Below are 115,343 nucleotides of genomic sequence, written 5' to 3' on the forward strand. Positions count from 1 at the left end.
ACCCGCGACAAGGCGCAGAAGGTCGTGGAGGACTGGTGCCAGTCCTACCCCGAATTTGACGCGATCGTTTGCGCGAACGACCAGATGGCGCTTGGCTCCGTCGAAGCGCTGAAGGCCGCGGGCCGCCTCACCGGCGTGCTGGTGGCGGGCGTGGACGCGACCGACGAAGCCCTGCAAAAGATTAAGGAAGGCGAAATGGCCATTTCGATCCGCCAGTCCGCCCCGGCGCTCGCGCAGAACTGCTACGAGACCATCCAGAAGATGCAGAAGGGCGAGGACCCCGGCGAAAAGGTCGTTGTGGATTTCGAGCCTGTCACCGCGGACAACGTAGACGATTTTTTGAAGTAAGAGAACCACCCATCCGACACCAAAAAATGAATTTAAGAAAGTGAGTGTATCAAAATGTTAATTGGCGAAAAGAAGATAGACAGACCGTTCCGCTGGGGCATCGTGGGCGGCGGCAAGACGAGCGGCGTGGGCTACAAGCACCGTCTGGGCGCGATGCGCGACAACACCTCGTTTGTGCTGAAAGCGGCCGCGTTCGATCTGGATTTCCAGCGCTGTGTGGACTTCGGCGTGGCGCTGTGCATGGACAAGGATCGCCTGTACCCGGATTACAAGACCATGTTCGAGGCCGAGGCGAAGCGCCCGGACGGCATCGAAGCCGTGGACATCGCCACCCCGAATTTCCAGCACTTCGAGGTCTGCAAGGCCGCGCTGGAAGCCGGTCTGCACGTCATTTGCGAAAAGCCGCTGTTCTTCACCGTGGAAGAGGGCGAGGAGATCAAGAAGATTTCCGAGCGCGTGGGCAAGCTTGTCTGCGTGACCTACGGCTTCTCCGGCTTCGACCTGCTCACGCAGATGCGGCAGATGATCCTGAACGGCGACATCGGCGAGGTCACCATGGTCGATTTGCGCTACGCGCACGGCTTCGGCTGCGACCCGACCGGCGACACGCAGGCCGAGGGCCAGAAGTGGCGCGTTGACCCCAAGAAGTCCGGCCCGTCCTTCGTGCTGGGCGACCTGTCCACCCATACCTTCTACATGTCCGAGCTGGTCTGCCCGCAGCTCAAACTCAAGCAGGTGCTGTGCGACCGCCAGAGCTTTGTCGGGTCCCGCGCACCCTTGGAGGACAACGCCTACGTGCTGATGCGGTATGAAAACGGCGCGGTGGGCCGCATGTGGGCCTCGGCCGTCAACGCGGGCGATATGTCGAGCCAGCACATCCGCATCGTCGGCACCAAGGCATCGCTGGAGTGGAACGACATGCACCCGGACGAACTGCACTATGAGGTACAGGGCAAGCCCGCGCAGACCTTGGTGCGCGCCATGGACTACCTGACCCCGGAAGCATTGGAGTACGAACGCTTGGGCGCGCTGCACTACACCGGCCTGATCGATTCTTGGTCCAACCTGTACAACCGCTTCGCGGTCGCGATGGACGCGAAGAACCGCGGCGACGAAGAGACGCTGAAAAACCTCGTTTACCCCGATTTGGAGCACGGCATCGAAGGCATCCGCTGGGTGGTCAAGTGCGTCGAATCCGCCGACAAGGGCGCCGTCTGGGTCGACTTCAAGTAAAACCAATTCTTTTCTTTTTTCTTCTTTCTTCTCTGGCCGGCGGGCACGTCCTTGACGTGCCCGCCACAGCCAAAAAACGTTAACGCGGTCACCGAAAAGGTAGGGCGGGGTGACCTCACCCCGCCGTCTCGAAGGGGTGTAACATTTACTGAAAAGCCCGGCCGTACCGGCCAGTTGGCTGATCTTGTGTATCCCGGCGCTTCGCTCTCGGCGTGGTGAGGTCACCACGCCCTACAACATCGGTGGGCCTTAACCAACAAACAATAAAGGAGAGCATTCCATATGAAATTAGCAATTTGCACGGACGTATTCGCGGACCTGTCCTTCACGGACATGCTGGACAAGGTAAAAAGCCTAGGGCTGGACGCGGTGGAAATGACCGCGGGCGGCTGGGGCGCGCGCAAGCATATTGACACCGCCGCGCTGCTGGCGGACGAGGGCAAGCGCAAGGACCTGCTGGCCGAGCTGGACAAGCGCGGCATGCGCATTTCCGCGCTGAACACCTCTTGCAACCCGACGTGGCCGAGCGAGACCGGCAAGGAATACGCGAAAAGCATGTACGACTGCGCCGCGCTCGCGGGCAAGCTGGGCGTGAAAAAGCTGGTGGCCATGGCGGGCCTGCCCGCGGGCGCGCCGGGCGACACCACGCCCAACTGGATCACCTCGACGGTCTCGTGGCCGGACTTCATGGCACCGGCCTATGAATACCAGTGGAAGGTGACCATCGAGTTCTGGAAGGAATTTGCGGCGCATTGTGAAAAGTGCGGCGTGGAGCAGATCGCGATCGAGGAGTTCCCGGGCACGATGGTGTGGAGCGCTTCGACGCTTTTGAAGCTGCGCGAGGCGGTGGGGCCGATGATCGGCATCAACCTCGACCCGTCGCACATGATGGTGCTGGGCGCGGACCCGATCGCGGCGGCGCGAAAGCTCGCGGGCTGCATCTACCACGTGCACGGCAAGGACGCGCGCATCGAGCGCGGTCTGGCGGATGTGGACGGCATTCTGGAGCCCCGCCCGGTCACCGATTCGGCGGAGCGCGTGTGGAACTACGTGGCCGTCGGCTGCGGCAAGGACCTACAGTGGTGGAAGGAGTTCTTCTCCGTGGTCCACATGATGGGCTACGACGGCGACGTTTCCCTCGAAATGGAGGACCTGACCATGTCCACCGAGGCGGGCGTCCTTACCTCCATCGACGCGCTGAAGCAGACCGTCAGCAAATAAAAGCCTAAGCCCAAAAGCAGAGCTGCTGGTTTCAGTAGCTTTGTTTTTGCGCGTTGCAGATAAGACAGCTTATAATAAAAGACTCCACTCAGGGGATAAGAAAAGGGGAAAACGAATGCTTTGGACCTTAGCGACTTTTGTCGGCTTTACGATTCTGGTTGCGGTCATTTCCTATGTCAAGACCAAGGGGGATGATCAGACGACGGCCGACGGTTATTTTCTCGCGGGGCGCGGCCTGCCGGGCTTTGTCATCGCGGGCTCGCTGCTGCTGACCAACCTATCCGCCGAACAGCTGGTGGGCACGAACGGACAGACGTGGAGCGTCGGCATGAGCCCGATGGCGTTTGAGATCGTGGCCGCGCCGTGCTGCATTATTCTGGCGCTTTTTGCCGCGCCGCGCTATTTGAAAAGCGGTATCACCACCATTCCGGAGCTGATCGGCCTGCGCTACAACCGCAACACCAAGCTCTGGTTTTCGATCGCCTATATCCTTTTGTACATCGTCGTACAGATTCCGGTCATTTTGTACTCGGGCTCGCTGGTGTTTGAAAATATCTTCGGCGTGTCCGCCATGCTGGGCGTGACTAAATTCCAAGCCGTCATCATCCTGTGCGTGGTAATCAGCGTCATTGGTTCGATCTACGCGATCTTTGGCGGCCTCAAGGCGGTCGCGGTATCGGATACGGTAAACGGCATTGGCCTGCTGATCGGCGGCTTTATGATTCCGTTCTTCGCGTTCAGCGCGCTGGGCCACATTTCGGGCGGCGAGGGCATTATGGACGGCGTGCGGTACCTAATCGCCAACCATTCGGACATGCTCAACTCGATCGCGCCGGCGGATTCGCTGCCTCCCGCCGTGCCGTGGCCTACCGTGTTCACCGGCCTTTTGTTCCTCGGCTTGCAGTCGTGGTGCACGCACCAGTCGTTCATTCAGCGCGTTTTAGCCGCGGAAAATTTGAAGGAAGCGCAAAAGGGCGCGCTTTACTGCGCCTTTCTCAAGATCATCGGCTTTATGTACCTCGCGCTGCCGGGCGTAATCGCCTTTGCGATGTTTGAACTGCAAGGCGATCAGGTAGCGATGATGGACGAGGCGTACCCTCAGCTCGTGACACAGGTGATCCCCGCGCCGCTGATGGGCTTTTTTGCGGCGGTCATGCTGGGCGCGATCCTGTCCTCCTTCAATTCGGTGCTCAACTCGGTGGACACCATGTTCACAATGGATATTTATAAGGAGTTCGTCGATCCGCACGCCTCGGAAGCCAAGCTGGTCCGGGTGGGCAAAAAGGTGGGAATCGTATTCGCGGTGCTGACCACCATCGTCGGCCCGCTGATCTATTTCTTCCCGGCGGGACTGAAAACCTTCCTCGATTCGCTCGTCATGCTCATCGCGCTGCCCGTGCTTTCGGCGGTGTTCGGGGGCTTCTTCTTCAAGCACCTGCCCGGCTACGCGGCAAAAGTCGTTTTGGGCGTGCATGTGGCCGCTTATGGCTCGTTCCTGCTGTTTCTGGGCGACCGGTTCCACTACTTATACGCCGTGCTCGTGCTGCTGCCGCTGGAACTGGTGCTGATGCTGGTGATGAACTGGTATAACAAGCGCCAAAACCCCGCGCCGTGGGTGCAGAAGGATGTCGGCGCGGTCGACCTGACCCCGTGGAAGTACCGCTGGGTCGCGACCGTGCTCATTATCGTGTGTATCGTTGCCGTTTACACCGCGTTCTCTCCGCTGGGTATCGGCACATGGGGCTATGCGCAGCCTTGGTAAGAATGAAATAAACGCGCCCGCCGCTTCCTCTTAACAGGGAACGGCGGGCGCGTTAGCTTGTCAAAAAACTTCGCGCCGCAGCGCGCAATCAAATGTCATTCAGATAAGGTCGGGCGAGACAAAAAGGTATCGCAAACACAGAAAATGTAGGGCGCGACGTCCTCGGCGCGCCGGAACCGGAACACTCGATCGAAGGGGCGGCTTTGCAGCCCTTTACGCGCCGGTCTGGCGCTCTCTGCGGTATTGGCCGGGGGAAACGCCTACCCGCTTGACGAACAGATTGATCAGGCTGCCGCTCGAAGCGTAGCCGACCGCGTAGGCGATTTCTTCGATGGAACGCGTCGTGCGCAGAAGCAGCACCTTGGCCTGCTCGATGCGGGTGTTGATCACGTATTCCATGGGCGAAAAGCCGGTCTGGCGTTTGAAACAGTGGGAAAAATAAAACGGACTGAGCTTGGCCACCCCGGCCAGCTCGTCAAGCGTGACGCTCTTGCCGACATGGCCGCGGATGTACTGGATGGCGTCCTCGATCGGCCCGCCGATCTCGCGCTCCTGCGCGGTCGGCGCCATGAGCAGCTCGAATAAGCGGTAAATGCGCATGGAGCTGTCAAACGGCGTGTCGATACCGCCTTGGTCGTAAAACTGCACCATATCGTATAGCTGCTTGCCAATCAGCATGTTCGTGTCGCGCCCGAGCAACCAGCCCTGCGTTTCGATGATATGGCGGCAAATATCGTGCGCGTTGGAACCGTCGATATGCAGGTAGAGAAATTCAAGGCCGTTTTCGGCCTGATAATAATGGGGCGCCTGACAATCGATCAGCACCACATCGCCTTTTTTGGCCGTGCGCGCCTGCCCCTGATACTCGAAATGGAACGAGCCCTGCCGCACGAACACAAGCAGCAGCGGCGGATACGACTGGCGGCGTATAAAGTAATTGTCGTTGCAGTAGTAATGTCCGCACCATGTGGGATAAAAAAGCAGCTCCCGCGCAACGTCGGGCGGGGTGAAGGAAAAACAGGTGGAATGGGGCAGAATGCCGGGGTCGACGCTTTTCAAAAAGAACACTCCTTTGCACCCAATGTCATTCAGATAAGGTCAGGCAATGCAAAAAGGAAACGCAAAGACAGAAAATGTAGGGCGCGACGCCCTCGGCGCGCCGAGAGCGAAGCACCGGGATAAGTGAGAGCATCAAACAGGCTGGTACGGCCAAGCGAAGGGACATGGTTTCTCAGGAAGCGTTACGTTCCTTCGAGACGGCGCGCCGAGGGCTGTATAGCCCAGTCACATAGTAAACAGTTTGTCCAAGCACATGGTATACAGTTTAGGAGTAAAATAACGGTATAAGTGGGAAAAGGAGAATTGCTTATGCCGTGGAAAGAGAAAACAGTAAAGTCAGAACGAGAAACGTTTGTAAGGGAGGCACAGCAACGAGAGATAAGTTTTAGCGCTCTATGTAGAAAACACGAAATCACACGAAAAACAGGTTATAAGTGGTTACGAAGGTTTCAGGCTGGAGAGGAACTGACCGACCGCGGTCGGGCACCGACGCATCAAAGAACCCAGACATCGGCAGCAACGCAAGAACTGATATTGTCCGCGCGGGATGAACATCCGGCGTGGGGTCCCAGAAAGCTGGAGCGATATTTGCAAAATAAAGGCTACACAGAACTGCCATGCAAAAGCACAATCGGCAATATTCTTAAGCGAAACGAACGAATCGAACCGGAAATCAGCCAGAAACACAAGCCCATTAATCGCTTTGCCAGAGAATGTCCCAACGATTTGTGGCAAATGGACTACAAAGGCGACTTTACGATGCTCAATGGGCAGCGGTGCTATCCACTGACGATTTTGGATGACCACTCCCGGTTTTCTCTGTGCCTAAAGGCTGAGGACTCATTGTCCTACGAAAGGTTTTATCCTGCCCTTATCCAAGTTTTCGAGATGTACGGTCTACCGCATGAACTGTTGTGCGACAATGGGAAGCCCTGGGGCGACAGCAAGGGGGGTATCACCATGTTCGATGTGTGGATGATGCGTCTGAACATCCGGCCGATCCATGGCCGTCCCATGCACCCGCAGACCCAAGGCAAGGAGGAACGTTTTCACCGTACGTTGAAGGAAGAATTGCTTAGGCACCGCACAATGCTTAACTTATGTGATGCACAACAGGCATTTGATGACTGGCAGTATGAGTACAACTACGAACGTCCCCACTCCGCGCTTGGCCTTGATGTCCCTGCCAAGCACTATAAAGTCAGCAGCAGACCGTTCATTCAGCAGCCCCCGGAACCTGATTATCCTGATGGAGCTAGGCTTAGAAAAGTCAACTACAAGGGCTACGTTAGCATTTGTAGGCATCGCTACTATCTCTCTGAGGCTTTCGCTGGAACCTACCTCCAACTTACGGATTCGGGGGAGAATTCTGTTGACCTCCACTATGGCTCCTTCCGTGTGGCTTCCATCAATCTCAGCGAGAGATTGATTACTTCTAAGCACATTTATTGGGCCACATAAACTGTATACCATGTGCTTGGACATGTTGTATACCATGTGGGCTATACAGAGGGCGGCACGCCCTACAATCTCGGTCAATCCCTTGTTTTTCCTATGCGTTCCCCTTAACTTAATGACATTGCCTTTGCACCGCTTGATTAAGAAAGCAATATCGATGAATTATAAAGCAAAACGCCGCATTTACTAGGCGTTCTCAATAGCATATAATAAAGGCACAGAAAAGGGAATAGGCCATAATAAACAAAGTTTAAACGGCTTGTTTGTGCATTTCTGTTATGCGTTTCAGCCTTTGACGAATGGACGTATGTGAATAACAAAATTCATAAACAAAACAGAAAGTGGGCGTATTAAAATGTTGATTGGCGAAAAGAAGATAGACAGACCGTTCCGTTGGGGCATCGTGGGCGGCGGCAAGACGAGCGGCGTGGGCTACAAGCACCGTCTGGGCGCGATGCGCGACAACACCTCGTTTGTACTGAAAGCGGCGGCGTTCGATCTGGATTTCCAGCGCTGCGTGGACTTCGGCGTGGCGCTGTGCATGGACAAGGACCGCCTGTACCCGGATTACAAGACCATGTTCGAGGCCGAGGCGAAGCGCCCGGACGGCATCGAAGCCGTGGACATCGCCACCCCGAACTTCCAGCACTTCGAGGTCTGCAAGGCCGCGCTGGAAGCCGGTCTGCACGTCATTTGCGAAAAGCCGCTGTTCTTCACCGTGGAAGAGGGCGAGGAGATCAAGAAGATTTCCGAGCGCGTGGGCAAGCTTGTCTGCGTGACCTACGGCTTCTCCGGCTTCGACCTGCTCACGCAGATGCGGCAGATGATCCTGAACGGCGACATCGGCGAGGTCACCATGGTCGATTTGCGCTACGCGCACGGCTTCGGCTGCGACCCGACCGGCGACACGCAGGCCGAGGGCCAGAAGTGGCGCGTCGATCCCAAAAAGTCCGGCCCGTCCTTCGTGCTGGGCGACCTGTCCACCCATACCTTCTACATGTCCGAGCTGGTCTGCCCGCAGCTCAAGCTCAAGCAGGTGCTGTGCGACCGCCAGAGCTTCGTCGGCTCCCGCGCGCCCTTGGAGGACAACGCGTACGTGCTGATGCGGTATGAAAACGGCGCGGTGGGCCGCATGTGGGCCTCGGCCGTCAACGCGGGCGATATGTCGAGCCAGCACATCCGCATCGTCGGCACCAAGGCATCGCTGGAGTGGAACGACATGCACCCGGACGAACTGCACTATGAGGTACAGGGCAAGCCCGCGCAGACCTTGGTGCGCGCCATGGACTACCTGACCCCGGAAGCGCTGGAGTACGAACGCTTGGGCGCGCTGCACTACACCGGCCTGATCGATTCTTGGTCCAACCTCTACAACCGCTTCGCGGTCGCGATGGACGCGAAGAACCGCGGCGACGAAGAGACGCTGAAAAACCTCGTTTACCCCGATTTGGAGCACGGCATCGAAGGCATCCGCTGGGTGGTCAAGTGCGTCGAATCCGCCGACAAGGGCGCCGTCTGGGTCGACTTCAAGTAAAACCAATTCTTTTCTTTTTTCTTCTTTCTTCTCTGGCCGGCGGGCACGTCCTTGACGTGCCCGCCACAGCCAAAAAACGTTAACGCGGTCACCGAAAAGGTAGGGCGGGGTGACCTCACCCCGCCGTCTCGAAGGGGTGTAACATTTACTGAAAAGCCCGGCCGTACCGGCCAGTTGGCTGATCTTGTGTATCCCGGCGCTTCGCTCTCGGCGTGGTGAGGTCACCACGCCCTACAACATCGGTGGGCCTTAACCAACAAACAATAAAGGAGAGCATTCCATATGAAATTAGCAATTTGCACGGACGTATTCGCGGACCTGTCCTTCACGGACATGCTGGACAAGGTAAAAAGTCTGGGGCTGGACGCGGTGGAAATGACCGCGGGCGGCTGGGGCGCGCGCAAGCATATTGACACCGCCGCGCTGCTGGCGGACGAGGGCAAGCGCAAGGACCTGCTGGCCGAGCTCGACAAGCGGGGCATGCGCATTTCCGCGCTGAACACCTCCTGCAACCCGACGTGGCCGAGCGAGACCGGCAAGGAATACGCGAAGAGCATGTACGACTGCGCCGCGCTCGCGGGCAAGCTGGGCGTGAAAAAGCTGGTGGCCATGGCGGGCCTGCCCGCCGGCGCGCCCGGCGACACCACGCCCAACTGGATCACCTCGACGGTTTCGTGGCCGGACTTCATGGCCCCGGCCTATGAGTACCAGTGGAAGGTGACCATCGAGTTCTGGAAGGAATTTGCGGCGCATTGCGAAAAGTGCGGCGTGGAGCAGATCGCGATCGAGGAGTTCCCGGGCACCATGGTATGGAGCGCTTCGACGCTTTTGAAGCTGCGCGAGGCGGTGGGGCCGATGATCGGCATCAACCTCGACCCGTCGCACATGATGGTGCTGGGCGCGGACCCGATCGCGGCGGCGCGCAAGCTCGCGGGCTGCATCTACCACGTGCACGGTAAGGACGCACGCATCGAGCGCGGTCTGGCGGATGTGGATGGCATTCTGGAGCCCCGCCCGGTCACCGATTCGGCGGAGCGCGTGTGGAACTACGTGGCCGTCGGCTGCGGCAAGGACCTGCAGTGGTGGAAGGAGTTCTTCTCCGTGGTCCACATGATGGGCTACGACGGCGACGTTTCCCTCGAAATGGAGGACCTGACCATGTCCACCGAGGCGGGCGTTCTTACCTCCATCGACGCGCTGAAGCAGACCGTCAGCAAATAAAAGATCCCGATGACGCGGGGGCTGCCGAAGCGATTCGACAGCCCCGTTTTGCTTGAGGGCCGACATAGGAGCACGAAACCGGCATATCATATTGACCAAAGAACGGAAAAGTCGTTTAGCTGTTTTGGTTGAACGACTGTTCAGTTTGCATGAATAACGGTTGGTAAAAAAGTGCAGAGTTCACAAAGTGTGAAAAACCAACGAAAATGTCATTGACATAGGAGGAAATATGCGACATAATAGTATCACAACAACAAACGAGTACGTAATCGTAACAAAAGAGTACGTACTCGCTAAAACAAATAGTGCGATTGTAAAGGGTGGTAGAAAATACAAGGATGTGAGCGCCGGATGAAAGTGACAATCAAGGAGATCGCGGAGATAGCCGGCGTACATCCCGCGACGGTAGACAAAGTATTGCATAACCGGATCGGCGTGAGCGACGATGTACGCCAGCGGATCCAGCGGATCATTCAAGAGGTAGGGTACAGGCCCAACCCGGCGGGCCGGGTCTTGCAGCGGCAGGGCAAGCAATACCGCATCGCCGCCATTCTGGTCGAGGTGGACGCGCAGCCCTTTCTCCGGCAGGGCATCGAAAAAGGGGTCGCCGAGCAGGTTGGCTTCGATATTTCGATAGAGTATCATTTTTCATCCTTTCAGGATGCGCAGAGACAAAAAGAGCTGATCGATCAGGCGGTTTCCAACAAGGTCGACGGCATCATTTTAAGCCCCATCAACGCAGGCCGCGTGAAGGCCGCGATCGATCGGGCGGCAAGCGCCGGTATTCCGGTCATCACCACCAATTCCGATGTGGACGGCACCAAGCGCGCCTGCTACGTCGGGCAGGACGGCGTTCGCGCCAGCCGCATCGCGGGCCGCATCATGGGCCAGCTCTTGGGCGGTCACGGAAAACTGGCGATCGTGTCCAGCTCGGTCGAGGTGGAAAACAACAGCTACTACGTCAGCGTGCGCGAACAGGGCTTTACCGATTTTATAAAGGAAAATTACCCCAATATGCAGATCATCGAATGCATTGAAAGCTTCGAGGACCCGCAAATCACCTACGAAAAAACAAAGGAACTGCTGCGGCAGCATCCCGATCTTAAAGGGCTTTATATTACCTGCGGCGGCGTGTCAGAGGTTGGCCGCGCCTTGCAGGAAAGTGGGCGGCACCGCACGGTACACGCGGTATCCTATGAGGATTACCCGCTGATATTGGAGCTGATGCGGCAGGATGTGATCGACTGTACCCTCGCGAGCGAGTTGGAGCGGCAGGGAGAGCTGCCGGTGCAGCTGCTGATGAACGATCTGGTATTTGGCCAGAAACCCGCACAGGATAAAATATTTACCGATGTAAAGATATTAGTAAAGGAAAGTCTTTTCTAAAAAAATATTTGCAGCCGCGCTGCAAATATTTTTTACCGGATTGCGAGTACGTACTCGCAATCCGGTAAAGAACCTTACAATGTGCGATTACGGTCGGTATTTTTTTAAACATGTTTACGAGTACGTACTCGTAAACGAGAGAGGAGGCTACATAGCATTACATACGGCAGCAAATTTTTTTAGAAGATTACGAGTACGTACTCGTAATGGCGCGAAGAAGAAAGAGGAGGGAGAAGGCACATGGCCAATTCGGAATTTGTTCTGGAAATGCGAAATATCGTCAAGGTATTTCCCGGTGTCCGGGCGCTGGACGGCGTTAACCTAAAGGTAAGGCCGGGCAAGGTACATGTCATCTGCGGCGAGAACGGCGCGGGTAAGTCAACACTCATGAAAACCATAAACGGCACCTATGTGGCCGACGAAGGCGAAATGTTCTTTAAGGGTCAGCAAATCGGCAAGCACTCGGTCGAGGATACCATTAAAATGGGCATCGCGATGATCTATCAGGAGCTCAACCCCGTGATGGATATGACAATCGCGGAAAACGTCTATCTGGGCCGCGAGCCGATGAAGGGCATGTTCGTGAATTTCGGCAAGCTGTACAGCGATACCCAAGCGCTGCTCGATCAGCTTGAGATTCCCTACAACGCCCATCAGAAAATGCGGGAATTATCGATCGCCGGGCATCAGCTGGTCGAGATTGCCAAGGCGATCTCGATGAACGCGCAGGTCATCATTATGGACGAACCGTCGTCCGCCATCGCGGACGCCGAGATCGAGGTTTTATTTAAGCAAATATTCAAGCTGCGCGAGCAAGGCGTTGCGATTTTATACATCACCCATAAGATGGACGAAATTTTCCGTATCGCGGACGAGATCACCATTATCCGCGACGGCAAATGGATCGAATCCGGCCCGGCGAGCGATTACGACGCGGGCAAGCTCGTATCCCGCATGGTGGGCCGCGAGATCACCAACGTTTTCCCCAAGGAAACCGACATACCGATCGGCGAGGTCGTGCTTGAGGTGAAGAACCTGACGCAGGAAAAGCCGGACGGCGGGCGCTTTGAAAACATCAGCTTTACCCTGCGCAAGGGCGAGATTCTGGGCTTTTCCGGTCTGGTCGGCGCGGGCCGCAGCGAATTGATGCGCGCGATCTTCGGGCTGGACCGCTATACCAGCGGCGAGGTGTACTTAAACGGACAGCAGGTGCATATCCACCACACGGCGGACGCTGTAAAGGCGGGCATCGCCATGATCAACGAGGACCGCAAGGGCTACGGCCTTGTGCTGGGCCGCAGCATCCACGACAATGTGTCGCTCGTCAATCTGGATAAATTCACGCACGGCGGCCTTGTCAACGATCAGGAAATCGATAAAGACACCGAGGAAATGGTAAAGCTGCTGCAAATCAAGGTGGCGAACCAGAACGTGGCGGCGGGCACGCTTTCGGGCGGCAACCAGCAAAAGGTCGTCTTAGCCAAGTGGCTGATCGGCGACGTGAAGGTGATGATCCTCGACGAGCCGACGCGCGGTATCGACGTGGGCGCGAAAAGCGAAATACACAAGCTGATGTGCAAGTTCGCGCGGCAGGGCATGGCGATCATTATGATCTCCTCCGAGCTGCCCGAAATCCTCGGCATGTCGGACCGCGTGGTCGTCATGCAGGAGGGCAGGATGAACGGCATTCTGGACCGCGCGCAGGCAACACAGGAAAGCATTATGACACTGGCTACAAAGGGGAGAGGTTGACAATGGAAAAGACGAAAAAAGAATTTAACTTCGGTAAGTTTTACGGTAAATACGGCACGTTCCTGCTGTTGGTCGTCATTTTTGTGGCCGCCAGCCTGTTTGTGCCGGACTTCTTCGGCAAGGATAACCTGACCAACATCCTGCGTCAAATCGCGGTGGTGACCATTCTCGGCTTCGGCGTGGAGTTCGTCATCATCCTCGGCCACATCAACGTCGCGCTCGGTTCGGAGATCGCGCTGATCGGCTGCGTGTCCTGTATGGTCATGGTCGCGACGCAGGGCTCCATGGGCGCGGGCCTCGCGCTGGTTGTTTCCATCGTAGCGGCGCTCATCTTGGGCGCGGTCATCGGCGGCATCAACGGCTTTGTCATCACCAAGTTCGATATTCCCGCGTTCATCATGACGCTGGCCGTCACCACGGTGGCGCGCGGTTCCGCGCTGCTCATCACCGGCGGCAAGCCGGTTTCCGGCATGGACGGTATCTTTAAGTCGATCGGCCAAGGCTATCTGGGCCCAATCCCGATCTCGGTCATTATTCTGGTCGTACTGTTTGTCGTGTGCTGGGTCATCCTCAACAAGACCAAGTTCGGCCGCCATCTGTTCGCGGTGGGCGGCAATATCAACGCGGCGGAAGCGTCCGGTATCAAATCCAAGAACGTGGTGCGCAAGGCGTTTTTGATCGACGGCCTGATGGCGGCGATCGCGGGCGTGCTGTTCATGAGCCGCATGGGCACCGGCCAACCCTCCGCGGGCGTTTCCTACGAATTTGACGCGATCACGGCCTGCGTGGTCGGCGGCACGTCGCTGGCGGGCGGCTCGGGCACGATCACCGGCACGCTGATCGGCGCGATCATCGTCGGCATCATCAACAACGCGCAGAACCTTTTGGGCATCAACGCGTACTGGCAGCAGATCGTCAAGGGCCTGATCATCCTGATCGCGGTCATCGTCGACGTGGTGACCAAGCGCGCGGCGGCCAAGGCCAAGTAAAAGAAGTGAGGCGCGGCAAGGCGCTTTGCAATAAACGAAGAGAAAAATAGGAGGAGAAATAACATGATGAACCTAAAAAGACTGGCCGCGCTCGGCATGGTGAGCGCAATGACACTGGGCATGCTGACCGGCTGCGGAGGCGGCGACAGCAAGGGCGGAGACACGGGCGACACCGGCGCTTCCGGCGCGGGCGACAAGTATGTGGTCGGCTACTGCAACGGCGCGGATTCCGACGTATTCATGGTGGCGCGCAAGGACGCTTTGATCGCCAAGGTCGAAGCCGAGGGCGCGAACATCGATCTGGAATTTGCGGACGCCAATCAGGATTCCACCAAGCAGCTCGGCGACGCCGACACCTTTATCGCCAAGGGCGTCGACCTGCTCGTGCTGGTTCCGAACGACGCGGAAGCGATCGTACCCGCGGTGGAAGCCGCGAACGCCGCGAATATCCCGGTCGTATGTCTCGGCATCAAGGCCGCTTCGGGCGATTACATCTACGTGGGCTCTGAAAACTACGACGCGGGCCACATGCAGGGCGAATATCTGGCCACCACGCTGCCGGAGAACGCCAAGGTACTGTATTTGGCGGGCACAGCCGGTATGCAGCACTCGACCGACCGCCGTCAGGGCTTCCAAGACGCGCTGAAGGAAGCGGGCCGCGACGATGTGGAGATTCTTGCCGATCTGGACGGCAACTACGAAATGGCTAAGGCCATGCAGATCACCGAGGACTGGATTCAGAAGTACCCGCAGTTTGACGCGATCGTGGCCGCGAACGACCAGATGGCGCTGGGCGCAGTTGAAGCGCTCAAGGGCGCGAACCGTCTGGAAGGCGTACAGGTGACCGGCGTGGACGGCCTTGCGGAAGCTTATACGGCCATTCAGGCGGGCGAAATGGTACAGACGATCCTACAGGACGCGCCCGGTCAGGCGGAGGCCGCCTACGGCGTTATGACCAAGCTGATGGCGGGCGAGGACCCGGGCAAGGAAGTGCTGGTTCCGTTCCAGTCCGTCACGGCGGACAACGTGGCCGAGTACGCGGGCTAAACGCGGAAGGGGCGGAACAGACCCGCCCCAACGAATAGGAGGAAGGTATCATGGCGAAAGAACTGAAAATCGGTATCGTCGGCACCGGCGCGATCGGACGCACCCATATTGAACGCATCAACAACAAGCTGTCCGGCGGCAAGGTCGTTGCCTGCGCGGATCAGAACGCGGATTTCTGCAAGTCGGTCGCGGAAAAGTACGGCCTCAAGGCCTTTGAGACCGGCGAGGAAATGATCGCGTCGCCCGAGGTGGAGGCGGTCATCGTCACTACGCTCGACCCGTTCCACGCGGAATATGTGCTCGCGGCGATCGCGGCGGGCAAGCCGGTGTTCTGCGAAAAGCCGCTGGCTCCCGAAGCGGAGACCTGCAAAAAGATCGTAGACGCCGAAATGGCTTCGGGCAAGCATTTGGTGCAGGTAGGCTTTATGCGCCGCTACGACGCGGGCTATAAGCAGCTGAAAGAAGCGATCAGGTCCCGCAAATACGGCGAGCCGCTCATGCTGCACTGCGCGCACCGCAACCCGGGCGTGGATACCAACTACGACACGCCCATGGAAGTGGAAAACTCGATGATCCACGAGATCGACGTGCTGCGCTGGCTGCTCGGCGAGGATTACGCCACCGCCGAGGTCGTGTTCCCGAAAAAGACCCGCAAGGCGCATGAAAACCTACAGGACCCGCAGATCATGATCTTGACGACCAAGTCCGGCGTGCGTATCGATGTGGAGGCGTTTGTCTGCACCGGGCACTGCTACCAGATCAAATGCGAGGTTTGCTGTGAGGACGCGATCCTCAACCTGCCCGAATCCCCGACGATCAACGTCTGCGCGGAGGCGCATGTCGGCCACGATATCGACGCCGATTGGTCGACCCGCTTCGCCGACGCGTATGATACGGAATTTCAGGAGTGGATCAATTCCACCAAGGAAGGCCGCGTGGACGGCCCGACCGCTTGGGACGGCTATGCCGGTCAGGTGGCCGCCGCAGCCGCGTCCAAGGCGCGTGACACGCAAAGCGTTGTGGAGATCGTATACGATCCCATGCCGGCGTTCTATCAATAAGCTCATATCATTTCATTTTCTTCTTTCTTCTTCTCTGGCGGGCGCGGGTGCGCCCGCCAGAAGGCGGTGAGGGCAACTTTTAGATATAAGGAGAGCATTCCATATGAAATTAGCAATTTGCACGGACGTATTCGCGGACCTGTCCTTCACGGACATGCTGGACAAGGTAAAAAGCCTAGGACTAGACGCGGTGGAAATGACCGCGGGCGGCTGGGGGGCGCGCAAGCATATTGACACCGCCGCGCTGCTGGCGGACGAGGGCAAGCGCAAGGACCTGCTGGCCGAGCTGGACAAGCGGGGCATGCGCATTTCCGCGCTGAACACCTCCTGCAACCCGACTTGGCCGAGCGAGACCGGCAAGGAATACGCCAAAAGCATGTACGACTGCGCCGCACTCGCGGGCAAGCTGGGCGTGAAAAAGCTGGTGGCCATGGCGGGCCTGCCCGCGGGCGCGCCCGGCGATACCACGCCCAACTGGATCACCTCGACGGTTTCGTGGCCGGACTTTATGGCCCCGGCCTATGAATACCAGTGGAAGGTGACCATCGAGTTCTGGAAGGAATTTGCGGCGCATTGTGAAAAGTGCGGCGTGGAGCAGATCGCGATCGAGGAGTTCCCGGGCACGATGGTATGGAGCGCTTCGACGCTTTTGAAGCTGCGCGAGGCGGTGGGGCCGATGATCGGCATCAACCTCGACCCGTCGCACATGATGGTGCTGGGCGCGGACCCGATCGCGGCGGCGCGAAAGCTCGCGGGCTGCATCTACCACGTGCACGGCAAGGACGCGCGCATCGAGCGCGGTCTGGCGGATGTGGACGGCATTTTGGAGCCCCGCCCGGTCACCGATTCGGCGGAGCGCGTGTGGAACTATGTGGCCGTCGGCTGCGGCAAGGACCTACAGTGGTGGAAGGAGTTCTTCTCGGTAGTCCACATGATGGGCTACGACGGCGACGTATCCCTCGAAATGGAGGACCTGACCATGTCCACCGAGGCGGGCGTCCTTACCTCCATCGACGCGCTGAAGCAGACCGTCAGCAAATAAGAAATCCTATGATAATGGGGCCGCCGAAGCGCTTCGGCGGCCCTCTTTTTCGCATGAAGGCCAAATGAAAAGATGGAAAAATACGCACATATATACCGATATAAAAATAGTGGTGACGTTCCCATTTTAAAAAAATGATATAAATATGTGAATATTGTTAACAAAGTTCGCGCGGCAAGATTGTGAGAAATATGCATTGCGAAGCAGCGGCAGGCCGCTTATAATAAGGCTATCGAAAGAAGAAAATTTGGCTTGCGGAAATGAGGTCGGCCGGTGATGCGTCCCACGATCAAGACAATAGCAGACGAGGCCGGAACCTCCAAATCCACGGTGGACCGCGCGCTGAAAGGGCAGTCCGGCGTCAAGCCCGAACTGCGCGAGCGCATCCTTCGCATCGCGGAGGAGAGCGGGTACCGCACCAACGCGGCCGGCCGGGCGCTGCGCAGGCAGCGTTCGCCCATGCGGATCGCGGTGGTTTTTCGGTGGCGCGTGTTTGAACAGCAGATTCGCGAGGGGCTGGAAGCGGCGCAGAGCGAATTCTACGATCTGGGCATCCGGTTGGAATTTTACGATATGCACACGGGCGAGTACGAGGAGCAGTACCGCCTATTGCGGCAGCTCGCGGCGAGCGGCGTGCGCGGCGTGGTGCTCAAGCCGGTGCTGCATCCCCGCATCATCGAAGCGGTCAACCTGCTCGAAGCAAAGGGCATACCGGTCATCACGGTCAGCTCGGATTTGCCGCAGTCCAAACGCTTTTGCTTTATTGGACAAAACTACTTTCAGGCGGGCCGCGTGGCGGGCAGCCTGATGCACACGGCGCTGGGCGGGCGCGGAAACGTAACGGTCTTTCAGGAAAGCGCCCAGTACCACGCCTATACCGAACGGCTAAAGGGCTTTCAGAAAGCGCTGGAGCAAAAGGGCGGCTCGGTCGCGGTGCGGCAGGTGGGCTGCATCGGCGAGGGCGACCCGCAGAACTACGGGCAGGCGCTCGCCTATTTCCAAAGCGCGGAAAAAAACGACGGCGTGTTTTGCACGGGCATCAGCTATCCGCAGATCGCGCAGGCGGCGCTTGACAGCGGCCGCGCGCACATCGCCTTGATCGGCTGCGATATTTTTGAGGAGACCATCGAACTGTGCCGTAAGGACGCGGTCGATTTTGTAATCACCCAAAACCCGTTCCGAGAGGGCTATGAAAGCATCAAGGCGCTGTATCAATACCTGCTCAGCGGCGACAGGCCGCCGGAGCCGACGTTTTATACGCCGCTGAACATAGCGAACAAGGAAAGCCTTGAAAATCTGGACCCACAGATGAGAAACCGGATATGATTTTTTTGCGCCCAATATGGGAACGTTCCCGTCTTTTGCGTGTCAATAGTAATCGGCATTCGCCGGACGGGGCTTTTGAAAAGAAAGGGTGATAGACCATGGATAAGAAAACAATGCAGGCGGCGGTATTCGAGGGCGGCGGCGTGATCCGCGTGCGGGAGATACCGATCCCCCGGATCGAGGCGGCGGACGATGTGCTGCTGCGCGTGGAAGCGGCGAGCATCTGCGGCAGCGACCTGCACATTTTGAAGGTGCCGCAGGGACAGCGGGGCGACCCGGGCACGACGATGGGGCATGAATTCGCGGCCACGGTGGCGGCGGTCGGCAGCGGTGTGCAAAACGTTGCGCCGGGCGACCGCGTGGTGGTGGAGCCGAACATCCGCTGCGGCGTGTGTCCCGCATGCAGAAGCGGCCATGAAAACCTGTGCCGCAACGCGCAAAACATCGGCCAGTGGAAAAACGGCGGGTTCGCGGAATACTGCGTGGTACCGGCAAGGCAGCTGCATCCGATCCCGCCGGAGCTGCCCGCCAAACTGGCCGCGCTGGCCGAGCCGCTGGCCTGCGTGCTGAACGGGGTGCGGCGCATCCGTCCGCTGCCGTTCGAGCGCGTGGCGCTGTTTGGCGCGGGGGCGATCGGCCTTATCTTTCTGCGGGTGCTGAAGGTTTGCGGCGTGCGCCATGTGGCGGTATGCGAAACCATGGAGAGCCGCCGCCGGGACGCGGCGCGCTGCGGCGCGGACGCGGTGATCGACCCGGCGAAGGAACCGCTGGCCGAGGCGCTCGGCGCGTGCTGGGGCGAGCCGGCCGATATTGCGATCGACGCGGTCGGCGCGGGGCCCGTGCTCGCGCAGGCGATCGATGGGATGAAATGCGGCGGCCGCATTCTGGTGTTTGGACAGGACGGCACGCAGCGGTCGTCCATCCGCCCGGCGGACATCAACATCAAGGAGCTGACCATTACGGCGACGCTGAGCACGCTGCACAGCTTCCCGCCCGCGATCGAGCTGCTGCAAGACCCGGCGCTCCAGCTCGACCGGCTGATCACGCACGAGCTGCCGCTGGACGAAATAGAAACGGGCATTGCGCTGATGCGCGCGCGCGAGGCGGTCAAAATCGTGCTGTACCCGCGCGGCGCGGACGGACAGAGGAGGGCGTAACATGGAAAAAAAACTGCGTTTTGGCATGGTGGGCGGCGGCAACGGCGGCAACATTGGTAACAGCCACCGCCGCGGCGCCGGAATCGACGGACTGGCGGTGCTTTCCGCCGGGTGCTTTACCCGCGACCCGGAGCGCAACCGCGCGGACGGCGAATTTTGGGGCGTGCCGCCCGACCGGATTTACAGCTCCTACGAGGAGATGGCCGAAGCCGAGGCAAAGCGGCCGGATGGGATCGACTTTGTCAGCATCGTCACGCCCAATAAGACGCACTACGGCGTGACTAAGTGCTTTTTGGAGCATGGCATCAGCGTGGTTTGCGAAAAGCCGTTCACGCTTTGCGTCCGCGAAGCGGAGGAGCTGCGCGATTTGGCCGAGAAAAACGGCCTTGCGGTCTGCGTGCCCTATACCTACGCGCACTATCCCATCATGCGGGAATGCAAACGGCTGATCGAAGCGGGGGAGATCGGCAGGATCACCGATATTGTGGCGGAATACCCGCAGGATTGGATGATTCTAGGGTTAAACAGCGGGGAAAAGAACTTCACGAGCTGGATCGGCGACCCCGCGGTCTCGGGAAACTCCAATGTGACGGCCGGTATGGGCGTGCACCTATACTATTTGATCCGCTCCATGACCGGCCTGCGGCTGGACCGCGTGCTGGCCGATTTCAGCTATTATCCGGAAGGCGCGCCGCTTGAAACAACCGCCCGCGTGCTGCTGCGCTGCGCGGACGGCACGGGCGGGCTGCTGTGGACCTCGAACACGGCGATCGGGCACGATTGTACGATCGAACTCAAGATCATGGGGGACAAGGGCACGGTCGAGTGGTCGCACGACGATCCGACCCACCTGCGGCTGTCCAAGCTGGGGGGAACGGTACAGATCTTGGCCGCGGGGCGCGATTACTTGGGCGCGGACAGCAGGGCGGCTTCCCGCCTGCCCGCCGGTCATCCGGAAGGGTTTTACGAGGCGTTCGCCAACCTGTACCGGGCGTTCTGCCAGCACCTGCTGGATCGGAAAAACGGCGTTTGCGAGTCGGACGACCGCTATTTCTACCCGCGCGCGCAGGACGGCGTGGACGGCGTGCGCTTTGTGCAGGCCTGCGTCGAAAGCTGCCGCGGGGGAAACGTCTGGGTGCGGCTGGACGAGGTGCAATGACGGGGCGGTAGCGAACGGCCCGGCGCGCAGGACGAAAACAAACGATAAAAACCCGGCGCCCCTCTTGGCTTTCGCCAGAAGGGACGCCGGGTTTTCTCGCTATACCGCACTGTCGGCGCTATGGTTCCGGAAAGCAAGCGGCGGCGCGCTACCCGGCGAACGCGGGCGCGCCGGTTTTGACAAATTCCTTGATCGCTAGGCTGTCCGGCAGGTGCATCATGTGGTGGCGGGTGAGGGGCAGCAGAATCAGCCCGGCCACCGTATGCTTGCCCCAGAAAGCCTTGAGCCATATCGAGTTTTTGCACGCCAGCAGGCCGCCCTCGCCGTCAAGCCGATCCAAAGCGGCGGGCGCGGGCTTTCGTTTCAGGTCGTCGGGGGTCAAGCTTTTTAAAAGGGCGCGCGTTTGGCGGCCCACCGCGTCGCGGTACGCGATCAGCGCGCGCTTATCGACCCGCTTGCTGAGATCGATGATCTGCGCGTCCGTCATGGCGTTGCCGGTGTCCTTGACGGCGACGCCCAGCCGGTCCAGCCATGCGTCGTTTAAAACTTGGTCTTGCTCCGCGATCAAAAGATTGCCCACCAGATCTTCGATTCTGGCGATGTGCCACAGATGCCACGCGATGGTCTCATCTTTTTTCGTGGGCATCACGCTGTACGCCTCGTCGGGCAGACCGTCCAATATATCGTCGCAGAACGTGGGGCGGCCGCTGCCGGATACCGTGCCGGTGTGCGTGACCGCGTGTATGGAAAGCGCCAGCTCCATCGCCTCCTCAAAGGCTTTGGAGGATTTGACCAGCCTGCGCAATTTGTCAATTTGGGGTTTGTAGTCGCTCTCTATATCAAACATTTCACGCGTCTCCTTTTTTATAGTCAGTATAACTGCTTTGCGCGCTTTTTTCAATGCGGCATTAAGTTTTGGATTTTACACCCCGGCGGCAAAGCTTTAACCGTTTTGTTGTTGCATCAAAGAGGCGAATCGTCTATAATAAGCACGGACTATCCGGTCGAAAAATGGCGAACAGATATATGGCCGTTTGGGATACGTGTATTGTTTTTGTGAAATTGCGCATATATAGAGACAGCGAAAAAAGGAGACCTCTGATGTTTGGCAGCAACGATAAGCAACCAAAGAAGGGAGCGCACATCGTGCAGAAGCAGGATAAAGCGCCAAAGTCCGCGAAGGGCAAAAGCCGCGCGCCGCTGGCCGCCGCGATAGCGGGCGGCGTGTTTGCGCTGCTCGTTTTGCTGCTGTGCGGGTTCACCTATCTGTACCCGAATGTGTTCCCCGGCGTTACCGTGGGGTCGATCCCCGTGGGCGGCATGAACCGAACCGAGGCGCTGGAAGAGATTGAGGAAAAAAGCGAGCCGCTTTATAAAAACGCCGCGGTATCCGTTACCATTTATGAAAAGACCTATGATATCCCCGTGACCGACGTGCTCGAAGGCATTGACGCGAAGGGCTCGGTGGAGAACGCCATGGCGGTCGGCCGCACGGGCAACCCGTTTGCGCGCATGTGGCAGGTCGTTTCGGCTGTTTTCGGTCAGGGCGAGGCGCAGCTTGCCGCCACGGTGGATGAAGAGGGCCTGCAAAAAACGCTGGCCGATATCGGCGCCGAAGCGCTGACCGACCCGGTCGAGCCCACTTGGGACATCGGCGAGGACACCATGACCATCCACGCGGGCAAGCCCGGCGTGAAGTTCGACAGCGCGGTGGTCGAGAAGGCGCTCGCGGGCAAGATCCGGCTGATGGATTTTGAACCCTACGCGGTCGACACCACGCTGACCGAGACCCCGCAGATCGATCTGGATAAGATCGGCGAGGCCGTGATCGGCGAAGCCGTGAGCGCCACGGTCGATAAGAAGGACGGCAAGACCATTGTGCCCGAAAAGCCCGGCGTGCAATTCGATATGGAAGAGGCAAAAAAGATCGTGGGCGACGGCTCGGCCGAAAGCTATCAAATTCCGATTAAAAAGACCCCGGCCAAGGTCACGGCGGCGGATTTGAAGGAAAAGCTGTTCCGCGATACGCTCGCGCAAACCTCCACCTATCTGGACGAGGGCAACACCCAGCGCACCAACAACGTGCGCCTCGCCTCCAAGGCGATCAACGGCACGATCCTAAACCCCGGCGATGAATTTTCCTACAACGGCGTCGTCGGCGAGCGCACCGAGGCGCGCGGCTACAAGCCCGCGCACGCCTATGTAAACGGACAGATCGTGGATGAATTCGGCGGCGGCGTGTGCCAGCCGTCCTCCACCCTGTATATGGCCGTGCTCCGCGCCGATTTGGCGGTTACGGAGCGCACCAACCACAGCTTCACCGTGGCCTACACGCCGCTGGGCGAGGACGCGACGGTGGACTTTGGCAATCTCGATTTCCGCTTTAAAAACAGCACCGATTATCCGATCAAGATCTTGGCCCAGCAGACGGACGGCCAGATGATCATGACGCTGGTCGGCACCAAGGTGAGCGATAAATCGGTCAAGACCCGCACCGAGGTGCTCGCGACCTACGCGCCGAGCACGGTGGAAAAGAAGGATAATTCCATGACGGTGGGCCAGACGCGGCTGGATCAGAGCGGTATCACCGGCTATTCCACCCGCACCTACAAGGTCGTGACCGAAAACGGCAAAACCACCGAAGTGCTGGCCAACAATTCGAGCTACCAGAAGCGGGATAAGATCGTTTATGTCGGCACCATCCAGCCCACGCCGCCCAAGACCGAAACGCCTAAAACGGATACGCCCGATCCCGAAGCGCCCAAGAGCGAGGGCGAGGGCGCGGAATCCGGCGGGCAAGCGCCCGCGGAGGGCGCCGGCGAAGGGGACGGCGGCGAGGGCGCGCAACCGGCGGCCTGATCGGGCCGCCGCAAAATGAAGGGGGAAAACAAGATGGGTAATTTCGCAGAGATACGAAAGCAAGTCAAGGCAAGGAGCAAGGAGCAGGTGACCGAGCACCTCGGCCGCTGCATCGGCGTCAACGTGCTGTTCGCGCTGCCGCTGATCCTGATCCTGATCATTTGGATGTTCATTGTATTCGCGCCGCTGCTCCGGCTCAGCTTCATGGGGGCGGCGCCGTCGCCCGCGCAGGTGAGCGGCGCGCTGGTCAATCTATACGGCAGCTATTTTCTGCTGATCGCGCTGATGTTCTTTGTCGCGGGCCCGCTGACCTACGGCATGCAGAAGTTTTACATAGGCCTGTCGCGCGGGGAGGAGCCCGGCGTTTCGATTCTGTTCCGGCCCTTTACCTCGCTGCGCTCCTACTGGACCGGCGTGAAAATGAGCGCCTGTCTGGCGCTGCGCGGCTGGCTGTGGATGCTGGCGCCCACGGTGATCTATACGGTCGTTCTGGTCGCCGCCACTATTTCCGAGGCAATGCGCCAGTCGCAGATGTACGGACGGGGCTATGGCTTTGATACCACCGGCGGTTCGGGCGCGGGCGCGGTCATGCTCGTGGCCACCATTTTGTTCATTATCGCCGTCCTGATTCTTTCGGTCAAGGTCGGCACCTATATGGCGGGCTATGCGCTGGTGCACGAGGATGAGCGGCGCGGCGTTTGGGCCGCCACGCGCGAGGGCAGCCGCGCGTTCAAGGGCAACCTGTTCCAGCTGTTTGTTTTCTATCTCAGCTTCATCGGCTGGTACCTGCTGTTTTTCGCACTGTATATTGTGTGCGCCCTGCTGAACGCTATGGGCGGCAGCCTGCTGATCTCCGCGCTCTCCGTGATCGCGCTGCTTTGCATCTGCTTGGTGCTGGGCACCTTCATCGGCGCTTACACGACGACTTCGTTCTACGGCCTGTATCAGGCGATCGCGCCCGCCATGCCGCGCGGCCCGGTCGATGTGTTCGGCGTGCCGATCGAGAACGCCGCCCCGGCGGCGGCCCCGCAGCCCGCGCCGCTGCCGACGCCCGAACCCGCGCCCGCCCCGGAGCCTGTGGCCGGTCCCGAACCCGCGCCCGCGCCGGAGGACCAGAGCGGTGCGGACGGCGGCGACGCGCCCACGCCCGAAGCGTGATTTGGACGCTTGACTTCGCTTGCCTCCTCTGCTATACTAAAGGCACGACAAGACAGGGGTGCCGCCACCGGCGGCTGAGAAATACCCTATGAACCTGATCCGGGTCATGCCGGCGGAGGGAGTCCAAATAAACAGCAAGGCGCGTTTCATTTTTGCGCTGCGTCAGCTTTTTTGAACGCCCCCGGCCGCATGGCCGGGGGCGTTTTTCCGTCTTGCGGTCAATCGAAGGGGAGGAATATAGAAATGACTGAAACAAAAAGCATGAGCCATATCCACGTGCTCGTCGAGTGCGCGCTGATGGTGGCGCTCGGCACGGTGCTGATGATGGTAACGCTCTTCAAAGCGCCCAACGGCGGCTCGGTCACCTTGCTGAGCATGCTGCCGTTCGTGCTGGTATCGTTCCGGCACGGCACGAAATGGGGGCTGCTCACCGGCTTTGCCTGCGCGCTGATGCAGATGCTCACCGGCTGGGCCACGCCGCTTTCCGGCACCGTTCTGGCCTATTTCGGCATGATTATGCTGGACTATGTGCTCGCGTTCACGCTGCTGGGCACGGCAAACGTGTTTGCAAAGCCGTTTAAAAACCGCATGCTCGGCATCGGCGTGGGCACGGCGGCCGTGTGTCTGATCCGCTTCTGCTGCTCGTTCGTCTCCGGCTTTCTGATCTGGGACAGCCTAGCGCTGAGCGGCTGGGGCGCGGTGACGTTTTCGTTTAGCTATAACATCGCCTACATGCTGCCCGAAACCATTCTGACCACGGTGGCGGCGGTCATCCTGTATAAGGTCGCGCCCCGCCTGTTTGGGAGCGAAGCATAACACCACGCGTCAATCATGACAGGGGTGCGACGAAACGCGTTTCGTCGCACCCTCTTTTTATCGCCGTAAATGGTGCAGCAAATACCGGCGCAGGCGGCGCTCCCAGCCGGTTTCGGAGGTCCAGCCATCCGGTTTTCGCTGCACCGCTTGCAGCAGCGCCAGACAGGCGTGCGGGCCGTACCAGTCGAACAATGCGTCGCATTCCTCGCCCCAAAAGCAAAGGTTCAGCACCTCGGTCAGATCGCGCAGCGCGTGCACCGAACGGGTGACAAGCGCCGCCTTGTCGCTCAAAAAGCGGCATTCGCCAAGCGCCGCGATCAGTGCGCGCAGCGCTTCGTCCGGCATGGGGGCGCCGTCCACCCAGACCGGCGAAAGCTTTGGCGCGTCACACAGGGGGAGGGGAACACGCCGTCCAGCCGCCCCGCGGAAAGCGCGGCGTTTATGCGCGGCGCGAGCGCCAAAGCGGCGCGCCGCAGATAGGCGCGGTCCTCGGGTTCGTTCAGCGCATAGCGGTCGGCCAGCGTATCCGCCGCCGCTGCAAGGGCATGGTTCAGCGCGCCGCCGTCATGGGCGGTAAAGCGGCGCAGCAACGCCGCGCGCCCCTCGGCCGTCACATGAAGCGGCGCGGGGTCCTCGTGCAGCAGGGTCAAAGCCAGCGCGGCCGCCGCGACCGGTTCGTATAGGTTCAGCGACATGGCGTCCGGGTCGGGGCCGCAGCCGGCGAGCAGGGCCTCGGTCTCCGACGCGCCGAATAAGCGCAGCAAACGGTTTTCCAGCGCCATGCGGCGCAGGTATTCCTTGAGGTAGCAAATCCCCTGTATTTGTTCCTCCACCGCCCACGCGAGGGGATAATCGATATCCGCGGGCACCACATGCGCGAAAAACAAACGATCGTACCGCTTGCGATAGCCGGTCATGCTGGCGAGCGTGTCGTGGTACGCCTGATTGGTGCGGGGCGGCGGCGTTTCCGCGAGACCGCGGAGCAGCCGGTCGCAGTCCTCCATCAAAAGCGCGAGCGCATGCTGTCCGGCGGCCAGCCGCGCGGCCGCGCCGCCCGCATTCCCGCCAAGGGAAAGGGTAAAGACAATGGAACGCAGCAGTTCTTCCGCGACCTCGACGGGGACCGAGCTGCTGTCTCCGGCGGTATAGAGCACGGTCTGCCGGGCAAGCAGCGCAAACAGCTCGGCCTGCGTCGCCTGTTCCGGCTCCGGCGGCAGGGAAGCGGGAAGCGGCCGTTCATTCATCCGCGTCCTCCCATTCTCCCGTGCGCATGGCGCGGCACAGCTCTTCCAGCGAGGTGCCCGCCAGATATTCGAGCGAGCCCTCGCACACCCCGTCGAAATATTTTTTCATCAGGTCGATCAGATCGTCGTCCGGGATGCGGTCGGCGGATTCGTTTTTGAAATAATAGAAGCAGTCCTGCAACTGAAACAGGGTGTCCGCGAAATCGTGGCGGTTCAGATACGGCGAATCGCAAAACGTCTTGGCGATCTGCGGCAGCACGCCCCCGCCCAACTCCACGCGCCCGGTGCTGCGCAGCGCCTCAAAGCGGCGCTCGGCCAGCTCCGCGATTTCCGCTTCGGAAAGGGCGAGGCCGTAGGCCGCGGTCACCTCGTTCGCCGCGCGCAGCTGCGCGCACAGTTGCTGCTTCCCGGCTGAAAGCAGGGTCATAGCAAAGGATGGTTCCATTTTCATCGCCTCCTTCAGACAGTTTACAGCGGCGCCGGAAGCAGTACAAGACTTGAAAATTTGCCGGTTTTGTGGTATAGTGATAACAGAAAAAATCCCTTTGACCGCCGGTTAGGCGCGGTCAAAGGGATTTTTTTAGTATTTTTCGCAATAGCCCTCGCCGCCGTTCGACAGCGACTTGAGCGTTTCTGAGATGCGCTCGTCCGGCGGGTCGCCGATCGCGGCGTGATCTATCAGGTTTTCGCGCTGCTCCCGCGTCAGCTCAAAAAACCGGTCCATGGCGCGTGTGTTATGGCCCATTTCCTCTAAAAACGAAAAGGGAATATCGCCGGAAACCTCTTTTTTATCCATGCTGCAAGCCTCCTTTCGATTGCAGTATGCGCAGTGCACATGATATAATACAAAGATAGGAAACTAAAGATAGGAAGCCAAAAGGAGCCCGAAACAGATGGAGCTTGTGAAAAATAAAATTTATCGCGCGCAGATCATGGATTATACGGCGGATGGCGCCGGTGTGGCCAAGGTGGACGGCGTGGCCGTATTCGTGCCCCGCGCCGCCGTTGGCGACCAGTGCGATATCCGCATCACCAAGGTGGGGAAGAGCGTGGCGTTCGGCCGCATCGAAGAGATCGTTGTGCCGTCCAAGCACCGCATCGCGCCCCTGTGCCCGGTGGCCGCGCAGTGCGGCGGCTGCTGCTACCAGCACATCACCTACGAAGAGGAAAAGCGCGCCAAGGAGAAAAAGGTGCGGGACGCGCTTGTCCGCATCGGCGGGCAGGACGGCGCGAAGCTCATCGGCATCGTGGGCGCGCCGGAAACCGCGCACTACCGGAATAAGGCCCAATACCCGGTCGGCCTGAACGCGGCGGGCCGGGTCGTGACCGGCTTTTACCGCCCGCGCAGCCACGATATCGTGCCCGTGGAAAAATGCCTTATCCAGTCCGAAACAGCAGACCGCGCCGCCGCCGTGGTGCGCGATTGGATGAATCAAAATCAGGTGCCGCCCTATGATTACGGAAAAAAACGGGGCACGGTGCGCCACATCTATGTCCGCGTGGGCGAGGCGAGCGGCGAATGCCAGCTAACGCTCATCTCCGCCACGCGCAAGCTGCCCGCGCTCGACGCGCTGGTCGATTCGCTGCGGGCCGCGCTGCCGTCCCTCACGGGCGTGCTGCTTAACCATAACCAGCGGGACGATAACGTGATCCTCGGCGACCGCACCGACGTGCTCTGGGGCGAGCCGCTGCTGGAGGACCGGCTGTGCGGGCACTCGTTCCTGCTTTCGCCGGCGGCGTTTTATCAGGTCAACCACGCGCAAGCGGAAAAGCTGTATGAATGCGCCTTGGATTTCGCCGGCCTGACCGGCAGCGAGACCGCGGTGGAGCTGTACTGCGGCGCGGGCACCATTACGCTGTCGCTGGCCGAGCGGGCTTTGCGCGTCATCGCGGTCGAAATCGTGCCCGAAGCGGTGGAAAACGCCCGGCAGAACGCCGCGCGAAACGGCGTTACCAACGTGGAATTTATTTGCGCGGACGCGGGACAGGCCGCCGCCATGTTCGCGGGGCGCGGCGAAACGCCCGATGTGCTCGTCGTCGACCCGCCCCGGAAAGGGCTGGACGAAGCCACGCGCGACGCCATCCTGCGCATGCTCCCGCCCCGCGTCGTCTACGTCTCCTGCGACCCCGCCACCCTCGCCCGCGACGTAAAAGAACTCACAAACGCCGGCTACACCCTAGAAAAAGCCCAAGCCTACGACCTGTTTCCGAGGACGAGCCACGTTGAGTGCGTTTGTTTAATGACGAGAAAAGACAAGTAAAAGTGCTGGAAAAGCCGATGAAATGGGCATTCTTCGGAAGTTGGCTTTCAGCGCAAGTGAGCAGGAAATTTGGGAAATAGGGCGAGGTTTCAATGATGCCTTGATGAGATTTTGAAATCTGCCCTATGACTTATTATTCGATATTGGCTTGGTGAGTGCTTAGGACTGCTGGCATAGTGCGAGTGTATAGTGCTATTGACAGCAATCGGAGACACTGAAATGCAAGCCAAATGGCTGATGCATGGAGTTGATGTCAAAATGGACAGGGAGGGATTTAGAGTGATAAATTTAGGGCAGCTTAAAGAGATAAAGGATTTAAGAAAAGTGTGGCCGCACGAAGCATTGGATTTCACACCGTGGCTTGCAGAGGAGGATAATCTTTCTCTGCTGTCAGATGCTGTGGGATTGGAGATTACCGTGGACGAAACGGAATCAAGTGTCGGCGATTTTAATGTGGATATTTATGCGACTGAGACTGGGACGGACAGAAAGATTATTATTGAAAATCAACTGGAAGATACCAACCATGACCATCTTGGCAAGTTGATTACATATGCATCAGGGAAAGCAGCGGATATTGTGATTTGGGTTGTAAAGCGCGCTCGTGAAGAGCACAGGGCGGCAATCGAATGGCTGAACAACCATACGGATGAAAATATTGCATTTTTCCTTTTGGAGGTTAAGTTATTTCAAATCGGCGATTCAGATATTGCTGTAAAATTTGAAGTCATTGAGAAACCCAATGACTGGGCGAAGGAAATTAAGCGTCAAACAAGCAGTTCTCCCACATTGCAGGCGAGATATGATTATTGGGCTGCCTTTAACGAATATGCTTTTCATAATGCGGCGTTTGCTAAGGCCTTTAGCAGAAGAAAAGCCAGCACTGACCATTGGATGACTTTAAGTGTTGGTTCTTCTGCCTGTCATATTGATTTGCTGCAAGTGAGGAAGGACAACAACATTACCGTTGAATGGTATATCACTGACGATAAGGAACTTTATCAGAAATTTTATTCCCACAAGGCGGACATTGAATCGGACATGGGAATGGCACTGGATTGGAGAGAATTGCCGGATAAAAAGGCAAGCAGGATTTTGGTAATTCATGAGGCGGATTTTGACAATAAGGATAAATGGCCAGAGCAGTTTGAATGGGCGATGGATGCTGCGATGAAGATGAAAAAGGCGTTTAAGAAGTATTTGTAGAGTATCATTCAGACAGAATATAAAAAATTAGAGAATTAAAGGAGCGCCAACCAATAGGGTGTACGCTCCTTTACTGTCTTGGTTGGACTGTCTAAATGGTATTTAGATGCCACCCTCGATATCCACTTCAAATTTGTCATAAATAAAGTCAAGCAGTTCCGCTGCTGTAGGGGTATCTCCGGCTTTTCTTATACGTTCCCAATATCGCTTGTATTCAGAAGCCAGCCCCTCTGCAATATATTTATCAAAAATTTTAGACAGGTCATTTTCTGCCATGCCGCAGCGTGCAGCCATATGCTGTAGGACGGTCTTTCCATCAAATCTTAATCCCTGCATATATGACTTGCTGTATGCCAGCCGGACTGACCTGAGGGCATTTTCTTTAATCCGCTTTACCTTGTCAGTGGTTATTTTTTCAGTTTTGGCTACTTTTGTGTATTTTCTTAAGTAATAGCATTTCAGAAGAATATTGAATTGCTCTTGGGTTAAAGGTGCATAATTTTTCATGAGCCTATACCACTTCCATATCTGACGGTATTATATCCAGAAGAAGCTGGAACATCTGCCTGCTAGTTTCAATGTCACGATAGGTTAGTTTGTAGAGTAATTCATCCGTAAATCCCTGTGCAAACAAAGCGGAAGCTGGTGCAATAATAAACCGCTGCTTTATCCGGTGATTTAATTCCTCCAGCATTGATTCGCCAGCTATATGAGAAATCTGGTCATAAACTTCCTGCACCCGTATGATGTCCACCGAGCCGCCAATGTTAGTCACCTGCTCTTTTACAAACTTTTCTGTGGAATCCGCCATTGCTCCGTCTGCCAAAAAGAGAAGCAGTATGGAAAGATTAGTGTAGCGTTCTTGGAAAATCAGTTTGTCTGTATACCGTTCGTAAAGTTCTTTGATTCGTGGGTAGAGCGGATGCTCATGCTGTGGTTCTGTTCCATCCAGAACGTGAAACAGCAGGCCTTGCAGTTCGCCTCCTGTTCGGAAACCCTCATCTGCAGTTTCAAAGGCAAGTTGGTCACCACTCATACCTTCAAAAATCATGGAGAGGTAGTGATCCAGCAAATACCCTTGTTTGCCAAGCCGCAGACGAATCTGCTTTGCCAGTTTAAAAATTGACAGCAGAGAGTCTTCGGTGACTCCGCTGTCTGGACAGCTGAAGAAGCTGTCTGTGTGATGAAAAATGTTCATGTTATCCCGACCTTTCATTTATGGGGTCGGGTATTTCCCGTATCTTCAAAAGCGCATGCAAAGGCGGAGGATGGAATCCTCTTTTCCCATGCACGCGCTGTTAATTGCTTATTGTGCAGCTGAGACAAATGCGATATAATAGCCTTGTCGTGGTGCCGCTTTTGCGGTTGTGCTGGGTGGCTCAATCACCTTAGTGCAGGACTGGTGTGGTGCAAACACATCAGTCTGCCATGACGTTTTTTATTGTCGGGGAAACCCCGCCGCTGTTATATAAACTCTAAAAAGACGGGTTGTCAAGTCCTAGTTTACTATGTGGGAAGGTGAATTTTAAAATTTGGAAAAAGGAGGAGGCAGTTGCGTGATTGATACAAGGATTAAAGGCTGAAAGTGGCTTAGAATAAGGCTTTCTGTGAATGATCGAGGATATCGGTCTTGCTTTTTTGCCCGGAACAAGAAAATGGCTGCACCCAGAATGCCGAAAACGGTCGGAATTTGCATACCTATTAACGATTGCCGAGGGGGATAGTAACAAAGTTGAATCCTATAACAACTGTACGATTCTAAAATATATTCGGATAAAATAGTTGAGAAGTATTCAACTATTATCAGACATATGGTGTCTAAAATAAAAGGTATTATACAATAATAATTACGTTATAAATAACTTTTATGTTATAAAAAATAATCTAATTAGTATTGTAAAACAAAGAAATTTGCGATATACTGTGAATAGACTATATCGTCATATAAACACCTTTTTGGTGAAAAGGAGGACGCTCATGATATTAAACAATGTCGAAAAGGACATTAAAATGAAATGTTTAGAAAATGACATGACTCAAGTAGACCTTACTCAAAAAATAGGCACTACGGGGCAGTATGTAAATAAAATCGTAAAAAAGAACCATGATGTTTTAAATAAGACCTTTGTGCAAATGATGGAAGGTTTGGGATACGACATACAAATATGCTATGTAAAGAGAGGATAAATAATATGAATAAACAGCAACTAGCTTCAACAATATGGGAATCCGCAAACCAAATGAGGTCTAAAATTGAGGCAAATGAGTACAAGGATTTTATTCTTGGTTTTATCTTCTATAAATACTTGTCAGAAAAAGAAGTGGCATTATTTAAAAAAGAAAACCTAAAAGACGAAGACATAAAAAAGTTAAATGAAAAGGATGAGAAATATGCTGCTCATGTAAGAGAAAAATTGGGCTATTTTATCTCTTATGACAACCTTTTTTCGACGTGGCTTGAAAAAGGCAATGACTTTGATATATCGAATGTACGTGATGCCTTGGCATCTTTTGAACTAAACATTGACAGTGTATATAAAAAGCTGTTTGAAAATATCTTCAAAACACTGCAGACGGGTCTGTCTAAGCTTGGCGAAACAGCGCAGGCACAAACTAAAGCTGTAAGAGGCCTGCTCAAATTGATCCGCAAAATTCCTATGGACGGAAAACAAGACTATGATGTTCTTGGCTTTATTTATGAAGATCTAATAAGCAAGTTTGCATCTAACGCAGGAAAAAAAGCTGGCGAATTTTACACACCTCATGAGGTGTCTGTTTTAATGTCGGAAATTATTGCAGAACACTTGCAAGACAGAGAGCAAATCAAGATATATGACCCTACCTCGGGGTCGGGGTCGCTCCTAATCAACATCGGTAATTCTATTGCGAAATACATAGAGGGTGAAAATAAAATAGATTATTACGCTCAGGAACTTAAGGAAAATACCTACAACCTCACACGAATGAATCTAGTTATGCGTGGTATCAATCCTGCCAATATTAACGTGCGAAATGGCGATACACTGGAAGAAGATTGGCCGTTTTTCGAGGATTCCGACAAAGACAAGACTTATCACCTGATTCGTGTGGACGCTGTGGTTTCCAATCCGCCGTATTCTCAAAAATGGGATTCAACTGAAAAAGAGCATGACCCACGGTATAAAAATTACGGTGTTGCTCCAAAAGGTAAGGCCGATTATGCGTTCTTGTTACATGAACTATACCATCTCGAGGATGATGGCATTATGACCATTGTTCTTCCCCATGGCGTTCTTTTTAGAGGCGGTGACGAGGGCAAAATTAGAACAAATCTAATTGAAAAGAACAACATTGACGCCATCATCGGTTTGCCTTCCAACATTTTCTTTGGAACTGGTATACCTACTATAATCATGGTTTTGAAACGTAATCGTCCAACCTCTGACGTTCTCATTATTGATGCTTCTAAGGGATTTGAGAAAGCTGGCAAGAACAACAAACTAAGATCCTGCGATATTAAGAAAATTGTCGACACGCTTAAAAGCAGAGCTACAATAGACAAATATTCAGCAGTTGTTACAAAGAAAACTATTAGCGACAATGATTACAACTTGAACATTCCTCGTTATGTTAACTCTTTAGAGCCTGCAGAAAGTTGGGATATTCATGCAACTATGTTTGGCGGAATTCCAGTAAAAGAAGTAGACCAATTGGCTTCATATTGGGATGCTTTCCCTAATTTAAAAGAAGATATTTTCACTAGTATTTCTGATGAATATTTAGAAATGGCCCATGAGGACATTAAGTCCGCTATTATGAATCATGCTTCGCTCGAATACTACAAAAGGATTTTCTCAAGAGAATTTGATGGGTTCTATGCGTCACTAAAAGCAGATTTAATTGATGGGATTTTAGATGTAAGTGCTGAGCAACAAAAAGACATTGTTAGCAATGATATATTTGCAAGGATAGAAAACGTGAAGCTTACCGACAAATATAAAGCATTCCAAATATTGTCCGATAATTGGGATGTTATTTCTGCTGATTTAGAAATGCTACAGTCTGAGGGGTTTGAAGTAATTAATCAAGTTGACCCCAATATGGTAATGAAAAAGAAAGAAGCCAATGACGATGAAGTTCCAGAGGTTCAGGAAGGTTGGCGAGGACATATTTTGCCGTTTGATTTGGTCCAGAAAGAGATGTTAACAGCAGATTTAGCAGAGTTAAAAGCAATAGAAAAGAGACTATCTGAAATCACTGCACTATATGTAGAAATTATGGAAGCTTTTGATATGGAAGAAAAAGAAAGCGGTGTTTTAAACGATACAAAGGACGCTTTTGTGGCAAAAGAGGTAAGAAACTTTATATCAGAAGCAATTAACGATTATAAAAACCCTGAAATTAAAGCCTTACGAGAATATCTCAAGCTAACTAAGAAAAATGAAAAACTTGCATATATCATTAGTTGTAAAAAAGTTGACTGGGATTTGATGGAGAAGGGTGCAGATGGCACTTATAAGAAAACAACGGTTAATACTAGAATTAGCGAATTGCAACGAAAGTATGCTTTACCAGACGGTTCTTTTGAACAAAAGATAATGACGGTTTTATCCCTTATAGAGGAAGAAAGCCAAGCAAAACGAGTGTTAAAACAAAAATCAGATGCACTGCATCTCAAGACAAAAGATACCATTGAGAATTTGAGCGAAGAAGAATCGTTATACCTACTGGAGCAAAAATGGATAAAACCATTGGTGGATTCACTGTTTGCTATACCAGATGAAATTATTGAAGAGCTGATTAGTAAGGTGTGTCATTTGCACGAGAAATATTGCACTACTTTTTCGGATATCGAAACCCAAATAGAAAAAACAAGCACAGCGTTAGGTGGCATGATTGATGAATTAGTAGGCAGCGATTACGACATCAAAGGTTTAGCAGAACTAAAGAACATTTTGGGGGTGGAATGATGTCAACACAAGCAAAAAAACCTGAAATTCGATTTGCAGGCTTTAAAGATGAATGGGCAAAGAAGAAATTTGATGATGTGTTTGATATGCTTTCGAATAACACCCTTTCAAGAGATGCCCTAAATTCAGAGACTGGCGCTGCAAAAAACATTCATTATGGTGATGTTCTTACAAAGTTTGGAGAATACATTGACGTCAGTATTGAGAAACTACCTTTCATCAGTGACCCAGCTATCGCAACAAAGTTCATCAGGTCTCATCTAAAAGAAGGGGATATTGTAATAACAGATACTGCCGAGGACGAAACCGTTGGAAAATGCACTGAAGTGATTAGTGTTGAAGAAATGCCGATTATCGCAGGACTCCATACTATGCCTTGTCGTCCGAAAGAAAAATATGCACCAAAATACATGGGGTACTACCTTAACTCACATAAATACCACAACAACCTTTTTCAGCTTATGCAGGGCGTGAAAGTAACATCTATCTCTAGAACTGGTGTAAAAGAAACCGAGGTAATTCTATCGACAGATTTTGACGAGCAAGAAAAAATTGGTGAACACCTATCTTCTTTAGATAATATGATTGCTTTAGAAACAGCGAAGTATGAAAAGCTGGTAATTGTAAAAAAGGCAATGTTTGAGAAAATGTTTCCTAAAGAAGGATGCGATGTGCCAGAGATTCGTTTTACAGGATTTACTGAAGCTTGGGAACAGCGTAAGTTCTCGGATATAACATTTCTATCGGGTGAAAAGAACAAAGAAAACCTGCCGTTGGAAAGTTATTCCATAACAAGTGAACACGGATTTGTACCACAAGATGAGAAGTTTGAGAATGGCGGTACTATGCGTGAAGCGGACAAAAGAATGTATTATATTGTCAGCCCGAATTCGTTTGCATATAATCCGGCAAGAATAAATGTTGGTTCTATTGGATACCAAAAAACCTCTAAAAATATAATAGTCAGCTCGCTTTATGAAGTTTTCAAAACAACAGATGATATAGATGACCACCTTCTGTGGCACTGGTTTAAGTCACCTGATTTTCAGAAGCTTATAGTACAATTACAAGAAGGTGGAGTGCGCCTTTACTTCTACTATGACAAGCTTTGTATGGGAGAAGTGGCATTGCCCAAAATTGAAGAACAACGCAAGATTGGGCAGTTCCTTGACAACCTAGACAACCTTATCACCCTTCATCAACGCAAGCTTGAAAAACTAAAAAACATCAAGTCCGCTTGTATGGAAAAAATGTTTGTATAGGAGGTGTATTGCATTGTATTTTGACAAAGAAAAGGATTTTGAAGAGGCGGTCATAAAAGCTCTAATAGATTGCGGTTGGGAGTCTACTGTACTGCGCAACCCTACCGAAAAGCAATTGATACAAAACTGGGCAGATATTTTGTTTAATAACAACCGTCAAAAAGTGAGGTTGAACGAATGCCCATTGACAGAAAGCGAAATGCAGCAAATTTTAGAGCAAGTGAATCTACTGCAATCACCATACAAACTAAATGGCTTTATCAATGGTAAAAGCGTATCTATAAAGCGTGATAACCCCGATGATACCACTAATTTCGGCAAGGAAGTCAGTCTTAAAATATATGACCGACAGGAAATTGCCTATGGTGAAAGTCGCTACCAAATCGTGCAACAACCACACTTTTCAACTAAGTCTCCCATATTAAATAACCGCCGTGGTGACTTGATGCTTTTGATTAACGGTATGCCTGTTATCCATATAGAGTTAAAAAAAGCGGTATACCCGTTAGCGAAGCATATAACCAAATAGAAAAGTACACTTATGAGGGCGTTTTTAGAGGACTGTTTTCATTGGTGCAAGTTTTTGTGGCAATGCAACCAGAAGAAGCCGTATATTTTGCAAACCCCGGTGAAGGTGTTAAGTTTAATAAGGCATTCTATTTCCACTGGGCAAATAGCGATAACGAACCTACAAATGAATGGCACAAAGTCATTCTTGATTTGTTGAACATTCCAATGGCGCATATGCTTATTGGTTTTTACACTATTGCCGATACCGATGAGGGTGTGCTGAAAGTAATGCGTAGTTATCAATATTATGCGGCAATTGGTATTGCGGACACAGTGGCAAAAAAGAACTGGGCAGACAATAATCAGTTGGGTGGTCATGTATGGCACACCACAGGCTCAGGCAAAACAATGACCAGTTTTAAATCTGCCCAGCTTATTGCAAGCTCTCATGATGCTGACAAAGTAGTTTTCTTGGTGGATAGAAAAGAACTCGGCATACAATCATTAAAGGAATATCGGTCTTTCGCTAATGAAAACGAGTCCGTGCAGGCGACTGAAAACACCGATATTTTAATTTCCAAACTTAAGAGCGATGATAAAGATATTAACTTGATTGTCACTTCCATTCAAAAACTGAGTGGTCTTACAAAAGAGGCTGGAGAGGATGATTTAAAGAAGATTAAATCAAAACGAATGGTAATCATTATCGACGAGTGCCATCGTTCTACATTTGGAGATATGTTAACGGCAATAAAAACCACATTTAAAAATGCATTAATTTTCGGATTTACCGGAACCCCGATCCAAGAGATTAATATTAAAAAAGACAGCACCACCCCTACTATATTTGGTGATGAAATACACCGCTACACTTTGGCGGATGGAATACGTGACAAGAATGTTCTAGGCTTTGATCCTTATATGGTGAAAATTTTTGATGATTCTGACGTTAGAGAGCAAGTAGCACTTCACAAGGCGAAAGCCTCTACTCAGGCAGATGTTATAGGTGATCCGCAGAAAGAAAAAATGTTCTATAAATACATGGACTCCTCTCAAGTTAAAATGTATGGCGAACTAGTTGATGGAAAATGGGTCAGCGGCATTGAAGATTTTATTCCAAATGAACAATATCAGTCTAGCCAATACAGAGATGGGGTTATTTCTGATATAAAGAAAAAGTGGATCATTTACAGCAGAGGCAGAAAGTTTCATGCAATTTTTGCTACTAGCAGTATCCCTGAGGCAGTGGCTTACTACCGATTAATGAAGGATCAAATGCCAGAATTAAATATAACTGCTATGTTTGACCCTACCATCGACAACGAAGGTGGCGGCTCATTAGACAAAGAAGATGGTATTGTGGAAATGCTTGAGGATTATGAAAGCAAATTCTCACAACCTTTCACTATGGCATCTTATGACAGATTCAGAAAAGATGTAAGCCTGAGATTAGCACATAAAAAACCTTACGAGCGTATTACTACTGATGAACAGATCGATATTCTAATAGTTGTGAATCAGATGCTTACAGGCTTTGACTCCAAGTGGGTGAATACGCTCTATTTGGATAAGGTGATGGAATATGAGAATCTTATTCAAGCGTTTTCGCGTACCAATCGTCTATTTAATTTGGTGGATAAACCGTTTGGCATCATCAAATATTATAGACGCCCAAATACTATGGAGAAAAATATTGAGGCAGCGGTTAAAGCATACTCTGGTGACATCCCTACAGGATTGTTTGTTGATAAGCTACCTAATAACCTGCGCAAAATGAACGAACTGTTTGATGAGATATCTGAACTGTTTAGCAATGCTAGAATTAAAGATTTTGAAAAACTACCTGATGAATCATCGGTTAAGGCTAAGTTTGCAAAGCTTTTTAAGCAATTTTCAACGCATTTAGAAGCTGCAACAATCCAAGGTTTTAATTGGACTGAAAATATTTATCAAGATGAACATGGCTCAAATATTGTGATGAAATTCGATGAAATGGCATACCTAATTCTTCTTGCAAGATACAAAGAGCTTGCCAAAGGCGGTGGCGGTGGTCGTGGTGGAGATGTTCCCTACGAAATAGATACACATATTACCGAGTATGACACAGGGAAAATTGATGCGGATTATATGAACTCTCGATTTGAAAAATTTCTCAAATTGATAGAAAACGCATATGATCCAGCGTCATTGGAGAGTACATTAAAAGAACTCCATAAATCTTTTTCTATGCTGGATCAAGAGGAGCAAAAATACGCAAATATTTTTATTCATGATATTCAGATAGGAAAGGTGCAGATTGTTCCCGGAAAATCATTCAGAGATTATATTTCAGAGATGATGAAAAGTGCAGAAAATGACAGAATTAGCTTAGTGGCAAAAAGGCTTGGTTGTTACGAGCGTTTGCTTAGAGAACTTCTGGAGCGAAAAGTGACCAAGGAAACGATTGAGGCACATGGTAAGTTCGAAGAACTAAAATCCTCGGTAGATACAAAAAAGGCAAAGACGTTTTTTGAACGAGTGGAGAAATCAGAGTATCAAGATTCTCGCTTAATAATGTACATCGAAAGATATTTGCGATACTTTTTATTGAGCGGTGGAGAAGATTTATACCCTGAGAAGGAGACAAATATTCCAACAAATGATACAAAGGAAAAACGTGTTGTTGGCGTTGTAATATCGGAAGAAAATATGATCGGCAAAACCTATGTGTCTTCTGTAAAGACTTCTACCCTGCAAAACTGGTGTTCAGAGAGCAAGGCTCTGTCTTGCATGATTGAAACGGACTGTTTTGCATACATCGAAAATAAGCTATGCATAAATGATAGTAAGTATATCGAGCGTGATTCGAATGGTAGAATACGCCTTACAACCTATGCAAAAACTCATGAGGAAGAATGCTTTCTTCAATTCGTTGTAGATAAAGAGACAGGTCAGTTACACTACATTACACTTCCAGCAGCAATGGCAAGTAAATCATTTAATTACTATGATGAAATTGACGAGGATTTAGTTAATCAATATGGATTGGTGAACGAAATGTCTCAAGAGATGCTTGCAGCTATTAGCGGTTTAGAATTTGGCGAGGCATTAAAAAAGCTAATGAGCAAAAATATATGCAATTATTCGTTTAGATTGCTAGAGGATACTACAGGTTTGGACAAAAATACAATCAGCAATCTTCGAAAGGGAGCGAATCTCACGAAGCTAAATGTTATATCAACATGTTTGGGCATACATATTCCATTTCTTGTTAGCAACAAAATGCTTGAACTTGCAGAACTAGCCCTTAATCTATATCTGCCCGGAAAAGCAGGTGCAGAAAATGGTATATATGATTCCCTACTACATTTAAAATGGGCAACTGATTATGATGACATCTATGAGGAATTGACAGAGCAAAATTATGAGTATTTAATTCATCAACCAAAATAAAAAAATATTTATCCAAATAGATCAGATGTAAAAGTCTGGTCTATTTTTTTTACCCAAAAATAATTTTGTTGAACTTTCGTCAACGAATATGCACACCTATGCCTCGAATTTTATTATGAATTCGAGATTTTTTGTATCTTGATTGGTAAATACAATGCTTTGCCCATTGAACTATGTTCAACGGGCAAAAAGCACAGAAAGAGTATCATTAGTGTGGCAAGAGCAATTCTTGCTTTTATACACCCCCGTTTCAATGTTCATCGCCTGATCAGCGGTGCCCAGAACGGCGAAACGGACACAAGTTAATATTAGTCAACCCACTGGGACGGTTGGCCAGTTAAGAAATGAGGATTTCATTCTTATGGCCAATGATTATGGGAAGTTCAGTGTGGATCCTCATTTCGGTTTTCAGACCGAAGGAGGGTCTACACAATGGACAAATTTGAAAATCTACAGACAAGCAGTGAGAACAAGCAGCACTACATCCCTATGGAGGTAACCCCGGAAACCATCAAGGATTTCGGTATCAACCCGGCGGATGTGGTATGGATGAGAATCGGAAACAAACCTAAGAAGGTTATTATGATTCCCGTGACCGAGGAGCAGTATTACGAATATATGCGTCCTCTTTGGCGTGAGGACAAGCGTCAGCAGAGACAGGAGCCTATGGCATCGCTGGATAAGATGTACGAAGAAAACGAGTACGAAGCCGCTGACACTTCAGGCCTTGAAGCCGATGTTATGAAGCAGATTATGATTGACGAGTTGTATGCGGCTCTCGATGGGCTGGAAGAAATCGACCGTACCATCATGGAGATGTACAGCACAAACCACAGTGAAGCGGAAATCGGACAGGCTGTCGGTATGAGTCAGCGTGGTGTCGGTAAGCGTAAGCAGAGAATCCTGCTGAAGCTCCGCACCTGTCTGCAGGACTATAAATAAGGAATAACTTCCTTGCCTGTTCCATCACAGCAGTATGTGGTGGAGCAGGTTTTTATATTTTTTTTGAAATTGCGGTTCTTAAAACAGCCGAGGATGTCCTTTCACTCTCAGAGGGGCAAACGAAGCACCTCGGAAAGGACGGAAATGTATGACAAACCGATGCAGGACAGGCACGGACGGATGCAAAAGTCAGGAACTCGACCGAGAGTTATCTGATGTACTTATTGCAATCAGTGTCGTGTCAAAACGAATTGCTGACAGGCTTTCAGTAGTCAGCGGCGATGAAAAAGTGAATATGGAAGGAGGAAGTCCGAATGGGAAAAGTAAGCGAATTGTCCATGATCGTTGATGAACTCAAAAAGTGCGGCCAAGTATTAATTGGCATTTCGGAGGGGCTGGCTGATATGTTCAGCGGTTCAGCGGAAGAGGAAAAACAGACTGCAAAAAAGAGTGCTGGAAAAAAGAAAGCCGCCGAGGAGTCTAGGCCGGAAGTGCCGGAGAAAAAGGCACTCACGCTGGAAGATGTCCGAGCCGTGTGTGCGGATAAATCTCGCAAAGGCTATACGGCAGAGGTCAAGGCAGTCCTCACAAAGCATGGTGCAGAGAAGCTGTCCGAGGTAGACCCGGCGGAATACAAAGCACTGCTTGCAGAAGTGGAGGTGCTTGGAAATGCCGGATAAACAGAAGGTGAATTGCACCGCAGGTGCAAGAGAGGCTGGCCTGGGCCACGCAGTATTATCAGCATCTTCCAGTCACAGGTGGCTGGAATGCCCACCCTCGGCTCTGCTCTGTTCCAAGGCAGGAGATACAGCCAGTGAGTTTGCAATGCAGGGCACCGATGCCCACAGCCTTTGCGAACATAAGCTGAAAACCGCACTGGGACAGAAGTCAAAAGACCCTACGGAGAATTTGCAGTATTTCGATGAAGAAATGGCAGACTGCTCCGATATGTATGCTCAGTATGTGATGGAGCAGCTTGCGGCGGCAAAGGAAAAGTGCAAAGACCCCATTGTTCTGATTGAACAGCATCTCGATTTTTCCAGATGGGTGCCGGAGGGATTTGGCACCGGGGACTGTGTCATCGTATCAGATGAAACCCTTACCGTGATTGATTTCAAGTACGGTGTCGGAATTTTGGTAGAAGCCGAAAAGAATCCGCAGATGATGTGCTATGCACTGGGAGCCTTACAGCTGTTTGACGGCATCTACGATATTGATTCGGTGACCATGACCATCTTCCAGCCGAGAAGGGACAGAGTCAGCACATACACCATTTCCAAGGAAGAACTTCTGGAATGGGCGGATGAGGTGCTTAGTCCCACAGCACAGCTGGCGGCAAAGGGCGAGGGTGAATACAAAGCCGGAGACCACTGCCAGTTCTGTAAGGTAAAAGCTACCTGCCGAAAGAGAGCCGAATACAATCTTGAACTTGCGCGCTACGATTTTGAGATGCCTTCCACACTTGAAGATGATGAGATAGAGGCCATTCTTTCAAAAGTAGACGCACTGGTATCTTGGGCGGGCGATATTAAGGAATATGCTTTGCAACAGGCAGTCAGCGGTAAGGAGTGGAAAGACTGGAAGATTGTCGAAGGACGCTCCAACAGAAAATATGTAAATGAAACAACCGTGGCAGATACGGTCAAGGAAGCAGGATATGACCCATTTGAACATAAGGTTCTGGGGATTACGGCAATGACTAAACTGCTCGGCAAGACAAGATTTGAAGAACTGCTCTCCGGGTTTATTGAAAAACCGCAGGGCAAGCCAACTTTAGTTCCTATGTCGGACAAGCGTCCGGCAATGAATACAGCAGCAAACGATTTTAAGGAGGACAAATAATATGTCAAAGAATTATACCAACCCTACCAAGGTTATCACTGGAGTAAACACCCGCTGGTCTTATGCAAATGTGTGGGATGCGAAATCCATCAACGGCGGCGCACCGAAGTTCAGCGTGAGTCTTATCATCCCGAAGGATGATACTGCAACGGTCAACAAAATCAAGGCGGCTATCCAGTCTGCCTATGAGGAAGGTCAATCCAAACTGAAGGGCAATGGCAAGACCGTGCCTGCACTTTCTGTACTTAAGACTCCACTTCGTGACGGCGATCTCGAAAGACCTGATGATGAAGCCTATGCAGGTTGCTATTTCGTCAATGCCAACAGTGCATCTGCACCGGGCATCGTAGATGCAGACCGTCAGCCTATCATCGACCGCAGCGAGGTGTACAGCGGTGTGTATGGTCGTGCCAGCATCAACTTCTATGCCTTCAACTCCAACGGCAATAAGGGTATTGCCTGCGGTCTGAACAATCTTCAGAAAATGAAAGACGGAGAGCCGCTTGGCGGAAAGAGCCGTGCAGAGGATGACTTTGCAACCGAAGCTGATGAAGATTTTCTCGGATAAGGAGGGCGGATTATTATGACTACAGTTCAGAATTTGATGCTTTCCGTGTGTTTCGGTGCTGTGATGGGTACCTTCATTGCAAATGTGGGGTTCATCATCAAGTGTGCAATTGACACCCGCAAGGAGAAAAAGCGTAAGAAAAATGAAGAGTCTGCTAATAAGGCAGAGTAAATGACAGCGGGCGGCGGAGGTGCATTCTTCGCCGCCTTGCTTATATTAAGGATGGTGACAATATGGGAAAAATTAATACACTCTCGATTGATATTGAGAGTTACAGCGATGTGGATTTGCAGAAGTGCGGGGTCTATAAATATGCCCAGTCCCCTAACTTTGAAGTCCTGCTGTTTGGTGTATCAGTCAACGGCGGTAAGGTCACGGTTTATGATCTGGCACAGGGAGAGAAACTGCCGATGGATATTATTACGGCACTGACGGATGATACCGTACCCAAATGGGCATTCAATGCGGCTTTCGAGAGGGTCTGTCTTTCGGTGTGGCTGCAAAGGAACTACCCACAGTGCTTTTGCAGCTACAGCATAAATGAGGATACAGTGGGAGATTATCTTGACCCGGCGGCGTGGAAATGCTCCATGATATGGTCGGCATACATGGGACTGCCATTATCCCTTGCCGGGGCCGGTACGGTGCTTGGGCTGGAAGAACAGAAGCTGAAGGAAGGCAAAGACCTCATCCGATATTTCTGTGTTCCCTGCAAGCCGACTAAGGTCAATGGCGGCAGGACACGCAATCTGCCGGAGCATGATATGGAAAAGTGGAATCTGTTCAAGTTCTATAACAAGCGGGATGTTGAAGTGGAAATGTCCATACAGGACAGACTGAAAAAATATCCTGTGCCGGATTTCGTGTGGGAGGAATACCATCTCGACCAAGAAATCAATGACCGTGGGATTGCCCTTGATATGGATGTGGTGGAGAATGCCATTGCTTTTGATGCGAAGTCCAAAGCGGAACTGGCAGAAAAAATGCAGGAACTGACTGACCTTGATAACCCCAACTCTGTGGTGCAGATGAAGCAGTGGCTTGCGGATAATGGTCTGGAGATGGACAGCCTTGGGAAAAAGGAAGTGGCACAGGCGGTCAAGACTGCTCCCAAGGAACTGGCGGAGGTTCTGACCCTGCGGCAGCAGTTATCCAAATCTTCTGTAAAGAAGTATCAGGCGATGCAGAATGCAGTCTGTGAGGACGGCAGGGCGAGAGGAATGTTTCAGTTTTACGGGGCCAATCGCAGCGGCCGATGGGCAGGCAGAATGATACAGCTACAAAATCTGCCCCAGAACCATATGCCGGATTTGGAACAGGCTCGTGGTCTTGTGGAGTCCGGCAATTATGATGCAATGGAACTTTTATATGATGATATCCCGGATACTCTGTCGCAGCTCATCCGCACAGCCTTTGTGCCGAGAGCCGGGATGAAATTTGTGGTGGCGGACTTCTCTGCAATTGAAGCAAGGGTGCTTTCGTACCTTGCCAAGGAAAGCTGGCGAAGCGAGGTCTTTCAGAATAACGGTGACATTTATTGTGCATCGGCATCTGCCATGTTCGGTGTTCCTGTTGAAAAGCATGGTGTCAACGGGCATCTTCGTCAGAAGGGCAAAATCGCAGAATTGGCGCTTGGCTACGGCGGTTCGGTCGGCGCATTAAAAGCGATGGGTGCCTTGGATATGGGACTTAAGGAGGAAGAACTCCAGCCGCTGGTGGATTCATGGAGAGCCGCCAATCCTAACATCGTGCGTTTCTGGTGGGATGTTGACCGCTGTGTGAAGGATACTGTCAAAAACAGAGTGACCACGGAGACACACGGCATTCGCTTTTTCTACCAGAGCGGGATGCTGTTCATTCAGCTGCCAAGCGGCAGACGGCTTTCCTATGTGAAACCGCGCATGGGAGAGAATCGTTTCGGCGGTGAGGCTGTGACTTACGAAGGTGTGGGCGGCACGAAGAAATGGGAACGCATCGAAAGCTACGGTCCCAAGTTCGTGGAGAATATCGTGCAGGCAATCAGTCGTGACATTCTTGCTTATGCTATGCGAACCTTGTCCCACTGCTTTATCTGCGGTCATGTTCATGATGAACTGATTATTGAGTGCAGCACGGGAGTTTCCCTTGATGCGGTGTGTGAGCAGATGGGCAGGACTCCGCCCTGGATTTCAGGGCTTCTGCTCCGTGCGGACGGGTATGAATGCAGCTTCTATAAAAAAGATTAAAAATACGGTTCTTAAAGTTTAGGGTTTTGTCCTTTCACTATCAGAGGGCAAGACCCTACTTTTATGGAAGGACGGTATTTTTATGAAAGAACTGATACCAAAAGACGAATACGGCATCTTTGCCGATGCTCATGACACAGCGAGGGCGGACAGCCTGTTTGTGGCAGATTTCTTTGAGAAAAGGCATGACCATGTTCTTAGAGATATTGCAAAAATCACTGCCCCCAAATCTGGGTTGAGTGAGGAGTTTGTAAAAGGCAATTTCGCAGCTGATAAATACCACGATGCTACGGGCAGAAAACTTCCGTGCTATCAAATGACCCGTGACGGATTCACGATGCTAGTTATGGGATATACAGGCACAAAGGCTATGAAGTTTAAGGAACTCTACATTAAGCGTTTCAATGAGATGAATAAATTCATCAAAACACTGGTTTCCGCAAGACAGGAGTTTCCGCTTCTTACGGCAAACATTAAGCTGCTCCACGATACTCCGAAGCCTTACCATTTCAGCAACGAATGCGATATGTTAAACCGCATTGTGCTGGATATGACCGCAAAGCAGTTCAGACTTGCAAACGGCATTGAAAAGGGCAAAAGCATCAGACCGTACTTGTCAAAGGAACAGATTGATATGCTGGAAACTTTGCAGAAGGTCGATGTTGGACTGCTTGTGGCGTTTCCAAATTATGAAGACCGCAAACGCCATCTGGAATGGTACAAAACCAAATTAGAGGAGGACAAATAAGTATGTTTTATGTGAAAGAACAGCTGAATGATGCGATGGAAGTTTCCATTGAAATTAACGATGAGAATGTTTTCTGCCGCTGTCCGCACTGCGGCTCGGAGGTGCAGGTTGACCTTGCAGAGGTGTTTGCTGATGGCGAGATTGACCTTTTCGGTACGGCGGTGATGTGCGATAACTGCAGCAGAAAAATAATGGGAGGTAAGCCTTGTGGGTGTGAGCAGGTATAACAGCGAAGGCTATCCTGATCCAACCGCCTGCGGTGCCTTATCCAATATTGAAAAGGAAACGAGGGCGGCAAGAGCATACAGACCAATGGTGTATGTATGTTCCCCGTTTTCGGGAAATGTTGCCGGGAACATTGCAAATGCACGAAAGTACAGCCGTTTTGTTGTGGAGCAGGGGTATATCCCCATTGCTCCGCATTTGCTGTTTCCGCAGTTTCTTAACGATAACGATTTAACGGAACGTGAACTGGGGCTGCATTTCGGAAATGTGCTGATGAGCCACTGCAGCGAGGTGTGGGTGTTCGGAGAAACAATATCAGCCGGAATGAATGCTGAAATCAGGAGAGCCAAGAGAAAAAATTACAAACTGCGATATTTCGGCAGTGATTTGAAGGAGGTAAACATTGATGCGTGATTTGAATATTGCCTATGGCAACAGCAGGACGGCAAAGCAGTGGAGCAATAAGACCATCCGCTTTGCCGATTTGAAGGAACGTCTGAAAACAACCATCAGAACCTCGGATTCGGCGGAGGAATATGCCAAGTTTACCAAGGCACAGCGTGATGCCGTAAAAGACCACGGAGGTTTCGTTGCCGGGATACTGAAGGGCGGCAGACGAAAGATTGATACCGTGGAGTCCCGTTCTATGGTGGCGCTGGATGGAGATAGAATCGATGCGGAATTTCTGAAGGATTACGAGAAGAATGCACCCTACACCTCTGCCCTTTACACTACCCACAGCCATACAGATGAAAATCCGAGAGTGCGTCTGGTATTCCCGCTTACAAGGGATGTGACCTCCGAGGAATATGTAGCGGTGGCACGGTATCTGGCACAGTCACTGGGCATGGATTATTTTGATGAATGCTCCTATCAGCCGAATCAGCTGATGTACTGGCCAAGCACTCCGTCAAACGGTGTATTTGTGTATAAGGAAATCGACAAGGACTGGCTTGACCCGGATGAGATTCTATCGGTGCACCCGGAATGGACAGATCCTACCAGACTCCCTACCTCATCAAGGGAGAGCAAGGCAAATACAGCCAGTTTCAAAAAGGTGCAGGATCCGCTTGGAAAAGAAGGTGTGGTGGGTCTTTTCAACAGGGTCTACTTCCCTGTGAACCTTGCTGTGGATGAGTTCCTTTCCAACATTTATGAGCCGACCGACACGGACATCCGCTACCATCTTATTGAATCCAGCAGTATGGCAGGTGTGGAAATCAAGGAGAACGGAAAGTTCGTCTACAGCCACCATGCCAAAGACCCTGCCTACCTAAAGCTGTGCAATGCCTTTGATATCGTCCGTATCCATAAATTTGGCGATGATGATAATAAATCATTCAAGAGTATGTGCGAATTTGCAATGAAGCAGGAAAAAGTGAAACTCCGTGCTTTGGAAGAAAGGCAGTTACAGATAGACGAGGACTTTGCAGATGAGTCGGACTGGAGGTCAAAACTCCGCTATATGCCGAGAAGCAAGTGCCTTGAAAACAGTGTGTGGAATCTGATGCTGATTTTAAATAATGATCCTGACTTTGCCAATATCGCATATAACGAAATGGCGGGAAGGATTGAAATCACAGGCACGGTGCCGTGGGAGCGTCCTATGGACAACAAGTTCTGGCGGGATGCAGATACTGCACAGATGAAGGCACTCATTGATATTAAATATCAGTCCTTCTCCAGCCGCAATCACGATGTGGCTTTTACGAAAATTGTAGAGGACAGGCATTTCCATCCTGCAAGGGAGTATTTTGAGAATCTGCCGGAATGGGATCGTGTAACAAGAGTGGAAAATCTGCTGATTGATTATTTTGGTGCAGAGGACAATTCCTACACAAAAGCGGCAATACGAAAAACGCTGATTGCAGCGGTGGCAAGAACCTATCATCCGGGTATCAAGTTTGATAGTGCCTTAATCTTGGTGGGCGCACAGGGCATCGGCAAGTCTACCTTCTTTTCCAAACTGGCGGGCAGTTGGTTTTCCGATAGTCTGACTCTTACAGATATGAAGGACAAAGCAGGTGCGGAGAAACTGCAGGGATTTCTGATTCTGGAGCTGGGAGAAATGGCTGGAATGAAAAAGGTGGATATTGAAACCATCAAATCCTTCTTAAGTCGCACCGATGATATTTACCGCCCGTCCTATGGCAGAGTGGTGGAAAGCCATCCGAGACAGTGTATTGTGGTCGGTTCTACCAATGCGGAGAATGGATTCCTTCGTGATATTACGGGCAATCGCCGTTTTTGGCCTGTGAATGTATGTGGTGATTCCGCTAAGAAATCGTGGCAGTTAAAAGCCGATGAGGTATCGCAAATTTGGGCGGAAGTTCTCTATCTGTATAAGCAGGGTGAGAACCTGTTCCTTGAGGGTAAGGAAGCCGTAATTGCAGAGGAGCAGCAGAGACAGGCAATGGAAACAGATGAAAGACAGGGACTGGTGGAGAATTATCTGAATACACTGCTCCCGGATAACTGGGATGCCATGAGTCTGTTTGAGCGAAAGAACTTTTTAAGCCGCGATGATTTCGGCGGGACGAAAGCTGGTACTGTGGAAAGAACGCAGGTAAGTAATGCGGAAATCTGGTGCGAATGTTTCGGCTGCAGTTTGTCTGCCATTAAAGCATCCGACTCCTATGCGATAGCGGCTATTATGATGAAGATCGAGGGGTGGGGAAAAAGCGGCAAACGAAAAAAGATACCGTTGTATGGTCAGCAGAGAATGTATGAAAGGTTGTCACAGCCGTAAAACGGCATAAACAAAGGATTTTTTGACCTCGTATGACAATTATGACAACTACTATATATAGATTAAAATATATGAATTATTGATATGAGTGTATGTCTATACGCACGTAAGGATTATATAGGAAATGCTGTCATACTTGTCATGTTGTCATTTTTTAGGAGGAAATATGAGAGAAAAAATCATAGAACAGAAACTTGTAACAGCGGTAAAAAAGCATGGCGAGATATGTCCGAAGTACGTATCTCCCGGCTTCGATGGTATGCCAGACCGCTTGGTTCTTCTTCCACATGGCAGGTTCGCCTTTGTGGAAGTAAAAGCACCGGGAGAAAAACCAAGACCCTTGCAGCTGGCAAGGCACAGATTACTGAGTCGTCTGGGATTTCGTGTGTATGTCCTTGACAGCGAGGAGCAGATTGGAGGGATTATCGATGCAGTACAATCCACATAGCTATCAGCGGTTTGCAGCTGACTATATTGAAACCCATCCCATTGTGGCAGTCTTACTTGATATGGGACTTGGTAAGACGAGCATTACACTGACAGCACTTTCCAATCTGCTGTTTGATAGCTTTGAAATTCACAAAATTCTTGTTATTGCACCCCTGCGTGTGGCTTCTGTTACATGGAGTGCCGAAATCGAAAAATGGGAGCATCTGCATCTTTTGCAATATTCGGTGGCGGTGGGTTCTGAAACGGAGCGTCTGTCAGCACTGAAGGCACAGGCGGACATTTACATCATCAACCGTGAGAATGTGCAGTGGCTTATTGAGAAAAGCGGAATCCCATTTGATTTTGATATGGTGGTTGTGGATGAGCTGTCCTCCTTCAAGAATTACCAGTCCAAGCGGTTCAAGGCACTGATGAAAGCAAGGCCAAAGGTAAAAAGAATGGTGGGGCTGACAGGCACTCCTTCCAGCAACGGTCTGATGGATTTATTCGCAGAGTTCAAACTTCTGGATATGGGTGCAAGGCTTGGCAGGTTCATCGGTCAGTACCGAACCGCCTACTTCTCCCCAGATAAGAGGAACGGTCAGATTGTTTACAGCTATAAGCCACTGCCCAATGCCGAACAGCAGATTTATGATAAGATTTCGGATATTACGATTTCCATGAAGTCCACTGACCATTTGAAAATGCCGGAACTGATCAGCACAAAGTTGGAGGTGGATTTGTCAGAAGCGGAAAAGAAAAAATATGAGGAACTGAAAAAAGACCTCATCCTTCAGCTGCCGGATGGAGAGATTACAGCCGCCAATGCAGCATCACTGACAGGCAAGCTGTCCCAGATGGCAAACGGAGCAGTTTATTCCGATGATGAGAGTGTTCTGGAGATACACCAGAGAAAGCTGGATGCATTGGAGGATATCATCGAATCGGCAAACGGGAAGCCTGTCCTTGTGGCATATTGGTTTCGTCACGATTTGGAGCGTATCCGAAAACGCTTTGATGTGAGAGAAATCAAGACCGCAAAGGATATAGCTGACTGGAATAACGGCAGTATCCCTGTTGCGGTGATACATCCGGCATCTGCAGGTCATGGACTGAACCTGCAGAGCGGAGGTTCTGCCTTGGTGTGGTTCGGCATCACATGGTCGCTGGAATTATATCAGCAGACTAATGCCAGACTCTGGCGGCAGGGTCAGTCGGCAGAAACCGTGGTCATTACCCACATCATAACAAAAGGCACCATTGACGAGAGGATTATCAAGGCACTGAAAACCAAGGACACTTCCCAGTCTGCCTTGATTGATACCGTAAAAGCCAATCTATGAAAAAATGATGTTTTCGTTGTGTGAATTGTGACACTATCAGACTGGCAAAACAATAATTGTGGGAAATCGTGATAGTGTTACAATTCAAGACCACAAGACAACTTCAATTTGAAAATCAGAGTCAACCTATGACAATCCAAGCCAATCCGAGTGGAATACAAAATTTCGGAGGTAAGGATATGACAGAAAAAGAATATTTATTGCAGGCACGATATCTGGATGAGCGTATTCACTCCAAGGTTCAGCAGGTGGAATCCTTAAATGATTTAGCTACAAGCTGTTCCGCTGTAATCAGTGATATGCCGAGAAATCCAAACCGTGGCGGTTCCAAGATGGCAGATGCCGTAATCAAGATTGTTTCTTTGCAGGAAGAAATCAATATGGATATCAATGCTCTTGTAGAACTGAAGCGTGAAATCATGGGTGTTATAAAAGCCGTGCCAAATGTTGAATACCAGACGCTGTTGGAAAAACGATACCTGTGCTTTATCTCATGGGAGCAAATTGCCGTGGATATGAATTATTCCATGCAGCACATACACCGAATGCACAGTGCGGCACTAAAAGAAATCATCGTGCCGCCGGAACATGAGAGTTAATGTGATAGAATGAGAGTAAGCACCTGTGATATTATTATAATAGCGAAAAGCAAAAAAATATAAACGGGAAAAGCCGTAGAGAGCCTTGTGGGTCACACCGACCTGCAGGGCTTTTCTTATGCCAAAAAGGGGGTGAGCCGAGTGCCAAGGAAACCATTACAGCCCTGTGCCTATCCCGGATGTCCGAGGTTATGTGAGGGCAGATACTGCGAGGAACACAGGAAGATGGAAGCCAAACGCTACGAGACGTACAGCCGTGACCCGTCAGTACGCCGCAAGTATGGCAGAGCGTTGAAACGCATCCGTGACAGCTATGTCAGGGAGCATCCATTCTGTGAACAGTGCTTTGAGCGTGGGATATTGGTTCCCGTGGATGAGGTGCATCACAAGGTGCCTGTATCCAAGGGCGGAACACACGAGCGAAGCAATCTGATGAGCCTTTGCCGTTCCTGTCATAACAAAATCCATGCAGAGCTGGGTGACAGAAACGCACGGAACTGACTGGGAGGGGTGGTCTGAATCTCTGCGGGTCCAATACCGGGAAAACGGCGCCCCCCTTCGTGCAGAGAAAAGGCGATTTCAAAAGGGTAATAAAGGAAGGTGAGAAAAAATGCCAACAAAATCGAACAACATCGGCGGCCGTGGCGGTGCAAGACCGGGAGCCGGCCGTAAGAAATCTCCTGTGAAGGAAAAAGCGAAGAATGGGAATCCGGGCGGCAGAAAGCTGGAGGTTTTGGACATCCCAGACATCGAGGGTGTGGAGATGCCGAAACCTCACGATTTCCTATCCGCAGAACAGCGTGACGGCAGTGAACTGCAGGCCGCTGATATATACAGAGAAACATGGGCGTGGCTGAAAAGCATCGGATGCAGTGCCAAGGTATCCAGTCAGCTTTTGGAACGGTATGCGATGGCATCCGCCCGCTGGATTCAGTGTGAGGAAATGACCAGCAAACTTGGTTTCCTTTCCAAGCATCCGACAACGCAGAAGCCTATCCCTTCCCCATTCATCAATATCGGGATTAACTATATGAACCAAGCGGTGCGTTTGTGGAATGAGATATTCCAGATTGTGAAGGAAAACTGCAATACCGAATACAGCGATGAAGCACCGCAGAATGATGTGATGGAGCGTCTGCTCCGTGCAAGGAAAGGAATGTGACGGCATGATAGAAAAAGTAAATCCGAGCCACCCGGATAAGGTGGCAGACCGCATCGCAGGAGCGATTGTGGACTTGGCATACAGAGCCGAGGAAAATCCGAAAATTGCTGTGGAGGTGCTGATTGGACATGGCAGGTGTCATGCGATTATCGAAACCACGGCACAGCTGTATGAAGCAGATATTTGTGATGCCATCGCCCGTATCGCAGGCGATGTGGAAACCGATATTGTGATTGTTCCGCAGGATGTACATCTTTCGGATAATCAAGCGGACGGTGTTCGCTGCGGAGATAATGGTATCTTCAAGGGAATGCCGCTGACGGCAGAACAGAAGGAACTGTCTGTGGCTGCTCACAGTATTTATGAAAAGCATCCCACAGACGGAAAGTACATTCTTGACGGTATCCGCCTGATTATCTGTCAGAGCAATACCGATGCAGAGGAACTGAAAAACACATATCCGGGAGCAGAAATCAATCCGCTCGGCGGCTGGACTGGCGGCACGGATGTGGATACAGGAGCCACGAACCGCAAGCTGGGTTCTGATATGGCTGATTCCGTAACAGGCGGCGGACTGCACGGCAAGGATTTATCTAAGGCTGATGTGTCCGTCAATATTTATGCGTTCCTGAAAGCACAGAAAACAGGACAGCCTGTTCATCTGGTCTGTGCGATTGGTGACAGTGAGGTGGACGGTATCCCTTATGCGGATATTGTGGCGCAGGCGAGAGATTACATTGACTCCATTGGCGGCTTTGAGAAATTTGCCGAATGGGGTCTGTTCTAAGGAGGTGTCGGATTATGTCGAAAACGACAACGGAAATGCAGTTGGTGGCGGTATCCAAATTGGTGCCGTATGTGAACAATGCCAGAACCCATAACGCACAGCAGATTACGAAGCTCCGCTCCTCCCTGCGCGAGTTCGGTTTTATCAATCCCGTCATTATTGACCGGGAATACAATGTGATTGCAGGGCATGGACGTATCCTCGCAGCAAAGGAAGAAGGCATCGAGGAAGTTCCGTGTGTATTTGTGGACTATCTTACTCCGGCACAGAAGAAAGCATATATCTTGGCTGACAACCGTATGGCGATGGATGCGGGCTGGGATGAAGAACTACTGCGCGTGGAGATTGAAGCCTTGCAGGCAGAGTCCTTTGATGTGGGCCTGACCGGGTTTGATGAAAAAGACATCGCTGAACTTTTCGCAGGAGAATACGATGATGCACAGGATGATGATTTTGATGTGGATGAGGAATTGCAGAAACCGCCTGTTTCCAAGAGCGGTGATGTGTGGCTGCTTGGAAATCATCGTTTGATCTGTGGGGACAGCACCAAGGAAGAAACCTATGCGGTTCTCATGGACGGCAAGAAAGCAAACCTTGTGGTAACGGACCCGCCTTACAACGTCAACTACGAAGGCAGTGCCGGGAAGATTCAAAATGACAACATGGAGAATGACAAGTTCTATCAGTTCCTGCTTGATGCGTTCTTGAACATGGAAAAGGCAATGGCAGACGATGCCAGCATTTATGTGTTCCATGCGGACACCGAGGGACTGAATTTCAGAAAGGCATTCTCAGATACAGGCTTTTATCTGTCCGGGACGTGTATCTGGAAGAAGCAGAGCCTTGTGCTTGGCAGAAGTCCCTACCAGTGGCAGCATGAGCCGTGCCTTTACGGCTGGAAGAAGAAAGGCAGGCATCAGTGGTATTCCGACAGGAAGCAGACCACCATCTGGGAATTTGATAAGCCAAAGAAGAATGGTGACCATCCGACCATGAAGCCAATTCCGCTGATTGCCTATCCGATTAAGAACTCCAGTATGAGCAACTGCATCATTCTCGATCCGTTTGGCGGCAGTGGTTCAACACTTATTGCCTGCGAACAGCTGGGCAGAATCTGCTTTTGCATTGAACTGGATGAGAAATACTGCGATGTTATCGTAAAACGCTACATCGAACAGGTCGGTGCTGCGGATAATGTATCTGTTATCCGTGACGGCAAGACCATTCGATTTGAGGATTTGGAGATCAGAGCCGATGGAGAATAAAAACTTAACACTGGGAAGTCTGTTTGACGGCAGCGGCGGATTTCCACTGGGAGGCTTGATTTCCGGGATTACCCCTTTGTGGGCATCGGAAGTTGAGCCTTTTCCTATTCGTGTGACCACCAAAAGGCTGCCGCAGATAACACATTACGGTGATGTCAGCAAACTAAGCGGTGCGGAAGTTCCACCAGTGGACATCATCACATTCGGAAGCCCCTGCCAAGATATGTCGGTAGCGGGCAAACGAAGCGGGCTGGACGGTGAGCGTTCCAGCCTGTTCTATCAAGCGGTGCGAATCGTGAAGGAAATGAGGTGTAAGACAAATGACAAGTATCCAAGATTTGTGGTCTGGGAAAACGTCCCCGGCGCATTCTCCAGCAACAAAGGCGAAGACTTCAAGGCAGTCCTCGAAGAAATCTGCAAAATCAAAGACGAACACATTTCTGTTCCTCAGTCTGGAAAATGGACAAATGCAGGAGAAATCGTGGGAGAGCAGTTCTCCCTTGCATGGCGAGTGCTTGATGCGCAGTATTGGGGAGTTCCCCAAAGAAGAAAACGCATCTACCTTGTCGCAGATTTTGCAGGCCAATGTGCCGGAAAAATACTATTTGAGTCAGAGAGCGTGTCAGGGTATCCTCCGAAGGGCATCTGCCCGTGGCAAGGAACTGCCGGAAATTTTGAAGGCTGCACTGGAGCGGCAGGCACAGTCTGCTTAAATGACCAAGGCGGCAATCGTATGGATGTAACAGAGGGCATGACCTGCACTCTCCGTGCAGAGTCAAACCATCCTCCGCTGGTCTTTGAAAATCATAGTCAGGACACGAGATACACGGGTCCTTTGGAACAGGCTCCTACGGTCAGTTCCACCTATGGGACTGGCGGCAACAATCAGCCGTTTGTACTGGAAACACCGAAAACGCTGAAAATCCGAAGTGGATGTGAAGGCGGCGGTAAAGGGGCATTGATTCAGGATGATTTATCTGCCACCCTCGGCTGTAATAATGACCAGACACTATTTGTACCAAAGGCATACGGCATCTGCTCCAAGGACAGCAATTCCATGAAGTCGGACAATCCCAAGAGTGGATTTTACGAAGCAGATACTTCCAGATGCATTGATGCCAACGGCGGCAACCCTGCCTGCAATCAAGGCGGCATTGTTGTGGTGGAGGGCAATGGCAGCAGACCATCACACAAGGGTGACGGCTATAAGGAATCCGATGTCATGTATACCTTGAATACCATCGAACAACACTCAGTGGTGTATGCCATTGACCGTGAAAGCTATAACTGCGGTCAGAATTATGCGAGAAAGATGGGCATTTCGGAGAACGGCATCAATTCCACGCTGAATGCACAGGGGCCGAGTGCCGTGGCGGCACCTGTCTATTCCTCCAGCAAGGCATCCTTCTTTACTTCTGCGGAGGAAGAGCTGGCGAACACACTGGTGGCTACGGATTATAAAGACCCGCCCATCGTAAATGATGTGAGTGAGATGCCGGAGTACATTGTCCGCAGGCTGACCCCTACGGAATGTGCAAGGCTGCAGGGATTCCCGGACTGGTGGTGCAGTGACCTTGGCACGGCAGAACCGACCGAGGAAGAAATCAAGTGGTGGAGGGAGGTGTTTGAAACCCATCGTCATATCATGGGGACTTCCTCAAAGCCAAAGACAGAAAAACAGATCATCAAATGGCTGAAAGACCCGCATTCCGATTCTGCGGAATATAAGATGTGGGGCAACGGAGTGGCACTTCTAAATGTGGTATTCGTGCTTTCCAGCATCGTGTACTATTCACAACTCCCGGACTTTTTATTGTGAGATATTCTCCTACAGAATGACTTGCTATTTATCGCCTTTAGAGTGATATATGTATGTACCAAAAGCCAAGTAAGTTGGCTTCAAACAAAGTAGGTACTTACCATGAAAGTTATTTACAACATTACCGACAGAAAGCCTTTTGTAAAGGCACTGGAAGAAATCACAGGGGCGAAAGCAGTCTACATGAAAACCCCAACCTACGCATACACGGTGGATTATTTTACCGTGACCCGTGAGGGCAACCTTACCTTCAATGACACGGCAGACAGCGAGGAAATCGAGCGTGTGCTTGAGGAACTTGACCAGAGAGGTTTTCACTGCGAGAGTTCCGAATATGATGAACCCCAGCCGGAAATGGGCTGTGAGGAGCCTTTGGAGGACTGCCCGCCTGCATACGGACTGCCGGAAATCGAGCCACAGGGCGAAACCGTGGGGCTTACAGTGGCAATGCCGCTTGATAAGGTGCTGGTCGGCAACCTTACGAACCTCTTGGAAGCCAAGGACAGCCTTATCAAAAAGGCACTGGGAATCAGCGCACTTCCGATTGAAATCACAGAGGAGCAGATTTCCTTCCCTTGGTTTTCAGACGGCTTGGATGCAGAAACGGTCAAAGCCTACACCGACTTCATTGCAGCCCTCTGCAAAATGAGCCGGGAGCAGAAACGCATCTCCAACATGGAAAAAGCGGTGGAGAATGAAAAATACGCATTTCGATGCCTGCTCCTTCGGCTGGGATTTGTGGGTGCCGAGTACAAGGCAGACCGAAAAATCCTGCTGAAGAATCTGACGGGCAGCAGTGCATTCAAGAGCGGTTTGAAAAAGGAGGCGGCAGGCGATGAGATTTCCGAGTAAAGAGATTGTGGAGCGGGTACGCAGTCAGTACCCCGCAGGAACGAGAGTGGAGCTGGTGCAGATGGACGATGTGCAGGCTCCGCCAGTCGGCACAAAAGGAACTGTATGGGGTGTGGATGATACTGCCGCCATCATGGTTCGCTGGGACAACGGAAGCGGACTCCATGTAGTCTATGGCGAGGACAGCTGCAGGATAATCCATGAGGAGTAACCGCCATAAAATACACAGTTTTAGCGGCTTCATGAGGGCAGATATTTGTCCAGTATATATCGCTGAAATGACTTGCTATTATGTGGTTTTAGAGCGAATATGTGTACTACCAAAAGGAAAACACACCAAACGGAGGTACATACGATGAACGAAAAAATCACAAGACAGGTTGAAGAAATGAAACAACAGACCATCGGAGTTGAGGTCGAGATGAACGGCATCACAAGGGATAAGGCAGCAAGGCTTGCAGCCACTTACTTCGGAACAGGCAGATACGAGAACACAGCCGGACGCAACGGCTACAGCACTTGGTCAGCTTGGGATACAGACGGCAGAGAGTGGAAGTTCCAAAAGGATGTCAGCATTGCAGGCTGCGACAGCGAGAAATGCGAGCTGGTAACCCCAATCCTTCACTACGCAGACATTGAAACCTTGCAGGAACTTATCCGCAAACTCCGCCACGCAGGAGCGAAAAGCGATGCCACAAGGGGCTGCGGAGTCCACATCCACATCGGAGCAAACGGGCATACCCCACAGACCATGAGAAACCTTGCGAACATCATGGCAAGCCATGAAAGCCTGATAGCGGATGCCCTTGACCTCGACAGAGGAAGGATGCACCGCTACTGCAGAACAGTTGACCCACGGTTCTTGGAGCAGGTCAACAAGAGAAAGCCGAAGACGATGGCGGCACTTGCAGACATCTGGTACACCTCAAACGGAGCCAACTACGGCAGAGACCACCATTACAATGACAGCCGCTACCATATGCTTAACTACCATGCGACCTTTACCAAAGGGACCATCGAGTTCAGACTTTTCCAGTTCGATGCCCCAGCAGACGGCAAGCTGAACGGACTTCATGCCGGACAGCTGAAAAGCTACATTCAGCTTTGCCTTGCACTGAGCCAGATGGCGAAAACGGTAAAGACTGCCAGCCCCAAGCCACAGCAGAATGAAAATCCTAAATACGCCATGAGGACTTGGCTCCTCCGACTCGGCTTCATCGGAGAGGAGTTCAAGACGGCAAGAGATATCCTTACCAAGAGACTGGCAGGAGATACAGCCTTCAGAAACGGCAGAGCCGCTTGAAGGAATCGCAGGAGTTAGCCTCCTGCCACCTTACCCCGACCGCTTCGGCGGTCTTAAGGTGGTAGAAGGGTAACCCCTTCGGAAAGGATGGATACCATTATGAAGAAACGATACTACCTTGCCTACGGCAGCAACTTAAACATCCGTCAGATGCGGATGAGATGCCCATCGGCACGAATCATCGGAACAGCAGAAATGAAGGATTATGAACTGATTTTCAAAGGCAGTCAGACAGGTGCATACCTTACCATTGAATCCAAACTTGGAGCGAGTGTTCCCGTGGCCGTCTGGTCGGTGACCGATGAGAATGAAGCGGCACTTGACCGCTACGAGGGTTTCCCCACCTTCTACTACAAGAAGGAGATGCAGCTGCCGATTAAGGGCATCAAGTCCGGCAAGACCAGAATCCGCGACTGCTTCGTGTATATTATGCACGAGGAGCGGAGCATCGGAGTTCCGTCACTCGCCTATGTGAGTATCTGCCTTGAGGGGTACATCAGCTTTGGATTTGATGAACATTTCCTTGCAGAAGCACAGCTAAAATCAGAGGAGGCATTTGGATATGAAAACAGAAATCGCTGAACTTAAAATCTGCCCACGCTGCGGAAAAGCCTACCACGGTGCGCCTGCCCTTTCGAGGGCAGACAGCGAGACCCTCATCTGCCCGGACTGCGGCACCAGAGAAGCCTTGGAGAGCATCGGTGTAAAGCCATCTGAGCAGGAAGAAATCCTCGAAACCATCCATCGCTCCATGCGTGGATAAAACCGTAAAATACACAGTTTTCCGCTTAAAAGATTGTGTAGTATATGCCGAGAATTGAGTGGATATATAGTGCTTTCAGCGGTAATATGTGTACTACCGAAAGGGAAAAACACAAACGGAGGTACATAAAATGACAAAATTTGAAAGAGATTATAAGGATGCAAAAGAAGGAAACGAAATCGAGGTAATTACAAAGCGCAAAGCGGAAATTGAAAAGCTTACCCGTGAGGGAAAAAGCTGCAAAAACAACTTTCGCAGAACCTGCATTGCACAGGATTTAACCAGATTAAAGGCAGAACTTAGAAAGATTGAAGAACTTTTCTAAACACAAACAAAACTGAAAATTCCAAGAACGGAGCCAAACGGCTCTGTATCTTGTTCGAGATTTGCCTATGGCAGTTCATTTTTTATGCCATAATGAAGGGAGTGGCGGCATTTGCGAAAACTGAAAAAATACAAACCTACCAAGTTCAAAGTAAAGGACAGTCATTATGATGAGGATGCGGCGGACTTCGCTGTTGACTTCATTGAGAGCCTGTGCCACACCAAAGGCACATGGGCAGGAAAACCCTTTGAACTAATCGACTGGCAGGAGCAGATTATCCGAGATATATTCGGAACACTGAAACCAAACGGGTATCGGCAGTTTAATACAGCCTATGTGGAGATCCCAAAGAAGATGGGAAAATCGGAGCTGGCGGCGGCAGTCGCACTTCTTCTGACCTGTGGGGACGGAGAGGAACGTGCCGAGGTTTACGGCTGTGCTGCCGACAGACAGCAGGCTACCATCGTGTTTGATGTGGCGGCGGATATGGTTCGGATGTGTCCGGCACTAAATAAGCGTGTGAAGATACTGACCTCGCAGAAGCGGATCATCTATACCCCTACCAACAGCTTCTACCAAGTGCTGTCGGCAGAAGCCTATTCCAAGCACGGCTTTAATATACACGGGGTGGTATTTGATGAGCTGCACACTCAGCCGAACCGAAAGCTGTTTGATGTTATGACCAAGGGTTCCGGCGATGCTCGTATGCAGCCGCTGTATTTCCTTATCACAACAGCCGGGACAGATACCAATTCCATCTGCTATGAAACGCATCAGAAAGCAAAGGACATTCTGGAGGGCAGGAAAATTGATCCTACCTTCTACCCAGTGATTTACGGTGCAGATGAAGCAGATGATTGGACAGACCCCAAGGTATGGAAGAAAGCCAATCCGTCTCTTGGCATCACGGTTGGACTGGATAAGGTCAAAGCCGCCTGTGAATCGGCAAAGCAGAATCCGGGCGAGAAGAATTCCTTCCGTCAGCTTCGTTTGAATCAATGGGTCAAACAGGCAATCCGCTGGATGCCTATGGACAAGTGGGACAAATGCTCCTTTGCCGTCAGCGAGGAAGATTTGGAGGGGCGTGTCTGCTACGGCGGTCTTGACCTTTCCTCTACTACGGATATTACGGCATTCTTATTGGTGTTCCCGCCACTGGATGAGGAGGACAAATTCAGCATCCTGCCATTCTTCTGGGTGCCGGAGGAAACCCTCGACCTGCGTGTCCGCCGTGACCATGTTCCCTATGATGTGTGGGAACGGCAGGGATATTTGCAGACCACAGAGGGTAATGTGGTCCATTACGGCTACATTGAGAAGTTCATCGAAAAGCTGGGAGAACGATTCAATATCCGTGAAATAGCCTTTGACCGCTGGGGTGCTGTGCAGATGGTGCAGAACCTTGAGGGCATGGGATTTACAGTCGTTCCATTCGGACAGGGATTTAAGGATATGAGTCCTCCGACCAAGGAACTGATGAAACTGGTGCTGGAGCAGAAGGTTGACCACAGCGGCCACCCGGTTCTTAGGTGGAATATGGACAATATCTTCATCCGCACCGACCCTGCAGGAAACATCAAGGCGGACAAGGAAAAGTCCACAGAGAAGATTGACGGTGCAATCGCAACAATTATGGCGCTGGACAGAGCCATCCGCTGTGGAAATGATACCGGGGATTCCGTGTATAACCATCGTGGGATTTTGTTTATCTGATGCAGATTGTGCAGCCGCCTATGATTTTCTAAAATCATAATCCGGCTGCAGGTTTTTCTGATATACTTGTCTTATCAGAAAGCGGGAGGTCAGCCAATATGAACAGAGAAACAGAATTTGAAAATTTTTTGATGCTGGAGAAAACAATCAATAGCAAAAAAGCAGTGTCCTCCAGAATGTCGAAAGCAAGAAAAGCTGAAGATATACTCGGACAGAAATTAGATATCATCGTGTCAGATGACAATCTGATGTATGATTCACTGGTTGCATTGAAGCCACATGAAGACCCAGCGCATACACCAATGCAAAATGCTGTGAGAAAGTATTATAAGTTCTGGAATGGAAAGGAATTCCCACAGCTTCGTTATTACAGAAGATAATGTGATTAGGCGGAGAGCATCTATCAGCAATGGTAGGTGCTTTTCTTATACCAGTTTTTGAAAGGAGCGTGATTTTTATGGGATTATTCAGCGGACTTTTTAGGTCGAGAGATGCACCTACAAACAGTACGGCAGGCAGTGCCTACCGATTTTTCCTTGGCGGAAGCACCTCCGGCAAGCCAGTTAATGAACGGTCTGCCATGCAGATGACGGCGGTGTACTCCTGCGTGAGAATACTATCGGAAGCTGTGGCAGGTCTGCCCCTTCATTTATACAAATACAGTGCAGATGGCAGTAAGGAGAAGGCAGTGGACAATCCGCTGTATTTTCTCCTGCATGATGAGCCGAACCCGGAAATGACATCCTTTGTATTCCGTGAAACGCTCATGACTCATCTTTTGCTTTGGGGAAACGGCTATGCCCAGATTATCCGAAACGGTAAGGGCGAGGTGGTGGCACTGTATCCGCTGATGCCGAACCGAATGACGGTTGACCGGGATGAAAAGGGCCATTTGTACTACCAGTACCAGATGCAGGATTCCGATGCGCCCACCATGAAAAACGGTACTGTTACACTGAAGCCTACCGATGTGCTTCACATACCGGGTCTCGGCTTTGATGGCCTTGTTGGCTACTCTCCCATTGCGATGGCGAAAAACGCTATCGGCATGGCGATTGCCTGCGAGGAGTACGGTGCCAAGTTCTTTGCAAACGGTGCGACACCCGGCGGACTTCTGGAATATCCGGGAACGGTCAAAGACCCGGAGAAAGTCAGGGAGTCTTGGAATAAAGGATTCGGAGGGAGCAGTAATTCCAACAAGGTAGCAATCCTTGAGGAAGGAATGAAGTACACACCGATTTCCATTTCCCCAAATGAAGCACAGTTTTTGGAAACAAGAAAATTTCAAATCAATGAGATTGCTCGAATTTTCCGAGTGCCGCCCCACATGGTCGGTGATCTGGAGAAATCGAGCTTTTCTAATATTGAGCAGCAGTCTTTGGAGTTCGTGAAATATACCTTGGAACCGTGGCTTATCCGATGGGAGCAGGCTATGGCGAGGGTACTGATTTCACAGAATGACAAGGCTGCATTTTTCATCAAATTCAATGTGGACGGACTGCTCCGTGGGGATTATGCAAGCCGTATGAGCGGCTATGCCACTGCAAGGCAGAACGGCTGGATGAGTGCAAACGACATCCGTGAACTTGAGAACCTTGACCGCATCCCTGCTGAAGACGGCGGTGATTTATACCTCATCAACGGTAACATGACCAAGCTGTCAGATGCGGGAATATTTGCAAATGGGGACCCCGGCAAGTCGAATGACTTGTTGGGGAGAGGACGAGCAGTGAAATGAGTGAGTTTTTGTGCTTGCACGGAAATGAACGATATGAAACTTGCGAGGACGAGGAAAGGAGGAAAAATCAGATGAAGAAGTTTTGGAACTGGATGAACAGGACGGTGGCCAATCAGGAAACACAGGAGAGGACGCTGTTTCTAAACGGCACAATCGCAGAGGAAAGCTGGTTTGACGATGATGTAACACCACAGCTTTTCAAGGAAGAGCTGGAATCCGGCGGCGGTGACATTACTGTCTGGATTAACAGTCCCGGCGGTGACTGCGTGGCGGCCGCCCAAATCTACAATATGCTGATGAACTACAAAGGCAGTGTGACGGTCAAGATTGATGGCATTGCGGCATCAGCGGCGAGTGTCATTGCAATGGCAGGAACAAAGGTGCAGGTCTCCCCTGTGTCCATGATGATGATTCACAACCCTGCCACCATTGCTTTTGGAGATACAGCGGAGATGGAGAAAGCCATCGCCATGCTCTCCGAGGTAAAGGAATCCATCATCAATGCCTACGAAATCAAAACGGGATTGTCCCGTGCCAAGCTGTCGCACCTTATGGATGCGGAAACTTGGATGGATGCCAACAGTGCTGTAGAGATGGGATTCGCAGATGAAATCACACAAAGGAGCAGTACGGATACCGTAGAAGCTCCGCAGGTCAGCATGGTGTTTTCCCGTGCGGCTGTCACAAATTCCCTTATGGATAAGCTGGCAGCCAAGTGCAGAATCGCACAGAAAACGAAATCAGAAACCAAACAAATCACAGCCGACTCCCTTATGGAGCGACTGGACTTAATGAAAAATTGGAGGTAAGAGATTATGACTATTTTGGAACTGAGAGAAGCACGTAACAAGGCATGGCAGGGTGCCAAGGCATTCGTGGAAAGGAAGCGTGACAAGGACGGTCTGCTTTCTGCGGAGGATGCAAAAGCCTATGCCGATATGGAAAAGAAAATCAAGGATTACAGTGCGGAGATTGAACGCATGGAGCAGATGGAAGCAATGGAGAATGAACTGAACAAGCCTGTGAACATTCCGATTGTCGCAAAGCCTATGACGGCTGACAATAATGAAAAGCCTAAGACAGGCCGTGCATCTGATGAATACCGTGAGGGTATGCTGAAGGCGCTCCGCACCAATTTTAAGCAGGTGTCCAATGTTCTGCAAGAAGGTGTGGATGCTGACGGCGGCTACCTTGTGCCGGAGGAATACGACCATCGCTTGATTCAGAAGATGGAGGGTGCAAATATTATGCGTTCCCTTGGTCATGTTATCACAACCAGCGGTGAGCATAAAATTAACATCGCTGCCACCAAGCCTGCAGCGGCATGGATTGAGGAGGGCGGTGCGCTTACCTTTGGCGATGCGACCTTCGACCAGATCCTGTTGGATGCACACAAGCTACACGTTGCCATCAAGGTGACAGAGGAGCTTCTGTATGACAATGCATTCGGTCTTGAGAACTACATCATTGATGAGTTCGGCAAGGCACTGGCAAACGCAGAAGAGGATGCATTCCTCAATGGTTCCGGTGTAGGGCAGCCTTTGGGTCTGTTCGCTGAAACCGGCGGTGGTACGGTTGCAAAGACCGTTGCAACCCTGACTGCAGACGATATCGTCAATCTGATTTACGCTTTGAAGAGAGGTTACCGCAAGGATGCGTCCTTCATCGTGAATGACCAGACCATCGCTCAAATCCGTACCTTTAAGGACAACAACGGAGCCTATATGTGGCAGCCTTCCTTTCAGCAGGGTGAGCCGGATAAGCTGCTTGGCTATCCTGTGCATACTTCTCAGTTTGCACCTGTGGATGCCATTGCTTTCGGTGACTACAGCTACTACAACATCGGTGACCGTGGTACCCGTTCCTTCAAGCAACTCGTAGAACTGTTCGCTGGCAACGGCATGATTGCCTATGTAGCGAAAGAGCGTGTGGACGGCAAGCTGATTCTGCCGGAAGCTGTGCAGATTTTGAAAATCAGAGGTACGGCAGCAACTGCGAAAACTGCAAGCAAATAAGAAACCTGTGGTGCCGTCCTTTTGGGCGGCACTGCTTATTTTATGAGAACGAGGTGGTGACAGATATGATTGTAACCCTTGAGGAGATGAAGCAGTATCTCCGTGTAGATTTCCCGGATGATGATTCGCTGATTGAGTACCTGCTTTCCAGTGCAGAGAAAATCTGCATGGATATCATGCGAACAGATGATGCCAATGCGCTCCAATCTGAGCCGAATGCAAAGACAGGGGTTCTGTATACGGTGGCATATTTATATGAACATCGTGAGGATGCAGACTATCATGCGCTGATGATTACCCTTCGAGCCTTGCTCTTTGGCAGCAGACGGGAGGGATTCTGATGGACATTGCACTTTTGAATGTAAGGGTGGTATTCCAAAAGTCCACTGTAGGTGTGGATGCCATCGGCAATCACAAAAATGAATGGACAGAATCCTATTCCTGCTATGCCACAGTCAGCGGAGAGAACGGTAAGGAAACCACAGCGGCGGGCATTACCGTGGACGATTCCGATTTAAGTTTTTCTGTCAGATATAGTCGAGCCGTGTCGGAAATCAATAACACGGAATACCGAGTCCTCTTTGGCGGAGAGATTTACAACATTCTGTCGGTTGACCACATGAATTACAGGAACAAGTCCGTGAAATTCAAATGCCAGAAAGTGAGGCGGTAACATGGCAAACAACAGTATCAGTCCAGATCAGCTGGCAGCTGCCGTCATGGAAGGTCTGAAAGAATATGCGGACCTTGCCACAGATGATATGAAAAAGGCAGTTAAGAAAGCCGGGACATCCGTGAAAAAAGAGATACAGCAGAATGCTCCTTCTGACACTGGTGCTTATGCGAAAAGCTGGGCAGTAAAAACGGAAAAGGAAACCTGGGATTCCATTCAGCTGATTGTTCATTCCAAGAACCGCTATCAGCTGGCACATCTTCTGGAGCATGGTCATGCCAAGCGTGGCGGCGGCCGTGTAGCAGGAAAAGTACACATTGCCCCGGCAGAGGAAAAGGCTGTCCGTCAGCTGGAGGAAGAAATCGAAAGGAGCCTGCAGAATGGATAAACTGATACAAATCATGAACGAGGTGGGCATCCCCTTTGCCTATGACCATTTTGCAGAGGGAGAATCGCCTGACCCGCCGTTTATCTGCTATCTGCTCCCCGGCAGTGACAACTTCGCTGCGGACGGCAGAGTTTATTATAAGATAAACGATGTGCATATTGAACTGTACACCGACACCAAGGACTTGTTGGCGGAACAGAAACTGGAGGATGTGCTGGATAAATACGGCATCTTCTATGCAAAGTCCGAAACGTGGATCGACAGCGAAAAGCTGTATGAAGTCCTATATCAATTTGAAATGGAGGGTTTGAAATGAGCCTTAAAAAGAATAAAGTAAAATTCAATATCTGCAACGTGCATTATGCCCTGCAGACACTTGCCGAGGACGGAACGATGTCCTTTGGTACACCTGCCCCTATGCCCGGTGCAGTATCCTTGGCACTGGATGCAAATGGTGAGCCGTCCAACTTCTATGCAGATGGATATTCCTATTACACCATTTCCAACAACATGGGTTATGAAGGCGATCTGGAACTGGCGATGGTGCCGGAGAAATTCCGTACCGAGGTGCTGAAGGAAGAATTGGACAGCAATAAGGTGCTGGTAGAGAACGCAAATGTGGAAACGGCAAACTTTGCACTGCTTTTCGAGTTTGACGGTGATGTGAAGAAAATCCGTCATGTCCTGTATAACTGTGCGGCAAGCCGTCCGAGTATCGAATCACAGACCAATGAAGATGAGATTGAAGTGCAGACGGAAACGCTTGCCCTGACAGCTACTCCGCTTGCCAACGGTTATGTGAAAGCAAAGACCGGGGATGATACTGCGGATACGGTATATCAGAACTGGTACAGTGCCGTTTATCTTCCGACTGCGGAGGAAACACAGCCTGCAGAACCTGCGGTGCAGTCTGCATCCGTTACTGCAAAAGCAAGTACAGCAGCCAAGACCACAGCTGTGAAGGAGGGTTAAGCTATGAGCATGAAACAGAATATTGAGATTGATGGCAAGCAGGTGCCTTTCAAGGCATCTGCCGCCATTCCCCGTATCTATCGCATGAAGTTCCATCGTGATATTTATAAAGACCTGCGTTCCTTGGAAAAGTCGGTCGGTGACGGCAGCGAGGAGAATTCCAATTTGGATATGTTCTCCCTTGAGATGTTTGAGAACATCGCCTATATCATGGCAAAACACGCTGACCCGACTATCCCGGATTCCCCGGAGGACTGGCTGGACGGCTTCAATACGTTTTCCATCTATCAGATTCTGCCCCAGCTGATTCAGCTTTGGGGACTGAATACACAGACGGATGTCCAGTCTAAAAAAAACTTCGCTCAACTGAGCGGGAAATGACAACCCCGTTATTTCTGCTCCGATGCGTACAGCTTGGTCTTTCCATCCGTGATTTGGATTTGCTTACGATTGGCATGGTCAACGATATGTACGCAGAGAGCAGGAATGATGATTATAAGTACAGAGAGGTCGCAATACAGGAGGACTTTGATAAGTTTTAATCCCCAAACATGTTGTTGAATTGTTGCACACAATGCAATATAATTATGCTAAGTTTAATTTCAAAAAAGGCGGCATATTATATGAGTTCAAATTCAAATACAACAATAAAATGGGTGTTGAATGCTATGAAAAACAAAATAATCATTCAACAGGAAATTTTCGATGCAAGCAAACCAATAATTGGGATATATGGAATATTCATTAGCATAGATAAACAGGAGCGCTGCGTTTATGTTGGACGTTCAAATAACATATATCTACGAATGTTTAGTGGTGATGATGCACACATAGTAAAACTTAAAAAGGGCATTGGTGAAAACACAGAGATTAATTTAGCGATGCAAAATAAAAATGCCAAAATAATTGTAAAGGTATTAGAGACAGTTCGATACGATTATGAAAACTACAACAAAGATATGCAAACATTAGCGTCAAGGGAAAATCACTATATTGATATCTATCAAGCATTGGGACAGTGTTTAGAGCAACGTCCAGATGGAAGTAATATGGAGTACAATGTATGGGAAACATATAAAAATGAAATGTAAATAAATTGTACAAGCATCTATCAGAAATGGTAGGTGCTTTTCTTATGCTCGGAGAAATCTGGGCTATTTTTATGCCTATTTTATGGAAGGAGGTGCATTTTCGTGGCAAACAGAATCAAGGGTATCACAGTGGAAATCGGCGGCGATACTACAAAACTACAGACGGCTTTAAAGGGTGTCAATGGAGAAATCAAGAATACGCAGGCGCAGCTGAAGGATGTGGAGAAACTCCTGAAACTGGACCCCGGCAATACGGAGCTGCTTGCGCAAAAGCACAGGCTCCTTGGGCAGGCAGTAGAAGAAACCAAAGGAAAGCTGCAAACCTTAAAGGTCGCGGCGGAGCAGGCGAACACGGCTCTTGCCAATGGGGACATTTCACAGGAACAGTATGATGCTCTTCAGCGTGAAATTATAGAAACGGAGCGTAACCTCGAAGATTTGGAGAGAGCGGCCAATGAATCTTCCGTGGCATTACAGTCTGTTGCTGCCAAAGGAGAACAGCTGAAAACGGTAGGCTCAAATATTTCATCGGTGGGTACTTCACTTTCAAAGAATGTGACAGCACCCATTATTGCAATTGGTGCTGCATCTGTGGCCGCCTTTAATGAGGTGGATTCCGGGCTGGATATTATCGAGCAGAAAACCGGGGCTGCAGGGAAAAGTCTGGAAGAGATGGAATCCATCTGTAAGAACATGGCTACAGAAATTCCTACGGACTTTGAAACAGCAGGTGCGGCCATCGGTGAGGTCAATACAAGATTTGGTGTGACGGGAACTGCACTGGAAACCCTCTCAACCAAATTTGTGAAGTTTGCATCCTTGAATAATACGGATGTTTCCACTTCCGTTGATAACGTGCAGAAAGCACTGACCGCTTTTGGTCTTGGCGCGGATGATGCCGGAGCAATGCTTGATACCATGAATGCAGTAGGACAGAAAACAGGCATTTCAATGGATACGCTTTCTGCATCTATGGTGTCCAACGCATCGGCATTTAAGCAGATGGGACTGTCGGCATCGGATGCCGCTGCCTTCCTTGGGCAGTGCGAAGTGTCCGGGACTGATACCAGTGCCGTTATGACGGGTCTTACAAAGGCATTAAAAGAAGCAACGGATAATGGGCAACCACTTGATCAGGCACTGGCTGATATCCAAAACAGTATGGTCAATGCAAAATCAGATACAGAGGGGCTATCCGCAGCGTATGAAATGTTTGGTTCCAGAGCAGGTGGTAAAATCTATGAAGCCTGCAAAAGCGGTTCTCTATCTTTCGAGGCACTTGGAACTTCTCTGACCGACAACCTCGGCAGTGTGGACGATACTTATGCGGCAACACTCGATGGAACGGATGCAATGGTTACAGGTATGAATGCACTAAAGATTGCAGGAGCGGCAGTGGGAGATGCCATTGGAACGACCCTTGCACCTATCCTGCAGGCATTGGCAAAAAAGCTGAAGGAGTTTGCTGACTGGTTTACAAAGCTGTCTCCGGGTATGCAGCAGATGATTGTAAAGATTGCGATGATTGTTGCAGCTGTGGGGCCAGTACTTGTTATCATCGGCAAGGTCGTATCCGCTGTTGGCACGATTATGACTATCGTTCCAAAACTGGCAGGAGTCATCCATGTAGTCAAAGGAGCATTTGCTGCACTGAATGCAGTCATGCTTGCTAATCCTATTATGCTGATCATTGCGGCGATTGCAGCCCTTGTGGCGGCATTTATTTATCTTTGGAATACCAACGAGGACTTCCGCCAGTTCTGGATTGACCTGTGGGAGAACATCAAGGAAGTAGCCATTGCCGTATGGAATGCCATCAAGGAGTTCTTTGTTGCTGTATGGGAGGGCATCAAATCCGTTGCAGAAACGGTATGGAATGCGCTGGCATCCTTTTTCACTGGCTTGTGGGAGGGCATCAAGACTGTATTTACTACGGCAGTCACAGCAATTTCCACCTTCCTATCCACTACTTGGAATACGATAAAAACGGTGGTTACTACTGTGTTTACAGCAATCCAGACCTTTTTCACTACGGTGTGGAATACCATCAGCACGATTGTGACAACCGTGGTCACGGCAATTCAGACGTTCCTTACCACAGCTTGGAATGCCATCAAGACGGCAATTACTACGGTTCTGACAGCCATTCAGACAGTGGTAACTACAGTATGGAATGCTATTAGCACCTTTATCGCAACCATCATTACGGCAATCCAGACTTTCCTGACTACGGCTTGGAATACCATAAAGACGGTCATTACCACGGTATTGAATGCGATAAAAACAGTATTCACAACCATCTGGAATGCAATAAAAACGGTCATTACCACTGTGGTAAACGGCATTAAAAATACAATTACCACGGTCTGGAACAACATCAAGTCCACAGTATCCTCTGTGGTAAATGGTATCAAGTCAGCAGTGAGCAATGCCTTTTCTGCTATGTGGAACGGCATCAAAAATACCATCAGCGGTATCTACAATACCATCAAGGGTGGATTTGACAAGGCAGTCGGCTATATCAAAAATCTTGCATCCTCTGCCTTTAACTGGGGCAAGGATTTAGTCATGGGCATCGTAAACGGAATCAAAAGCTGTATCAGTGCGGTAGGTGATGCCGTCAGCGGTGTGGCAAATAAAATCAAGTCCTTCCTGCACTTCTCCGTGCCGGACGAGGGTCCTTTGACGGATTACGAAACTTGGATGCCGGATTTCATGAGCGGACTTGCCAAGGGCATCGAAAAGAGCAAGGGTATGGTTGCAAATGCGATGGACGGTGTGGCTGCTGATATGGTGGTAAATCCGAAAATCAGCACGGCTGATACCAGCGGAATCCTTGGCGGTGCATCTGCAGGAGATGCTCTTGCTGGCATTACTACAGCAATTACCGAAGCACTGGCAGGTGTGGGAGGTCAGGGCGGTGACATTGTTATCCCGGTTTACCTTGGTGGCACCATGCTGGACGAAGTGGTAGTGAATGCACAGCAAAGAACGAATTTAAGAAGCGGAGGGAGATAAGCGATGGCATTTATACAGTATTTGAATTTTGATAATACGGCTCTCCCTCTGCCGGATTCGTATGATCTGGACTTAACGGATGTGGAAGCAGACTCCGGCGGAGAAACAGAAGCCGGAACAACGCAGCGTGATGTGGTGCGGGCAGGAGTGGTCACGATTAGTGTGTCCTTTTCTGTCAGTGCCGCATGGCTGAAACGGCTGACGGCTTATTCCAAACAGCCGAAAATAGCCGTGCAGTATTTTGACACAGAGGATTTAGCACTGAAGGAAACAGAAATGTATATCACAGGTTATAAGGCGAAGCTCTATAAGGATACTTCGTACAAAAGTTTGTGGTCGGTGTCCTTCACGTTGAACGAATTTTAAGGAGGTGGTGTCTTTGTATCCTGTATCACAGGCATTTATGGATGCAATCGAAAGCAATACAAGAAAATATTACTGGACAGGCACCATTGTCACGAAGAACAAAAAAGAATATGCCTTTGGTAATGAGGATATCGTCAAGGGCAGCGGATATATCACAAGGCAGTGCTGCGGAAGCAGTGAGATTGAACTGGGTACGGTCTATGCGGCAGAGATGGGCATCACACTGTTTTCAGACATTGACCGCTACACCTTGGATGAGGCAGAGGTCAGGATATACTTCCACCTCATGCTCCCGGACGGAACAGAAGAATCCATTCCTATGGGTGTTTTTGAAATCAGCGAAGCCAACAGGCATATCAAAACGCTGGAACTTAAAGCCTATGATTATATGCTCCGATTTGAGAAAGCACTGAAACTGACAGCATCCGGCGGTACTGCTTATAGCTTTCTTTTGATGGCGAGTACCGAGTGTGAGGTGGAACTTGCACAGACCAAGGCAGAAATCGAAGCCATGCCAAACGGCAAGGAAACACTGGGTATCTACTCGGACAACGATATGGAAAGCTACCGTGACCTCATTTTCTATGTGGCACAGGTACTTGGCTGTGTGTGTCTGGTAAACCGGGAAGGAAAGCTGGAACTCATCCCTTACGGTATTTTGCCCGTGGCGGAGGTGACCAGCAGACATCGTTATGACAGCAGTTATTCTGATTTTGTCACACGGTACACTGCGGTATCCTCCACAAACCTCATAACAGAAGAATCAGAGTATTACGCACTTGACCCGGATGATGCTCTGACACTGAATCTTGGTGTCAATCCGCTTTTGCAGTTTGGTCTGAAAACTACAAGAGCAAGGCTGATAACCAATATTCTGAATGCCATCGCTGTGGTGGATTATGTACCGTTTGACAGTACCACCATCGGCAATCCGGCATTTGACCCAATGGATGTGCTGCGCTTCTCCGGCGGTCATGCCGATGAGAAACAGCTCTCCTGCATTACAAGCATTACCTATAAAATTAATGGAAAGCACAGCTTGAAGTGCGTGGGTAAAAATCCCAAGCTGGCTGCGGCAAAGAGCAAGAATGACAAGAACATCACTGGCCTGCTGAATCAGATTGAAGCTGGAAAAATCGTGGTGTATAACTTTGTCAATGCTTCTCCCTTTACCATTGGCAGTTCCAATACAGAGATTATGGCGATTACCTTTACCTCCAAGGAAGAAACCACCGCCACCTTTTTGGCAGAAATTCTCTTTGAAGTTGTAAATGATGAAGTGATACGCACTATTCATGGCACAGTACCGACTACCGATGAAGAAGGAAATACAGACAGCAAAGAAATTGATTTTACTTTTTCAGAGGTTGGGCAGTCAGAACTTACGGTTACCTACAAGATGAACAATGAAGAGATCAAAACCTTTTATCCGAAAAAGACCTGCATCAACGGGAAGCACATCCTTACGCTGTTTCTCCCAATCACGCAGGTTATCGCCAACAGTGAAAACACGCTGTCGGTTTATTTCAAAATGACTGGCGGTACGCTGACCATCGGGGAATCACAAATCCGTGCAACCATCAGCGGACAGGGACTTGTGGCAGGTATCGGTGACTGGAACGGACGTATCAGCATTTCCGAGACCATTGACCGTATTCCGATTGCACAGACGGCTTTCGGTTATGATGCCTTTATGGATACCGTGACGGCTGTATTTCCAAGAATTATTCTTCGTCCGATTACACAGCAGATTACACGCATTCCGATTATGGAAAGTGGGTTCACATATCATCGTTTGAATGAGCGAGTGACGGCTGTGGAGGTTATCAAGACCTTTACAATGGACAAGGACGTCCCGCCGCATTCTGCATGATCAGCGGTTATGTATTCGTGTCCTCTGGGGAAGAAATCAATGCAGGTCAGCTGCAGCATCTGACGGTTAATACAGAGCCGTTTGAACGAGTGGAGAAATTGGAGGTGACAACGTGCTGATAGATGAAACAAAATATATCTGGAAACGGGGCGGTAATATGGAAATTTCTTTTGCAGAAAGTCCATATGCCGCTTATTTTACATGCCCACTAAAAGTGTATCTGATCGAGGGAAGCGCAGAGGTGTTGATTTATACAAATGAAGAAATGACAGAGCTTATCTTTGAGGGCAGTCTGCCATTCGAACCGATTAACCCTATAGCCTGTGATGCTTTGTTTTTTGTGTTAATAAGTGAAAATACGTTACTGCATATTACGGCAGAAGTGGGAACAGAAAAAACAGTGCTTCTTCCCTTTTTAAATACAGCAGAAAATATGGAATACATTAGCAACAGCTACAACGATGACAGCACCTATAATACTGCAGGGATAGATGGATTTATGTTTAATGGCATCACATCCAATCCGCTGTATATTTCAAGCAATCACTGGGTCGGGTTTGGCATCAGTTCGGAGCAGCTTAGAATCCTTCGTAGGGATGGCTGCTCCACTGCCATCTACAGACAGCTTGGAGAAACCACCAACGGACTGCAATTTCTTAAAATTCGCTTTGAAGGCTACACGGCGTACAACAACCGAGTGGATGCCACAAGGCTGATATTTGAACTGTTCCTGCTCTCCAACAACGATATGTTCCTGAATGTCATTCAGACTCCGACCAGCACCGGGTATCTGGGAACATCGGATATGATATGCGGCGGAACTACTACAGCACTGACACTGGCAGACGGCAGCGGCCGAACGCAGGTCAGCTTTTATCATCAGAACGATGGCGGGCGAACATGGAATATCGTATATGCCATGTATGAGGAAACTGACACCTACTCCTTTGCCTATCTGGTACGGCAGGCAGATGCTTTTTATACCTATGCAGATGGTGCGTTGACCGAGGTGGCGATTGAAACGCTGTCGGCGGCAATGTTTTTAAAATACGGCTTTGAGAAAATCCCTCCCGCAGAAATTCTGACACCCATCGACAATATGCAGATGTATCTGTGGAAAGCCGGAGGTGCGGAGGAACTGCTGAAAGCAAATGTGAAAGCCTATCCGTATCCGCAGGTGTTAAATGCCGTGGCAGATATGAGCCATATTTCCATTCTCGGCATCAAGATAATGACGGCAGAGTATTCCGGGAATGTCACTGTGTCAATTTCTGTCGATAATGGGCAGACCTACTCGGAAGATATGACCCTTGGAGATTTGCTGAATACCGATGTGGAGGAACTTTATAACAGCTTAAGCGAGGAAAAACGTTTGATGCTTCGGTTTACGCTCCATGACAATGCAGCCATCTCACGCTTCAAGATTACCTACATCAATTAAAGGAGGAGAACCAAATGTTGAAAGGTAAAATGAAAATAGAACTGACGGACGTCCATACGGGCGAAACAGAAACGGTGCTTGAACAGAATATGGTGACCAATGCACTGGCCAATATCTTCAAGCCGATGGGACTGGATAAGTCACCTGGCAAAATGCTAAACGGCATGAACCCTTATTATCAAAATGTCCTTGGCGGTCTATTGCTATTTGATTCTGAGATCGAGGAGAATACCAACAATCTGTATCCGCCTTCTACAGTCAATCTGATTGGCTGTGCTTCCTATGGTGTTCAGAACAATACCACAGGAACACTCCGTGGTGGATTTAATCAGACGGAAAGCGAACTGAATATGACTGACCGTTATATGAAATATGTGTATGACTTTACAACCTCGCAGGCAAACGGCACGATTTCCAGTGTCTGTCTGACGCATAAAAATGGCGGCTACACTTCCTACGGCGGAAAGGATGCGCCGTTTGGAAGCAACTACGGGCTTGGCATGCAGGTCTGTGACGGGCATCTGCAGTATGTTTATACGAATTACACGGGAGCAAGTACTGGGGATAAGTATTCCGGAATTAGCATTGGTACGACAGAAGCAATTTTTCTTATCAATATGGATGAAGATGCCGTGTATTATTTCCGCATTGATAACAATAAGAAAATTACGATTACCAAACGCAGAGCCTACATGAAATCCGTGTCGGTGTTGGAAAATCCATATTCTACAAAGCCGCTCATTGATTCTTTTGAACTTGAGGAACTGAAAACTGAACTGCCGACCAATTATATCTCCTACAATTTTGATATTGCAGACAACTGCCTGTACATCGTAAACAGTGCGGCTTCTTATCTTGATGTCAATGGTACCTTTTATGTAACAAAAGTCAGCTTTTCCAATTGGAAGGTCACGCAGTATACCATGACCAACACGACACCGGAGCGCATTAGCCTTGGCGGAATGAGAACTTCTTATGTCCACAGAGGTTATATTATCTTCCGTGGATATAACAACTCAAGCCACGTCTACAAGATGGAGATTGGAAATTCTGCCAATGTGGAGCTGCTGAAACTTGTGAACTTCACATCAGTGACAGGAACATTTGCAATGGCTATCAACGGCAGGATTTATATTGAGGGTTACAGCAGCAGTACCTATTATCTGTATGTGATTAACCTTGATACAGATGAAATCCTGAAGGTGGAAGCATCCCGCATCATCGGCGGCAGTAATTACCCTTGCTATACCCCGGTGCTGAATGAGCCGATGCTGTGGTTTGCAAGCTACGGAAACTATTCAACCATTGGATATTTCATTATGTCCAACTATCTGGCAACCATCAATAACCTGTCTGAACCCGTGACGAAAACGGCGGATAAGACCATGAAAGTCACGTATATCATTCAGGAGCAGTAACAACTTCATATTTGAAAACGAGGACTATCCAGTTTTGGACAGTCCTTTTTTCATACACAAAAATCAAAGAAAGCGAGGAATTTTACATGAAAGAATTCTGGAACACGATTCAAATTGTCTTTGCGGGCATTGGCGGCTGGCTTGGGTACTTCCTTGGCGGTTGTGACGGTCTGCTCTATGCACTGATTGCCTTTGTGGTGGCAGATTATCTCACGGGAGTGATGTGTGCTATCTCTGACCACACGCTTTCCAGTGAGGTGGGCTTCAAGGGAATCTGCCGAAAGGTGCTGATTTTTCTGCTTGTGGGGATTGCAAACATCCTTGATATGCAGGTCATTGGGACAGGCTCTGTGCTGCGTACCGCAATCATTTTCTTTTACATCTCCAATGAAGGTGTATCCCTGTTGGAAAATGCCGGACACCTTGGTCTGCCTATCCCTACGAAATTGAAAGAAGTTCTTGCACAGCTGCATGACCGCAGCGAGAAAGGAGACGAATAATTATGGCTTATACAAACAGTCCTCTTGTAGTTTATACGGGACTCAGTCCGAACCATTCCGGGCAGAGAACCCATGCCATTGACCGCATCACACCTCACTGTGTGGTCGGTCAGTTATCCGCAGAAACCATCTGTGCCTGCTTCCCGGCAGGACGGGATGCAAGCTGCAATTACGGCATTGGCACAGACGGCAGAGTGTCCCTTTGCGTGGAGGAAAAGAACCGTTCTTGGTGTTCCTCCAGCAGTGCCAATGACCAGAGAGCCATTACCATCGAGTGTGCCAGTGATAAGACAGAGCCGTATGCCATGAACAGTGCGGTGTATAACTCCCTTATCAAACTCTGCACGGACATCTGCAAGCGTAACGGAAAGAAGAAACTTCTGTGGTTTGCCGATAAGGACAAGTCCTTAAGCTATGCTCCAAAGTCTGATGAGATGGTCATTACCGTGCATCGCTGGTTTGCCAATAAAAGTTGTCCGGGAAATTGGCTGTATGCAAGGCTTGGTGATCTGGCGGCAAAGGTAACAGCGGCTCTTGGCGGAGTAGCAAATGCTCCAACTGCAGACAGCACAGCCTGGTATCGTGTCCGTAAGACTTGGGCGGACAGCAAGAGCCAGCTTGGAGCATATAAGGAACTTGCCAATGCAAAAGCCTGTGCAGACAAGAATCCGGGATATAGTGTGTTTGATGTAAATGGTGTAAACATCTACACATCTAACACAACTCCTGCCGCCGTTCCGTTCATGGTTCAAGTGGCGATTCCTGACCTTAACATCCGCAGCGGGCCGGGAACCGATTATACCAAGACCGGCCAGTTCACTGGCATCGGCTCCTTCACCATTGTGGAAACGGCCTCCGGCGCTGGCTCTTCTACCGGCTGGGGCCGACTGAAGTCTGGCGCTGGCTGGATTTCCTTGGATTTCTGCACGAAGATTTAACTGAATATTTGCTGATATGACTATGCCTGCTGAGGAGTAATTTCCTTGGCAGGCATTATTTTTTTACGGCTTCGGTTCTTAAATGGTACGTTTCTGTCCTTTCCCTGTTAGAGGTAATGACCTCAGAATAGGAGGGCAATTATGGATACAATTGAAAGCGGCGCGTTAAGGCTAGCTATTACAGACGAACAGATGCAGAACGAATTTGATTATATGATGGCACAGCAGCAGCTGAAAAATATGCTTAAGAACGGTTTGATTTCGCTGGCTGAATTCGACAAAATCTCGGCTTTAAATCTTGAAATATTCTCCCCGGAACTGGCATCAATCATGGCGTAAAATCGTTGCTATTTCAAGGGGTAAGCGGTAATATGTCACACTGACGAAGGAGGTGTTATCAGTGGCGAAGGTTACAAAAATCTTCAATGAAAAAGAAGAAGAAAACAAGAAGCTGAAGGTTGCGGCCTACTGCCGTGTCTCTACGGACAGTGATGAGCAGATGGAAAGCTTGGAGGCACAGAAGAAGCATTATCAAACCTACATCAAAAGCAATCCTGCGTGGCAATATGCGGGACTGTATTATGATGAGGGCATATCCGGCACAAAAATAGAAAAACGAAAGCAGCTCCTGACTATGCTGGATGCCTGTGGAAGAAAAGAAATCGACTTGGTTATCACAAAATCCATCAGCCGATTTTCCCGAAATACGGTGGACTGCCTTGAGATGGTGAGATTTCTGATCGAACATGGCGTTTATGTGTACTTTGAAAAAGAGAACCTAAATACCATGACGATGGAGAGCGAGCTGATACTTTCCATCCTGAGCAGTATGGCAGAGGAAGAATCCCATTCCATTTCCAAGAACAACAAATGGTCGATTCAGAAACGCTTTGAACAAGGTACGTATGTTATCAGCTATCCCCCTTATGGCTATATCAATGACGGTGGCGAGATGAGAATCGTGCCGGAAGAAGCGGAGGTTGTCCGAAGAATCTTCAATGATACCATTAACGGAAAAGGTTCCGCGCAGATTGCCAGAGAACTGATTGAAGAAGGCATCAAGAGTAAAAAAGGCGGCAAATGGCATTCCACAACGATTCGTGGGATGCTGAAAAATGAAAAATACACGGGCGATGCGATTTTTCAAAAAACCTATACGGATGACCGTTTTACAAGGCACGCCAATAATGGTGAGGAACAGCAGTATTACTGCCGAAATCATCACGAGCCGATTATCAGCCATGAGATTTTTGAATTGGCGGAGCAGGAAACCCGGCGCAGAGCCGATGAGAAAAATATCAAGAAAAGTACGCAAAAGTATAACAAGCGATATGCATTCTCCGGCATTATCAAGTGCGGTGAATGCGGAGCAATCATGAAACGCAGGACTCATTACACAGGCAGGAAAGAATACATTGCTTGGACCTGTGGCACCCATCTGGTGGACAAAACTAAATGCCCCATGCTGTACGTCAGGGATGAGGCAATAAAGGCGGCATTTACCACAATGATGAATAAACTGGTCTTTGGATATAAAGAGGTTCTGACGCCATTGCTGGAAGGGCTGGATGAAAACATGAATTACATGAATACCGAAAAGCAGAGCGAATTTGAAAACCAGCAGAAAGCCATCAAAGAGCGTGAAAAACTCCTGCGGGAGCATTTCCACAAGAATCTGCTGAGTCAGGAAATATTCAGCCGAAGCATGGAAGATATCGAACAGGAACTGCGGACGCTGGCTCAGATGCGGGAAGATTATCTTCACAATCAGCAGAGAGGGACTACCTATCTTGCGGCGGCAAGAGATTTGTATGCCTACTGCTGCAAAGCGGAAATGCATGCAGTCTATGACGAGGAAGTTTTCAAAAGGTTTGTCAACGGTGTGATTATCTTCTCAAGGGACGAGACTGGCTTTCGATTAAACTGCGGCATTACGCTCAGAGAAAGGATGGTGGTTCGATGAGAACGACATTGTTTGGCTATAAAATCAAAAACGGAAAAGCCAGTATTGACAAGGAGAAGGCCGCCAAGGTGCATAGGCTGTTTGACGGATACATCAGCGGCAAGGCGCTGCGGACAGCCGCCCTCGAAGCCGGAATTGATACCTATCACGGCAGTGCAGGCCGGATGCTCCAGAACAAAAAATATATGGGTACGGATTATTATCCTGCAATTATCAGCAAGGAGTTTTTCCAAAAAGCACAGGAAGAAAGAGAGCATCGTGCTGTTAAGCTGGGAAGGGTGCGGGAAGTCGAAGAGGATCTGCCGATACTCTCCCCCACCAAGTTTCGCCTGAAATCAAATGAGATTCTATTTGATGATCCTTTCAAACAGGCGGAGTACGCTTACAGCATGATAGAAAGCGAGTGGTTCTGATGGCAGAAAGAAGTGTAACAATACTTCCGCCAAGGTTAAACCGAAAAGTAGAGAAAACTAAGGCGGAAGAAAAAGCAAAATTAAGAGTGGCCGCCTACTGCCGTGTTTCAACGGACAGCGATGAACAGGCAACCAGTTACGAAGCGCAGATTGAACATTATACCCTGTTCATACAAAATAATCCGGAATGGAAGCTGGCGGGCATATTTGCCGATGACGGCATATCCGGCACGAACACAAAAAAGCGTGATGAGTTCAACCGCATGATAGAAGAATGCAAAGCCGGGAATATTGATATGATTATCACAAAATCCATCAGCCGATTTGCAAGAAACACCATCGACTGCTTGAAATATATCCGGCAGCTGAAAGCACTGAACATTTCCGTTTTCTTCGAGAAGGAAAATATCAATACAATGGATTCTAAGGGTGAAGTTCTTCTTACCATCATGGCTTCCCTTGCTCAGCAGGAAAGCGAATCCTTATCGCAGAACGTCAAGATGGGGATTCAGTTCCGCTATCAGCAGGGCATTGTGCAGGTCAACCACAACCGATTTTTAGGCTATACCAAGGATGCTGACAAAAACCTTGTAATCGTGCCGGAAGAAGCAGAAATCATAAAGCGAATCTACAGGGAGTACCTTGAGGGGGCAAATTACAAGGAAATATCGGCAGGTCTTGAAGCGGATGGGATTCTTACAGCGGCAGGCAATCCGAGATGGCACGCAAGTACCTTAAAGAAAATTCTGACCAATGAAAAATATATGGGAGATGCCCTTCTTCAGAAAACCTATACGGTGGACTGCCTTACCAAAAAGAGAGTTGCCAATGACGGAACCGTTCCTCAATATTATGTGAACAACGACCATGAGGCGATTATTCCAAGGGAACTTTTTGCAAGGGTGCAGGAAGAGATGAAGCGCAGGGCAAATATACGGCAGGGCATGGATGGGAAAAGGCGGGTGTACAGCAGCAAATATGCGCTGTCCAGTATTGTCTTTTGCGGGCATTGCGGCGATATGTACCGCAGAACCCATTGGAATAATCACGGCAAAAAGCAGATTGTCTGGAGATGCGTTACAAGGCTGAATGCTCCGGGAATAGAATGTCCGGCAAGGACGCTGTCCGAGGTGCAGCTGCAGAATTTGGTGCTGGATGCGATCAATAAGGTGCTGGGCGGCAAGCAGAGAGCCATTAAGGTTCTGGAAACCAATATCTCCGAGGTGCTTGGCAATGCCCACATTGAGGAACTGGAGCGCATCAAACGGCAGATTGAAAAACAGCAGACGCTTCTTGTGAAAATGACAGCGGCATCGGAGGATTATTCCAAGGTAGTGGATAAGATTTATGCCCTGCAGAAGGAGCAGGAAGAAGCGATGGCGGCCAACGTAAATTACAAGGCAGGAAAGGAACGGATTCAGGAGATGATTGAATATCTCAAGTCACAGCCGAAACGAGTCACTGCCTGCGATGAACAGCTGGTGCGTAAACTGATTGAAAAAATCACAGTGTATGACGATCATTTGGACTTCCTGTTCAAGTCGGGGATTCAGATTGAGATACGAGGATAAAAAATGGGCTTGCTGTGGTAAGCACTCTGCGAAAAAGCGGGGTGCTTATTTTTCTTGAATGCTTGAAAATAACATGGAAACACGGTATAATAAATTATCTGATAAGTGCAATTTGTTAAAAACAATGCAAACAGAGGAGATTTAAATGCTGAAAAATAATATAGAAGTAGACGTAAAAGTAAAATGTATAGAGAACGGCATGACACAGGCACAGCTTGCAGATAAAATTAAAACAACAAGTCCGTATGTCAACCGTATCATTAAAAAGCAGGATGGTGTTGTGAATAAAACTTTTGTGCAGATGCTGGAAGCTCTGGGGTATGATATTGAACTGACCTATGTGAAGCGAGAGGATTAGGAGAATGCGTTATGGCAGATGTATATAAATTTAAAGTAAGGCTTTGCGAATTAGAAAATGTCATGTGGAGAGATATAGAAATTACTTCTGTTTCCAGTGTGGCAAAGCTGGGATATGCAGTATTGGCGGCATTTGAAAGCACAGCAAGTCATTTGTTTAATATACGTTTTGACGGCAAACGTTATGAAATCGTATTTGAAGAGGATGATTTTGATGATGAGCCTGCTATCAATCCAATAAGGACGAAGCTTTCCGCTCTAAAGCTTAGCGTTGGAGATAAGTTAAGTATGGAATATGACTACGGTGCGGGCTGGGAATTTGAAATAGAATTATTATCCATTTCTGAAATGAAACGTGGAGCAGGAACACATTATCCATATGTTACTGACGGAAAAGGCAACGGAATTATTGAAGATACCTCGCCTTATGAACTTGCTGAAATGGTTGAGAAAACAGATAAGGATGGTACTTTACCTCAAATAATGGATATGTATTCTGGCAAAGAAGTATCGTGGGATTACAGAAAATTCGAGTTGGAATACTGCAATGTGTTTTTTAAAGATAATGTTTGGAAAATACAAAATGCATATGAGGAGTTTGAATAAAAACGAGTGAGGTACTCCAAAGGAGGAAGTTCAAGTGGACAATCACGGAGAAATGCTGATTTATCAGACAGAGGATGGTCTGACAAAAATAGATGTATCATTCGAAAACGATACAGTGTGGCTTTCAAAAAGCCAGATGGCAGAGTTGTTTCAAAGAGATAGAAGTGTTATTTCAAAACATATTAAAAATGTTTTCGATGAAGGCGAATTATCACCAGAAAGCAACGTGCAAAATTTGCACATTGCTAATTCTGATAAACCGGTTGATTTTTATAGTCTTGATGTAATCATTTCGGTAGGTTATCGTGTAAAATCCCAGCGGGGCGTGCAGTTCCGTATTTGGGCCACAGGCATACTGAAAGAATACATCAAAAAAGGTTTTGCTATGGATGATGACCGCCTAAAAGAACTGGGTGGCGGTGGATATTTTAAAGAACTGCTGGAAAGAATCCGTGACATCCGAGCAACGGAAAAGGTATTTTACCGTCAAGTGTTAGAAATCTACGCAACAAGCGTGGATTACAATCCAAAGGCTGATGTTTCCATTCAGTTTTTCAAGCGAGTGCAGAATAAAATTCACTATGCCGTTTCCGGCGAAACTGCTGCTGAGGTGATTTACCATCGTGCAGATGCTGAAAAAGACTTTATGGGACTTATGACATTTTTGGGAGAACAGCCAACACTTCGTGAAGTAAAAGTTGCAAAAAATTATCTTGACGAAAAAGAACTGCGTTCAATGGGTCAGTTGGTTTCCGGATATCTTGATTTTGCTGAGAGACAGGCAGAACGAGAAGTACCTATGACCATGGAGGATTGGGCAAAGCACCTTGACGGGATTTTGACTTCCACAGGAGAAAATCTTCTTACCGGGAATGGCACAATCAGTCATTTGCAGGCGATGGAAAAGGCTCAGACCGAGTATAAAAAGTATAAAGCCAAAACGCTCAGCAGTGTGGAAAAGGACTATTTGGAAAGCATAAAGTTGCTGGAACAAAAAGGGAAACAACAAAAATAAGTTATTCGGAAAATTCGAATGGTTTAGGTTTAACGGAATTTAAAGCAGTAGTGATAAAGAAAAACTTAATAACTGAATTGGAGGGAGGTATTTTATGTTTAATGAAATATGTATATATGAAGCAAAATTAACCAAATTGGATGAAATAGAAGAGCTGATGAAAGAAGTAGCTGAATTCTATTTGAAGCAAGATGGTGTCATTGATGTGCATTATATAAAACGCACCCATCGACAAAAAGATTTTAATGCCGTTAAAGAGGGAGAATTGCCTGTTCGTCTTACAAGAAATGTAGGTAAGGTAACATATGTCTTGTATTGGGTACTGGAAAATGAAGAGGTTCATGCAAGAGTTGGAAAACTTGGTATAGAAAAATTCTATAAACGTTGGAATCGGTGTTTAACCACAATGCCCAAAATAATCTTGGGTGAGAATATCGTTTAACTTACAACTTGCTCCTTGCCAAGATGTTTATGGGAATAAAACCCATTGCCTGTTCCCCTATGGACAGACCCCTGTTTTGAAAATGCTGTTGACCGATTACCAATGGGAGAACGTCCAAAACCGCAAAATAGCGATAAATCTCCCTTGACCTATTTACCGAAATACAGGTTTTTCTAGGGATTTTGGCTTTGACTTGTTCATGCAGATTCAGTGGATTTTGTGGACTTGTTACCTGCAATCATGTGGACTTAGGCTTAAACATTGCTATCAAAACTACCCGCTCAAGCCATTGCGAGGTCTGTGTCAAACTATGTCGGAAATAGATGTATGTATTAATTTGGAGAGAGAGTTGGTGGGCACATGTTAAAAAAGAAAGCAGGTAAAGCAAAAAAGATAAATTCTTGTACATCTAAGTCAACTATTCAAGGATTGCAGGTGTCAAGAACAGGAGGGCAAATTGCTCTCACAGGATTTACGTATCAATTTCTATATTCTTGCTATTTGATATTGTCTGAAATAGATGAGAATACTGTTTTTTATTTAGAGGGAATAGAAGATATTGATAAGATTAGACTTGTAGATTCAAATGATTATAATACTCATATACAATTAAAATATTCAACTCAAAAACAAGATGCCAGTTTTTTAAAAGATGTTTTAAAAAACTATTTAGAAGTTTATCTCATTGATAAAAATCGAAATTTTAAGTTGATTTATGACTTTCAGGTTGCTAAGGGAAATTTGAGTAAACTTTTTGAAAGCAGTTTGGATATTGCTTCCAACACTTACTGGGCAAAAATAATTGAGCAAATAAAAGAAGAGAATCCGTTTTGGAATTGGAATGACTTCTCATACGATAGTTTTATATCTAAGCTTTCTTTTGAAAAAATAGAAAAATGCACTTTGTCTCGAGAAATTGAAAAGCTGTTGATAGGCACTTACGATATTGTAACAGACAATATTTCTATATTTGCAAATGGTCTCAAAATTTGTTGTTTAGAAAAAATGGAACATAGAAATAGCATCAATAAAAATGAGCTTGATACAGTAATTTTTAATATTAAAGATGACATTAGCAAGGGTGTACATAACCCTGCACAAAGTTGGATAAAAAAAGTTGTTTTTGAGTCTAGCGGCAATACCGAAACAGACTATAGCTATTATGAAGGAAAAAAACCTTCTTATCAGGATATCGCACGGCACTTACCAGTCAAAAGAATATTATTGGAAAAGGAAGTTGCTATATCTATCGAAGAAAATAGAGTAACTGTAATTAAAGCATCGAGCGGTCAAGGCAAAACAAGCTTGGCTCTTAAAGTTGCATATGACTTGCAAGAGCAATATACAATTTATCAGCTTTTATGGTGTAATGACCATAAAGAGTTGAGCAATATAGTTTCTTATTTCGCTACGAGAGTAAAAATGGGAGAAAAACCACTAATTATTATTGATAATCTAGATTCTCAACTTAGTGAGTGGAATAGATTAGCTCAACTTTTGCAAGATGAAGTAGCATATCATTACAGATTATTAATAACAACCAGAGAAGAGGATTGGTATAATTATAGTGGAGATTTAAGCAGCGTAAAATCCTTACAAGTGGTTAAATTATTTCTCGGTGAAGAAGAAGCACAGGATATTTTTAAAGTACTTAGTCAAACAGGTAAATTGCACCCCTCAATTACAGATTGGCGGAAATCGTTTAGGATTGTTGAAAAAAAGAAATTACTGATTGAATATATTTATTTACTCACTCATGGCGAAATGCTATCGGAGCGAATCAATAATCAAATTATTCAAATTAGTAGAACTGATTCTGGTAAGATTAAGTGCGAAATTCTTCGAAAGATTTGTTTCGCGGACATATGCGGAATTAAACTTTCAGCAAACAAACTAATTGTTAGTTTAACAGAAACAACTTCTAAAGATTATAGTGAACTGCTAAAGAGCATTGAAAATGAATTTTTAATTCGCATTGATGATACGGAAAAATATATTGAAGGATTACATCCGGTTCGCTCACAGCACATTGTTGATAAGCTGCATGAATTTATTGAGTTAGAAACTACTGCATTGCAAGTTATAAATATTGCAGATTCTACTTATTACACCAAGCTATTTTCTTGTCTGCCAAAGTTAATAAGTAATAAAGAAAATTTCTATTTACAATTAGTTGAGATGATATGGGATAAAAACAATTTAACCCCATATGTAGATGCTTTGCGTGGTATATTTTCCGGTAGTGTTATGCAATATTACCTTACCAATCAGAGTATTTATGATGATGCAAATGAACATGGTGGCTTATTTCTTTTAGATATGGAGTTAAATCCATTTACTAAATTTGAGGAGATAGACACCTCCCTAAACACTTTAGATGATATACAAAAAATAATGCCTGCTAATAAAAATATAGAATATCTATGCAACCTTAGAAATACTACACCAACAATAGAAATATCAAAAACAGACATCTACTTTCTGTGTAAAGCTCTACATGAGCGCTTAAAAAGTGCTAAAGCCTTTGATATTACATCAGACATCACTTCATATGCTGCAATTATTTATTGGCTCATCAACATTGACCATTCTTTTAATTTATCAAATAACATTCCCCTGAAGTTGCTTTGGGAACGCTGTAACAGTTATTCCATAGATACTATATCCACAATTATGTATACTTGTTTTTGTGGAAACAGAGAAAGCTATATGGCGTATGTTAATGAAAATCTAAATAGTATTTTAGTATATCTAAGAAATGAAACTGAATCACTACAAGTATATGTTAACGAGAAAAAAGATAAAATCCATGTAAATTATATTCTCTTTGCAAGTGAAGTCAATAAAGGTAATGACGAAAGTGTATCAAGATTAAAAACCATATGCAAAACGCTTCCTATTTTTGATACTTATTGTGCTGATGCTATTAAACCGGTGATAGATGCACTGTCTGGATATGAAACTCCTAATGATGCACATAAGACAATACCAATCAGAAATATTGTAATTATGTTTCATCAAGAATTTACATCCCTTTGGAGCAAAACAATTCTCAGCAATTATGAATGCGATAGTATTTATGAATGGTTAGAGCATTGGTTTAATATTAGAACCAATTTTGTAAATTTGTCTATTAAAATTGTTATGTGCATTCATAAACTGCTGGAGCAAAAACAATTAGGCAAACTTGCAGATCAAATAGATAAACTTAGAGAAGAATTAAATAAAAAACTAATTAGAGAGTATAGGTATCCTTATGAGGATAGACCTTTTGATGAAAAAGCAAACCTTCCAGAGGGATTAGGTAATATTAAAAGTGACTTTTTTCAAAGCATACAAAATTTCTATAACCAAATAGTTGGATTTTTGAGTAGAGATAACGAGGAAACTCGATTAGCATTAATAAATTTACGGCAGGCATTTTCGACGCTAAAGAAAATGCAAACATACTTTAACGAGATATGTATAGAACAAAAAATACAAATGGAAAAACATCAAGAGTTGTGCAAAAATGAAGATGAAGCATATCAACACCTGATGAGTTCATGCCAGTATTTTAACGAACACAAACCGAGTAAATACTTTAGTAAGTATCAAATAAGTATTTGGTATGAGAAGAACTATCGAGAGAAACTTATTAAGACTTCAGATGCATTAAGTGATTTATCAGCTGTATATTCCATAATTTTTCCCAAGGACTATTTCTTCGATGGTATACTTAGTCAATATCCGATTGTTGTGAACAATTTTAATATGACAGATGGTGATAGACTTATGCGTCTCTTGTACCTATGCATTCCTTTTGCTGAATTAGACTATGATTATTTGATTTTATTATGCTGTAACAAACCCAATATCTTAATTCCTAATGGGTTAAAGATTTCGAAAAAGATTTTTTGAGACACTAAAACAATGTGTCGAAAATAATGAAGAGTCTTCGATAAATGAATTGAGTCCACCTTTTCCTGTAAAGGTTACATCACAGATGGTGGACTGTTTTGCCAATGTATATAATGTTGAAAAACCTGCTGTTACAGGATATGAAAATGTTGGCCGTATAGGCGAACTGTTATGGGCTCTCTCAAAATCTCGACAAGTGCTAACTGACCGTCAGGATGAAAAGTATCTTAGTATTATTGAAAAAAGGTATAAAGATGAAATTTTAAAACTACTTAGAGACATTAGAAGCAAAATCGAGGATGAGTATTTTTCTGAAATATCCAATATTTGTAAATCCGTATTTGAAGGAAGGGAATTTTTGGATGTAAAACTAAATGCATTTTACAATAATCTCATTAGCCTTTGCTTGAATTAAATTCAGTTGGCATATTCTCAGGATAATTTTGAGATGAGAACGCAGCGGCGGGAGAACGGAGAGAAAAAACTGAAAAATCAAATTAAAAGGCTTTAATTAAAACAAAGGACAGGACAAATAATGAGTGCTAAAATAGTGGGTGTCCAGTGGGATAGGAATTATAACGGTTTTGCCAAGGCATAACTGAGCCTTTTGAGAGTCGAAATCACACCCTCAACCCACATCGAGTACGTGGCTTTGATGACAAGGACGGAAAGATAAACCGGAACTGGAAGGAGGTAACATTATGACCAAAAAGCATGCAAGGATTATTGCTGTCATGATGCTGTTGATTGCGGTTATATTTATTTTCTTTGCTTTCCATAACCCACAGGCGAGTTTCCCGTGGAGCAACACAATTACCTATATGCTCTATGGAATCTACGTGATTTTGATGACAGTACTGTTTATTGCTCCATTTAAGAGAACAAAATAATTCCGGTTTCTTGGCTAGAGGAGCGTTTCCCGCAAGGGCCCAACCACGCCTTGCGGAAATCTGGCTCACCTATTCAACACAATGTGAGCCTGCGGCGCCGCCCAACCGGAAAGCCTAGAATAGAGACTTCGCTCATGCGGACAGGAGGGGACAAATCGTGTCGCAGATTTTTTTGGTTGAAGATGACAAGGCGATCGCCAAAAATTTGGTGCTTTTGCTCCGCGCGGAGGGGTTCACGGTCGCGCATGCGTCCACGCGGGCGGAGGCGCTCGGCTTGCTCGGCGGGGATCGGTTCGATCTGGCGCTGGTCGATATTTCGCTGCCTGACGGAAACGGCTTTTCGGTTTGTACGGAAATTAAAGAAAAGCAGGATATCCCCGTGATCTTTTTGACGGCTTCGGGCGATGAGGCGAGCGTTGTCACCGGTTTGAACATCGGCGCGGACGACTACATCACAAAGCCCTTTCGGCCGCGTGAATTGATGGCGCGCATCGCCGCCGCCCTGCGGAAAAGCAAACGCGCGCCGACCGCCGCCGAGATAGGCGGCCTGTATGTCGATACCGCGAGCGGCGTGGTGAAAAAGGACGGCGGCGAGGTCTTTCTTTCCGCTTTGGAGTACCGCCTATTGCTGGTGTTTCTCAATAACCCCAAAAGCATTCTCACGCGGGGACGGCTGCTGGACGAATTGTGGGACGCGGCGGGCGAGTTTGTCAATGACAACACCTTGACCGTGTATATCAAACGCTTGCGGGAGAAAATAGAAAGCGATCCCGCTAACCCGCGTATCATTTTAACCGTGCGCGGGACGGGGTACCGATTGGGAGGCGGCCATGCTTCGGAATAGAGAGTTTCGGCGGTTTGCCGTTTGCTTCGCCCTGATCGCCGCCGCCGCCGTGGCGCTGGGCTTTGCGATCAATACAGCGGCGGGGGTCCTCGCCGTCTGCTCCGCCGCTGCCTTTGGCGCGGCGTTTTTCATATTTACCAAAGCGCGGTACAAAAGCTTGGCGCAGATCGCGGGTCAGATTGATCTGGTGCTCCATCACGCGGACCGCCTGTATATCGCGGAATCGGACGAGGGCGAGCTTTCCATCTTAAACAGCGAGATCACCAAGATGACCTCGCGCATTCGGGAGCAAAACGACGCGCTGAAAAAAAGAAAAGGAGCACCTTGCCGATTCGCTGGCCGATATCGCGCACCAGCTTCGCACGCCGCTCACGTCCGCGAACCTGCTTCTTTCGCTGCTGGAAAACGCCCCGGATGAGAACGAACGAAAGGCCCTGCTGCGCGAAGCGGAGCAACTGTTTGTCCAGATGGATTGGCTGCTCACCTCGCTGCTGAAGCTGGCCCGTTTGGACGCGGGCATCGTGGTTTTCCAGAGCGGGCAAATCGAGGCGGACGAGCTGATCCGCGCCGCGCTTCGGCCGCTTCTGATCCCGATGGAGCTGCACGATATCGCGCTGCAAACGGACGTGCCCGAGGGGGTGCGGATTTGGGGCGACCCGGGCTGGCTGTCGGAGGCTGTTCGGAATATTCTGAAAAACTGCATGGAAAGCGCGGGCGACGGCGGAGCAATCGAAATCCGCTGCGAGGACAACCCGCTGTTTACCGAGTTTACGATCCGCGACAGCGGCGCGGGCTTTGCGGAAGAAGAGCTGCCCCATTTGTTTGAACGGTTTTACCGCGGCAAAAACGCGGAAACGAAAGGGTACGGCATCGGTCTGGCCCTGTGCAAAATGATCGTCACGCGGCAGGGCGGGACGGTCGCGGCCAAAAACCATCCGCAGGGCGGCGCGGTATTTGCCCTTCGTTTCCCAAAGTGACGAATCTCTCACGAAAAAGTCACCGGAATGTGAGCCGAAAGCGCTATGATATGGGTAAACCATGAAAAAGGAGACTCACATAATGGATTTTTTAAGAGTGGAAGATCTATGCAAGGTCTACGGCAAGGGCGAAAATCAGGTCACCGCGCTGGACCATGTATCGCTGACCATTGAAAAGGGCGAGTTTACCGCCATCATCGGCTCCTCCGGTTCGGGCAAATCCACCTTGCTGCACATCATCGGCGGCGTGGACATGCCGACCAGCGGAAAGGTATATTTGGACGGGCAGGACGTCTATGCGGGGAACAATGACAATCTGGCTATTTTCCGCAGGCGGCAGGTCGGCCTGATCTACCAGTTCCACAACCTGATCCCGACCCTGAACGTGGTGGAAAACATCACCCTGCCCATTTTAATGGACAAGCGGAAGGTGAACCGGGAGCGGCTGAACGACCTGCTCGATCTGCTCGGGTTGCAGGAGCGCAGAACGCACCTGCCCAACCAGCTTTCGGGCGGGCAGCAGCAGCGCGTCGCCATCGGGCGCGCTTTGATGAACGCGCCGCAGGTCATGCTGGCCGACGAACCCACCGGCAGCTTGGACAGCCGCAACGGGCACGAGATCATCAAGCTGCTGAAGGAAAGCAATCGCCTATACGGGCAGACGCTGCTGCTCGTCACGCATGACGAAAGCATCGCCTTGCAGGCGGACCGCATCATCACCATCGCGGACGGCGCGGTGGTGCGGGACGTGAGGGCGCGGTCATGAACATTTTTCATAAGGTCGCCCTGCAAAGCATGAGAAAAAGCCGCACCCGCACGATCGTGACGGTGATCGGCGTGATCCTGTCCGCCGCCATGCTCACGGCGGTCACGACCTTTGGCGTTTCTCTGCTGCACTATATGGTGAACGGCGCGGCCCAGAAATACGGCGGCTGGCACGCGGCGTTTTTGGACGTCGACCCCGCCTTTGCGCAGGAGCGGGCCCAAGACGATGCGGTGGCGAGCGCCGCCGCGTTTGAAAATATCGGCTATGCGGCGCTGGAGGGCGGACAAAATCCGGAAAAGCCCTATCTGTTCGTCGCCGGATTCAGCGGCGAAGCGTGGAGCGCCCTGCCCATACGCCTTGTTTCCGGCAGGCTGCCGGAGAACGGCGGGGAAATCCTCGTCCCCTCGCATGTTGCCGCAAACGGCGGCGTAAAGATCGCGGTGGGCGATACGCTCACCCTCGCGGTCGGAAAGCGAACGGCGGGGGAGGCGGCGCTCAGTCAGCACGATCCATACCGCGCGGGAGCCGAACAACTGCGCCCCACGGCGGAGAAAACCTATACGGTCGTCGGCATTTGCGAAAGGCCCACGTTTGAGGAGCGTTCCGCGCCCGGCTACACCCTGATCACAACGGCCGCCGCGGAGGATGAAGCGGACAGCCTCAGCCTGTACGTCACCCTGCAAAAGCCGCGTCAGGTTCACGCCTATGTGGCGAGCGCCGCCGGCGGGCGCACCGTGGTGCTGAACGAGGAGCTTTTGCGGTTCATGGGGCTTTCCGATGACACGCTGTTCAACACGCTGCTGTACGCGGTCGGCGGGATCGTGATCGCGATTATCATGCTGGGCTCTATTTTTTTAATCTACAACGCTTTCAGCATCTCTTTGAACGAGCGCACGCAGCAAATCGGCATCCTGTCCTCCGTGGGGGCCACGGCCGGACAGCTGCGCGGCTCGGTGCTGTTCGAGGGGCTTTGCATCGGCGCGGTCGGCATCCCGATCGGCGTAGCGGCGGGTATCGCGGGTATGGGCGTTGTGATCGCGGCGGTATCCAAAAACTTTAAGGATATCCTCTACGCCGGCGTATCGCTCACCCTGACCGTGTCCTTGCCCGCTATTCTCCTCGCGGCGGCCGTCAGTCTGGCGACGATCCTGATCTCGGCCTATCTGCCGGCGAAAAGGGTCGCGCGCATGCCGGTAATGGACTGCATCCGCCAGACAAACGAGGTCAAGGTGCGGGCCGGGGATGTCAAAATATCAGGGCTGGCCCAGCGCCTATACGGTCTGGAAGGCAGCCTTGCGCTGAAAAATTTTAAGCGGAACAAGAAGCGCTACCGCAGCATCGTGCTGTCCCTTGTATTGAGCGTCGTGCTGTTTGTCACGACCAGCTCGTTCGTGATGGATTTGAAGCAGGCATCGGAGCAGGCGATCGTGTTCACCACCTACGACATCGGCTTTGGCACAATCGACATGGAAGACGGCCCCATGCTGGCGCTTTACGACCGGCTCAAAAACGTCCAAGGCGTGCAAGAGAGCGGCTATCAGGTTTGTGTGGATTATACCTGCACGGTCCCGGCGGACCGGCTGACGGACGCTTACTGGCAAACCGTAGGGGGCTACGCGCCGGATGAAGAGGTAAAGCTGCAAATGATGGTGCAGTTTCTGGACGACGGCTCCTATCTCGCCATGGTACGGGAGCTCGGCCTGCCCACGGACGAATATACCGGGCCGAACGCGAAACTTCTCGCAGTCGCCAAAATGGACCTAGAGAACAACCGCCTGCACGAGGTGACGGAGTTTGCCGACCTGTTTCAAGGCTCCGAGATGGACGCCGCCATTACCCCCAAGGCGAGCGGTGAAACGGAGCAGGCCCAGCCGGTCCGCATGACTTTGGTAGAGGCCGTGGTGCCGGATATTCCCCCGATGACGGTGGGTACCTATGAAAAACAGCCCTATATCTTTCAGGTGCTGGCGCCGTGGTCGCTGCAAGACAGACTGGCCCCCGCGGGCGGCTTTCCGGAAATCAGGGCCAAGGGCATGACCTTCCGGTCGCAAACGCCCGCCGCGTCCACCGCGGCCATGAAGGCGATTGTGGAGGACGCGGGCGTTACCGCCGCGTATAACCTGATGAACATGCAGCAGGCGCTGAGCGAAAGCCGCAACTATATCTTTATTGCGAACGTTTTCGCCTATACGTTCATCGTGATGATCTCGCTGATCACGGCGGCCAATGTGTTCAACACCATCTCCACCAACCTGAAGCTGCGCCGCCGGGAGCTTGCCATGCTCCGCTCCGTGGGGATGTCGGACCGGTCGTTTAACCGCATGATGCGCGTGGAGTGCGCTTTTTACGGCGCGCGGGCGCTGCTGATCGGTCTGCCTGTCGCGGCCCTCTGCTCTTGGCTGATCTACAAGGGCATGTTCATCGGCGGGGCGGACCATATCGAATTTGTGCTGCCTTGGGCCAGTATCGGGATCAGCGTGTGTAGCGTGCTGCTCATCATATGGATCACCATGGTGTATGCCGTCGGCAAGCTCAAAAAAGAAAATATCATTGACGCTTTGCGGGACGATATGACCTGAAATACGCGCCTAGCTGACGCAATGTCAGTCAGCTAAGAATAACTGACTCCTATACAACATAGCGCCGCCCTTTGGCCTTCCCCCAAATGAGGGCATATGCGTAAACTGAAGCAGCGTATGCATTTGGGCTTCCCCCGACGAGGGGAAGCTGGCACGGCGAAGTCGTGACTGATGGGGGGCGCATGAATTGGCAGCATTGATGTGCGTGGCTGCCTATTCGTTACGCCCCCCATTCGTCACGCGCCTGCGGCGCGCGCCACCGCTCGCATATAAATGCCACACCGTGGCAAATAAAGGAGCGAGGGCTACGGCCTCCCCTCGTGGGGGAAGGCTAGATCGCGCGCGCAGCTTAAGTTTACGCTTATGCCTCGTCGGGGGAAGGCCGGATCGCGCGCTTTGGACGAATGTCATTTAAACGAGATAAGATCAACTGGTTCTGTAGGGCGCTCTGTGTGCGCGCTGCTTAAGTTTACGCATATGCCTCGTCGGGGGGAGCCCAAAGGGCGTTTGCTACCCACTTAATACTTGCTCATTCTTATCTTAATGACATTGCTAGCTGACGTACAGGATATGCACGTCGCCCAGCACCCGTTTGATCTCTTGGCGCAAATAGGCTTCTGCCTCGGCGCGGGCCGTGGGGATATAGCAGTACTTGCCCCGGCCCCGGCCGGTCATGAGGCGGCTGTCGTACAGGTCGGGCGCGCCCGGGAACGCGTCGCCGTTAATGGCGCGGTGGACATAGGAGTAGGTCATCAAAATAATCTCCAAAAACATTTGCTTTCGCACCTTTTCCGTGAGGCCCGCGCGAAGCTGCTCCAAAAGCTCGGTGTACAGGGCCTTCCAGCCCTCCACCAGCATGACCGGCGCGATCAACAGCCCGCAGGGGTAGCCCGCCTCGCACATGCGACCCACGGCTTCGATCCGCTTTTGCAGATCCGAGGTGCCAAGCTCGATGCGGCTGATCAGCGGCTGCGGATTGACGCTCATGCGGAAAATGACCTTGCCCCTGTGGGGCAGGTCCAGCAGGCTGTCCACCATGTGAAATTTGCTGGGAAACGTAAGCTTGCCCGCGCCCTCCTCGGCAAAGCGGGGAATGGTGTACAGCAGGTTGCCCGTTATGGTGTTTTCCAGCACCAGATCGCTGTTGCTGCCGATCTCAAAGGTAAGGGGCGTTTCGCTGGCGCGTCCCTTTTTGATCAGGCGGTCCAGCATCTGTTCGCGGTTGACAAACAGGCGCAGGTAGGCGCATTTGTTATAATTGCAAACCAAATAGCAATATAAACACATCGCGGTGCAGCCAGATGAGGTGTAGGGAACCAAATAGTCGGAAACCTTGTGGTTTTCCACATATTTATGGGTCTTACGAATGCCGATAATCAAATTTCGCTTCATTTTGCCAAATTCGGCGTTGGCCTTTTGCTGCATTTCCGAAATGGAATTATGGCTTTCCACCGGTATCCACGGCAGATTAGCAAATTGCGCTTTCAGTTGCCGGCCCAGCTCGTAGGTCAGGCTGTCGGGTTCAAAGTAAACGGCGTCAAAATTCATGCTTTCGTTCCTCATTCCACGTATGATAATCACAGTATGTGCCGGATGGGGCGGGTTCATAATGACTGAAAAGGACGCGTTGCAAAAAAAAGCCCTTCAAATACTTGCCATGCTGAGGAGCAAAGCGACCAAGAATGACAAGCGGGTTTTTTCTATTTTGTAACGCGTCCTTTTTATCCTGATTTTTCTTTGGCGGCGGTTTCGCAAAGCAGGTTGAAAAAATTTGAAATCGTGGTAAAATGAAAAGAAAGTAGATTAAAACACGGCATAAAGGCGCTGGCCGCTTGAAGCGGCGCTGAAATACGTGAAAGACTGCCTGTGGGCAAATACTCCTGCCGCGTGGGCGAATGGCCGGACGCGGCAGGGTTATTTTTGAAAACCGCAAACGCGGGCGCGGGTAGGGGGGATTGGCGGGTGCATGTCATGAGATGGAATATTGCGGCGGAAGCGATCTCCATGGTGATGCTCGGCATCATCTGGGTTTACGCCCGAAAGGGAAGCCATCTTCCCACACTGAAAAACAGGATGTTTCAGGGGTGCCTGCTGGTTACCTTTAGCGCGATTCTGACGAATATCCTGTCCACGCTGATGATCTACCGGTATGACGAAATTCCGCTTTGGCTGACCGGGCTGGTCACCACGGTCTATTATGTTTTGACGCCGCTGATGGGGCTGGCCTATTTCCTTTACACGGTGTCGGTCATCTATCCGGACGCGCAGGACGGGCAGCTGCGGCGCGTCGTCGGCGTTTGGCTGCTGCCCGGCGCGGCTTACGCGCTCATGGTGCTGGTAAACCCGTTCACGCACAGCCTGTTTACCATCGACGAGGCGCGGGGCTATGAACGGGGCCGGTTGGTGTTCGTCACCTATTTGATCTTTTACGCCTACTGTTTGGCAAGCATCGTGGTCACCGTGTACAATCACCGCCGCATCGACCGGAAGATCTACCGCATTCTCGCGGCGTTTCCCGTACTGGCGGTGCTGGTCATTCTGGTGCAGCAGCTTTATCCGGATGTGATCCTGTCCGGTTCGGCGGCGACCTGCGCGCTGCTGATTATTTACCTGCACCTGCAAAACAAGCAGATATCGGTCGATTATCTGACGGGCGTGCCCAACCGGCAGGAGCTTTTGAACATGCTGGGCTATATGATTAAGCGCGCGCCGAACAAACGCTTTGTGCTGGTCGTGGTATCGCTGCGCGATTTTCGCATCATCAACAACACCTGCGGCCAAATCACGGGGGACGAGTTCCTGAAAGAGGTGTGCCGTTTTTTAGTGCAGGCCGGGCCGCGCGACAATGTGTACCGCTTCAGCGGGGATGAATTCGCCTTGCTTTTTACCAATGAGAACGTCGAGCAGATCAAGCGGTGCGTGCGGAGCGTTCAGTCCCGCATGACGCAGCCGTGGCATGCGGCGGATTACCGCTTTGTCCTTTCCGCCGTCATGGGCGTTATCTCCTACAATCGGGGCGATACGCTGGAAAAGACCGTCAGCGCGATCGAATACGCCGTATACGAAGCGAAAACGGGAAAATTCGGACAGGTCTGCTACTGCGATCAAAAAATGCTGGAAAAGCTGGAACGCAGGCGCAGGATCATACAGGTGCTGCGCGAGCAGCTCGCGCGGCAGAGCTTTGAAATGTATTACCAGCCCATCTATTCGGTTAAGACCGGCACCTTCCGCTATGCGGAATCGCTCATGCGCATCCCGCATTCGCCCATCGGGCCGCTCATGCCGTTTGAATTCATCCCCATCGCGGAGGAGACCGGCCTGATCGCCGAGATCACCTACGTGGTGCTGGATAAGGTGTGCCAATATATCAACCGCCTTTTGGCAAAGGGGATCGATGTGGGGGCCATCCACGTCAATTTTTCCGGCGTGCAGTTTAACCAGCCCGATCTGGCCGGGCGGGTGCTGGAAATCATCCGCAGGAACAACACGCCGCCGGGCGCGATCGTGATCGAGTTCACCGAAAGCACGCTGGCCGAAAGCACGCAGGTCGTCACCGCGTTTGCGATGGAGATGATGCAGTACGGCATCAAAATGGGTCTGGACGACTTCGGCACGGGGTATTCCAACATCGCGTCCGTCATCAACATTCCGTTCGGCACGGTCAAGCTCGATAAAAGTCTGGTCTGGGTGTCCATGGAAAGTGAAAAATCCGCGCTGGCGATCAAAAACCTGTCCCGCACGTTCACGGAGCTGGGCATGAAGGTGGTGGCGGAGGGCGTGGAGACCGATGCGCAGCGGCAGCTCGTCGTCGATTTCGGCGTGGATCAGATTCAGGGCTTTTACTACGCAAAGCCCATGCCGGCCGATGAAATGGAGGATTTTATGCTGAAGCATCAGGGGGATACGCATGGCGATTAAGTATCGGCTCGGCTCCCGCCTTGTGGCGGAGGGGGCGGCGGCGCATAACGCCGCGGACAGCGCGTGCGCGCTCGTCGAGGTGCTGAGCGGGGAAGAGGCGAACGCCGAACCAAGGCTTGTCAAAGAGGTGTTCCCCTTTGTCAAGCGGCGGCAGGACACGCACTTTTCCAAGATCGAGGTGCACGCGGATTTTCTGTACGGCGCCTTTGCGATCCCGGCGAAAAAGGGCGGCAGCGGCACGCATTTCAGCTATATCGTATTCCGGGACAGCGTGATTTTTATCGACGACAGCGGTTTTGTGAAAAAGCAGCTGCAAACGATGGGGCAAACCATCGTGCGCGAAAAGTGCGGTCTGGGCTTTTTCCTTTCGGATTTTATCGATCTGCTCATTTCGGACGACCTGTTGTTTTTGACCGGCGTGGAAAGCCAGCTCGCCCATATGGAGGACGAGGTGTACGAGGGCGCGCCGGAAAATTTCAGCCACCGCGTCATGGCTTGCCGCAGGCGCGTGGTGAAGTTCGCGCACTATTATTTGCAGCTTTTGGATATCGGCAACATCTTGCAGCGGGACGATCTCGGATTTTTCACGGCGTACGAGCAGCAGTCGTTCGACCGCCTTGTCGGGCACGTCGGCCGTTTGCACAGCGAAACGATGCTGCTGCGGGAATACTGCACGCAGGTGGGCGAGGTCTATCAGTCCCAGCTCGATATCCATCAAAATAAAATCATGAAGATTCTGACCATCGTCACCACGATCTTTCTGCCGCTCACGCTGATCGTGGGCTGGTACGGCATGAATTTTACCAATATGCCCGAGCTGCGCTGGCAGTACGGCTATCCGGCCATGATCTTGCTCAGCGCAGTCATCGTCGTGTGGTGCGTTCATATCTGTCGAAAAAAGCATTTTTTCTAAGCAAGGCTTGCCGCAAAAATTCAAATATGGTGGCCGGTCAGGCAAAAGTGGTTTTTGTTCACCGTCAGCAAACCGTCGCGCTGCATTTTTCCAAGCTCGCCTGAGAGCGCGCTGCGGTCCACGCTCAGATAATCGGCAAGCTGCTGGCGGTTGAAGGGAATTTCAAATTCGTTTTTGCCCTGACGCAGCGCCTGCTCGGACAGGTAGGAGAGCAGCCGCCCGCGTATGGTTTTGGAAGAGGTGTGAAAAATACGCCGCGACAGAATCAGATTCTTCTGCGCCGCGATGCGGAGCAGGTTGCGGATCAGCCGCGTATGGTGCGCGCAGGCGTTCGGGCATGTTTGAAGCAGGCGGCTGACATCCAGAAACAAGATTTCGCAGTCCTCCGCCGCGATCACGCTCACCATCAGCGGTTCGCCGGGCACGCACGCGTAGGATTCCGCGAACACCTGCCCCGGCCCCGCGTGGTCTAAAATGCTTCTGTTGCCCCATACATCGTCGTTTTCAATGCGCACCCCGCCCGACAGCACCAGCCCCATGCTCCGCGCCGGATCGCCCGCGCGGCAGATCACGCTGCCCTTCGACAGCTTTTTCAATACCGCGCCCAGACAGTCCAGCATGGCGCGCACCTCTTCTTCATCAGCGCCGAAAAACAGCGGCGTTTTCGCTAAAAAAGAAACATTCATTTTTCGCTCCTTTGTTGTTATAACAACAGCTTTGCTGGTTTGATTTTAGTATACTGGGTTTACAAAGTCAAGCATGGCCCATAAAGGAGGAAATGAAAATGCTTCGTAAGATTATTCAGATAGAGGAAGAAAAGTGCAACGGCTGCGGCCTGTGCGCCAAGGCCTGCCATGAGGGCGCGATCGGCATGGTGAACGGCAAAGCCCGCCTGCTGCGGGATGATTACTGCGACGGTCTGGGCGATTGCCTGCCCACCTGTCCGACCGGGGCGATCACCTTTGTCCGGCGCGAAGCCGCCGCCTATGACGAAGCGGCGGTACAGGCGAACAAGGCAAAGAAGGAATTGGGGGAACAGCCGCCGCTGCCCTGCGGCTGCCCGGGCAGTCAGTCCCGCGCGCTGGGCGGCGGGGAAGCGCCCGCCGCGGCCGCACCCGCGCCGGCGGCGTCCGCGCTGCGCCAGTGGCCGGTGCAGATCAAGCTGGCCCCGGTGAACGCGCCGTATTTTGACGGCGCGAACCTGCTGATCGCCGCCGACTGCGCCGCCTATGCCTATGGCAACTTTCATCAGGATTTTATGCGCGGCAAGGTCGCGCTGATCGGCTGCCCCAAGCTGGACGAGGGCGATTACAGCGAAAAGCTGACGGTCATCCTGCGCGAAAATAAGATCAAAAGTCTGACGGTCGTCCGCATGGAGGTACCGTGCTGCGGCGGCATCGAGCACGCGGCGGTCACGGCGCTGCAAAACAGCGGCAAATTCATTCCGTGGCAGGTCGTCACCCTGTCGGTGGATGGACGCGTACTGGATTAAAGTCAAAAAGGGCCGGGTGACCCCACCAATGTCATTTCGTTAAGGGAAACGCATAGGAAAAAACAAGGGAATCACCGAGCTAGTAGGGCGCGACGCCTCGGCGCGCCGTCTCGAAGGGACGTAACACTTCCTGAGAAACCATGTCCCCTCGCTCGGCCATACCAGCCTGTTTGATGCTCCCACTTATCCCGGTGCTTCGCTCTCGGCGCGCCGAGGGCGGCGCGCCCTACATGTTCTGTGCTTGCGTTATCTTTTTATCTTGCCTGACCTTATCTTAAATGACATTGGGTTAATACCCGGCCCTTTCGCATGTTGCAGAGCGCGACCGTCAAAGCGCGTCGATGCCGAGCACGTTTTTCGCCACGATGCCGATCACGAAGGAGATCACCGCGACGGAAAGCGAGATCAGCGCCATTTCAAGAAAGTGCCTAAGGAAAGGCTCCTCCTTGGCTACCGACAGATAATAATTGAAAAACAGGATGATGAGCAGCACGGTCGTGATCATCACGGCGAAAGCGGCCACATACATGCCTGTGGGGAACAGCAGATAGGGCAGCACGAGCAGCGCCACCGTAATGAGATAGGCCGCGCCCGTGTACAGGCTGGATTTAAAAGCCGTGCTGTTGCCATCCGCCCGTTCGGCCAGATAGTTGGACGCCGCCATGGAAAGCGTGGCCGAAATGCCGGTGATGATGCCGGTCATGGCGACCAGCCGGGTGTTGGCCAGCGCAAAGGTCACGCCCGCGATCGCGCCGGTCAGCTCCACCAGCGCGTCGTTCAGGCCCAGCACCATCGAACCGACGTAGTGCAGCCGTTCCTCGTCCAGCATACCGTAAAGCTCTTTTTCGTGCGCGCGTTCGTCCTCCAGCATACGGGCCGCCTGCGGCAGCGTTTGCTTCATCTGCTCATAGCGGGCCTGACCGAGCCGTTCGTCCTTTTGCATCCGCTTTACGACAAAGGTAAAGCCTAATAGGATCGAAAGCAGCTTCAGTATCATCAGGCGCCAGCGGCTGGGCTTCCAGCTCTTCGCCGGATAGGCCCTTCCAAACCGTCGCGTGCTTTTTTTTTCATCCGCCGCCATCTGCTCGAAAAGCTTGCGGTTTTGCTCGTCCTTCTGGCGGGTGGCCAAGTAGCCGTAAAGCAGCGCGCCGGTCTCTTCGTCAACCTGCGCCTTGCGCACGGCTTGCCGCATCGCGGGATCAAGTTTCGGTCTGTTCATATCGTACCCCCTGTGCTATAATAGCGGTAGCGGCGGCGCGTCGGAAGGGCTGGCGGCCGCGAAAATACCCCTTTTCTGTATTTTACCACGGTAGGGCGCTTTTTACCATAGCGGCGCCCGTGTGAAGGAGCGAAAACATGCATTCCACCCCACATAAGCTGCAAAATACCGCGCGTTCGTTTTCTTTTGTGTTCCTCCTCGGCCTGCTCGCGGGCGTAGTAACCAGACTTTCGGACTTTTTTCCGTACGAGGGGAGTCTGTGGAGCTTTGCCTCCATTGCCACGCTGTTCGGATTCTGGATGGTCACGGTCACGCTCGTCATCTGCTTTAGCTCGTCAAACGGTAATGCGGCGCTGAACGTGTTCCTGTACCTGTTTGGTATGACGCTTGCTTTTTACGGCCTGCAATACGTGCTCGGCTTGTTTTTGCCGCGTTTTTCGCAGGTATCCTTCCAGTGGAGCCTGTTTGCGATGTATACGGTGTTTTCGCTGGTTTGCGCCGTCATCAGCTTTGTGCTGTATTTCTGGAACCGGGGCGGGCTTGCGGGCAGCCTGCTGTACGCGCTGCCCGTCGCGGGGCTGGCGGCGGAAACGCTCGGCACGGGCGCTTACCTGTATGTCCACCATATGCTGCTGTTTCAGTTTTTGTTCGATCTGGCCGGGGCGCTGGCGTTCGGCGTTTGCTTTTACCGCCGTGCGGCGCGCAAGGGACCCTATCTGGTCACCGTAGCTGTCGTGGCGCTGATCGGTTATTTTCTGTTCTACCGCCCGTTTTGATAATATAAGTGCCGGCCAATGCAAAGGAGTAAAGCCATGGTAAGACCGATCATGAAGGACGAAGCGTTTTTAAAGCAGCCCTCGGAACCCGCGGTCGAAGCGGACATGCCTGTCGCGCGTGATCTGCTGGACACGCTGAAAGCCAATGCGTCGCACTGCGTGGGCATGGCCGCGAACATGATCGGCGAGACAAAGCGCATCATTGCCGTGGACGACGAAGGCGGCTATCTATTGATGTTCAACCCCGAGATCATCGAGCGCAGCGGGCCTTATGAAGCAGAGGAAGGGTGCCTGTCCCTGACCGGCACACGCAAAACCACACGCTATAAAAAGATAACCGTGCGCTATCAAAACCGCGTTTTCCGCGAGCGGGAGCGCACCTTCCGCGACTGGACGGCGCAAATCGTCCAGCACGAGATCGACCACTGCAACGGCGTGATTATATAAGGGCATTTTGTCAAGAGGAATTTTTTTAGGGGTGGAACGAAAAAAAAGGGACTGCCGCGCGACGCAATGTCATTCAGATAAGGTCAGGCAAGAGAAAAAGGTAACGCAAGCACAAAACATGTAGGGCGCGAGAAGGTGAATCCCTTGTTTTTTTTCATGCGTTTCCCTTAACGAAATGACATTGGCCGCGTGGCAGTCCCCTTTTTGCGGTCTATTCATTTTCTCAATCTGTCAATCGCTTTTCTTTAAAGCCATATATGTCAATCATCATCAGCACACCCATACAAAAGCTGTATTCAAAAAGGTCTACCTCTTCGATTATGCTGCATTGCGCTTGCAGGTTTCCCATTTCTTCAAACTTGTTATACTCTTCGGGAGATAACAGTTTTTCAAAATGCTTTTTTATGTCGCTGATTTTTCGCGTAAGTGGGGTATAGGCGGGGTCTTGTGTGCGTCCGCGTTCCCACGGTACAAGGTTGCCGAAATACAGGTCATACATAGAGGACTTGCTCATTCGTTCGCCCCCTTGCTAAGAATAAATTCCTCGTCGTTCCGTTTCGCGTCAAGTGCTACAGCGGTTTGATCTATGGTATCGATAGCTTTCCTGTATTCGGGATTTCCACGGTATATCGCGGGGTTGACACACAGTGCATCATCCGCAAACGCGTCTAAAATTTTTCCCATTCAAATTTTGTCCTTTCTTGGTGGTTCCGATATTGCTTGAAAGGGAAGACGACGCATGATATAATATTTACGTCGCTTTTGCTTTCGGGCAACAGTCGGCTGGGGAAGTGGCGTGTATCTTTGTTGGAGTGCGCCGCTTCCTTTTATTTTTGTTCTTGTAGGCTCTCATACAAAGTCTGAACACCACGCCGCAAAACTTCCGAGCGTGTTATACTGAGTTTTTTCATGCAGAACTCAATTTTTTCCATTGTATCTTTGTCGGCTCTTGTTTTGATTTGGGTGTCTAATGGCTTTTCCGGGTGAGGGCCAGGTTTTTTTCGTGCCAATAAACTTCACCTCCATTTTGGGGCACAAGTTAATCTTACAACTTGGGGCCCAAAATGTCAAGCGTTGTCTTTATCCAAGTCTTTTATTTATTTTCACGCAGGGCTTGCTTTTATAGCTAATTTATTTTATAATTAAATTAATATATATAATAAATAAACGCAAAGGAAAGGAAGGAGCAAGATGAAGCAATATATATACGCCCATTCCGCCGGGGAGCAGGCGGCAGGGGAACGGATATACCTGTGCAGCGACGACCGGCTCAAGGACGGCGTGGTATCCCGCGCCAGCCTGCAAAAGCTGCTGCTGACGCCGGAAGCGGACGAAGCGCTGGAAAAGCGGTTCGAGCAGGCGCAGACAATGCTGTGGGCGGAGCAGTTCGCAGCCTGCGGGGAGCGGGACACGGTCGTCCGCTTGCCGGATATGCTGTTCGATTGCCTGCTCCCGCAAAACGAAGCGGAGTTTCGCTGCGTCGCGGAGCTGTTTCACTGTGAGGAACAGGCGCTGCGGGAGGAAGCGGAGCGCCTGACCGCGCGCCACCGGCTGTCCGGCTGCGAGCAATACCGTTTTGCGCCGCAGTACGTGCGGCTGTTTGAATTGCAGATCCGCTCGATCATCAAGGGCGCGGAGCAGGGCGGTCTGCAAAAAATATCCCTGCTGCTGCCCTATAGCGGCAACTGGGAGGAGGTGCGGCTGCTCTGCGCGCTGACCGATGGGATCGCGGCGGAATCGGTCATCACCTGCCCGCTTGGGCTAGAGATCACAACGCCGCGCGCGGCGTGCGTCACCAAGGAGTACGTGGCGACGATGGATTTTCTGGTGTTCGACACCGAATCGCTCACGCAGACCATGTACGGCATCGCGGCGCGGGACGCGGAGGACGCGATCGACCACTACATGCGGGAAGGCCTGTTCGAGCACAGCCCGTTTTGCTCGTTCGACCAGACGGGGCTGGGCACGCTGCTGCTGCTCGCCATCCGGGGCGCGCGGGCGATCAAGCCCACGGCGGGCATCGGCCTGAAGGGCAAGCCCGCGCACGAACCGGTCGGCCTTGCGTTTTGCCGGGAAAACAAAGTCGATATGCTGTTCACCGACCGCGCGGTGGAACTGACTGGCTGAACGTCGTGCCCACGCAAGTTTTTTATCGCAACATAAAAAGTAGGAGGCTTCCGTTTCGGAAGCCTCCTACTTTTAAAGAGAGAAGAAAAGAGCGAATGATTAACGACGGTTGGTCGAAGCGTTTACGATAAAAGCGTCCAGCACGACCGCCGCGACAAGGATCGCGCCCTGTACGACAAGGCGGGTTGAGGTCTCCGCGCCGATCAGGTACATGCCGTTCGCGAGGCTGCCCATCACGAGCGAGCCGAGCAGCACGCCCCAGATGTTGCCCTTGCCGCCGGTCAGGCTGGCGCCGCCGAGCACGCACGCCGCGATCGAGTTCATCATGATGCTGTCGTCGATCGAGGAGATGGAAACGCTTTGCACGCGGGAAGCCGCGATCAGCCCGGCGAACGCGAATACCGCGCCCGAGATGATAAAGGCCGCCCATTTGGTGTTTTTCACGCTGATACCCGCGCGGCGCACGGCTTCCGGGTTGCTGCCGAGCGCGTACAGATGCACGCCGAAGCGCGTCTGCGTGAGCAGGTAGGAGAACGCGGCGAGCAGCACGATCAGCAGCAGCACCGAAAGGTTCAGGCCCTTATAGCGCCGCATGATCTCCAGCACGGCCACGCCGCCGACGAGCACCGCGCCCGTGGGGATGACGACCTTGTTCACAAACTTGACAGGCAGGTTATTTTTGCGCGCCTGCGTGTAGGACTGATAGGTAAGGATGAACAGCACCGCCGTGCCCGCCGCGAGCAGCACGTAGGACAGCCCGCTCGGCAGGTAGGTGGTGGTGAACACGGCCAGCGAGCTGTTCATCAGCGAAATCTGGTTGTGCTCGCGCAGAATGACCAGCAGCAGGCCTTCCAGCGCCATCTGCGAGCCCAGCGTGATGATGAAGGCCGGGGCCGAAAACTTGGTGACGATCCAGCCTTGGAGAAAGCCCACGACCGCGCCGGTCAGGATGCAGGCCGCGAAGCCCGCGAGAAAGGGCAATTCAAAGATGACGCAGATCATCGCGCCGACGGAGGCGCTCACCGCGCTTGCCGCCGCGCAGGAAAGGTCCAGCTCGCCGTGCAGCAGCACGAGAAACAGGCCGATGGACATCACGCCCATGTTGACGATCTGCACCGAAAGGGTGGTCAGGTTGCGCGAGCTGAGAAACGAGGGATTGATCGCCGTGAAAATGACCCAGATCACGACCAGCGCGAAGATGACCGGCAGCATGCGCAGCGGACCGTTCAGAGCTTCCATCACGCGCAGTTTTTTATTTGGTTTGATCTCTGTCGTACGGCTCAGAACGACACTGTCTTTTGTAGTTTCCGCCATGATTACTCCTCCAGCAAAAGCAAAGTTTAGCCGCCGGCCCGCCGATCGGCGGACCGTTATTATTTTAGGGTCTTGGCGACCTCGTCGATCGCTTGCTGCGTGGCGACGCCCGCGTCGACGATCTCCGCCTTCAGGTTATCCTTGGTGATCAGCAGCGTGGGCACCAGAATTTGCGGCAAGCCGTCGGGTGAATCGTTATCGTACACACGGTCGGCCATGTCGGCGGGGCACTTGCCGTCGCGCAGCCAAGTGGCGCAAACCTCGGCGACCTTCTGGGCCTGCGTTTCGTAGTCGGGCAGTACGTCGGCCGCCTGCCAGCCCTCCTGCACGCGGGCCAGTCCCTGTACGGTGGAGTCGCAGCCGCCGAGCAGGGCCACGTCGTGCACCATGCCTTGCTCCTGCAGCGTCGCGACGACGCCGGTCAGCAGGTCGTCGTTCATGCTGATGACCACGTCTACGTCATTGCCGGTCTGCGTCAGCATTTGCTCGGTAACGGGCTGCGCGCTGGCCGCCGTCCAGTCGTTGGTATCGGCTTCAAAGACGATTTCGACCTTGCCCTCTTCCGCCCACTTGTCGAGCGTTGCATGGTAGGTATCCTTGAGATCGTTATAGAACGGGGAGCCGGTCGCGCCCCAGATACCGGCGACCTTGACGACGCCGTCCGCGTTCGGCAGAATGTTTTCCTCCATGTATTTTAGGTACTGTTCCGCGATGGCGGGGAAGGGGGTGGTGACCATCATTTCGCATTTGCCGCCGTAGGGCGTGTGCGACAGCGCGCAGAAGGGAACGCCCTCGTCGTTGAGCAGTTGCAGCGCGCCCGCCGCGCTGAGCTCCTCGGCCGGGGCGTAGACCAGAAAATCACAGCCCGCGGTGATCGCGCCTTCAATTTGCTGCAACTGCTTTTGCGCGTCGCCTTCCGCGTCCAGCACCTTTAGCTCCATGTTGGGCGCGTAGGTTTTCAGCCACTTTTCAATGAAGGGCGCGTCAAAGTTGGGCCAGCGGGAGATGGTGCCGTCGGGAATGGCGAAATAGACCGTGCCCTCGCCGTCGTAGATCACATCGCCCTCGGCCGGTTGCCCGCCGCTCGGCGTGCCGGACGGCGCTGCGGTACTTCCCTCCGCGTCCGGCGCTTTGCCGGAGGAACAGCCGGTCAGCAGTAACGTGCATGTAAAGCAGAGCATGGATAGCAGCACGAGCGCGCGATGGAACTTTTTCATGAGAAGCCTCCCTTTCTTTTTAAGACGAATGGATACCCGTAATGTGCGCGACCAGATCGTCGCGCGTAAACGTGCCGCCTTCCAGCACGCTTTCGATCTCGCCGATGCGCAGCACGACAGCGCGGTCGGCGGATTTGACGACCTCGTCCAAATCCTGCGACACGACCACCACCGCGTGGCCGGAGTCCCGCAGCGAGCGGGTCAATTTGGATACCTGCTTGCGCTGGATAACGCCGAGCGCGGCGGTCGGCTCGTCGAGCAGCACCACCTTGGAGGGCAGCAGCAGCGCCTTGGCAATGGCGACCGCCTGCCGCTGGCCGCCCGAGCGCGTGCCGACCGGGGCCGAGGGGTTGGGCACGTTGGAGCCGATCTCCCCGAACAGGTCGCGCGTCCGGCGCTCCATGCTCTCGTGGTTCAGGCGCGCCGCGCGGGTCAGTTCGTTGCCTAAAAAAATGTTTTGGAACGCGTTTAAATCGTTGCAGAGCGATAGGTCCTGATATACCGTGAAAATGCCCATGCCCTGCGCCTGCTTGGGGGTCGCGATGCGGACGGGCTTGCCCTCGAAGAGGATTTCGCTTTCCGCGTTCGGTATGACCGCGCCGGAAAGAATGTTGACGAGCGTCGATTTGCCCGCGCCGTTGTCGCCGACGATAAACAGCAATTCGCCCTCGTGAATGGACAGGCTCACATCGTTTAAGGCGCGCACGCCGCCGTAATCCTTGGTCAGGCGCCGCAGCTCCACGATCGGTTTTTCATTTTTCATGCGCGTCTCCTATTCTTCGTCGAGGAAGGTGTTCGAGCCCGTGATCTCCGCGACGACGCGCTCGGTCGTGATCTCGGCCCGCTGTATTTCGGCCACTTTTTCGCCCAGACGGAATACGACCACCTTGTCGCAAATGGGGAACACCTCGGCCAGATCGTGCGAAACCACCACCACGCCCACGTTTTTTTCGCGCAGGCCCATGATGAGCTTGGAGACCTGCTGCCGCTGCTTGAGACCAAGATTGGCCAGCGGTTCGTCCAGCAGCACCACGTCGGGCGCGCCGAGCATGGCCCGCGCGATGGCGACCGCCTGCCGCTGCCCGCCGGAAAGCGCGCCGGCGTTTGCGCGCACGCTCTGTATTTCGATGCCGAGCTCGTCCAGACACTGCTGGGCGACGCGCTCCATCTCGGCCTCGTTCAAACGGCCCGCGCGCGTGATCTCGCGCCCGAGGAACAAGTTCTGCACGATGTCCAGATTGTCGCAAAGCGCCAAATCCTGATATACCGTCTGAATGCCCAGCTCCACCGAATCGAGCGTGTTGTGGATCGAAACCGGCTTGCCGTTGAACCGGATTTCGCCTTCCTCAGGGATGTTAACGCCCGATATGACCTTTAAAAAGGTCGATTTGCCCGCGCCGTTATCGCCCACCAGCACGGTGACTTCGCCGCGGCGCACCTCCATGTCCACATCGATCAGCGCCTGCACGCCGCCAAAGTATTTCGAGATGTGCCGGAGCGATAAAAGCGGCGTGTCGACACGGTCGATGTCGAGGACCGTCGTATGTTGTGCTTTCATAAGTACTGCTGTTCACCTCCAGCTTTCTCACAGCGTTTGCGGGGCGGTCACTTCCGGTCCTTTTTGGGCACGGTGGTAAATTTGGTTTCGCCGAGCAGCACCTTAATGTCGATATCCGCGCTCGGATAGCCCGCGATCAGCACGGCCTGCGCGTGGATGCCGATATCGCCGGTCTGGACCACGGCCTTGCAGCGGTCGCGCAGCTCGTAGTATTCGGGCGCGTAGTTGATCTGGCGCACCTTGTTTTCACCGAACAGCTCGACCAGCGTGCCGTAATCCTTGGGGTTTTGGTCTGGCATATCCTCGGTGATGATCGCGCCCTCGAAATCGCCCGCTTCGGCAAGCGTGCGGACCACATCCTCAAACGTGGGCGAGCCGGTCACCACCTCAAGGTCGAGGTATTCCACGCTCTCGTCCAGCGGGTACAGCGCTTTGGAACAGGTTCCGCTGCCGGAATCCGCGATAAACAGCATTTCGCCGTGCCGGATCGATGCGACGATTGCCGCCAGTCTCTCGTTTAAAATTCTTCTTTTCATGTGAGGTGCCCCCTTAAAAATTTATAATGCAAATGGAATAACGTTTTCATGCCGCCCTAGGCGTCGCGATCGATCGCGAGCACGCGCGCCGGATTGTCCACATTGAACAATCGGCAGGTGTGCGGCTCCAAACCGGCTTCCGCCAGATAACGCTGGAAATCGGTCAGCACGTGGCTGTAGCCCCAGCCGCCGTATTTGCGCAGAAAGTGCTTGAGCCCCTGATCGTGCGACAGCAGGATACGGTCGGCAAAGCCGCGGCCACACAGGCGGCGAATCGCCACGGTGCGCTGCAGATCGGTCGGCAGCACCCAAGAGCCTTGCTCCTTTTTGTAAACGGTCGTGTTGCCGCACAGCTCAAATTCCAGATAGCAGCCCCGGTTGCCAAGGCTTACGATGTAGTCCACGCCCTCGTCAAATTCGATATCCTTATGCGCGAGCGCGAAATCCAAATGACCTAGGATAATTTTATCCGGTGAAACGCCTTCTTCCTTTACCAGAATATCGAGCACCTCGTGTCCGCGCCGCGCGCCGGGGTCAAGGTGGATGGTAATGGCAAGTCCGGTCTCGCGCTGGGCGCGCGCTGCGGCGCGCAGCACCTTAATCTCGTCCTGTGTCATAAGGTAGCTCGTGCCGATCTCGCCGATGACGCCGGGGCGGATATCCGTGCCGTCCAGCCCGTTTCGGATTTCCGCAATATACTGCGCGGCAAGCTGGTCGGCCGAGGCGGCGCGCACATAGTCCGGCAGGGTGGGATCGATGTAGTGGCCCGTGCCGCAGATGATGTGCAGCCCCGTTCGGCGCGATACCTCGGCGAGCCGCCGTACATCGCGGCCAATGCCTTCAAGCGTTACCTCGGTGATCGTGCGGCCGCCGGCGGCTTTGAAAACGGCCAGCTCCTCGAGCGCGGTGTCCATGTCGGTCAGCCGGCATTCGTCGCGGTTGGCGTAGGGATTGACGCGCATGGACCATAGGTTTTGCAGCGTGACCGGCTCTTCCATAAAACGACGTTCCGCTTCGTTTTGCGGCGGCAGCAGAAAACAGGTGAAGTCGCAGAAAATGTGCTCGTGCGTCAAGGTTGGGCCAAGCGCGCTGGGGGATACCGGCCCCCGTACGGTCATTGCATGTGCCATTATCATTCCTCCTGTTTTTTTGTCTTGCATGCACAAAAAAAGCCACAGATACCCTTCATCTTGTCCGATGAAAGCATCCATGGCTTATCACTTTGTCCGCCGGCGCGGCAGTCTTGACCGCGCCTGACGCTCTATGCACTTTTGTTATGGCTATATTAACACCACCCGTCTTTTTTGTCAATGATTTATATCTTATTTAATTTAATGAATATAATATTTGGTGAACCTGCATGATTCACGGGTTTTTAACTTGTTTAAAACGTTCATACAGTTGCGGCGCCGTTGTCCAGCGGCAGGGGGGACAGGCTGGCGCGGCGGGGAAAGCGCACGTTTGCCTCGGTGCCGTGCGGCGAAGCGGGCAAATAGGTAAGCGCGCCGTTTAATTCGCGGAGGATGCTGGTGATGATGCTCATGCCCACGCTTTCGGCCGCGTCCGCCTGAAAGCCCTCCGGCAGGCCCGCGCCGTTGTCCGCGACGGAGAGGATGACCATTGTGCCGGTATTGCGCAGCGTGATCCGCACGCGGCAGCCGCTTTGGCCGGGTAAAAACGCGTGGCGCACACAGTTGCTGATCAGCTCGTTTGTGACCAGCGCGATCGAGATCGCGTCGTCATAGGGCACGCTGGTCTCCTCAAGCTGGGTGTCGAGCGTGATCGACAGGCCGTGGTAAATATGCAGAATCTCTAGGATGAGCGTTTTCAGGTTGACCACGTTGCGCCCGAACCAATCCTTGCACAGCAGCGCGTGCACCGTGGCGATGCACTTGATGCGGTGCATCGCTTCGTCCAGTATTTCGCCCACGTTGGGGTCGGGCGCGGCGAGCGCGTCCGCCTTTTGCAGATACAGCAGGTTATGCACCATTTGCAGGTTGTTTTTGATGCGGTGGTGGGTCTCCTGCAATAAAACGGAGTTGCCCATCAGGCGCGAGGTCTCGATGGCGACGGCGACCTCGCGCGCGTACATTTTCAAATAGATCGGCGCTTGCGGCGCGGGCACGCGCCCGGCGGAAAACATCACCTGAATCAGCGCGTTCTTTTTTCCGTCCAGCCGCACCGGGTAGCAGAAAATGTGTCGTATCGTATCGCTTTTGGAGAAAAGCGCTTCAAATCGCGCCTCGCCCGCGCGAAATTGCAGCACGCCCTTCTGCTGAAGCAGCGCCAGCACGTCGGTGTGCGGCAAAAGGGGGAGCGGCGGCGCGCCGTCCCCGCTGGAGATCACATCCACCACGTTCATGCGCGATTCGTCCACCAGATACAGCACCGAGCAATCCGCGCCGAGCGCCTTGACCAGATCGCCCGCGATGTGCTCCAGCACGCGCTTGAGCTCGCCGTCCGACTGCATGATATCGTCGATATTGCTGATCGCCTGCAACACGGAAAGGTCGTCCTCCTCGGTGCGCGATTCGATGAGCGGCTCCCACCCGGAAAGCAGGTAGGCGATTTCACTGGGATTTTTGCGCACCTCCTCCGTGGGAAAGGTGCCCTTGATCGTGCCGCCGTCCAGAATAGAGATACGGTCGCCCAGCCGGAGCGCCTCCTCAAAGCTGCTGGTCATATAGATCACGCCGCAGCCCGCTTCGGTGAGAAAGCGCAGCACCTTGGGGAGCAGCCCGCGGCTTTCGCCGCCCAGATAATTGATCGCGTCGAAAAACACCGCGACAGGGGGCGCGATCGCGCACAAACGCAGCATTTCCACGGTTTTGCATTCGTCCACGCTCATCTGCGACGGGCTTTTGGACAGATCGAGCGAAACGCCCACCCGCCGCATCAGCTCCGTGCACTGGTCAAGCGCGCCGCGCTTGACGCAAAAACGGGGCTTGAGGCTGGCGATCAGGATATTTTCCGCGACCGAGATAGAAGGGCAGAGCATGGGCGCAAGGCCGATAAACTGAATCTCGCGCTCCAACCGGCGGCGTTTTTTGTAGGGCTGGCCCAAAATATCGTAAGCGCCCGACAGACCGAGCACGTCGCCGCACAGCAGGTCGCAAAAATTGCGGTGGTCGTAAATGTAGGTGCCGAGCAGCACGTGCGTTTCGCCCGGCCTTAGGTCGAAGCGGAGGTTTTGAAGCCGCCGCCCGCCGTGCGCGAGCGAGGAGAGGTTTTCCATGCGCAGCAGCGGCGCGCGGCTTTTTTTCTGCGTCCCCCTTGTCATTTAATCAGCTCCTCGCGGCGCAGGATATCCTGCGCGACCAGTACCAGCTTGCGGTTTTCGTTCCGGCTTTTGCGCTGCAAAAAGCGCATCGCGTCCTCGTCGCCAATGCCGAATTGATCCATCAAAAGCCCCTTGGCGCGTTCGATCACCTTGCGCTCGGAAAGGCGGTTGATGGCCTGATCGCGCTCGCTGATGGCGGCGCGCTGCTCGGCGTAGCGCGCGTAGGCAATGGACAGCGCGGATTCGATCTCGTATTCATCCACCGGCTTTTGCAAATAGCCGAACACGCCCGCCGCGCTGACGCGCTCGGTCACCTTGGAATCGCGGTAGCCCGTTATGACCACCGCCGGGATCTGAAAAACCTTTTGCACGGTCTCGATCGCGGTAATGCCGTCTATTTCGGGCAGGTTTACGTCCATCATCACGATATCGGGCCGCAGTTCCAGAATACGTTCGATCGCAAGCTTGCCGTTGCCGGCCGTGCCCACCACCTCGTGCCCGATATTGGCCACCATCTTCTGAAAACCGAGCCGCACGAGCGGCTCGTCCTCTGCAATAAACACGCGCACGGTATTTGCCTCCCCCCTCAAGTCAGTCTCTTTCCAGCGGCCTGTCCTCCCGGCGCAGCGCGCGGGCCGTGGCCGAATGGGGACAGTGTACGAGCCCCTCGGGCGGGCCTTCGTACAGCACCCGCCCGCCGTTTTTGCCGCCCTCCGGCCCCATGTCGATCACCCAATCCGCCCGGCGGATCACATCCAGATCGTGCTCCACCACAATGGCGGAAGCGCCCTCCTCGATCAGGCGGGCAAGCAGCTGCATCAGCTGCTCCACATCCGCCCCGTGCAGGCCGGTGGCCGGCTCGTCCAGCAGCAAGACGCCGCCCTTGCCGCCCAGATGGCTGGCCAGCTTGACGCGCTGGCACTCGCCGCCGGAAAGCGTGCCGGTCGGCTGGCCGAGCGTCAGATAGCCAAGGCCGACGTTTGCCAGCACCCGCAGCTTGGCGCGGATTTTGGGGCTTATAAAAAATTCCATGGCCTCGTCCACCGTCAGTTCCAGCACCTCCAGAATCGTTTTGCCGCCAAAGCGGTGGGAGAGCGCTTCTTCGCTGAACCGCGTGCCGCGGCAGGCTTCGCACGGCTGGGTCACCGGGTCCATGAAGGCCATTTCGGTGGTGACAAAGCCCTTGCCCTTGCAGACCGGGCAGGCCCCCTTGGAGCTGTAACTGAACAGCGCCGCGTCCACGCCGTTTTCACGGGCGAACAGGCGGCGGATTTCATCCATTATGCCCAAGTAGGTCGCCGGGGTCGAGCGGGAGCTGGCGCCGATCGGCGCGCTGCTGATGTGCTCGGCCTGCGGGTACCGGCGCTTCCAGTTCGCCGCAGACGAGCGAAGTCTTGCCCGAGCCGGCGAGCCCGCTCACCACGGTCAGCACGCCGAGCGGGATATCGACCGATACGTTCTTGAGATTGTGCAGCGTCGCGTTCCGAATGTGCAGCCAGCCCTTTGGTTTTCGCGGACAGGGATTGAGCGGCGTTTTCTTGCGCAGGCTCAGCCCGGTCAGGCTGTCCTGCTCCATAAGCGCGCCGACCGGCCCCTGAAAGATCACCCTGCCGCCGCCGGTACCGGCGGCGGGCCCCATGTCGATCACCTCGTCCGCCATGCGGATCACGGCCTTGTTGTG

The 115,343-nt window shown here is 51.3% G+C and carries 112 protein-coding genes, 1 pseudogene and 1 riboswitch (2 of these 114 running past the window's edge); of the genes and pseudogenes, 90 read left to right on the top strand and 23 right to left on the bottom strand.

What is annotated here, in order from left to right; genetic code table 11:
* The 4 genes from RWV98_RS06800 to RWV98_RS06815 form a co-directional block, all read left to right on the top strand.
* On the top strand, nt 1-348 hold the end of the coding sequence (locus RWV98_RS06800) for a sugar ABC transporter substrate-binding protein (protein WP_280962786.1). Its footprint begins 603 nt before the window's first position; only the last 348 of its 951 coding nucleotides appear in the window; the start codon falls outside the window, past its left edge; it ends in the stop codon at nt 346-348.
* A gap of 54 nt (nt 349-402) precedes the next feature.
* Complete coding sequence (locus RWV98_RS06805; protein ID WP_317864714.1) at nt 403-1,581, top strand: Gfo/Idh/MocA family protein; 1,179 nt, start codon at nt 403-405, stop codon at nt 1,579-1,581.
* 282 nt (nt 1,582-1,863) lie between these two features.
* The gene (locus RWV98_RS06810) at nt 1,864-2,802 is read left to right on the top strand and encodes a sugar phosphate isomerase/epimerase family protein (protein ID WP_280962784.1); all 939 of its coding nucleotides are present in this window, start codon (nt 1,864-1,866) and stop codon (nt 2,800-2,802) included.
* A gap of 115 nt (nt 2,803-2,917) precedes the next feature.
* Nucleotides 2,918-4,564 carry a solute:sodium symporter family transporter gene (locus tag RWV98_RS06815; protein WP_317864716.1) on the top strand — a complete coding sequence of 549 codons (1,647 nt, stop codon included), beginning with the start codon at nt 2,918-2,920 and terminating at the stop codon, nt 4,562-4,564.
* Between the two features lie 213 nt (nt 4,565-4,777).
* Here RWV98_RS06815 and RWV98_RS06820 read toward each other — a convergent pair whose 3' ends face one another.
* Complete coding sequence (locus RWV98_RS06820; protein WP_317864718.1) at nt 4,778-5,623, bottom strand: AraC family transcriptional regulator; 846 nt, start codon at nt 5,621-5,623, stop codon at nt 4,778-4,780.
* 309 nt (nt 5,624-5,932) lie between these two features.
* On the opposite strand from RWV98_RS06820, the gene RWV98_RS06825 reads away from it, so the two are divergent.
* The 12 genes from RWV98_RS06825 (at nt 5,933) to RWV98_RS06880 (ending at nt 20,755) form a co-directional block, all read left to right on the top strand.
* A complete protein-coding gene (locus tag RWV98_RS06825; protein ID WP_317863782.1) occupies nt 5,933-7,084 on the top strand; it encodes an IS481 family transposase in 1,152 nt (383 codons plus the stop codon).
* A gap of 352 nt (nt 7,085-7,436) precedes the next feature.
* Nucleotides 7,437-8,615 (top strand): Gfo/Idh/MocA family protein, encoded by a 1,179-nt coding sequence (locus RWV98_RS06830; RefSeq protein ID WP_317864714.1) that lies wholly within the window; start codon nt 7,437-7,439, stop codon nt 8,613-8,615.
* Between the two features lie 282 nt (nt 8,616-8,897).
* Complete coding sequence (locus tag RWV98_RS06835) at nt 8,898-9,836, top strand: sugar phosphate isomerase/epimerase family protein (RefSeq protein WP_280962784.1); 939 nt, start codon at nt 8,898-8,900, stop codon at nt 9,834-9,836.
* A 351-nt stretch (nt 9,837-10,187) separates the two neighbouring features.
* Nucleotides 10,188-11,222 carry a LacI family DNA-binding transcriptional regulator gene (locus RWV98_RS06840; RefSeq protein WP_317864720.1) on the top strand — a complete coding sequence of 345 codons (1,035 nt, stop codon included), beginning with the start codon at nt 10,188-10,190 and terminating at the stop codon, nt 11,220-11,222.
* Nucleotides 11,223-11,462: 240 nt separating this feature from the next.
* Nucleotides 11,463-12,974: a sugar ABC transporter ATP-binding protein gene (locus RWV98_RS06845; protein WP_317864722.1), complete on the top strand. Its 1,512-nt coding sequence runs from the start codon at nt 11,463-11,465 to the stop codon at nt 12,972-12,974.
* A 2-nt stretch (nt 12,975-12,976) separates the two neighbouring features.
* Nucleotides 12,977-13,963: an ABC transporter permease gene (locus RWV98_RS06850; RefSeq protein ID WP_317864724.1), complete on the top strand. Its 987-nt coding sequence runs from the start codon at nt 12,977-12,979 to the stop codon at nt 13,961-13,963.
* Between the two features lie 63 nt (nt 13,964-14,026).
* Nucleotides 14,027-15,010 (top strand): sugar ABC transporter substrate-binding protein, encoded by a 984-nt coding sequence (locus RWV98_RS06855; protein WP_317864725.1) that lies wholly within the window; start codon nt 14,027-14,029, stop codon nt 15,008-15,010.
* 50 nt (nt 15,011-15,060) lie between these two features.
* The gene (locus tag RWV98_RS06860) at nt 15,061-16,071 is read left to right on the top strand and encodes a Gfo/Idh/MocA family protein (protein WP_317864727.1); all 1,011 of its coding nucleotides are present in this window, start codon (nt 15,061-15,063) and stop codon (nt 16,069-16,071) included.
* A 103-nt stretch (nt 16,072-16,174) separates the two neighbouring features.
* Nucleotides 16,175-17,113, top strand: coding sequence for a sugar phosphate isomerase/epimerase family protein (locus RWV98_RS06865; RefSeq protein WP_280962784.1), 939 nt, complete (start codon nt 16,175-16,177; stop codon nt 17,111-17,113).
* A 276-nt stretch (nt 17,114-17,389) separates the two neighbouring features.
* Nucleotides 17,390-18,439 carry a LacI family DNA-binding transcriptional regulator gene (locus RWV98_RS06870; protein WP_317864729.1) on the top strand — a complete coding sequence of 350 codons (1,050 nt, stop codon included), beginning with the start codon at nt 17,390-17,392 and terminating at the stop codon, nt 18,437-18,439.
* A 98-nt stretch (nt 18,440-18,537) separates the two neighbouring features.
* Nucleotides 18,538-19,596, top strand: coding sequence for a zinc-dependent alcohol dehydrogenase (locus RWV98_RS06875; RefSeq protein ID WP_317864731.1), 1,059 nt, complete (start codon nt 18,538-18,540; stop codon nt 19,594-19,596).
* A 1-nt stretch (nt 19,597) separates the two neighbouring features.
* On the top strand, nt 19,598-20,755 hold the full coding sequence (locus RWV98_RS06880; RefSeq protein ID WP_317864733.1) for a Gfo/Idh/MocA family protein: 1,158 nt from the start codon (nt 19,598-19,600) through the stop codon (nt 20,753-20,755).
* A gap of 148 nt (nt 20,756-20,903) precedes the next feature.
* Here the strand turns inward: RWV98_RS06880 and RWV98_RS06885 are convergent, their stop codons facing one another.
* On the bottom strand, nt 20,904-21,602 hold the full coding sequence (locus RWV98_RS06885) for a DinB family protein (protein ID WP_317864735.1): 699 nt from the start codon (nt 21,600-21,602) through the stop codon (nt 20,904-20,906).
* A gap of 254 nt (nt 21,603-21,856) precedes the next feature.
* On the opposite strand from RWV98_RS06885, the gene RWV98_RS06890 reads away from it, so the two are divergent.
* The 3 genes from RWV98_RS06890 to thiT all read left to right on the top strand — a co-directional run bounded on the left by RWV98_RS06890 (nt 21,857) and on the right by thiT (nt 25,588).
* Nucleotides 21,857-23,614: a VanW family protein gene (locus RWV98_RS06890; protein ID WP_317864737.1), complete on the top strand. Its 1,758-nt coding sequence runs from the start codon at nt 21,857-21,859 to the stop codon at nt 23,612-23,614.
* 33 nt (nt 23,615-23,647) lie between these two features.
* Nucleotides 23,648-24,772: a DUF975 family protein gene (locus tag RWV98_RS06895; protein ID WP_317864739.1), complete on the top strand. Its 1,125-nt coding sequence runs from the start codon at nt 23,648-23,650 to the stop codon at nt 24,770-24,772.
* A gap of 44 nt (nt 24,773-24,816) precedes the next feature.
* Nucleotides 24,817-24,910, top strand: a riboswitch (TPP riboswitch).
* A gap of 105 nt (nt 24,911-25,015) precedes the next feature.
* Nucleotides 25,016-25,588: an energy-coupled thiamine transporter ThiT gene (gene thiT / locus RWV98_RS06900; protein ID WP_317864741.1), complete on the top strand. Its 573-nt coding sequence runs from the start codon at nt 25,016-25,018 to the stop codon at nt 25,586-25,588.
* A gap of 57 nt (nt 25,589-25,645) precedes the next feature.
* Here thiT and RWV98_RS06905 read toward each other — a convergent pair whose 3' ends face one another.
* From RWV98_RS06905 to RWV98_RS06920, 4 genes are all read right to left on the bottom strand, one after another.
* Nucleotides 25,646-25,933 (bottom strand): hypothetical protein, encoded by a 288-nt coding sequence (locus tag RWV98_RS06905; protein WP_317864743.1) that lies wholly within the window; start codon nt 25,931-25,933, stop codon nt 25,646-25,648.
* A complete protein-coding gene (locus RWV98_RS06910) occupies nt 25,906-26,832 on the bottom strand; it encodes a DUF6179 domain-containing protein (RefSeq protein ID WP_317864744.1) in 927 nt (308 codons plus the stop codon). Before RWV98_RS06910 ends, RWV98_RS06905 begins: the two co-directional genes overlap by 28 nt.
* Nucleotides 26,825-27,277, bottom strand: coding sequence for a DUF6323 family protein (locus tag RWV98_RS06915; protein ID WP_317864746.1), 453 nt, complete (start codon nt 27,275-27,277; stop codon nt 26,825-26,827). Before RWV98_RS06915 ends, RWV98_RS06910 begins: the two co-directional genes overlap by 8 nt.
* A gap of 135 nt (nt 27,278-27,412) precedes the next feature.
* Nucleotides 27,413-27,628 carry a hypothetical protein gene (locus RWV98_RS06920; protein ID WP_280962775.1) on the bottom strand — a complete coding sequence of 72 codons (216 nt, stop codon included), beginning with the start codon at nt 27,626-27,628 and terminating at the stop codon, nt 27,413-27,415.
* 97 nt (nt 27,629-27,725) lie between these two features.
* Between RWV98_RS06920 and rlmD the strand changes: the two genes are divergently transcribed.
* Together rlmD and RWV98_RS06930 are read left to right on the top strand one after the other, a co-directional pair.
* Nucleotides 27,726-29,093 (top strand): 23S rRNA (uracil(1939)-C(5))-methyltransferase RlmD, encoded by a 1,368-nt coding sequence (rlmD, locus tag RWV98_RS06925; RefSeq protein WP_317864748.1) that lies wholly within the window; start codon nt 27,726-27,728, stop codon nt 29,091-29,093.
* A gap of 219 nt (nt 29,094-29,312) precedes the next feature.
* Nucleotides 29,313-30,299 carry a DUF4268 domain-containing protein gene (locus tag RWV98_RS06930; RefSeq protein ID WP_317864750.1) on the top strand — a complete coding sequence of 329 codons (987 nt, stop codon included), beginning with the start codon at nt 29,313-29,315 and terminating at the stop codon, nt 30,297-30,299.
* 102 nt (nt 30,300-30,401) lie between these two features.
* Here RWV98_RS06930 and RWV98_RS06935 read toward each other — a convergent pair whose 3' ends face one another.
* Both RWV98_RS06935 and RWV98_RS06940 read right to left on the bottom strand, forming a co-directional pair.
* On the bottom strand, nt 30,402-30,806 hold the full coding sequence (locus RWV98_RS06935; RefSeq protein ID WP_317864752.1) for a hypothetical protein: 405 nt from the start codon (nt 30,804-30,806) through the stop codon (nt 30,402-30,404).
* 4 nt (nt 30,807-30,810) lie between these two features.
* On the bottom strand, nt 30,811-31,497 hold the full coding sequence (locus tag RWV98_RS06940; protein WP_317864754.1) for a hypothetical protein: 687 nt from the start codon (nt 31,495-31,497) through the stop codon (nt 30,811-30,813).
* Nucleotides 31,498-32,276: 779 nt separating this feature from the next.
* Between RWV98_RS06940 and RWV98_RS06945 the strand changes: the two genes are divergently transcribed.
* The 63 genes and pseudogenes from RWV98_RS06945 (at nt 32,277) to RWV98_RS07255 (ending at nt 94,865) form a co-directional block, all read left to right on the top strand.
* Nucleotides 32,277-32,486: an XRE family transcriptional regulator gene (locus RWV98_RS06945; protein WP_317864756.1), complete on the top strand. Its 210-nt coding sequence runs from the start codon at nt 32,277-32,279 to the stop codon at nt 32,484-32,486.
* A gap of 5 nt (nt 32,487-32,491) precedes the next feature.
* Nucleotides 32,492-35,248: a type I restriction-modification system subunit M gene (locus tag RWV98_RS06950; protein ID WP_317864758.1), complete on the top strand. Its 2,757-nt coding sequence runs from the start codon at nt 32,492-32,494 to the stop codon at nt 35,246-35,248.
* Nucleotides 35,248-36,510 (top strand): restriction endonuclease subunit S, encoded by a 1,263-nt coding sequence (locus RWV98_RS06955; protein WP_317864760.1) that lies wholly within the window; start codon nt 35,248-35,250, stop codon nt 36,508-36,510. The genes RWV98_RS06950 and RWV98_RS06955 overlap by 1 nt, the downstream gene beginning before the upstream one ends.
* Nucleotides 36,511-36,523: 13 nt before the next feature.
* A complete protein-coding gene (locus RWV98_RS06960; protein ID WP_317864762.1) occupies nt 36,524-37,039 on the top strand; it encodes a type I restriction endonuclease in 516 nt (171 codons plus the stop codon).
* Complete coding sequence (locus RWV98_RS06965) at nt 37,036-40,452, top strand: type I restriction endonuclease subunit R, EcoR124 family (RefSeq protein WP_317865713.1); 3,417 nt, start codon at nt 37,036-37,038, stop codon at nt 40,450-40,452. Before RWV98_RS06960 ends, RWV98_RS06965 begins: the two co-directional genes overlap by 4 nt.
* Before the next feature lie 432 nt (nt 40,453-40,884).
* The gene (locus RWV98_RS06970) at nt 40,885-41,394 is read left to right on the top strand and encodes an RNA polymerase sigma factor (protein ID WP_317864764.1); all 510 of its coding nucleotides are present in this window, start codon (nt 40,885-40,887) and stop codon (nt 41,392-41,394) included.
* 314 nt (nt 41,395-41,708) lie between these two features.
* Nucleotides 41,709-42,074, top strand: a complete 366-nt coding sequence (locus RWV98_RS06975; protein ID WP_317864766.1) for a DNA ligase — start codon at nt 41,709-41,711, stop codon at nt 42,072-42,074.
* Nucleotides 42,064-43,236, top strand: a complete 1,173-nt coding sequence (locus RWV98_RS06980) for a DUF2800 domain-containing protein (protein ID WP_317864768.1) — start codon at nt 42,064-42,066, stop codon at nt 43,234-43,236. Before RWV98_RS06975 ends, RWV98_RS06980 begins: the two co-directional genes overlap by 11 nt.
* A 1-nt stretch (nt 43,237) precedes the next feature.
* Complete coding sequence (locus tag RWV98_RS06985; protein ID WP_317864770.1) at nt 43,238-43,804, top strand: DUF2815 family protein; 567 nt, start codon at nt 43,238-43,240, stop codon at nt 43,802-43,804.
* Nucleotides 43,805-43,819: 15 nt separating this feature from the next.
* The gene (locus RWV98_RS06990) at nt 43,820-43,975 is read left to right on the top strand and encodes a hypothetical protein (protein ID WP_317864772.1); all 156 of its coding nucleotides are present in this window, start codon (nt 43,820-43,822) and stop codon (nt 43,973-43,975) included.
* A gap of 71 nt (nt 43,976-44,046) precedes the next feature.
* Nucleotides 44,047-46,029, top strand: a complete 1,983-nt coding sequence (locus RWV98_RS06995) for a DNA polymerase (RefSeq protein WP_442872119.1) — start codon at nt 44,047-44,049, stop codon at nt 46,027-46,029.
* A gap of 82 nt (nt 46,030-46,111) precedes the next feature.
* The gene (locus RWV98_RS07000) at nt 46,112-46,777 is read left to right on the top strand and encodes a Rha family transcriptional regulator (protein WP_317864776.1); all 666 of its coding nucleotides are present in this window, start codon (nt 46,112-46,114) and stop codon (nt 46,775-46,777) included.
* A gap of 2 nt (nt 46,778-46,779) precedes the next feature.
* Entirely contained in the window at nt 46,780-47,004 is a 225-nt protein-coding gene (locus RWV98_RS07005; RefSeq protein ID WP_317864778.1) for a hypothetical protein, read from the top strand.
* Nucleotides 46,985-47,416 carry a DUF7768 domain-containing protein gene (locus RWV98_RS07010; protein ID WP_317864780.1) on the top strand — a complete coding sequence of 144 codons (432 nt, stop codon included), beginning with the start codon at nt 46,985-46,987 and terminating at the stop codon, nt 47,414-47,416. Before RWV98_RS07005 ends, RWV98_RS07010 begins: the two co-directional genes overlap by 20 nt.
* Nucleotides 47,409-49,751 carry a virulence-associated E family protein gene (locus RWV98_RS07015; protein ID WP_317864782.1) on the top strand — a complete coding sequence of 781 codons (2,343 nt, stop codon included), beginning with the start codon at nt 47,409-47,411 and terminating at the stop codon, nt 49,749-49,751. Before RWV98_RS07010 ends, RWV98_RS07015 begins: the two co-directional genes overlap by 8 nt.
* Before the next feature lie 166 nt (nt 49,752-49,917).
* Nucleotides 49,918-50,199: a VRR-NUC domain-containing protein gene (locus tag RWV98_RS07020; RefSeq protein WP_317864784.1), complete on the top strand. Its 282-nt coding sequence runs from the start codon at nt 49,918-49,920 to the stop codon at nt 50,197-50,199.
* Nucleotides 50,180-51,523, top strand: a complete 1,344-nt coding sequence (locus RWV98_RS07025) for a DEAD/DEAH box helicase (RefSeq protein ID WP_317864786.1) — start codon at nt 50,180-50,182, stop codon at nt 51,521-51,523. Before RWV98_RS07020 ends, RWV98_RS07025 begins: the two co-directional genes overlap by 20 nt.
* Before the next feature lie 179 nt (nt 51,524-51,702).
* Nucleotides 51,703-52,122: a DUF1492 domain-containing protein gene (locus RWV98_RS07030; protein WP_317864788.1), complete on the top strand. Its 420-nt coding sequence runs from the start codon at nt 51,703-51,705 to the stop codon at nt 52,120-52,122.
* A 141-nt stretch (nt 52,123-52,263) separates the two neighbouring features.
* Nucleotides 52,264-52,623 (top strand): HNH endonuclease signature motif containing protein, encoded by a 360-nt coding sequence (locus RWV98_RS07035; protein ID WP_317864790.1) that lies wholly within the window; start codon nt 52,264-52,266, stop codon nt 52,621-52,623.
* A gap of 109 nt (nt 52,624-52,732) precedes the next feature.
* Nucleotides 52,733-53,284: a P27 family phage terminase small subunit gene (locus tag RWV98_RS07040; RefSeq protein ID WP_317864792.1), complete on the top strand. Its 552-nt coding sequence runs from the start codon at nt 52,733-52,735 to the stop codon at nt 53,282-53,284.
* A 4-nt stretch (nt 53,285-53,288) separates the two neighbouring features.
* Nucleotides 53,289-54,071 carry an S-adenosylmethionine synthetase N-terminal domain-containing protein gene (locus tag RWV98_RS07045; protein WP_317864794.1) on the top strand — a complete coding sequence of 261 codons (783 nt, stop codon included), beginning with the start codon at nt 53,289-53,291 and terminating at the stop codon, nt 54,069-54,071.
* 14 nt (nt 54,072-54,085) lie between these two features.
* The gene (locus RWV98_RS07050) at nt 54,086-55,336 is read left to right on the top strand and encodes a site-specific DNA-methyltransferase (protein WP_317864796.1); all 1,251 of its coding nucleotides are present in this window, start codon (nt 54,086-54,088) and stop codon (nt 55,334-55,336) included.
* Nucleotides 55,326-57,155 carry a DNA cytosine methyltransferase gene (dcm, locus tag RWV98_RS07055; protein ID WP_317864798.1) on the top strand — a complete coding sequence of 610 codons (1,830 nt, stop codon included), beginning with the start codon at nt 55,326-55,328 and terminating at the stop codon, nt 57,153-57,155. The genes RWV98_RS07050 and dcm overlap by 11 nt, the downstream gene beginning before the upstream one ends.
* 102 nt (nt 57,156-57,257) lie before the next feature.
* The gene (locus tag RWV98_RS07060) at nt 57,258-58,007 is read left to right on the top strand and encodes a virulence protein (RefSeq protein WP_317864800.1); all 750 of its coding nucleotides are present in this window, start codon (nt 57,258-57,260) and stop codon (nt 58,005-58,007) included.
* Nucleotides 57,991-58,218: a DUF4314 domain-containing protein gene (locus RWV98_RS07065; RefSeq protein WP_317864802.1), complete on the top strand. Its 228-nt coding sequence runs from the start codon at nt 57,991-57,993 to the stop codon at nt 58,216-58,218. Before RWV98_RS07060 ends, RWV98_RS07065 begins: the two co-directional genes overlap by 17 nt.
* A gap of 144 nt (nt 58,219-58,362) precedes the next feature.
* On the top strand, nt 58,363-59,310 hold the full coding sequence (locus RWV98_RS07070) for an amidoligase family protein (RefSeq protein ID WP_317864803.1): 948 nt from the start codon (nt 58,363-58,365) through the stop codon (nt 59,308-59,310).
* 99 nt (nt 59,311-59,409) lie between these two features.
* The gene (locus RWV98_RS07075) at nt 59,410-59,892 is read left to right on the top strand and encodes a gamma-glutamylcyclotransferase family protein (protein ID WP_317864804.1); all 483 of its coding nucleotides are present in this window, start codon (nt 59,410-59,412) and stop codon (nt 59,890-59,892) included.
* Nucleotides 59,873-60,073: a hypothetical protein gene (locus tag RWV98_RS07080; RefSeq protein WP_317864806.1), complete on the top strand. Its 201-nt coding sequence runs from the start codon at nt 59,873-59,875 to the stop codon at nt 60,071-60,073. Before RWV98_RS07075 ends, RWV98_RS07080 begins: the two co-directional genes overlap by 20 nt.
* Nucleotides 60,074-60,203: 130 nt before the next feature.
* Nucleotides 60,204-60,398, top strand: coding sequence for a hypothetical protein (locus RWV98_RS07085; protein WP_317864808.1), 195 nt, complete (start codon nt 60,204-60,206; stop codon nt 60,396-60,398).
* A 111-nt stretch (nt 60,399-60,509) separates the two neighbouring features.
* Nucleotides 60,510-62,111, top strand: a complete 1,602-nt coding sequence (locus RWV98_RS07090) for a terminase large subunit (protein WP_317864810.1) — start codon at nt 60,510-60,512, stop codon at nt 62,109-62,111.
* 98 nt (nt 62,112-62,209) lie between these two features.
* Nucleotides 62,210-62,491: a hypothetical protein gene (locus RWV98_RS07095; protein WP_317864811.1), complete on the top strand. Its 282-nt coding sequence runs from the start codon at nt 62,210-62,212 to the stop codon at nt 62,489-62,491.
* A gap of 77 nt (nt 62,492-62,568) precedes the next feature.
* On the top strand, nt 62,569-63,849 hold the full coding sequence (locus RWV98_RS07100; RefSeq protein ID WP_317864813.1) for a phage portal protein: 1,281 nt from the start codon (nt 62,569-62,571) through the stop codon (nt 63,847-63,849).
* A 71-nt stretch (nt 63,850-63,920) separates the two neighbouring features.
* On the top strand, nt 63,921-64,658 hold the full coding sequence (locus tag RWV98_RS07105) for a head maturation protease, ClpP-related (RefSeq protein WP_317864815.1): 738 nt from the start codon (nt 63,921-63,923) through the stop codon (nt 64,656-64,658).
* Between the two features lie 6 nt (nt 64,659-64,664).
* Entirely contained in the window at nt 64,665-65,864 is a 1,200-nt protein-coding gene (locus tag RWV98_RS07110; protein WP_317864817.1) for a phage major capsid protein, read from the top strand.
* 65 nt (nt 65,865-65,929) lie between these two features.
* A complete protein-coding gene (locus RWV98_RS07115) occupies nt 65,930-66,205 on the top strand; it encodes a head-tail connector protein (RefSeq protein WP_317864819.1) in 276 nt (91 codons plus the stop codon).
* On the top strand, nt 66,205-66,537 hold the full coding sequence (locus RWV98_RS07120) for a phage head closure protein (protein WP_317864821.1): 333 nt from the start codon (nt 66,205-66,207) through the stop codon (nt 66,535-66,537). Before RWV98_RS07115 ends, RWV98_RS07120 begins: the two co-directional genes overlap by 1 nt.
* A gap of 1 nt (nt 66,538) precedes the next feature.
* On the top strand, nt 66,539-66,925 hold the full coding sequence (locus RWV98_RS07125) for an HK97 gp10 family phage protein (RefSeq protein ID WP_317864822.1): 387 nt from the start codon (nt 66,539-66,541) through the stop codon (nt 66,923-66,925).
* The gene (locus RWV98_RS07130) at nt 66,918-67,241 is read left to right on the top strand and encodes a hypothetical protein (protein WP_317864823.1); all 324 of its coding nucleotides are present in this window, start codon (nt 66,918-66,920) and stop codon (nt 67,239-67,241) included. The genes RWV98_RS07125 and RWV98_RS07130 overlap by 8 nt, the downstream gene beginning before the upstream one ends.
* Nucleotides 67,238-67,897: a major tail protein gene (locus tag RWV98_RS07135; protein ID WP_317864824.1), complete on the top strand. Its 660-nt coding sequence runs from the start codon at nt 67,238-67,240 to the stop codon at nt 67,895-67,897. Before RWV98_RS07130 ends, RWV98_RS07135 begins: the two co-directional genes overlap by 4 nt.
* Before the next feature lie 3 nt (nt 67,898-67,900).
* The gene (locus RWV98_RS07140) at nt 67,901-68,278 is read left to right on the top strand and encodes a hypothetical protein (RefSeq protein ID WP_317864825.1); all 378 of its coding nucleotides are present in this window, start codon (nt 67,901-67,903) and stop codon (nt 68,276-68,278) included.
* A gap of 242 nt (nt 68,279-68,520) precedes the next feature.
* Nucleotides 68,521-68,988: a hypothetical protein gene (locus RWV98_RS07145; protein WP_317864826.1), complete on the top strand. Its 468-nt coding sequence runs from the start codon at nt 68,521-68,523 to the stop codon at nt 68,986-68,988.
* A 102-nt stretch (nt 68,989-69,090) separates the two neighbouring features.
* The gene (locus RWV98_RS07150; RefSeq protein WP_317864827.1) at nt 69,091-72,006 is read left to right on the top strand and encodes a phage tail tape measure protein; all 2,916 of its coding nucleotides are present in this window, start codon (nt 69,091-69,093) and stop codon (nt 72,004-72,006) included.
* Between the two features lie 3 nt (nt 72,007-72,009).
* A complete protein-coding gene (locus RWV98_RS07155; protein WP_317864828.1) occupies nt 72,010-72,372 on the top strand; it encodes a hypothetical protein in 363 nt (120 codons plus the stop codon).
* A 13-nt stretch (nt 72,373-72,385) separates the two neighbouring features.
* Nucleotides 72,386-74,245, top strand: a complete 1,860-nt coding sequence (locus RWV98_RS07160; protein ID WP_317864829.1) for a hypothetical protein — start codon at nt 72,386-72,388, stop codon at nt 74,243-74,245.
* A gap of 112 nt (nt 74,246-74,357) precedes the next feature.
* Nucleotides 74,358-75,686 carry a hypothetical protein gene (locus RWV98_RS07165; protein ID WP_317864830.1) on the top strand — a complete coding sequence of 443 codons (1,329 nt, stop codon included), beginning with the start codon at nt 74,358-74,360 and terminating at the stop codon, nt 75,684-75,686.
* A gap of 14 nt (nt 75,687-75,700) precedes the next feature.
* Entirely contained in the window at nt 75,701-77,104 is a 1,404-nt protein-coding gene (locus RWV98_RS07170) for a hypothetical protein (protein ID WP_317864831.1), read from the top strand.
* Between the two features lie 86 nt (nt 77,105-77,190).
* Nucleotides 77,191-77,604: a phage holin family protein gene (locus tag RWV98_RS07175; protein WP_317864833.1), complete on the top strand. Its 414-nt coding sequence runs from the start codon at nt 77,191-77,193 to the stop codon at nt 77,602-77,604.
* A gap of 2 nt (nt 77,605-77,606) precedes the next feature.
* Entirely contained in the window at nt 77,607-78,542 is a 936-nt protein-coding gene (locus RWV98_RS07180) for an N-acetylmuramoyl-L-alanine amidase (RefSeq protein ID WP_317864834.1), read from the top strand.
* 141 nt (nt 78,543-78,683) lie between these two features.
* Nucleotides 78,684-78,881: an SHOCT domain-containing protein gene (locus RWV98_RS07185; protein WP_317864835.1), complete on the top strand. Its 198-nt coding sequence runs from the start codon at nt 78,684-78,686 to the stop codon at nt 78,879-78,881.
* Between the two features lie 61 nt (nt 78,882-78,942).
* Entirely contained in the window at nt 78,943-80,505 is a 1,563-nt protein-coding gene (locus tag RWV98_RS07190) for a recombinase family protein (protein WP_317864836.1), read from the top strand.
* On the top strand, nt 80,502-80,918 hold the full coding sequence (locus tag RWV98_RS07195) for a recombinase family protein (protein ID WP_317864837.1): 417 nt from the start codon (nt 80,502-80,504) through the stop codon (nt 80,916-80,918). Before RWV98_RS07190 ends, RWV98_RS07195 begins: the two co-directional genes overlap by 4 nt.
* Entirely contained in the window at nt 80,918-82,489 is a 1,572-nt protein-coding gene (locus RWV98_RS07200; RefSeq protein ID WP_317864839.1) for a recombinase family protein, read from the top strand. The genes RWV98_RS07195 and RWV98_RS07200 overlap by 1 nt, the downstream gene beginning before the upstream one ends.
* A 145-nt stretch (nt 82,490-82,634) precedes the next feature.
* Nucleotides 82,635-82,847 (top strand): helix-turn-helix domain-containing protein, encoded by a 213-nt coding sequence (locus tag RWV98_RS07205; RefSeq protein WP_317864841.1) that lies wholly within the window; start codon nt 82,635-82,637, stop codon nt 82,845-82,847.
* An 11-nt stretch (nt 82,848-82,858) separates the two neighbouring features.
* Entirely contained in the window at nt 82,859-83,452 is a 594-nt protein-coding gene (locus RWV98_RS07210; protein WP_317864843.1) for a plasmid pRiA4b ORF-3 family protein, read from the top strand.
* Nucleotides 83,453-83,486: 34 nt separating this feature from the next.
* The gene (locus RWV98_RS07215) at nt 83,487-84,467 is read left to right on the top strand and encodes a virulence RhuM family protein (protein ID WP_442872108.1); all 981 of its coding nucleotides are present in this window, start codon (nt 83,487-83,489) and stop codon (nt 84,465-84,467) included.
* A 94-nt stretch (nt 84,468-84,561) separates the two neighbouring features.
* The gene (locus tag RWV98_RS07220) at nt 84,562-84,909 is read left to right on the top strand and encodes a hypothetical protein (protein ID WP_317864845.1); all 348 of its coding nucleotides are present in this window, start codon (nt 84,562-84,564) and stop codon (nt 84,907-84,909) included.
* 360 nt (nt 84,910-85,269) lie between these two features.
* On the top strand, nt 85,270-88,809 hold the full coding sequence (locus tag RWV98_RS07225; protein WP_317864847.1) for a P-loop NTPase: 3,540 nt from the start codon (nt 85,270-85,272) through the stop codon (nt 88,807-88,809).
* An 85-nt stretch (nt 88,810-88,894) separates the two neighbouring features.
* Nucleotides 88,895-89,224: a hypothetical protein gene (locus RWV98_RS07230; protein ID WP_317864849.1), complete on the top strand. Its 330-nt coding sequence runs from the start codon at nt 88,895-88,897 to the stop codon at nt 89,222-89,224.
* 286 nt (nt 89,225-89,510) lie between these two features.
* The gene (locus tag RWV98_RS07235; RefSeq protein ID WP_317864851.1) at nt 89,511-89,699 is read left to right on the top strand and encodes a hypothetical protein; all 189 of its coding nucleotides are present in this window, start codon (nt 89,511-89,513) and stop codon (nt 89,697-89,699) included.
* A gap of 157 nt (nt 89,700-89,856) precedes the next feature.
* Nucleotides 89,857-90,543 (top strand): response regulator transcription factor, encoded by a 687-nt coding sequence (locus RWV98_RS07240; RefSeq protein ID WP_317864853.1) that lies wholly within the window; start codon nt 89,857-89,859, stop codon nt 90,541-90,543.
* A pseudogene (locus RWV98_RS07245) lies at nt 90,530-91,520 on the top strand (sensor histidine kinase). The gene RWV98_RS07240 and the pseudogene RWV98_RS07245 overlap by 14 nt, the downstream one beginning before the upstream one ends.
* 82 nt (nt 91,521-91,602) lie before the next feature.
* Complete coding sequence (locus tag RWV98_RS07250) at nt 91,603-92,286, top strand: ABC transporter ATP-binding protein (protein WP_280962770.1); 684 nt, start codon at nt 91,603-91,605, stop codon at nt 92,284-92,286.
* Nucleotides 92,283-94,865 carry an ABC transporter permease gene (locus RWV98_RS07255; RefSeq protein ID WP_317864856.1) on the top strand — a complete coding sequence of 861 codons (2,583 nt, stop codon included), beginning with the start codon at nt 92,283-92,285 and terminating at the stop codon, nt 94,863-94,865. Before RWV98_RS07250 ends, RWV98_RS07255 begins: the two co-directional genes overlap by 4 nt.
* 552 nt (nt 94,866-95,417) lie before the next feature.
* Here the strand turns inward: RWV98_RS07255 and RWV98_RS07260 are convergent.
* Entirely contained in the window at nt 95,418-96,413 is a 996-nt protein-coding gene (locus RWV98_RS07260; RefSeq protein ID WP_317864857.1) for an SPL family radical SAM protein, read from the bottom strand.
* Between the two features lie 423 nt (nt 96,414-96,836).
* Between RWV98_RS07260 and RWV98_RS07265 the strand changes: the two genes are divergently transcribed.
* Both RWV98_RS07265 and RWV98_RS07270 read left to right on the top strand, forming a co-directional pair.
* On the top strand, nt 96,837-98,783 hold the full coding sequence (locus tag RWV98_RS07265; protein ID WP_317864859.1) for a putative bifunctional diguanylate cyclase/phosphodiesterase: 1,947 nt from the start codon (nt 96,837-96,839) through the stop codon (nt 98,781-98,783).
* Nucleotides 98,773-99,696, top strand: coding sequence for a magnesium transporter CorA family protein (locus tag RWV98_RS07270; protein ID WP_317864861.1), 924 nt, complete (start codon nt 98,773-98,775; stop codon nt 99,694-99,696). Before RWV98_RS07265 ends, RWV98_RS07270 begins: the two co-directional genes overlap by 11 nt.
* A gap of 20 nt (nt 99,697-99,716) precedes the next feature.
* On the opposite strand, the gene RWV98_RS07275 is transcribed toward RWV98_RS07270, so the two are convergent.
* On the bottom strand, nt 99,717-100,382 hold the full coding sequence (locus RWV98_RS07275; RefSeq protein WP_317864863.1) for a Crp/Fnr family transcriptional regulator: 666 nt from the start codon (nt 100,380-100,382) through the stop codon (nt 99,717-99,719).
* A gap of 98 nt (nt 100,383-100,480) precedes the next feature.
* Between RWV98_RS07275 and RWV98_RS07280 the strand changes: the two genes are divergently transcribed.
* Nucleotides 100,481-101,188, top strand: coding sequence for an ATP-binding protein (locus RWV98_RS07280; RefSeq protein WP_317864865.1), 708 nt, complete (start codon nt 100,481-100,483; stop codon nt 101,186-101,188).
* A 328-nt stretch (nt 101,189-101,516) separates the two neighbouring features.
* Here the strand turns inward: RWV98_RS07280 and RWV98_RS07285 are convergent, their stop codons facing one another.
* Nucleotides 101,517-102,407 (bottom strand): VIT1/CCC1 transporter family protein, encoded by an 891-nt coding sequence (locus RWV98_RS07285; protein ID WP_317864867.1) that lies wholly within the window; start codon nt 102,405-102,407, stop codon nt 101,517-101,519.
* 137 nt (nt 102,408-102,544) lie between these two features.
* Between RWV98_RS07285 and RWV98_RS07290 the strand changes: the two genes are divergently transcribed.
* Nucleotides 102,545-103,183, top strand: coding sequence for a hypothetical protein (locus tag RWV98_RS07290; RefSeq protein WP_317864869.1), 639 nt, complete (start codon nt 102,545-102,547; stop codon nt 103,181-103,183).
* A 36-nt stretch (nt 103,184-103,219) separates the two neighbouring features.
* Complete coding sequence (locus tag RWV98_RS07295; protein WP_317864871.1) at nt 103,220-103,630, top strand: peptide deformylase; 411 nt, start codon at nt 103,220-103,222, stop codon at nt 103,628-103,630.
* A gap of 223 nt (nt 103,631-103,853) precedes the next feature.
* On the opposite strand, the gene RWV98_RS07300 is transcribed toward RWV98_RS07295, so the two are convergent.
* Both RWV98_RS07300 and RWV98_RS07305 read right to left on the bottom strand, forming a co-directional pair.
* Nucleotides 103,854-104,144, bottom strand: a complete 291-nt coding sequence (locus RWV98_RS07300; RefSeq protein WP_317864873.1) for a DUF6809 family protein — start codon at nt 104,142-104,144, stop codon at nt 103,854-103,856.
* Nucleotides 104,145-104,457: 313 nt separating this feature from the next.
* Entirely contained in the window at nt 104,458-104,640 is a 183-nt protein-coding gene (locus tag RWV98_RS07305; protein WP_280962758.1) for a hypothetical protein, read from the bottom strand.
* Nucleotides 104,641-104,821: 181 nt separating this feature from the next.
* On the opposite strand from RWV98_RS07305, the gene RWV98_RS07310 reads away from it, so the two are divergent.
* Nucleotides 104,822-105,757, top strand: a complete 936-nt coding sequence (locus RWV98_RS07310) for a putative PEP-binding protein (RefSeq protein WP_317864874.1) — start codon at nt 104,822-104,824, stop codon at nt 105,755-105,757.
* Nucleotides 105,758-105,856: 99 nt separating this feature from the next.
* Here RWV98_RS07310 and RWV98_RS07315 read toward each other — a convergent pair whose 3' ends face one another.
* From RWV98_RS07315 to RWV98_RS07360, 10 genes are all read right to left on the bottom strand, one after another.
* Nucleotides 105,857-107,071 (bottom strand): sugar ABC transporter permease, encoded by a 1,215-nt coding sequence (locus tag RWV98_RS07315; protein WP_317864876.1) that lies wholly within the window; start codon nt 107,069-107,071, stop codon nt 105,857-105,859.
* Nucleotides 107,072-107,130: 59 nt separating this feature from the next.
* Entirely contained in the window at nt 107,131-108,288 is a 1,158-nt protein-coding gene (locus RWV98_RS07320; RefSeq protein ID WP_317864878.1) for a substrate-binding domain-containing protein, read from the bottom strand.
* Between the two features lie 19 nt (nt 108,289-108,307).
* Nucleotides 108,308-109,051 carry an ATP-binding cassette domain-containing protein gene (locus RWV98_RS07325; protein ID WP_317864879.1) on the bottom strand — a complete coding sequence of 248 codons (744 nt, stop codon included), beginning with the start codon at nt 109,049-109,051 and terminating at the stop codon, nt 108,308-108,310.
* Between the two features lie 9 nt (nt 109,052-109,060).
* Nucleotides 109,061-109,846 carry an ATP-binding cassette domain-containing protein gene (locus RWV98_RS07330; protein WP_317864881.1) on the bottom strand — a complete coding sequence of 262 codons (786 nt, stop codon included), beginning with the start codon at nt 109,844-109,846 and terminating at the stop codon, nt 109,061-109,063.
* Nucleotides 109,847-109,893: 47 nt separating this feature from the next.
* Nucleotides 109,894-110,382 carry an RbsD/FucU domain-containing protein gene (locus RWV98_RS07335; RefSeq protein ID WP_280961871.1) on the bottom strand — a complete coding sequence of 163 codons (489 nt, stop codon included), beginning with the start codon at nt 110,380-110,382 and terminating at the stop codon, nt 109,894-109,896.
* A 56-nt stretch (nt 110,383-110,438) separates the two neighbouring features.
* Nucleotides 110,439-111,512 (bottom strand): phosphotriesterase family protein, encoded by a 1,074-nt coding sequence (locus RWV98_RS07340; RefSeq protein ID WP_317864883.1) that lies wholly within the window; start codon nt 111,510-111,512, stop codon nt 110,439-110,441.
* Between the two features lie 263 nt (nt 111,513-111,775).
* Entirely contained in the window at nt 111,776-113,662 is a 1,887-nt protein-coding gene (locus tag RWV98_RS07345) for a histidine kinase dimerization/phosphoacceptor domain -containing protein (protein ID WP_317864885.1), read from the bottom strand.
* Nucleotides 113,659-114,231, bottom strand: coding sequence for an ANTAR domain-containing response regulator (locus tag RWV98_RS07350; RefSeq protein WP_280961874.1), 573 nt, complete (start codon nt 114,229-114,231; stop codon nt 113,659-113,661). The genes RWV98_RS07345 and RWV98_RS07350 overlap by 4 nt, the downstream gene beginning before the upstream one ends.
* A gap of 22 nt (nt 114,232-114,253) precedes the next feature.
* Entirely contained in the window at nt 114,254-114,943 is a 690-nt protein-coding gene (locus RWV98_RS07355; protein WP_317864887.1) for an ATP-binding cassette domain-containing protein, read from the bottom strand.
* Nucleotides 114,936-115,343, bottom strand: the end of a protein-coding gene (locus RWV98_RS07360) for an excinuclease ABC subunit UvrA (protein WP_317864889.1). 1,203 nt of this gene lie beyond the right edge of the window; 408 of the gene's 1,611 nt are visible here — the last part of the coding sequence; the start codon falls outside the window, past its right edge; the stop codon is at nt 114,936-114,938. The genes RWV98_RS07355 and RWV98_RS07360 overlap by 8 nt, the downstream gene beginning before the upstream one ends.

The sequence above is a fragment of the Agathobaculum sp. NTUH-O15-33 genome, from assembly GCF_033193315.1.
GTDB classification, from domain to species: domain Bacteria; phylum Bacillota; class Clostridia; order Oscillospirales; family Butyricicoccaceae; genus Agathobaculum; species Agathobaculum faecihominis_A.

Bases quoted from the DNA above. Each gene is read 5' to 3' on its own strand.
- RWV98_RS06805 (WP_317864714.1), top strand. From the start codon at position 403: ATGTTAATTGGCGAAAAGAAGATAGACAGACCGTTCCGCTGGGGCATC.
- RWV98_RS06810 (WP_280962784.1), top strand. From the start codon at position 1,864: ATGAAATTAGCAATTTGCACGGACGTATTCGCGGACCTGTCCTTCACG.
- RWV98_RS06815 (WP_317864716.1), top strand. From the start codon at position 2,918: ATGCTTTGGACCTTAGCGACTTTTGTCGGCTTTACGATTCTGGTTGCG.
- RWV98_RS06825 (WP_317863782.1), top strand. From the start codon at position 5,933: ATGCCGTGGAAAGAGAAAACAGTAAAGTCAGAACGAGAAACGTTTGTA.
- RWV98_RS06830 (WP_317864714.1), top strand. From the start codon at position 7,437: ATGTTGATTGGCGAAAAGAAGATAGACAGACCGTTCCGTTGGGGCATC.
- RWV98_RS06835 (WP_280962784.1), top strand. From the start codon at position 8,898: ATGAAATTAGCAATTTGCACGGACGTATTCGCGGACCTGTCCTTCACG.
- RWV98_RS06840 (WP_317864720.1), top strand. From the start codon at position 10,188: ATGAAAGTGACAATCAAGGAGATCGCGGAGATAGCCGGCGTACATCCC.
- RWV98_RS06845 (WP_317864722.1), top strand. From the start codon at position 11,463: ATGGCCAATTCGGAATTTGTTCTGGAAATGCGAAATATCGTCAAGGTA.
- RWV98_RS06850 (WP_317864724.1), top strand. From the start codon at position 12,977: ATGGAAAAGACGAAAAAAGAATTTAACTTCGGTAAGTTTTACGGTAAA.
- RWV98_RS06855 (WP_317864725.1), top strand. From the start codon at position 14,027: ATGATGAACCTAAAAAGACTGGCCGCGCTCGGCATGGTGAGCGCAATG.
- RWV98_RS06860 (WP_317864727.1), top strand. From the start codon at position 15,061: ATGGCGAAAGAACTGAAAATCGGTATCGTCGGCACCGGCGCGATCGGA.
- RWV98_RS06865 (WP_280962784.1), top strand. From the start codon at position 16,175: ATGAAATTAGCAATTTGCACGGACGTATTCGCGGACCTGTCCTTCACG.
- RWV98_RS06870 (WP_317864729.1), top strand. From the start codon at position 17,390: ATGCGTCCCACGATCAAGACAATAGCAGACGAGGCCGGAACCTCCAAA.
- RWV98_RS06875 (WP_317864731.1), top strand. From the start codon at position 18,538: ATGGATAAGAAAACAATGCAGGCGGCGGTATTCGAGGGCGGCGGCGTG.
- RWV98_RS06880 (WP_317864733.1), top strand. From the start codon at position 19,598: ATGGAAAAAAAACTGCGTTTTGGCATGGTGGGCGGCGGCAACGGCGGC.
- RWV98_RS06885 (WP_317864735.1), bottom strand. From the start codon at position 21,602: ATGTTTGATATAGAGAGCGACTACAAACCCCAAATTGACAAATTGCGC.
- RWV98_RS06890 (WP_317864737.1), top strand. From the start codon at position 21,857: ATGTTTGGCAGCAACGATAAGCAACCAAAGAAGGGAGCGCACATCGTG.
- RWV98_RS06895 (WP_317864739.1), top strand. From the start codon at position 23,648: ATGGGTAATTTCGCAGAGATACGAAAGCAAGTCAAGGCAAGGAGCAAG.
- thiT (WP_317864741.1), top strand. From the start codon at position 25,016: ATGACTGAAACAAAAAGCATGAGCCATATCCACGTGCTCGTCGAGTGC.
- RWV98_RS06905 (WP_317864743.1), bottom strand. From the start codon at position 25,933: ATGCCGGACGAAGCGCTGCGCGCACTGATCGCGGCGCTTGGCGAATGC.
- RWV98_RS06910 (WP_317864744.1), bottom strand. From the start codon at position 26,832: ATGAATGAACGGCCGCTTCCCGCTTCCCTGCCGCCGGAGCCGGAACAG.
- RWV98_RS06915 (WP_317864746.1), bottom strand. From the start codon at position 27,277: ATGGAACCATCCTTTGCTATGACCCTGCTTTCAGCCGGGAAGCAGCAA.
- RWV98_RS06920 (WP_280962775.1), bottom strand. From the start codon at position 27,628: ATGGATAAAAAAGAGGTTTCCGGCGATATTCCCTTTTCGTTTTTAGAG.
- rlmD (WP_317864748.1), top strand. From the start codon at position 27,726: ATGGAGCTTGTGAAAAATAAAATTTATCGCGCGCAGATCATGGATTAT.
- RWV98_RS06930 (WP_317864750.1), top strand. From the start codon at position 29,313: ATGCAAGCCAAATGGCTGATGCATGGAGTTGATGTCAAAATGGACAGG.
- RWV98_RS06935 (WP_317864752.1), bottom strand. From the start codon at position 30,806: ATGAAAAATTATGCACCTTTAACCCAAGAGCAATTCAATATTCTTCTG.
- RWV98_RS06940 (WP_317864754.1), bottom strand. From the start codon at position 31,497: ATGAACATTTTTCATCACACAGACAGCTTCTTCAGCTGTCCAGACAGC.
- RWV98_RS06945 (WP_317864756.1), top strand. From the start codon at position 32,277: ATGATATTAAACAATGTCGAAAAGGACATTAAAATGAAATGTTTAGAA.
- RWV98_RS06950 (WP_317864758.1), top strand. From the start codon at position 32,492: ATGAATAAACAGCAACTAGCTTCAACAATATGGGAATCCGCAAACCAA.
- RWV98_RS06955 (WP_317864760.1), top strand. From the start codon at position 35,248: ATGTCAACACAAGCAAAAAAACCTGAAATTCGATTTGCAGGCTTTAAA.
- RWV98_RS06970 (WP_317864764.1), top strand. From the start codon at position 40,885: ATGGACAAATTTGAAAATCTACAGACAAGCAGTGAGAACAAGCAGCAC.
- RWV98_RS06975 (WP_317864766.1), top strand. From the start codon at position 41,709: ATGGGAAAAGTAAGCGAATTGTCCATGATCGTTGATGAACTCAAAAAG.
- RWV98_RS06980 (WP_317864768.1), top strand. From the start codon at position 42,064: ATGCCGGATAAACAGAAGGTGAATTGCACCGCAGGTGCAAGAGAGGCT.
- RWV98_RS06985 (WP_317864770.1), top strand. From the start codon at position 43,238: ATGTCAAAGAATTATACCAACCCTACCAAGGTTATCACTGGAGTAAAC.
- RWV98_RS06990 (WP_317864772.1), top strand. From the start codon at position 43,820: ATGACTACAGTTCAGAATTTGATGCTTTCCGTGTGTTTCGGTGCTGTG.
- RWV98_RS07000 (WP_317864776.1), top strand. From the start codon at position 46,112: ATGAAAGAACTGATACCAAAAGACGAATACGGCATCTTTGCCGATGCT.
- RWV98_RS07005 (WP_317864778.1), top strand. From the start codon at position 46,780: ATGTTTTATGTGAAAGAACAGCTGAATGATGCGATGGAAGTTTCCATT.
- RWV98_RS07015 (WP_317864782.1), top strand. From the start codon at position 47,409: ATGCGTGATTTGAATATTGCCTATGGCAACAGCAGGACGGCAAAGCAG.
- RWV98_RS07020 (WP_317864784.1), top strand. From the start codon at position 49,918: ATGAGAGAAAAAATCATAGAACAGAAACTTGTAACAGCGGTAAAAAAG.
- RWV98_RS07025 (WP_317864786.1), top strand. From the start codon at position 50,180: ATGCAGTACAATCCACATAGCTATCAGCGGTTTGCAGCTGACTATATT.
- RWV98_RS07030 (WP_317864788.1), top strand. From the start codon at position 51,703: ATGACAGAAAAAGAATATTTATTGCAGGCACGATATCTGGATGAGCGT.
- RWV98_RS07040 (WP_317864792.1), top strand. From the start codon at position 52,733: ATGCCAACAAAATCGAACAACATCGGCGGCCGTGGCGGTGCAAGACCG.
- RWV98_RS07045 (WP_317864794.1), top strand. From the start codon at position 53,289: ATGATAGAAAAAGTAAATCCGAGCCACCCGGATAAGGTGGCAGACCGC.
- RWV98_RS07050 (WP_317864796.1), top strand. From the start codon at position 54,086: ATGTCGAAAACGACAACGGAAATGCAGTTGGTGGCGGTATCCAAATTG.
- dcm (WP_317864798.1), top strand. From the start codon at position 55,326: ATGGAGAATAAAAACTTAACACTGGGAAGTCTGTTTGACGGCAGCGGC.
- RWV98_RS07060 (WP_317864800.1), top strand. From the start codon at position 57,258: ATGAAAGTTATTTACAACATTACCGACAGAAAGCCTTTTGTAAAGGCA.
- RWV98_RS07065 (WP_317864802.1), top strand. From the start codon at position 57,991: ATGAGATTTCCGAGTAAAGAGATTGTGGAGCGGGTACGCAGTCAGTAC.
- RWV98_RS07070 (WP_317864803.1), top strand. From the start codon at position 58,363: ATGAACGAAAAAATCACAAGACAGGTTGAAGAAATGAAACAACAGACC.
- RWV98_RS07075 (WP_317864804.1), top strand. From the start codon at position 59,410: ATGAAGAAACGATACTACCTTGCCTACGGCAGCAACTTAAACATCCGT.
- RWV98_RS07080 (WP_317864806.1), top strand. From the start codon at position 59,873: ATGAAAACAGAAATCGCTGAACTTAAAATCTGCCCACGCTGCGGAAAA.
- RWV98_RS07085 (WP_317864808.1), top strand. From the start codon at position 60,204: ATGACAAAATTTGAAAGAGATTATAAGGATGCAAAAGAAGGAAACGAA.
- RWV98_RS07095 (WP_317864811.1), top strand. From the start codon at position 62,210: ATGAACAGAGAAACAGAATTTGAAAATTTTTTGATGCTGGAGAAAACA.
- RWV98_RS07100 (WP_317864813.1), top strand. From the start codon at position 62,569: ATGGGATTATTCAGCGGACTTTTTAGGTCGAGAGATGCACCTACAAAC.
- RWV98_RS07105 (WP_317864815.1), top strand. From the start codon at position 63,921: ATGAAGAAGTTTTGGAACTGGATGAACAGGACGGTGGCCAATCAGGAA.
- RWV98_RS07110 (WP_317864817.1), top strand. From the start codon at position 64,665: ATGACTATTTTGGAACTGAGAGAAGCACGTAACAAGGCATGGCAGGGT.
- RWV98_RS07115 (WP_317864819.1), top strand. From the start codon at position 65,930: ATGATTGTAACCCTTGAGGAGATGAAGCAGTATCTCCGTGTAGATTTC.
- RWV98_RS07120 (WP_317864821.1), top strand. From the start codon at position 66,205: ATGGACATTGCACTTTTGAATGTAAGGGTGGTATTCCAAAAGTCCACT.
- RWV98_RS07125 (WP_317864822.1), top strand. From the start codon at position 66,539: ATGGCAAACAACAGTATCAGTCCAGATCAGCTGGCAGCTGCCGTCATG.
- RWV98_RS07130 (WP_317864823.1), top strand. From the start codon at position 66,918: ATGGATAAACTGATACAAATCATGAACGAGGTGGGCATCCCCTTTGCC.
- RWV98_RS07135 (WP_317864824.1), top strand. From the start codon at position 67,238: ATGAGCCTTAAAAAGAATAAAGTAAAATTCAATATCTGCAACGTGCAT.
- RWV98_RS07140 (WP_317864825.1), top strand. From the start codon at position 67,901: ATGAGCATGAAACAGAATATTGAGATTGATGGCAAGCAGGTGCCTTTC.
- RWV98_RS07145 (WP_317864826.1), top strand. From the start codon at position 68,521: ATGAGTTCAAATTCAAATACAACAATAAAATGGGTGTTGAATGCTATG.
- RWV98_RS07155 (WP_317864828.1), top strand. From the start codon at position 72,010: ATGGCATTTATACAGTATTTGAATTTTGATAATACGGCTCTCCCTCTG.
- RWV98_RS07170 (WP_317864831.1), top strand. From the start codon at position 75,701: ATGTTGAAAGGTAAAATGAAAATAGAACTGACGGACGTCCATACGGGC.
- RWV98_RS07175 (WP_317864833.1), top strand. From the start codon at position 77,191: ATGAAAGAATTCTGGAACACGATTCAAATTGTCTTTGCGGGCATTGGC.
- RWV98_RS07180 (WP_317864834.1), top strand. From the start codon at position 77,607: ATGGCTTATACAAACAGTCCTCTTGTAGTTTATACGGGACTCAGTCCG.
- RWV98_RS07185 (WP_317864835.1), top strand. From the start codon at position 78,684: ATGGATACAATTGAAAGCGGCGCGTTAAGGCTAGCTATTACAGACGAA.
- RWV98_RS07195 (WP_317864837.1), top strand. From the start codon at position 80,502: ATGAGAACGACATTGTTTGGCTATAAAATCAAAAACGGAAAAGCCAGT.
- RWV98_RS07200 (WP_317864839.1), top strand. From the start codon at position 80,918: ATGGCAGAAAGAAGTGTAACAATACTTCCGCCAAGGTTAAACCGAAAA.
- RWV98_RS07205 (WP_317864841.1), top strand. From the start codon at position 82,635: ATGCTGAAAAATAATATAGAAGTAGACGTAAAAGTAAAATGTATAGAG.
- RWV98_RS07210 (WP_317864843.1), top strand. From the start codon at position 82,859: ATGGCAGATGTATATAAATTTAAAGTAAGGCTTTGCGAATTAGAAAAT.
- RWV98_RS07220 (WP_317864845.1), top strand. From the start codon at position 84,562: ATGTTTAATGAAATATGTATATATGAAGCAAAATTAACCAAATTGGAT.
- RWV98_RS07225 (WP_317864847.1), top strand. From the start codon at position 85,270: ATGTTAAAAAAGAAAGCAGGTAAAGCAAAAAAGATAAATTCTTGTACA.
- RWV98_RS07230 (WP_317864849.1), top strand. From the start codon at position 88,895: ATGGTGGACTGTTTTGCCAATGTATATAATGTTGAAAAACCTGCTGTT.
- RWV98_RS07235 (WP_317864851.1), top strand. From the start codon at position 89,511: ATGACCAAAAAGCATGCAAGGATTATTGCTGTCATGATGCTGTTGATT.
- RWV98_RS07250 (WP_280962770.1), top strand. From the start codon at position 91,603: ATGGATTTTTTAAGAGTGGAAGATCTATGCAAGGTCTACGGCAAGGGC.
- RWV98_RS07255 (WP_317864856.1), top strand. From the start codon at position 92,283: ATGAACATTTTTCATAAGGTCGCCCTGCAAAGCATGAGAAAAAGCCGC.
- RWV98_RS07260 (WP_317864857.1), bottom strand. From the start codon at position 96,413: ATGAATTTTGACGCCGTTTACTTTGAACCCGACAGCCTGACCTACGAG.
- RWV98_RS07265 (WP_317864859.1), top strand. From the start codon at position 96,837: ATGAGATGGAATATTGCGGCGGAAGCGATCTCCATGGTGATGCTCGGC.
- RWV98_RS07270 (WP_317864861.1), top strand. From the start codon at position 98,773: ATGGCGATTAAGTATCGGCTCGGCTCCCGCCTTGTGGCGGAGGGGGCG.
- RWV98_RS07275 (WP_317864863.1), bottom strand. From the start codon at position 100,382: ATGAATGTTTCTTTTTTAGCGAAAACGCCGCTGTTTTTCGGCGCTGAT.
- RWV98_RS07280 (WP_317864865.1), top strand. From the start codon at position 100,481: ATGCTTCGTAAGATTATTCAGATAGAGGAAGAAAAGTGCAACGGCTGC.
- RWV98_RS07285 (WP_317864867.1), bottom strand. From the start codon at position 102,407: ATGAACAGACCGAAACTTGATCCCGCGATGCGGCAAGCCGTGCGCAAG.
- RWV98_RS07290 (WP_317864869.1), top strand. From the start codon at position 102,545: ATGCATTCCACCCCACATAAGCTGCAAAATACCGCGCGTTCGTTTTCT.
- RWV98_RS07295 (WP_317864871.1), top strand. From the start codon at position 103,220: ATGGTAAGACCGATCATGAAGGACGAAGCGTTTTTAAAGCAGCCCTCG.
- RWV98_RS07300 (WP_317864873.1), bottom strand. From the start codon at position 104,144: ATGAGCAAGTCCTCTATGTATGACCTGTATTTCGGCAACCTTGTACCG.
- RWV98_RS07310 (WP_317864874.1), top strand. From the start codon at position 104,822: ATGAAGCAATATATATACGCCCATTCCGCCGGGGAGCAGGCGGCAGGG.
- RWV98_RS07315 (WP_317864876.1), bottom strand. From the start codon at position 107,071: ATGGCGGAAACTACAAAAGACAGTGTCGTTCTGAGCCGTACGACAGAG.
- RWV98_RS07320 (WP_317864878.1), bottom strand. From the start codon at position 108,288: ATGAAAAAGTTCCATCGCGCGCTCGTGCTGCTATCCATGCTCTGCTTT.
- RWV98_RS07325 (WP_317864879.1), bottom strand. From the start codon at position 109,051: ATGAAAAATGAAAAACCGATCGTGGAGCTGCGGCGCCTGACCAAGGAT.
- RWV98_RS07330 (WP_317864881.1), bottom strand. From the start codon at position 109,846: ATGAAAGCACAACATACGACGGTCCTCGACATCGACCGTGTCGACACG.
- RWV98_RS07335 (WP_280961871.1), bottom strand. From the start codon at position 110,382: ATGAAAAGAAGAATTTTAAACGAGAGACTGGCGGCAATCGTCGCATCG.
- RWV98_RS07340 (WP_317864883.1), bottom strand. From the start codon at position 111,512: ATGGCACATGCAATGACCGTACGGGGGCCGGTATCCCCCAGCGCGCTT.
- RWV98_RS07345 (WP_317864885.1), bottom strand. From the start codon at position 113,662: ATGACAAGGGGGACGCAGAAAAAAAGCCGCGCGCCGCTGCTGCGCATG.
- RWV98_RS07355 (WP_317864887.1), bottom strand. From the start codon at position 114,943: ATGGATGAAATCCGCCGCCTGTTCGCCCGTGAAAACGGCGTGGACGCG.